109 protein-coding genes and 4 pseudogenes (2 of these 113 running past the window's edge) are annotated in these 111,657 nt (G+C 67.1%); 44 read left to right on the top strand and 69 right to left on the bottom strand.

Annotation, left to right across the window (positions count from 1 at the left end; genetic code table 11):
• The 4 genes from pgaB to ABL840_RS05515 all read left to right on the top strand — a co-directional run.
• Nucleotides 1-1,873, top strand: the 3' portion of a protein-coding gene (gene pgaB / locus ABL840_RS05530) for a poly-beta-1,6-N-acetyl-D-glucosamine N-deacetylase PgaB (protein WP_093299376.1). It extends 200 nt beyond the left edge of the window; 1,873 of the gene's 2,073 nt are visible here — the last part of the coding sequence; its start codon lies off the left edge, out of view; its stop codon occupies nt 1,871-1,873.
• Complete coding sequence (pgaC, locus tag ABL840_RS05525) at nt 1,870-3,150, top strand: poly-beta-1,6-N-acetyl-D-glucosamine synthase (RefSeq protein ID WP_093299372.1); 1,281 nt, start codon at nt 1,870-1,872, stop codon at nt 3,148-3,150. The genes pgaB and pgaC overlap by 4 nt, the downstream gene beginning before the upstream one ends.
• Nucleotides 3,140-3,730 carry a poly-beta-1,6-N-acetyl-D-glucosamine biosynthesis protein PgaD gene (gene pgaD / locus ABL840_RS05520; protein WP_093207183.1) on the top strand — a complete coding sequence of 197 codons (591 nt, stop codon included), beginning with the start codon at nt 3,140-3,142 and terminating at the stop codon, nt 3,728-3,730. Before pgaC ends, pgaD begins: the two co-directional genes overlap by 11 nt.
• A gap of 125 nt (nt 3,731-3,855) precedes the next feature.
• Nucleotides 3,856-4,653 (top strand): SDR family oxidoreductase, encoded by a 798-nt coding sequence (locus ABL840_RS05515; protein WP_093207181.1) that lies wholly within the window; start codon nt 3,856-3,858, stop codon nt 4,651-4,653.
• Nucleotides 4,654-4,991: 338 nt separating this feature from the next.
• Here ABL840_RS05515 and ABL840_RS05510 read toward each other — a convergent pair whose 3' ends face one another.
• Nucleotides 4,992-5,900: a LysR family transcriptional regulator gene (locus tag ABL840_RS05510; protein WP_093299370.1), complete on the bottom strand. Its 909-nt coding sequence runs from the start codon at nt 5,898-5,900 to the stop codon at nt 4,992-4,994.
• 87 nt (nt 5,901-5,987) lie between these two features.
• Between ABL840_RS05510 and ABL840_RS05505 the strand changes: the two genes are divergently transcribed.
• Nucleotides 5,988-6,998 carry a zinc-binding alcohol dehydrogenase family protein gene (locus ABL840_RS05505; RefSeq protein WP_093207176.1) on the top strand — a complete coding sequence of 337 codons (1,011 nt, stop codon included), beginning with the start codon at nt 5,988-5,990 and terminating at the stop codon, nt 6,996-6,998.
• 9 nt (nt 6,999-7,007) lie between these two features.
• On the opposite strand, the gene ABL840_RS05500 is transcribed toward ABL840_RS05505, so the two are convergent.
• Both ABL840_RS05500 and ABL840_RS05495 read right to left on the bottom strand, forming a co-directional pair.
• A complete protein-coding gene (locus ABL840_RS05500) occupies nt 7,008-8,774 on the bottom strand; it encodes a chloride channel protein (protein WP_093299917.1) in 1,767 nt (588 codons plus the stop codon).
• 5 nt (nt 8,775-8,779) lie between these two features.
• Nucleotides 8,780-9,205, bottom strand: coding sequence for a MarR family winged helix-turn-helix transcriptional regulator (locus ABL840_RS05495; RefSeq protein WP_093299368.1), 426 nt, complete (start codon nt 9,203-9,205; stop codon nt 8,780-8,782).
• Nucleotides 9,206-9,278: 73 nt separating this feature from the next.
• On the opposite strand from ABL840_RS05495, the gene ABL840_RS05490 reads away from it, so the two are divergent.
• A complete protein-coding gene (locus ABL840_RS05490; protein WP_093299366.1) occupies nt 9,279-9,833 on the top strand; it encodes a GNAT family N-acetyltransferase in 555 nt (184 codons plus the stop codon).
• Between the two features lie 15 nt (nt 9,834-9,848).
• Here the strand turns inward: ABL840_RS05490 and ABL840_RS05485 are convergent, their stop codons facing one another.
• Entirely contained in the window at nt 9,849-11,222 is a 1,374-nt protein-coding gene (locus tag ABL840_RS05485; protein WP_176947375.1) for a PQQ-dependent sugar dehydrogenase, read from the bottom strand.
• A gap of 131 nt (nt 11,223-11,353) precedes the next feature.
• Between ABL840_RS05485 and ABL840_RS05480 the strand changes: the two genes are divergently transcribed.
• From ABL840_RS05480 to ABL840_RS05460, 5 genes are all read left to right on the top strand, one after another.
• Complete coding sequence (locus tag ABL840_RS05480) at nt 11,354-12,127, top strand: alanyl-tRNA editing protein (protein ID WP_093207464.1); 774 nt, start codon at nt 11,354-11,356, stop codon at nt 12,125-12,127.
• Nucleotides 12,128-12,170: 43 nt separating this feature from the next.
• Complete coding sequence (locus ABL840_RS05475) at nt 12,171-14,408, top strand: thioredoxin family protein (RefSeq protein ID WP_176947374.1); 2,238 nt, start codon at nt 12,171-12,173, stop codon at nt 14,406-14,408.
• Nucleotides 14,409-14,502: 94 nt separating this feature from the next.
• Nucleotides 14,503-15,195 carry a redoxin domain-containing protein gene (locus ABL840_RS05470; protein WP_176947373.1) on the top strand — a complete coding sequence of 231 codons (693 nt, stop codon included), beginning with the start codon at nt 14,503-14,505 and terminating at the stop codon, nt 15,193-15,195.
• Between the two features lie 20 nt (nt 15,196-15,215).
• The gene (locus tag ABL840_RS05465; protein WP_093207165.1) at nt 15,216-15,821 is read left to right on the top strand and encodes a class I SAM-dependent methyltransferase; all 606 of its coding nucleotides are present in this window, start codon (nt 15,216-15,218) and stop codon (nt 15,819-15,821) included.
• A gap of 100 nt (nt 15,822-15,921) precedes the next feature.
• Complete coding sequence (locus ABL840_RS05460; RefSeq protein ID WP_093299358.1) at nt 15,922-17,262, top strand: MFS transporter; 1,341 nt, start codon at nt 15,922-15,924, stop codon at nt 17,260-17,262.
• A gap of 12 nt (nt 17,263-17,274) precedes the next feature.
• Here ABL840_RS05460 and ABL840_RS05455 read toward each other — a convergent pair whose 3' ends face one another.
• The 4 genes from ABL840_RS05455 to ABL840_RS05440 all read right to left on the bottom strand — a co-directional run bounded on the left by ABL840_RS05455 (nt 17,275) and on the right by ABL840_RS05440 (nt 22,236).
• The gene (locus tag ABL840_RS05455) at nt 17,275-18,648 is read right to left on the bottom strand and encodes a TPM domain-containing protein (protein WP_176947372.1); all 1,374 of its coding nucleotides are present in this window, start codon (nt 18,646-18,648) and stop codon (nt 17,275-17,277) included.
• Nucleotides 18,649-18,841: 193 nt separating this feature from the next.
• On the bottom strand, nt 18,842-20,269 hold the full coding sequence (locus tag ABL840_RS05450; protein ID WP_093299353.1) for an aldehyde dehydrogenase family protein: 1,428 nt from the start codon (nt 20,267-20,269) through the stop codon (nt 18,842-18,844).
• Nucleotides 20,270-20,302: 33 nt separating this feature from the next.
• Nucleotides 20,303-21,319, bottom strand: a complete 1,017-nt coding sequence (locus ABL840_RS05445; protein WP_093299350.1) for an alpha/beta fold hydrolase — start codon at nt 21,317-21,319, stop codon at nt 20,303-20,305.
• Between the two features lie 191 nt (nt 21,320-21,510).
• A complete protein-coding gene (locus tag ABL840_RS05440; RefSeq protein ID WP_093299347.1) occupies nt 21,511-22,236 on the bottom strand; it encodes an SDR family oxidoreductase in 726 nt (241 codons plus the stop codon).
• Nucleotides 22,237-22,312: 76 nt separating this feature from the next.
• Here ABL840_RS05440 and ABL840_RS05435 point away from each other — a divergent pair, with 76 nt between their 5' ends.
• The 6 genes from ABL840_RS05435 (at nt 22,313) to ABL840_RS05410 (ending at nt 27,803) form a co-directional block, all read left to right on the top strand.
• Nucleotides 22,313-23,248 carry a LysR family transcriptional regulator gene (locus tag ABL840_RS05435; RefSeq protein WP_093299345.1) on the top strand — a complete coding sequence of 312 codons (936 nt, stop codon included), beginning with the start codon at nt 22,313-22,315 and terminating at the stop codon, nt 23,246-23,248.
• Between the two features lie 136 nt (nt 23,249-23,384).
• Complete coding sequence (locus ABL840_RS05430; protein WP_093299914.1) at nt 23,385-24,368, top strand: helix-turn-helix domain-containing protein; 984 nt, start codon at nt 23,385-23,387, stop codon at nt 24,366-24,368.
• Nucleotides 24,369-24,554: 186 nt separating this feature from the next.
• Nucleotides 24,555-25,661: an alpha/beta hydrolase family esterase gene (locus ABL840_RS05425; RefSeq protein ID WP_093299342.1), complete on the top strand. Its 1,107-nt coding sequence runs from the start codon at nt 24,555-24,557 to the stop codon at nt 25,659-25,661.
• Nucleotides 25,662-25,698: 37 nt separating this feature from the next.
• Nucleotides 25,699-26,736: a PAS domain-containing sensor histidine kinase gene (locus ABL840_RS05420; RefSeq protein ID WP_093299340.1), complete on the top strand. Its 1,038-nt coding sequence runs from the start codon at nt 25,699-25,701 to the stop codon at nt 26,734-26,736.
• Nucleotides 26,737-26,753: 17 nt separating this feature from the next.
• A complete protein-coding gene (locus ABL840_RS05415; RefSeq protein ID WP_093299337.1) occupies nt 26,754-27,386 on the top strand; it encodes a response regulator in 633 nt (210 codons plus the stop codon).
• Nucleotides 27,387-27,500: 114 nt separating this feature from the next.
• Entirely contained in the window at nt 27,501-27,803 is a 303-nt protein-coding gene (locus ABL840_RS05410) for a hypothetical protein (protein WP_093299334.1), read from the top strand.
• A 9-nt stretch (nt 27,804-27,812) separates the two neighbouring features.
• Here the strand turns inward: ABL840_RS05410 and ABL840_RS05405 are convergent, their stop codons facing one another.
• The 10 genes and pseudogenes from ABL840_RS05405 to ABL840_RS05360 all read right to left on the bottom strand — a co-directional run.
• Entirely contained in the window at nt 27,813-28,523 is a 711-nt protein-coding gene (locus ABL840_RS05405) for an ATP-binding cassette domain-containing protein (RefSeq protein WP_103893573.1), read from the bottom strand.
• A gap of 7 nt (nt 28,524-28,530) precedes the next feature.
• Entirely contained in the window at nt 28,531-29,238 is a 708-nt protein-coding gene (locus tag ABL840_RS05400) for an ABC transporter ATP-binding protein (protein WP_093299329.1), read from the bottom strand.
• Nucleotides 29,235-30,275, bottom strand: coding sequence for a branched-chain amino acid ABC transporter permease (locus tag ABL840_RS05395; RefSeq protein WP_093299327.1), 1,041 nt, complete (start codon nt 30,273-30,275; stop codon nt 29,235-29,237). Before ABL840_RS05395 ends, ABL840_RS05400 begins: the two co-directional genes overlap by 4 nt.
• A 29-nt stretch (nt 30,276-30,304) precedes the next feature.
• Entirely contained in the window at nt 30,305-31,174 is an 870-nt protein-coding gene (locus tag ABL840_RS05390) for a branched-chain amino acid ABC transporter permease (RefSeq protein ID WP_093299325.1), read from the bottom strand.
• 12 nt (nt 31,175-31,186) lie between these two features.
• On the bottom strand, nt 31,187-32,455 hold the full coding sequence (locus tag ABL840_RS05385) for an ABC transporter substrate-binding protein (protein ID WP_093207127.1): 1,269 nt from the start codon (nt 32,453-32,455) through the stop codon (nt 31,187-31,189).
• A 39-nt stretch (nt 32,456-32,494) separates the two neighbouring features.
• A complete protein-coding gene (locus ABL840_RS05380) occupies nt 32,495-33,997 on the bottom strand; it encodes an aldehyde dehydrogenase family protein (RefSeq protein ID WP_093299322.1) in 1,503 nt (500 codons plus the stop codon).
• Nucleotides 33,998-34,047: 50 nt separating this feature from the next.
• Nucleotides 34,048-34,437 carry a nuclear transport factor 2 family protein gene (locus ABL840_RS05375; protein WP_093299320.1) on the bottom strand — a complete coding sequence of 130 codons (390 nt, stop codon included), beginning with the start codon at nt 34,435-34,437 and terminating at the stop codon, nt 34,048-34,050.
• Nucleotides 34,438-34,481: 44 nt separating this feature from the next.
• Nucleotides 34,482-35,285 (bottom strand): MoaF C-terminal domain-containing protein, encoded by an 804-nt coding sequence (locus tag ABL840_RS05370; RefSeq protein WP_093299317.1) that lies wholly within the window; start codon nt 35,283-35,285, stop codon nt 34,482-34,484.
• 10 nt (nt 35,286-35,295) lie between these two features.
• Nucleotides 35,296-36,105 carry an SDR family NAD(P)-dependent oxidoreductase gene (locus ABL840_RS05365; RefSeq protein WP_176947371.1) on the bottom strand — a complete coding sequence of 270 codons (810 nt, stop codon included), beginning with the start codon at nt 36,103-36,105 and terminating at the stop codon, nt 35,296-35,298.
• Nucleotides 36,106-36,190: 85 nt separating this feature from the next.
• Nucleotides 36,191-37,783, bottom strand: a pseudogene (locus ABL840_RS05360) (GMC family oxidoreductase); the annotation flags it as partial.
• 126 nt (nt 37,784-37,909) lie between these two features.
• Here ABL840_RS05360 and hemE point away from each other — a divergent pair.
• On the top strand, nt 37,910-39,019 hold the full coding sequence (gene hemE, locus ABL840_RS05355) for a uroporphyrinogen decarboxylase (RefSeq protein WP_093207112.1): 1,110 nt from the start codon (nt 37,910-37,912) through the stop codon (nt 39,017-39,019).
• Between the two features lie 483 nt (nt 39,020-39,502).
• Entirely contained in the window at nt 39,503-41,590 is a 2,088-nt protein-coding gene (locus ABL840_RS05350; protein WP_093207109.1) for a primosomal protein N', read from the top strand.
• Between the two features lie 43 nt (nt 41,591-41,633).
• Here ABL840_RS05350 and ABL840_RS05345 read toward each other — a convergent pair whose 3' ends face one another.
• A complete protein-coding gene (locus tag ABL840_RS05345; protein WP_093207455.1) occupies nt 41,634-41,843 on the bottom strand; it encodes a hypothetical protein in 210 nt (69 codons plus the stop codon).
• 238 nt (nt 41,844-42,081) lie between these two features.
• Between ABL840_RS05345 and ABL840_RS05340 the strand changes: the two genes are divergently transcribed.
• A complete protein-coding gene (locus tag ABL840_RS05340) occupies nt 42,082-42,777 on the top strand; it encodes a hypothetical protein (RefSeq protein ID WP_256230182.1) in 696 nt (231 codons plus the stop codon).
• 10 nt (nt 42,778-42,787) lie between these two features.
• On the opposite strand, the gene ABL840_RS05335 is transcribed toward ABL840_RS05340, so the two are convergent.
• Entirely contained in the window at nt 42,788-43,810 is a 1,023-nt protein-coding gene (locus ABL840_RS05335; RefSeq protein WP_093207107.1) for an AEC family transporter, read from the bottom strand.
• 154 nt (nt 43,811-43,964) lie between these two features.
• On the opposite strand from ABL840_RS05335, the gene ABL840_RS05330 reads away from it, so the two are divergent.
• Genes ABL840_RS05330 through nadE form a run of 4 tightly spaced genes read left to right on the top strand, consistent with a single transcriptional unit; the run spans nt 43,965 to nt 48,631 of the window.
• A complete protein-coding gene (locus ABL840_RS05330; RefSeq protein ID WP_093207104.1) occupies nt 43,965-46,073 on the top strand; it encodes an ATP-dependent helicase in 2,109 nt (702 codons plus the stop codon).
• 26 nt (nt 46,074-46,099) lie between these two features.
• Nucleotides 46,100-46,570, top strand: coding sequence for a hypothetical protein (locus ABL840_RS05325; protein ID WP_093207450.1), 471 nt, complete (start codon nt 46,100-46,102; stop codon nt 46,568-46,570).
• A complete protein-coding gene (locus ABL840_RS05320) occupies nt 46,567-47,751 on the top strand; it encodes a phospholipase A (RefSeq protein WP_176947370.1) in 1,185 nt (394 codons plus the stop codon). The genes ABL840_RS05325 and ABL840_RS05320 overlap by 4 nt, the downstream gene beginning before the upstream one ends.
• A 25-nt stretch (nt 47,752-47,776) precedes the next feature.
• Nucleotides 47,777-48,631 carry an ammonia-dependent NAD(+) synthetase gene (gene nadE, locus ABL840_RS05315; protein ID WP_093207101.1) on the top strand — a complete coding sequence of 285 codons (855 nt, stop codon included), beginning with the start codon at nt 47,777-47,779 and terminating at the stop codon, nt 48,629-48,631.
• Nucleotides 48,632-48,649: 18 nt separating this feature from the next.
• On the opposite strand, the gene ABL840_RS05310 is transcribed toward nadE, so the two are convergent.
• The gene (locus ABL840_RS05310; protein WP_093207099.1) at nt 48,650-48,916 is read right to left on the bottom strand and encodes a hypothetical protein; all 267 of its coding nucleotides are present in this window, start codon (nt 48,914-48,916) and stop codon (nt 48,650-48,652) included.
• A 25-nt stretch (nt 48,917-48,941) separates the two neighbouring features.
• Between ABL840_RS05310 and ABL840_RS05305 the strand changes: the two are divergent.
• Nucleotides 48,942-49,229: pseudogene (locus ABL840_RS05305) on the top strand (IS701 family transposase); the annotation flags it as partial.
• A gap of 317 nt (nt 49,230-49,546) precedes the next feature.
• Here ABL840_RS05305 and ABL840_RS05300 read toward each other — a convergent pair.
• The 4 genes from ABL840_RS05300 to ABL840_RS05285 form a co-directional block, all read right to left on the bottom strand.
• A complete protein-coding gene (locus ABL840_RS05300; RefSeq protein WP_338067628.1) occupies nt 49,547-49,744 on the bottom strand; it encodes a helix-turn-helix transcriptional regulator in 198 nt (65 codons plus the stop codon).
• 979 nt (nt 49,745-50,723) lie between these two features.
• Entirely contained in the window at nt 50,724-51,767 is a 1,044-nt protein-coding gene (locus ABL840_RS05295) for a relaxase/mobilization nuclease domain-containing protein (protein WP_093207094.1), read from the bottom strand.
• A gap of 55 nt (nt 51,768-51,822) precedes the next feature.
• Nucleotides 51,823-52,404 carry a hypothetical protein gene (locus tag ABL840_RS05290; protein ID WP_240652084.1) on the bottom strand — a complete coding sequence of 194 codons (582 nt, stop codon included), beginning with the start codon at nt 52,402-52,404 and terminating at the stop codon, nt 51,823-51,825.
• A 349-nt stretch (nt 52,405-52,753) separates the two neighbouring features.
• Nucleotides 52,754-53,275 (bottom strand): XRE family transcriptional regulator, encoded by a 522-nt coding sequence (locus ABL840_RS05285; protein ID WP_240652083.1) that lies wholly within the window; start codon nt 53,273-53,275, stop codon nt 52,754-52,756.
• A gap of 181 nt (nt 53,276-53,456) precedes the next feature.
• Here ABL840_RS05285 and ABL840_RS05280 point away from each other — a divergent pair, with 181 nt between their 5' ends.
• Nucleotides 53,457-53,780 (top strand): helix-turn-helix domain-containing protein, encoded by a 324-nt coding sequence (locus ABL840_RS05280; RefSeq protein ID WP_338067619.1) that lies wholly within the window; start codon nt 53,457-53,459, stop codon nt 53,778-53,780.
• Nucleotides 53,781-53,982: 202 nt separating this feature from the next.
• Here ABL840_RS05280 and ABL840_RS05275 read toward each other — a convergent pair.
• Nucleotides 53,983-54,866: pseudogene (locus ABL840_RS05275) on the bottom strand (IS630 family transposase); the annotation flags it as partial.
• Here ABL840_RS05275 and ABL840_RS05270 point away from each other — a divergent pair.
• A pseudogene (locus ABL840_RS05270) lies at nt 54,800-55,429 on the top strand (IS701 family transposase); the annotation flags it as partial. The pseudogenes ABL840_RS05275 and ABL840_RS05270 overlap by 67 nt on opposite strands.
• A 655-nt stretch (nt 55,430-56,084) precedes the next feature.
• Here the strand turns inward: ABL840_RS05270 and ABL840_RS05265 are convergent.
• Genes ABL840_RS05265 through ABL840_RS05245 form a run of 5 tightly spaced genes read right to left on the bottom strand, consistent with a single transcriptional unit; the run spans nt 56,085 to nt 59,816 of the window.
• Entirely contained in the window at nt 56,085-56,618 is a 534-nt protein-coding gene (locus ABL840_RS05265; protein ID WP_093299310.1) for a DUF4286 family protein, read from the bottom strand.
• A gap of 14 nt (nt 56,619-56,632) precedes the next feature.
• A complete protein-coding gene (locus ABL840_RS05260) occupies nt 56,633-57,160 on the bottom strand; it encodes a carboxymuconolactone decarboxylase family protein (protein ID WP_093207443.1) in 528 nt (175 codons plus the stop codon).
• On the bottom strand, nt 57,160-58,122 hold the full coding sequence (locus ABL840_RS05255) for a Bug family tripartite tricarboxylate transporter substrate binding protein (RefSeq protein ID WP_093299307.1): 963 nt from the start codon (nt 58,120-58,122) through the stop codon (nt 57,160-57,162). Before ABL840_RS05255 ends, ABL840_RS05260 begins: the two co-directional genes overlap by 1 nt.
• Nucleotides 58,123-58,179: 57 nt before the next feature.
• Nucleotides 58,180-58,980, bottom strand: a complete 801-nt coding sequence (locus tag ABL840_RS05250; RefSeq protein WP_093207067.1) for an SDR family NAD(P)-dependent oxidoreductase — start codon at nt 58,978-58,980, stop codon at nt 58,180-58,182.
• Nucleotides 58,977-59,816: an amidohydrolase family protein gene (locus ABL840_RS05245; RefSeq protein WP_093207065.1), complete on the bottom strand. Its 840-nt coding sequence runs from the start codon at nt 59,814-59,816 to the stop codon at nt 58,977-58,979. The genes ABL840_RS05250 and ABL840_RS05245 overlap by 4 nt, the downstream gene beginning before the upstream one ends.
• A 70-nt stretch (nt 59,817-59,886) precedes the next feature.
• Between ABL840_RS05245 and ABL840_RS05240 the strand changes: the two genes are divergently transcribed.
• Nucleotides 59,887-60,786, top strand: a complete 900-nt coding sequence (locus ABL840_RS05240; protein WP_093207062.1) for a LysR substrate-binding domain-containing protein — start codon at nt 59,887-59,889, stop codon at nt 60,784-60,786.
• Nucleotides 60,787-60,856: 70 nt separating this feature from the next.
• Here ABL840_RS05240 and ABL840_RS05235 read toward each other — a convergent pair whose 3' ends face one another.
• Nucleotides 60,857-61,216, bottom strand: a complete 360-nt coding sequence (locus ABL840_RS05235; RefSeq protein ID WP_418116205.1) for a hypothetical protein — start codon at nt 61,214-61,216, stop codon at nt 60,857-60,859.
• Nucleotides 61,217-61,617: 401 nt separating this feature from the next.
• Here ABL840_RS05235 and ABL840_RS05230 point away from each other — a divergent pair, with 401 nt between their 5' ends.
• The 4 genes from ABL840_RS05230 to ABL840_RS05215 all read left to right on the top strand — a co-directional run bounded on the left by ABL840_RS05230 (nt 61,618) and on the right by ABL840_RS05215 (nt 68,728).
• Nucleotides 61,618-61,980 (top strand): hypothetical protein, encoded by a 363-nt coding sequence (locus tag ABL840_RS05230; RefSeq protein WP_093299913.1) that lies wholly within the window; start codon nt 61,618-61,620, stop codon nt 61,978-61,980.
• Between the two features lie 701 nt (nt 61,981-62,681).
• A complete protein-coding gene (locus ABL840_RS05225) occupies nt 62,682-63,953 on the top strand; it encodes an HlyD family efflux transporter periplasmic adaptor subunit (RefSeq protein WP_093207057.1) in 1,272 nt (423 codons plus the stop codon).
• A 42-nt stretch (nt 63,954-63,995) separates the two neighbouring features.
• Nucleotides 63,996-65,339, top strand: coding sequence for a hypothetical protein (locus ABL840_RS05220; protein WP_093207055.1), 1,344 nt, complete (start codon nt 63,996-63,998; stop codon nt 65,337-65,339).
• Nucleotides 65,327-68,728 carry an efflux transporter outer membrane subunit gene (locus ABL840_RS05215; protein ID WP_093299302.1) on the top strand — a complete coding sequence of 1,134 codons (3,402 nt, stop codon included), beginning with the start codon at nt 65,327-65,329 and terminating at the stop codon, nt 68,726-68,728. Before ABL840_RS05220 ends, ABL840_RS05215 begins: the two co-directional genes overlap by 13 nt.
• A 12-nt stretch (nt 68,729-68,740) precedes the next feature.
• Here the strand turns inward: ABL840_RS05215 and ABL840_RS05210 are convergent, their stop codons facing one another.
• On the bottom strand, nt 68,741-69,658 hold the full coding sequence (locus tag ABL840_RS05210; RefSeq protein ID WP_093299300.1) for an AraC family transcriptional regulator: 918 nt from the start codon (nt 69,656-69,658) through the stop codon (nt 68,741-68,743).
• Nucleotides 69,659-69,821: 163 nt separating this feature from the next.
• On the opposite strand from ABL840_RS05210, the gene ABL840_RS05205 reads away from it, so the two are divergent.
• The 4 genes from ABL840_RS05205 to ABL840_RS05190 are packed head-to-tail and all read left to right on the top strand — an operon-like array spanning nt 69,822 to nt 73,885.
• A complete protein-coding gene (locus ABL840_RS05205; RefSeq protein ID WP_093299297.1) occupies nt 69,822-70,664 on the top strand; it encodes an SDR family oxidoreductase in 843 nt (280 codons plus the stop codon).
• 53 nt (nt 70,665-70,717) lie between these two features.
• The gene (locus ABL840_RS05200; protein WP_093299294.1) at nt 70,718-71,086 is read left to right on the top strand and encodes a c-type cytochrome; all 369 of its coding nucleotides are present in this window, start codon (nt 70,718-70,720) and stop codon (nt 71,084-71,086) included.
• A 35-nt stretch (nt 71,087-71,121) separates the two neighbouring features.
• Nucleotides 71,122-71,595 (top strand): (2Fe-2S)-binding protein, encoded by a 474-nt coding sequence (locus ABL840_RS05195; RefSeq protein ID WP_093207042.1) that lies wholly within the window; start codon nt 71,122-71,124, stop codon nt 71,593-71,595.
• A gap of 10 nt (nt 71,596-71,605) precedes the next feature.
• Nucleotides 71,606-73,885: a xanthine dehydrogenase family protein molybdopterin-binding subunit gene (locus ABL840_RS05190; RefSeq protein ID WP_093299292.1), complete on the top strand. Its 2,280-nt coding sequence runs from the start codon at nt 71,606-71,608 to the stop codon at nt 73,883-73,885.
• A gap of 21 nt (nt 73,886-73,906) precedes the next feature.
• Here ABL840_RS05190 and ABL840_RS05185 read toward each other — a convergent pair whose 3' ends face one another.
• From ABL840_RS05185 to ABL840_RS05175, 3 genes are read right to left on the bottom strand one after another with little or no spacing between them, the layout of a single operon-like run.
• The gene (locus ABL840_RS05185) at nt 73,907-74,308 is read right to left on the bottom strand and encodes a PaaI family thioesterase (protein ID WP_093299288.1); all 402 of its coding nucleotides are present in this window, start codon (nt 74,306-74,308) and stop codon (nt 73,907-73,909) included.
• 44 nt (nt 74,309-74,352) lie between these two features.
• A complete protein-coding gene (locus ABL840_RS05180; protein WP_093299285.1) occupies nt 74,353-75,051 on the bottom strand; it encodes an aspartate/glutamate racemase family protein in 699 nt (232 codons plus the stop codon).
• Between the two features lie 39 nt (nt 75,052-75,090).
• Entirely contained in the window at nt 75,091-76,509 is a 1,419-nt protein-coding gene (locus tag ABL840_RS05175; RefSeq protein ID WP_093299283.1) for an MFS transporter, read from the bottom strand.
• Nucleotides 76,510-76,757: 248 nt separating this feature from the next.
• Between ABL840_RS05175 and ABL840_RS05170 the strand changes: the two genes are divergently transcribed.
• The 3 genes from ABL840_RS05170 to ABL840_RS05160 all read left to right on the top strand — a co-directional run bounded on the left by ABL840_RS05170 (nt 76,758) and on the right by ABL840_RS05160 (nt 81,443).
• Complete coding sequence (locus ABL840_RS05170; protein WP_093207030.1) at nt 76,758-78,122, top strand: dicarboxylate/amino acid:cation symporter; 1,365 nt, start codon at nt 76,758-76,760, stop codon at nt 78,120-78,122.
• Nucleotides 78,123-78,199: 77 nt separating this feature from the next.
• The gene (locus ABL840_RS05165) at nt 78,200-80,062 is read left to right on the top strand and encodes a sensor histidine kinase (protein WP_093299280.1); all 1,863 of its coding nucleotides are present in this window, start codon (nt 78,200-78,202) and stop codon (nt 80,060-80,062) included.
• Nucleotides 80,063-80,069: 7 nt separating this feature from the next.
• Nucleotides 80,070-81,443 carry a sigma-54-dependent transcriptional regulator gene (locus ABL840_RS05160; RefSeq protein ID WP_093299278.1) on the top strand — a complete coding sequence of 458 codons (1,374 nt, stop codon included), beginning with the start codon at nt 80,070-80,072 and terminating at the stop codon, nt 81,441-81,443.
• A gap of 41 nt (nt 81,444-81,484) precedes the next feature.
• Here the strand turns inward: ABL840_RS05160 and ABL840_RS05155 are convergent, their stop codons facing one another.
• The 4 genes from ABL840_RS05155 to ABL840_RS05140 all read right to left on the bottom strand — a co-directional run bounded on the left by ABL840_RS05155 (nt 81,485) and on the right by ABL840_RS05140 (nt 85,918).
• A complete protein-coding gene (locus tag ABL840_RS05155) occupies nt 81,485-82,150 on the bottom strand; it encodes a tyrosine-type recombinase/integrase (RefSeq protein ID WP_418116204.1) in 666 nt (221 codons plus the stop codon).
• Nucleotides 82,151-82,810: 660 nt separating this feature from the next.
• Nucleotides 82,811-84,154: a tyrosine-type recombinase/integrase gene (locus ABL840_RS05150; RefSeq protein ID WP_093299275.1), complete on the bottom strand. Its 1,344-nt coding sequence runs from the start codon at nt 84,152-84,154 to the stop codon at nt 82,811-82,813.
• A gap of 299 nt (nt 84,155-84,453) precedes the next feature.
• Entirely contained in the window at nt 84,454-85,122 is a 669-nt protein-coding gene (locus ABL840_RS05145; RefSeq protein WP_093299272.1) for a hypothetical protein, read from the bottom strand.
• A 46-nt stretch (nt 85,123-85,168) separates the two neighbouring features.
• A complete protein-coding gene (locus ABL840_RS05140) occupies nt 85,169-85,918 on the bottom strand; it encodes an SDH family Clp fold serine proteinase (RefSeq protein WP_418116203.1) in 750 nt (249 codons plus the stop codon).
• Nucleotides 85,919-86,556: 638 nt separating this feature from the next.
• Here ABL840_RS05140 and ABL840_RS05135 point away from each other — a divergent pair.
• Both ABL840_RS05135 and ABL840_RS05130 read left to right on the top strand, forming a co-directional pair.
• Nucleotides 86,557-86,901, top strand: a complete 345-nt coding sequence (locus ABL840_RS05135; RefSeq protein ID WP_093299267.1) for a hypothetical protein — start codon at nt 86,557-86,559, stop codon at nt 86,899-86,901.
• A 59-nt stretch (nt 86,902-86,960) separates the two neighbouring features.
• Nucleotides 86,961-87,206, top strand: a complete 246-nt coding sequence (locus ABL840_RS05130) for a hypothetical protein (RefSeq protein WP_093299265.1) — start codon at nt 86,961-86,963, stop codon at nt 87,204-87,206.
• Between the two features lie 227 nt (nt 87,207-87,433).
• Here the strand turns inward: ABL840_RS05130 and ABL840_RS05125 are convergent, their stop codons facing one another.
• The 25 genes from ABL840_RS05125 to ABL840_RS05005 form a co-directional block, all read right to left on the bottom strand.
• A complete protein-coding gene (locus tag ABL840_RS05125) occupies nt 87,434-87,805 on the bottom strand; it encodes a hypothetical protein (protein WP_093299262.1) in 372 nt (123 codons plus the stop codon).
• A 33-nt stretch (nt 87,806-87,838) separates the two neighbouring features.
• The gene (locus tag ABL840_RS05120; protein ID WP_093299911.1) at nt 87,839-88,360 is read right to left on the bottom strand and encodes a DUF2514 family protein; all 522 of its coding nucleotides are present in this window, start codon (nt 88,358-88,360) and stop codon (nt 87,839-87,841) included.
• 127 nt (nt 88,361-88,487) lie between these two features.
• Nucleotides 88,488-89,003, bottom strand: coding sequence for a lysozyme (locus ABL840_RS05115; RefSeq protein ID WP_143042887.1), 516 nt, complete (start codon nt 89,001-89,003; stop codon nt 88,488-88,490).
• Nucleotides 89,000-89,233 carry a hypothetical protein gene (locus ABL840_RS05110; protein ID WP_093299260.1) on the bottom strand — a complete coding sequence of 78 codons (234 nt, stop codon included), beginning with the start codon at nt 89,231-89,233 and terminating at the stop codon, nt 89,000-89,002. The genes ABL840_RS05115 and ABL840_RS05110 overlap by 4 nt, the downstream gene beginning before the upstream one ends.
• Nucleotides 89,230-89,574, bottom strand: a complete 345-nt coding sequence (locus ABL840_RS05105; RefSeq protein ID WP_093299258.1) for a hypothetical protein — start codon at nt 89,572-89,574, stop codon at nt 89,230-89,232. The genes ABL840_RS05110 and ABL840_RS05105 overlap by 4 nt, the downstream gene beginning before the upstream one ends.
• 8 nt (nt 89,575-89,582) lie before the next feature.
• A complete protein-coding gene (locus ABL840_RS05100; protein ID WP_093299256.1) occupies nt 89,583-90,359 on the bottom strand; it encodes a phage tail protein in 777 nt (258 codons plus the stop codon).
• A 170-nt stretch (nt 90,360-90,529) separates the two neighbouring features.
• Nucleotides 90,530-93,616, bottom strand: coding sequence for a lytic transglycosylase domain-containing protein (locus ABL840_RS05095; RefSeq protein WP_093299253.1), 3,087 nt, complete (start codon nt 93,614-93,616; stop codon nt 90,530-90,532).
• A complete protein-coding gene (locus ABL840_RS05090) occupies nt 93,616-95,025 on the bottom strand; it encodes a hypothetical protein (RefSeq protein ID WP_143042886.1) in 1,410 nt (469 codons plus the stop codon). The genes ABL840_RS05095 and ABL840_RS05090 overlap by 1 nt, the downstream gene beginning before the upstream one ends.
• 10 nt (nt 95,026-95,035) lie before the next feature.
• The gene (locus ABL840_RS05085; RefSeq protein ID WP_093299248.1) at nt 95,036-95,860 is read right to left on the bottom strand and encodes a hypothetical protein; all 825 of its coding nucleotides are present in this window, start codon (nt 95,858-95,860) and stop codon (nt 95,036-95,038) included.
• A gap of 1 nt (nt 95,861) precedes the next feature.
• Complete coding sequence (locus ABL840_RS05080) at nt 95,862-96,401, bottom strand: aspartyl/asparaginyl beta-hydroxylase domain-containing protein (RefSeq protein WP_093299245.1); 540 nt, start codon at nt 96,399-96,401, stop codon at nt 95,862-95,864.
• Nucleotides 96,398-96,751 carry a cupin domain-containing protein gene (locus tag ABL840_RS05075; RefSeq protein ID WP_093299243.1) on the bottom strand — a complete coding sequence of 118 codons (354 nt, stop codon included), beginning with the start codon at nt 96,749-96,751 and terminating at the stop codon, nt 96,398-96,400. Before ABL840_RS05075 ends, ABL840_RS05080 begins: the two co-directional genes overlap by 4 nt.
• The gene (locus tag ABL840_RS05070; protein WP_093299240.1) at nt 96,744-97,469 is read right to left on the bottom strand and encodes a hypothetical protein; all 726 of its coding nucleotides are present in this window, start codon (nt 97,467-97,469) and stop codon (nt 96,744-96,746) included. The genes ABL840_RS05075 and ABL840_RS05070 overlap by 8 nt, the downstream gene beginning before the upstream one ends.
• 1 nt (nt 97,470) lies before the next feature.
• A complete protein-coding gene (locus tag ABL840_RS05065) occupies nt 97,471-97,989 on the bottom strand; it encodes a hypothetical protein (RefSeq protein ID WP_143042885.1) in 519 nt (172 codons plus the stop codon).
• A 2-nt stretch (nt 97,990-97,991) separates the two neighbouring features.
• Nucleotides 97,992-98,609, bottom strand: a complete 618-nt coding sequence (locus ABL840_RS05060; RefSeq protein ID WP_093299238.1) for a phage tail protein — start codon at nt 98,607-98,609, stop codon at nt 97,992-97,994.
• Complete coding sequence (locus tag ABL840_RS05055; protein ID WP_093299235.1) at nt 98,606-100,057, bottom strand: hypothetical protein; 1,452 nt, start codon at nt 100,055-100,057, stop codon at nt 98,606-98,608. Before ABL840_RS05055 ends, ABL840_RS05060 begins: the two co-directional genes overlap by 4 nt.
• A complete protein-coding gene (locus ABL840_RS05050; protein WP_093299233.1) occupies nt 100,054-100,650 on the bottom strand; it encodes a phage adaptor protein in 597 nt (198 codons plus the stop codon). Before ABL840_RS05050 ends, ABL840_RS05055 begins: the two co-directional genes overlap by 4 nt.
• Nucleotides 100,651-100,653: 3 nt before the next feature.
• The gene (locus tag ABL840_RS05045) at nt 100,654-100,941 is read right to left on the bottom strand and encodes a hypothetical protein (protein WP_093299230.1); all 288 of its coding nucleotides are present in this window, start codon (nt 100,939-100,941) and stop codon (nt 100,654-100,656) included.
• A 94-nt stretch (nt 100,942-101,035) separates the two neighbouring features.
• Nucleotides 101,036-101,962, bottom strand: a complete 927-nt coding sequence (locus ABL840_RS05040) for a DUF5309 domain-containing protein (protein WP_093299228.1) — start codon at nt 101,960-101,962, stop codon at nt 101,036-101,038.
• A gap of 12 nt (nt 101,963-101,974) precedes the next feature.
• Nucleotides 101,975-102,964 carry a hypothetical protein gene (locus ABL840_RS05035; protein WP_418116202.1) on the bottom strand — a complete coding sequence of 330 codons (990 nt, stop codon included), beginning with the start codon at nt 102,962-102,964 and terminating at the stop codon, nt 101,975-101,977.
• A gap of 97 nt (nt 102,965-103,061) precedes the next feature.
• Entirely contained in the window at nt 103,062-103,268 is a 207-nt protein-coding gene (locus tag ABL840_RS05030; protein WP_093429379.1) for a hypothetical protein, read from the bottom strand.
• Nucleotides 103,269-103,300: 32 nt separating this feature from the next.
• The gene (locus ABL840_RS05025) at nt 103,301-103,846 is read right to left on the bottom strand and encodes a hypothetical protein (RefSeq protein ID WP_093299223.1); all 546 of its coding nucleotides are present in this window, start codon (nt 103,844-103,846) and stop codon (nt 103,301-103,303) included.
• Nucleotides 103,843-106,236: a portal protein gene (locus tag ABL840_RS05020; protein WP_093299220.1), complete on the bottom strand. Its 2,394-nt coding sequence runs from the start codon at nt 106,234-106,236 to the stop codon at nt 103,843-103,845. Before ABL840_RS05020 ends, ABL840_RS05025 begins: the two co-directional genes overlap by 4 nt.
• 28 nt (nt 106,237-106,264) lie before the next feature.
• Nucleotides 106,265-106,399 (bottom strand): hypothetical protein, encoded by a 135-nt coding sequence (locus ABL840_RS05015; RefSeq protein ID WP_354421607.1) that lies wholly within the window; start codon nt 106,397-106,399, stop codon nt 106,265-106,267.
• A gap of 11 nt (nt 106,400-106,410) precedes the next feature.
• Nucleotides 106,411-107,715 carry a phage terminase large subunit gene (locus tag ABL840_RS05010; RefSeq protein ID WP_093299217.1) on the bottom strand — a complete coding sequence of 435 codons (1,305 nt, stop codon included), beginning with the start codon at nt 107,713-107,715 and terminating at the stop codon, nt 106,411-106,413.
• Nucleotides 107,712-108,092 (bottom strand): hypothetical protein, encoded by a 381-nt coding sequence (locus ABL840_RS05005; protein ID WP_143042884.1) that lies wholly within the window; start codon nt 108,090-108,092, stop codon nt 107,712-107,714. The genes ABL840_RS05010 and ABL840_RS05005 overlap by 4 nt, the downstream gene beginning before the upstream one ends.
• Nucleotides 108,093-108,298: 206 nt before the next feature.
• Between ABL840_RS05005 and ABL840_RS05000 the strand changes: the two genes are divergently transcribed.
• The 3 genes from ABL840_RS05000 (at nt 108,299) to ABL840_RS04990 (ending at nt 109,599) form a co-directional block, all read left to right on the top strand.
• Entirely contained in the window at nt 108,299-108,529 is a 231-nt protein-coding gene (locus tag ABL840_RS05000; RefSeq protein ID WP_093299212.1) for a hypothetical protein, read from the top strand.
• Between the two features lie 167 nt (nt 108,530-108,696).
• On the top strand, nt 108,697-109,299 hold the full coding sequence (locus tag ABL840_RS04995) for a DUF4145 domain-containing protein (protein ID WP_093299210.1): 603 nt from the start codon (nt 108,697-108,699) through the stop codon (nt 109,297-109,299).
• 42 nt (nt 109,300-109,341) lie between these two features.
• On the top strand, nt 109,342-109,599 hold the full coding sequence (locus ABL840_RS04990) for a hypothetical protein (RefSeq protein ID WP_143042883.1): 258 nt from the start codon (nt 109,342-109,344) through the stop codon (nt 109,597-109,599).
• A gap of 56 nt (nt 109,600-109,655) precedes the next feature.
• Here the strand turns inward: ABL840_RS04990 and ABL840_RS04985 are convergent, their stop codons facing one another.
• The 4 genes from ABL840_RS04985 to ABL840_RS04970 all read right to left on the bottom strand — a co-directional run.
• The gene (locus ABL840_RS04985; protein WP_093299207.1) at nt 109,656-109,883 is read right to left on the bottom strand and encodes a hypothetical protein; all 228 of its coding nucleotides are present in this window, start codon (nt 109,881-109,883) and stop codon (nt 109,656-109,658) included.
• 208 nt (nt 109,884-110,091) lie between these two features.
• The gene (locus ABL840_RS04980) at nt 110,092-110,634 is read right to left on the bottom strand and encodes a hypothetical protein (RefSeq protein WP_093299204.1); all 543 of its coding nucleotides are present in this window, start codon (nt 110,632-110,634) and stop codon (nt 110,092-110,094) included.
• The gene (locus ABL840_RS04975) at nt 110,631-110,882 is read right to left on the bottom strand and encodes a hypothetical protein (protein ID WP_093299201.1); all 252 of its coding nucleotides are present in this window, start codon (nt 110,880-110,882) and stop codon (nt 110,631-110,633) included. The genes ABL840_RS04980 and ABL840_RS04975 overlap by 4 nt, the downstream gene beginning before the upstream one ends.
• Nucleotides 110,879-111,657, bottom strand: partial view of a toprim domain-containing protein gene (locus ABL840_RS04970; protein ID WP_418116201.1) — the end only. The gene runs 1,045 nt beyond the window's last position; only the last 779 of its 1,824 coding nucleotides appear in the window; its start codon lies off the right edge, out of view; its stop codon occupies nt 110,879-110,881. The genes ABL840_RS04975 and ABL840_RS04970 overlap by 4 nt, the downstream gene beginning before the upstream one ends.

The raw sequence follows: 111,657 nt of genomic DNA, 5'->3' as shown, positions 1-111,657 counted from the left end.
GACCGCCATGGACGAGCACACCTTCGCCGGCGTGCTCGCCTGGCTGCAGTACAACGACTACCACCCGGTGAGCCTGCAGCAGATCGTCGACGCGCGCTCGAGCGGCAAGCCGCTGCCGCCCAGGCCGGTGCTGCTGACCTTCGACGACGGCTACCGCAGCGCCTACACCAAGGTCTTTCCGCTGCTCAGGCGCTACAACTACCCTGCGGTGATGGCGCTGGTGACGAGCTGGCTCGAAGTGCCCGAAGACCGGCAGGTGCACTGGGGTGACAAGCCCGCGCCGCGCGAGAACTTCCTGCTGTGGAGCGAGGCCGCCGAGATGGCGCGCTCGGGCCTCGTCGAATTCGCGAGCCACAGCGACGCCATGCACACCGGCATCGTTGCCAATCCGCAGGGCAACCTGCTGCCGGCCGCGGCCACGCACCGCTACGACCCGCAGACCGGCCGCTACGAGGACGACGAGGCCTACGTGCGGCGCATCGAGGCCGACCTGCGCCGCAGCCGCGAGCTCATCGAGAAGCGCACCGGAGCGAAGGTGCGCGCGATGGTGTGGCCCTACGGTGCCTACAACGCGGCCACGCTCGCGGCATCGGCGCGCGCGGGCATGCCCGTCACCTTCACGCTCGACGACGGCCCGAACTCGGCCGCCGTGCCGCTCTCGCGCATCCGCCGCGCGCTGGCGGCCTACGACAACGAGGCGCCCTCGTTCGACCGCATGCTGCGCAGCCCCGCGGGCGGCGAGGTGCGTCCGGTCAACCGCGTGATGCACGTGGACCTCGACTACGTGTACGACCCCGACCCGGCCCAGCAGGAGCGCAACCTCTCGATGCTGATCGACCGCGTGGCCACCGTGCGCCCGCGCGCGGTGTTCCTGCAGGCCTATGCCGACCCCGACGGCGACGGCGTGGCCGACGCGCTGTACTTCCCCAACCGCCACCTGCCGGTGCGCGCCGACCTGTTCGCCCGAGCGGCCTGGCAGCTGCGCAGCCGCGCCGGCGTGAAGGTCTACGCCTGGATGCCGGTGACTGCCTTCAGGCTGCCGGCGTCGAACCCGCTCGCCACGCACACGGTGATGGCGCAGGACGGCGCGGTGCACGCCGACCGCTACCACCGCCTCACGCCCTTCGACCCGGCGGTGCGCGCGCTGGTCGGCGACATCTACGAGGACCTGGGCCGCCACGCCTTCTTCGAGGGCCTGCTGTTCCACGACGACGCGATGCTCTCCGACGACGAGGACGCGAGCCCCGCGGCGCTCGCCACCTACGCGAAATGGGGCCTGCCGCCCGACCTGGCCGCGATCCGCGCCGACCCGGCCTTGATGGCGCGCTGGACCACGGCCAAGACGCGCCACCTGATCGAGTTCACGCAGGAACTCGCCGCGCGCACCGGCGCCTGGCGGCCCGCGCTGGAGACCGCGCGCAACCTCTACGCCCGGCCGGTGCTCGAGCCCCAGGCCGAGCAGTGGTTCGCGCAGAACTACGCAGCCTCGCTCGCGGCCTACGACTACGTCGCACTGATGGCGATGCCGCGCATGGAACGCGAGACCGACGCCGACGGCTGGCTCGCGCGCCTGGCCAGGCGCGCCGCCGACACGCCGCGCGGCCTCGACGGCACGGTGTTCGAGCTGCAGGCGCGCGACTGGCGCACAGGCAAGCCCGTGCCCGACGCCGAGCTCTCGCGGCAGTGGACGCTGCTGCAGCGCGCCGGCGTGCGCCACCTTGGCTACTACCCCGACGACTTCCTCAACGACCAGCCGTCGCTGGAGACCGTGCGCCGCGCGATCTCTGTGCGCACGCTGCTGCCGCGGGCGCTGCGCGCGACCTCCGCCGCGCAAGTCCCCACGCAGGCCGCACCACAGGAGCGCGCGCGATGAGCCCCACCACCCAGTTCCTCGCGCAGACGCTGCCCTCGCTGCTGTTCGGCTTCGTCTTCTACTACCCGTTCTTCATGGCCTACGTGTGGATGGCGGGCGGCCTCTCGCATGCGATGGTGTTCGAACGCAAGCGCGACGTCGACGTCAATCCGTTGGAGCTGCTGCCCTCGCGCCCGCTGGTCACGGTGGTGGTGCCCTGCTTCAACGAGGCGCCGCACCTGCGCGAGGTGATCGAGCAGCTCATGCGCACGCGCTACCCCTACTGCGAGGTCATCGCGGTGAACGACGGCAGCACCGACGGCACCGGCGAGCTGCTCGACCAGATGACGCAGGAGTACGGCCGTCTGCGCGTGATCCACAACGCGAGCAACCAGGGCAAGGCCGTCGGCCTGAACACCGCCTGCCAGCTCGCGCGCGGCGAGTACATCCTGGGCATCGACGGCGACGCGCTGATCGACGAGGACGCCATCGCCTGGATGCTGCTGCCGATGCTGGCTTCGGAGCGCATCGGCGCGGTCACCGGCAACCCGCGCATCCGCACCCGCACCACGCTGCTCGGGCGCATGCAGGTGGGCGAGTTCTCCTCGATCATCGGCCTCATCAAGCGCTCTCAGCAGCTGGTGGGCACGCTGTTCACGGTGTCGGGCGTGATCGCCATGTTCCGCCGCCGCGCGGTGATCGACGTGGGCTTCTGGAGCCCCGACGTGCTCACCGAGGACATCGACATGAGCTGGAAGCTGCAGATCGCCGGCTGGCAGTTGCGCTTCGAGCCGCGCGCGCTGTGCTGGATATTGATGCCTGAGACCTTGCGCGGTCTCTGGAAGCAGCGCCTGCGCTGGGCCATCGGCGGCATCCAGACCATGCTGCGCTGCACCTCGCACATCCTGCGGCCGCGCCACTGGCGCATGTGGCCCGTGTACTTCGAGTACATGACGAGCATCTTCTGGGCCTACGCCATGGCCCTGGTGCTCATCATCAGCCTGGTGCGGCCCTTCCTGCCGTACGACTCGTCGTGGCACTCGGCGCTGCTGCCGCACTGGCAGGGAACGCTGCTGGCCATGACCTGCATCCTGCAGATGCTGCTGAGCCTGTGGATCGACCGCCGCTACGACCGCGACCTGATGCGCTATTTCGGCGGAACGATCTGGTATCCGATCGCCTTCTGGACCATCACGATGGCCACCACCGTCATCGCCTTTCCCAAAGCCCTGATACGCCGCCGGGGCAAACGCGCGGTGTGGACAAGCCCCGACCGAGGAGTTTCCGATGTCCCATGAGTCCGTCTTCCCCTCCAGCTACCCGCCCGACGCGCACGACGACGCCGCGCCGCCGAGCCGCCGTCGCTCCTGGGGGCAGCCCGCGGTGGACGAGCCGATCATCGATGCCGCGCGCATTCCGCTGCGCGCCTTCGGCAGCGGACGCTCGCCGCAGCGCGCGCTGGCCATGTACCTGTGGCTGCGGCTGCTGCGCCCCGCCATCACCATCGCGATCTGGTTCTGGGCGGTCTGGTACGCATGGCCCTACGTGCTGGGCGCGCGCTCGCAGCCCGAGGTGCTGCACCTGCTGAGCCTGTACGGCCTGGTGATCTGCGCGATCCTGGTGTCGATGCTGATGATGGCGCCGTGGCGCCGCCGCCAGCACCGTCGCGAGGCCCGACCCGAGAAGGAGAAGTCGTCCCTGTCCGCGCTGGCCACCTACATCGAGGTGCCGCCCGCGCGCCTGTCCACCTGGCAGCGCACGCGCCAGTTGCTGGTGCACCACGACAACAACGGCCACCTGCGCGACGCCATCGACACCACGCCGGCCACCCTCGAGCCCGAGCCGCAGCAGCAGCCACGCGGCACCGACCGGCGCTGACGGCAACCGGCTACTCCTGGCGCTGGAGCGGGATACCACGGCGGCGCACAGCCGCGTGCGTGCAGGGGGTTTGGCTGCGGTGCTTCAATCGCCGCCACTCCCATCCCACCAGCAAGGACTCTTTCATGGACCTCCAGCTCCAGGACCAGCACGTACTCATCACCGGCGGCAGCAAGGGCATCGGCCTGGCCTGCGCGCTGGGCTTCCTGCGCGAAGGCGCGCGCGTGAGCCTCGTCTCGCGCGACCTCGCCAACCTCGAGCGGGGCCGAAGCACGCTGGTCGCCGCGTTCGCGCAGGCGGAGGGCCGCGTCTCCATCCACGCAGCCGACCTCAAGGACCCGGCCGGCGCAGTCGCCGCCCTCGACGCCGCCGAGAAAGCCTTCGGCCCCGTCGACGTGCTCGTTAACTCCGCCGGCGCCGCGCGCCGCACACCGCCCGACGAGTTGACGGCGTCGTCATGGCACGACGCGATGGACGCCAAGTACTTCACCTACATCCACATGATCGACCCGGTGGTCAAGCGCATGGGCCAGCGCGGACGCGGCGCCATCGTCAACGTCATCGGCCAGGGCGGCAAAGTCGCCAGCCCCGTCCACATGGCCGGCGGCGCCGCCAACGCCGCCCTCATGCTCGTGAGCGCCGGCATGGCCGCCGCCTACGCCGCCAAGGGCGTGCGCGTGAACGCAGTGAACCCCGGCCTCACCCTCACCGAGCGTCTGCAGGAAGGCATGAAGGCCGACGCGAAGCTGCAAGGCATCGGCACAGACGAAGCGCTGGAGCGAGCCAAGGCCCGCCTGCCGCTGGGCCGCATCGCCACGCCGGAGGAAGTAGCCAACACAGTGCTGTTCCTCGCCTCTCCGAAGGCGAGCTATGTGACCGGCGCCATCGTGGCGATGGACGGTGCGGTGACGCCGATGATCTGAGGAAGCAAGGCACGGCTCCATCGAACGCCGCCGCCCTCACCCCAACCCTCTCCCAAAGGGAGAGGGAGAAAAAACCAGGCCGAGCGAAGCAAAGGCCCGTTCGTCTCCCCTCCCCTCTGGCTGCGCCGAGGAGCGCAGCGTTTCGCGGACAAGGGCTCGCAGCTGTTTGAGCGAAGCGAGTTCTGCGAGACCCCGCGAAACGCGAGCACCGCAGGTTGCCCGCAGCGAAGCGGAGGGTCGCAGACAGTGGGGTCGCCTTTTCTTTGCCTACTTTCTTTTGGCGAAGCAAAAGAAAGTAGGTCGCCCGCCGGGGCGAGTCCCGGCCCCGGGAAAAAAACTCAAGCCAACGCCAACAACCCCTCGAACTTCACCGCAAGAAAGTCAACGAAAGCCCGCACACGAGCCGGCACAAACCTCCCACTAGGCAACAACGCATGCAACGGATAAGGCTCAGTCTCCCAATCAGCCAGCAACCGCACGAGCCTCCCTTCCCGAATGTCATTGCGCACATCCAAAGCAGACTTCAAGGAAATCCCATACCCCGCCACAGTCCACTCCCGCGCCAGCGAAGCATCGTCCACGCTGCGGTTCCCATTCACCCGCACCTCCGTCCACTGCCCGTTCTGCGCAAACCGCCAGACCCGGTGCCGCCGCCCCGACCGATTGAAGATCAGGCAGTTGTGATGCACCAGGTCCTGAGGCACCCGAGGCGCCGGATGCCGCCGCAGATAGTCGGGTGAAGCAGTCAGCAGCGGATTGGTCAGCGCAAAAGCCCTCGCCACCAGCCGCGAATCGGCCAGCGCCCCATACCGCAGCGCCACGTCGACCTCGTCGCGCATCACATCCAGCGGCCGATCCCCCACCGACAGCGACAACTGCACGCCCGGATGCAGCGCCAGGAACTCGTCGAACCAAGGCAGCAGCGTGCTGCGCGTGAGGTCCGACGGCGAGGCCACGCGCAGGGTGCCGACCAGCTCCCCGCGATCCGCCGTGACCAGCGACTCCCCCTCGTCCAGCAGCTCGAAGGCGCGCACCGCGTAGTCGAGCAGCGTCTGCCCCTGCGGCGTGAGGCGCATCGCGCGGGTGGAGCGCTCGAAGAGCCGCGCGCCGAGCTGCGCCTCCAGCCGCTTGAGCGTGGCGCTGGCCGCGGCCGGCGTGATGCCCAGCGCATGCGCCGCCGCCGTCAGCGTGCCGGCGCGCGCCGTGTGCACGAGCACCTGCAGGTCTGAGATATTTTCAATCTTCATTTGAAACTGTTGCTGATTTCGGCTTACTTATCAAATCAGCCTTGCGATCCTACAGTTCAGTCATCGTTACTGAAAGGTGCATTCGCCATGAAAGCCGTCGGCTACTACCAGCCCCTCCCCATCGACAACCCCGAATCGCTGCAGGACATCGAGCTGCCGGCCCCCGTGCCCGGCGCGCGCGACCTGCTGGTGCGCGTGAAGGCGGTGTCGGTCAACCCGGTGGACACCAAGGTCCGCAAGAACGCCGCGCCCGAGGCCGGCCAGGCCAAGGTGCTGGGCTGGGACGCGGTCGGTACCGTCGAGGCCGTCGGCTCCGGCGTGAAGAACTTCAGGACCGGCGACCGCGTGTACTACTCGGGCTCGATCATCCGCCCCGGCAGCAACGCCGAGCTGCACGCGGTGGACGAGCGCATCGCGGCGCTGGCGCCGAAGAGCCTCGACGACTCGCAGGCCGCCGCGCTGCCGCTGACCACCATCACCGCCTACGAGCTGCTGTTCGACCGCCTGCGCGTGCCCAAGGGCGGCGGCGAGGGACAGACGCTGCTGGTCACCGGCGGCGCGGGCGGCGTGGGTTCCATCCTCATCCAGCTCGCGCGCCAGCTGACCAAGCTGCGCGTGGTCGCCACCGCCTCGCGCGCCGAAACCCGCGCATGGTGCCTGGAGCTGGGCGCGCACACGGTCATCGACCATTCGAAGCCGCTCGCGGCCGAGCTCAGGGCCGCCGGTATCAATGAGGTCGACATGGTCGCCAGCCTCACGCAGACCGACCAGCACTACGCGCAGATCATCGAAAGCCTCAAGCCCCAGGGCCAGCTCGCGGTGATCGACGACATGAAGGTGCTCGACGCGATGCCGCTGAAGACCAAGTGCATCTCGCTGCACTGGGAAATGATGTTCGCGCGCTCGCGCTTCGAGACGCCCGACATCGCCGAGCAAGGCGCGCTGCTGGCCGAGGTGGCCGCGCTGGTCGACGCGGGCCGCATCCGCACCACCGCGAACGCGAGCTTCGGCACCATCAACGCCGCCAACCTGCGCAAGGCCCACGCGCTCATCGAGAGCGGCAAGGCGCAGGGCAAGGTGGTGCTGGCGGGGTTCTGAGCTCCGACGCTAGCTGGACTGCCACGGCAGTCCGCGCATGCGCACGCGCTTTTCCTCTTCGTCGAAGTGCGCGAGCGATGGCTTGATGAGGTCGCTGCGCGCCACGATGCCGACGAGAGCGAGCGACTGCGCGTCCTTCACCACCGGCAGCCGCTCCAGCCTGTGGCGCGCCAGCCGCGTGGCGACGGCGCGGCAGTTCTCGCCCGGCAGCGCGAAGTAGAGCGGCGCGTCGGCGCAGGCATCGCCCACCGTCGCGATCGGGTCGCTCGTGCCGCGCGCGGCGAGCATCGCGCGATCGGCCACGCCGATCACCGTGCCGTTGCGCAGCACCGGGAACGCGCGATGCGCCTGCCCTTCGCCGAAATGCTCGAACAGCGCCTGCGTCACCGGCATGGCCGCGTCGATGCTGCGCACCTCGCGCGTCATCACCTCTTCCACCGAATGCCGCTCCAGCGGATCGATGCCGTACTCGCGGTAGATGTGATAGCCGCGGCGCGCGATCTTCTCGGTGAGGATCGAGCGGCGCATCGTCAGCACGGTGAAGCCGTAGGCCACGGCCGATGTGGCCAGCAACGGCAGCAGCGCGTTGCTGTCGTGCGTGAGCCCGAAGGCGAAGATGGTGGCGGTGAGCGGCGCGCGCATCACGCCGCCCAGCGTGGCCGCCATGCAGACCAGCGGCCAGAGCATCGGATCGTTGCCGGGCAGCACGTGCGACAGCACCACGCCGAGGCCGGCGCCCATCATCAGCAGCGGCGCGAGCACGCCGCCCGAGGTGCCGGAGCCCAGCGAGATGACCCAGATGACGGCCTTCACCGCCAGCAGTGCGAGCACCACGCCGAGCGCGAGCTGGTTGTGCAGCAGGTCGCCGATCACGTCGTAGCCCACGCCCAGCGCGCGCGGCTGCAGCCAGCCGCCGATGCCGACGGCCAGGCCGCCGATGGCAGGCCACCACATCCAGTGAATCGGCAGCTTGCCGAACCAGTCTTCCACCTTGTAGAGCGAGATCGAGAGCGACGCAGACAGAGCGCCGCACAGCACGCCCGCGATCACGCACGACAACATGGCGAGCGGGCCGGGCACGGCCGTCTGCAGCGGGAAGAGCGGGCCCGGGTCCATCAGCAGCGGACGCGCGAAGCCCGCCACCGCGCAGGCCACGGCCACCGGCAGCAGGCTGCGCGGGCGCAGCTCGAACAGCAGCAGCTCGACGGCCAGCAGCACGGCGGCCACCGGCGTGCCGAACACGGCCGTCATGCCGGCAGTGGCGCCCGCCACCAGCAGCGCCTTGCGCTCTGCGGCAGTGAGATGGAAGTGCTGCGCGATCAGCGAGCCGATGGCGCCGCCGGTCATGATGATCGGCCCCTCGGCGCCGAAGGGCCCGCCGCTGCCGATGACGATGCCCGACGAGAGCGGCTTGAGCAGCGCCACCTTCGGCGACATGCGGCTCTTGCCGAACAGGATCGCCTCGATGGCCTCGGGAATGCCGTGGCCGCGGATCTTGTCGGAGCCGTAGCGCGCCACCAGCCCGACGATGAGCCCGCCGATCACCGGCACCACGATGACCCATGCGCCCAGCGTGTGCGTGGCCGGCGATCGCTCGGCCAGAGAGAAGGTCTGGAAGAAGAACAGGTTGGTGAAGAAACGGATCAGGTCGAGCAGCACGCGCGCGGCCACGGTGCTGATGGCGCCGATGAAGGCGGCCATGACGGTGATGCGCATGAGCCGCGTGTTGAGCGCGAAGTCGCCGCGCGGCGGGTGGGAGGAAGCCTTGGTCGTCATGGTGCTCACGGGGCGTCGGGAAGATCGATCTGCGGCACGTCGAACACGCCCTTGAGCGAGCGCAGTTCCGCGCGGTGGAGTTCGGCCAGCCTCGACAGCAGCTTCTCGCCCTCGGCGAGCAGGTGCACCTCGACCTGCCGGCGGTCGGTTTCGCTGGGCCGGCGCTGCACGAGCCCGAGCGCCTCGCAGCGCGTGACCAGCGCGACCGCGCCGTGCGGCTGCAGCTGCAGGCGCTCGGCGATCTCGCCCACCGAGGCCCAGTCGCGCCCGGGCACGCCCTTGATGTGCAGCAGCACCAGGTACTGCTGCGGCGTGAGGCCCTCGCCCTGCGCGGCGCGTTCGGAAAAGCGCTCGAAGCGGCGCATCTGGTAGCGGAACTGGGAGAGCGCCTCGAAGTCCTTCTTGGCGAGCTTGCGGGGTGGGGGAGCCATGGCGGTGCGGTCTGCGGAACGGCCGCGAATATATCACGTCATGACATATTTGCCGTGCGACACAATCGACGGCATGACTGCCGACATCATCGAATCCGACACGCCCCGCCTGCGTCTGCGCCAGTGGCGCGACAGCGACCTGGCGCCCTTCTTCGAGCTCGCGGGCGATCCGCTGGTGATGGAATTTTTGCTGCCGCTGCCCACGCGCGCCGACAGCGACGCGGCGGTCGCGCGCACGCGCTCGCGCATCGCCGAGAACGGCTGGGGCTTCTGGGCGGTGGAGCACAAGGACTCGGGCGAGTTCATGGGCTTCACCGGGCTCAATTCACCGGCGGCCGAGCTGCCCTTCTCGCCCTGCGTGGAGATCGGATGGCGTTTCGCACGCAAGTGGTGGGGCCATGGCTACGCCAGCGAGGCGGCACGCGCGGCGCTGCAGGTGGGCTTCGGGCAGCTGGGGCTTCGGGAGATCGTCGCCTTCACCGCATGGAACAACACCCGCTCCAGCGCGGTGATGGAGCGCATCGGCATGAAGGAAGACGAGGACGGCGCCTTCGACCATCCGCTGGTGCCCGAGGGGCATGCGCTGCGGCGGCACCGGCTCTACCGCATCGCGCGCCCGCAGGGCTGAAGAAAGGAAGGAGCGCTACTTCGCCTTCGACACTCGCCACACGGCGTTGCCCACGTCGTCCGCCACGATCAGCGCACCGCTCTTGTCCAGCGCCACGCCCACCGGCCGGCCCTGCGCCTTCTCGTCGGCCGTCAGGAAGCCGGTCAGCACGTCGACGGGCGGCCCGCTGGGCTTGCCACCGATGAAGGGCACGAATACCACCTTGTAGCCCGACTTGGGCTTGCGGTTCCACGAGCCGTGCTCGCCGATGAAGACGCCGCTGGCGAACTGCTCGGGCATGCCGCCCGGGCGCGAGAAGGCCAGGCCGAGCGGCGCGACGTGCGAGCCCAGCGCGTAGTCGGGCGCGATGGCCTTGGCGACCATCTCCGGGTTCTGCGGCGTGACGCGCGCGTCGACCACGCCGCCGTAGTAGCTCCAGGGCCAGCCGTAGAAGGCGCCGTCCTTCACCGAGGTGAGGTAGTCGGGCACAAGGTCGCTGCCGATCTCGTCGCGCTCGTTCACCACGGTCCACAGCACCTGGGTGTCGGGCTCCCAGCCCATGCCGTTGGGGTTGCGAAGGCCGCTGGCGAAGAGGCGCTTCTCGCCCGACTTCGTGTCGACTTCCCAGATGGCGGCGCGGCCCGCCTCGGCCGGCAGCCCGTTCTCGCCGATGTTGCTGTTGGAGCCCACCGTCACGTAGAGCTTGCTGCCGTCGGCGTTGGCGATCACGTTCTTGGTCCAGTGGTGGTTGATGCCGGCGGGCAGCTGCGTCACCAGCGTCGGGCTGGCGCCGATCGAGGTCTGGCCCTCGGTGTAGGGCACCTTCACCAGCGCGTCGGCATTGGCGATGAAGAGCTCGTTGCCGACCAGCGCCATGCCGTAGGGCGAGCGCAGGTTGCTCATGAACACCTGCCTGACCTCGGCCAGGCCGTCGCCGTTGGCGTCGCGCAGCAGGGTGATGCGGTCGGCGCTGGGCACGCCCGCGCCGGCACGGCCCATGACCTTGCCCATGACCCAGTTGCGGATCTTGGCGACGGGGCCGCTGCCGCCGTCGTTGCTGTCGGCGGGCCTGGGCGGCTTGTTGCTCTCGGCCACGAGGATGTCGCCGTTGGGCAGCGTGTAGACCCAGCGCGGGTGGTCGAGGCCGCGCGCCAGCGCCGTCACCGTCAGGCCCTCGGCGGGCACGGGCGCGGCGGTGTCGCTCCAGCCGACGGCGGCGGCGACGTTGACGGTGGGAATCAGCGTCCTGTTCGGCTCGGCCAGCTGCGGCCGGGGGCCGGTCGTCAGTTCGGGGGCGAGCTTGGCGGCCTCGCCGCAGCCGGCGGCGAGCAGCACGGCAGCCAATGCCGCGGCCGCGGTGCGCGGCCATGAAGGCCCCATGCGGGTGGGTACTTGCTGCGGTCGATTCATGCGTGATCCTTCGCGCGGCCGACTGCCGCATGCGGCGCATCATCCCAAGGCGGGCGGGCCCGGGAGTGTCGGTCGTGGGCGCTTTCTGGCGTGGGCGCACCTCATTCGCGCATCGCCGCTACCATCGCCGGATGACCGACGACCTGTTCCGCGCCGACGCCTACCTGCGCAGCTGCGACGCCCGCGTGGCGCGCATCGACGATGCCGGCATCGTGCTCGACCGCACCGTGTTCTATCCGCAGGGCGGCGGGCAGGCCGGAGACAGCGGCGTGCTGGCCCTGGCCGGCGGACGCGAGATCGTCATCGCCGACACCCGCAAGGCCAAGGACGCGGAAGGCCGCCCGACCGACGAATTCATCCATGTACCGGCGCCCGGCCAGGAAGACCTGCTGGCGGCGCTGAAGCCCGGCGACACCGTCACCGCCCGCCTCGACTGGGAGCGCCGCCACCGGCTGATGCGCTTCCACACGGCCACCCATCTCCTGTGCCACCTGGTGCCACAGCCTGTGAACGGCTGCTCCATCACCCCCGAGTACGCACGGCTCGACTTCCACATGACCGACCCGCTGGACAAGGACTCGCTGACGGCCGGCCTGGCCCGGCTGGTCGAGGCGGCCCACCCTCTTACCGTGGGCGCCATCACCGACGAGGAACTCGACGCCAACCCGGCGCTGGTGAAGAGCATGAGCGTGCAGCCGCCGCGCGGCTCGGGCACGGTGCGCACCATTCGCATCGGCGGAACCGGCCCGGACGACGCGCAGATCGACCTGCAGCCCTGCGGCGGCACGCATGTTGCAAACACCGCGGAAATCGGCGCGGTGGTGGTCACCAAGATAGAAAAGAAGAGCGCCAGCAGCCGGCGCGTGGTGCTGGGCTGGGCCCCGCAGGCAACCGCGGCGGCCTGAAGCGCCCGGAACTTCGCCCCCACCGATTGCTCCGACTGACGGCATGATCTTTCCGCGCATTCAATTCGCTACGCTTCTGATAGCAACAGCTGCAGCCAGCATGCCGGCCGCGGCGCAATCGACTCCCGAGCTGGCATCGAAGCCGGGCGCGGTGGTCACCACCCCCCATGTGCGCGCCGAACTCATCGCCCACGCCCCGGACGGCGTGACGCCCGGTGCCCCGGTATGGGTCGGCCTGCAGATCGCGCACCAGCCCGAGTGGCACACCTACTGGAAGAACGCCGGCGATTCGGGCCTGCCCACCGAGATGACGTGGACCCTGCCGGCCGGCGTGTCCACCGGCGAGATCGCCTGGCCGGCGCCGAAGAAGATCCCGGTCGGCACCCTCGCGAACTACGGCTACGAGAACACCGTGCTGCTGCCGGTGCCGCTGGAGGTGTCCACGCTCTACAAGCCGCCGGTGGCGCTGGGCGGCACCCCGGCGATGGACATCCAGCTCAAGGCTTCCTGGCTGGTCTGCCGCAAGGAATGCATTCCCGAGGAAGGCACCTTCACGCTGGCGCTGCCGCTGCAGGGCTCGACCGCGCTGCACAAGGCCGAGTTCGATACCGCCTTCGCCGCCCGGCCCGCGCCGCTGGCCAAGCCGGGCGCCATCGAAGTCGAGGGCCACAGCCTGAAGGTGCGGCTCGAGGGCCTGCCGGCCGCCGCGCAGGGCAAGACACTGGAGTTCTTCCCCGAGACCCCCGAGGTGATCCGCACCGCGGCCGTCTCCGGCAAGGACTGGACCCAATCCTGGCAGGGCGACACCTGGACCGCCACGATGCCGCTGGCCGACCAGCGCAGCGCGAGCCCCACGGCGATGCCGGTGGTGGTGACGCTGGCCGAGGCCGACCGGCAGGCCGGCCAGCCGGTGGCATGGCGCGCCGAGGCCCCCGTCTCGGGCACCTGGCCCACGGCCGCCGCGCCGCGTGCCGCCGAGGTGTCGCCGGCCCTGCAGGCGGCGCTCGCGGCCAACGCTGCGAATGCCGCGGCCGCGAAGTCCGGCGACCTGCCCGCCCCCTCTTCCACCACCTTCCTGGCCGCGCTGCTGGGCGCGCTGTTCGGCGGCCTGCTGCTGAACCTGATGCCCTGCGTGTTCCCGATCCTCGCGATCAAGGTGCTGGGCTTCGCGCGGCAGGCGGGCAACGCCAGCGCGCACCGCAAGGCCGGGCTGGCCTATACGGGCGGCGTGATGCTGTCCTTCCTCGCGCTGGGCGGCGGCATGCTTGCGCTGCGTGCGGCGGGCGCCGGGCTGGGCTGGGGCTTCCAGTTGCAGTCGCCGGGCGTGGTGGCTGCACTGGCGGCGCTCTTCACGCTGATCGGGCTGAACCTCGCGGGCGTGTTCGAGTTCGGCCGCGCCGCGCCTTCCTCGGTGTGCAGCGCGCAGGCCAAGCATCCACTGGCCAACGACTTTCTTTCCGGCGTGCTCGCCGTGGTCATCGCATCGCCCTGCTCCGCGCCGTTCATGGGCGCCTCGCTCGGCTTCGCCATCGGCCTGCCGGCGGCCCAGGCGCTGCTGCTGTTCGCGGCACTGGGCTTCGGGCTGGCGCTGCCGTATCTCGTGGCCGGCTTCGTGCCCGCGGTGGCCTACCTGCTGCCCAAGCCCGGACCGTGGATGGGCACGCTGCGCCGCCTGCTCGCCTTCCCGATGTTCGCCACCGTGGCGTGGCTGGTGTGGGTGCTCGGCCAGCAAAGCGGCATCGACGGCGCGGGCACGCTGCTGGCGCTGCTGGTGTGCCTGGCCGCCATCGTCTGGGCGCTCACGCTGCGCGGGCGCGCGCGGGTCGTGATCGCGGGTGTGCTGATCGCATTCACCGCCGTGCTCACCGCCGCCATCGGCCGCAACGTGCTGCAGGCGGTGGAGCCCGCCAAGCTGGCATCGGCCGCGCCGGGCGCCGCCGGCCAGCGCTGGCAGCCATGGTCCGCCGAACGCGTGGCGCAGTTGTCTGACGCGGGCCGTCCCGTGTTCATCGACTTCACCGCCGCCTGGTGCGTGACCTGCCAGTACAACAAGAAGAGCACCCTGTCCGACGCGCAGGTGCTGGCCGACTTCGACGCCAAGAAGGTCGCCACGCTGCGCGCCGACTGGACCCGCCGCGACCCCGCCATCACCGCCGCGCTCACCGCGCTGGGACGCAGCGGCGTGCCGGTGTACGTGCTGCAGGCGCCGGGCAAGCCGCCGGTCGTGCTGACGGAGATACTGGGCAAGGACGAGGTCCGCGCCGCGCTTGCCGCGCTTTGACCACCGGCGTGACATGGGTTGTCACATGCACTTGAAGAAACCGTTCTAAGCTGCAGTTGTTGTTTGGAATTTTGTTTTGGAGTTCAAGCTGGCCATGTCTCTCTCGCCAACCGCAGACTCGCGTTCCTTCCGCGCCGCGCGCAATGCCCGCGCCGCCCTGAGCCGGGCCTCCCGCCGTGCCGTCGTCGCGGCAGCCGTGGCGCTCGGCGCCACCTTCCTGATGGGCAACAACGCCGCGGCCGCCCCCACCGTGGGCCAGCAGGCGCCCGATTTCGTCGCGGTCGACACCAACGGCGCCAAGCACAAGCTGTCCGACTTCGCGGGCAAGTTCGTGGTGCTCGAATGGACCAACCCCGGCTGCCCCTTCGTGCGCAAGCACTACGGCAGCGGCAACATGCCCGCCACGCAGAAGGCCGCGACCGACAAGGGCGTGGTGTGGCTCGCCATCAACTCCACCGAGCGCGCCGCGTCCGACTACCTCAAGCCCGACGCGCTCGACGCCTGGATGAAGTCGCAGAAGGCCGCGCCCACCGCCGTGCTGATGGACGAGGACGGCCTCATCGGCCAGGTCTACGGCGCGCGCACCACGCCGCACATCTTCATCATCGACCCCAAGGGCACGCTGGTGTACGCGGGCGGCATCGACAGCATCGCCTCGGCGCGCGTGGACGACATCAAGACCGCGACCAACTACGTGAACCAGGCCCTGGGCGAGGCCTTCGGCGGCAAGCCGATCTCGGCCGCCGCCACGCGGCCCTACGGTTGCTCGATCAAGTACAAGGCCTGACGCAGGACGCCCCGCGCCGGATGAGCGAAGTTCGAGGAACGGCCGGCTACGGCGCCAATGCCGGGGCGCTCGCGCAGCAGTACGAGAGCCTTCGCTTCGAGGACGTCCACCGCGAAGTGCTGCACCTGTTTCCAAGCACGCCGGGCCGCGTGCTGGACATCGGTGCCGGTTCCGGGCGCGACGCCGCGGCGCTCGCCGCGCTGGGCCACCGGGTGGTGGCGGTGGAGCCCACGCCCGAGTTGCGCGCCGAAGGCATGCGCCGCCACGCCGCGCTGCCCATCGAATGGATCGACGACCACCTGCCCGGGCTGGCTCGCACGCTGGCACTCGGCGTGCGGCATGACCTGATCCTCCTGACCGCCGTTTGGATGCACCTGGACGCCGCCGAGCGCGCTGCAGCCATGGAAGCTCTCGCGGGGCTGGTGGCCGAAGGCGGCCAGGTCGCGATGTCGCTGCGCCATGGTCCCGTGCCCGAGGGCCGGCGCATGTTCGAAGTCTCGGCGCCCGAAACGATCGAACTCGCGGCCCGACACGGACTGCTGCCGCGCTTTCTCGGCGAACGCGAGGACATGCTGGGCCGCGCCGACGTGCGCTGGAGCTTCCTGGTCCTGCAGCGCCCCGCGTGACAGTGACAGCTACCTGACCGGCACAGTCAGGTTGCGGTCGGGGAGCCCGGCCTACCCTTGGGGCGCACACATCGCCAGTACAGCCCAAGGGGACAACAAGATGAATCCTGCGCCCAGCGCCGCGCAACCGGGCACTGCCGCCCGCGCCTCCACCACCGCCTCCTCCTCCAAGTTCGCCACCGTCCTGCGCGTGACCGGCGGCAACTTCATGGAGATGTTCGACTTCTTCCTGTTCGGCTTCTACGCCACGCAGATCTCGAAGGCATTCTTCCCGGCAGGCAACGAGTACGCCTCGCTGATGCTGACCTTCATGACCTTCGGCGCCGGCTTCCTGATGCGTCCGCTGGGCGCGATCTTCCTGGGCGCGTACGTCGACCGCGTCGGCCGCCGCAAGGGCCTGATCGTCACGCTCGCGCTGATGGCGCTCGGCACGCTGCTGATCGCCTGCGTGCCCGCCTACGCGACCATCGGCCTGGCGGCGCCGCTGCTGGTGCTCATCGGCCGGCTGCTGCAGGGCTTCTCGGCCGGCGTGGAGCTCGGCGGCGTGTCGGTGTACCTGTCGGAGATGGCGACGCCGGGCCACAAGGGCTTCTACGTGAGCTGGCAGTCGGCCAGCCAGCAGGTGGCCATCGTCGTGGCGGCGGCCATCGGCTACTGGCTCAACGTGACCTTCACGTCGCAGGAGATCGGCGACTTCTACTGGCGCATTCCCTTCTTCGTGGGCTGCCTGATCGTGCCGGTGCTGTTCATCATCCGTCGCTCGCTGCAGGAGACCGAGGAGTTCATGGCGCGCAAGCATCGCCCCGACGCGCGCGAGATCTTCCGCTCGATGGTCGCCAACTGGGGCCTCGTGATCGCCGGGATGATGCTGGTGTCGATGACCACCGTGTCGTTCTACCTGATCACCGTCTACACGCCCACCTTCGGCAAGGCCGTGCTGCACCTGAGCACCACCGACGCGCTGATCGTCACGCTGTGCGTGGCCATCTCGAACTTCATCTGGCTGCCGATCATGGGCGCGCTGTCCGACCGCGTGGGCCGCAAGCCGCTGCTGATCTTGTTCACGGTGCTGACCATCCTCACCGCCTACCCGGCCCTCAAGTGGCTGGTAGGCGCGCCCAGCTTCGCGCGCATGCTCGAGGTGGAACTCTGGCTGTCGTTCCTCTACGCCAGCTACAACGGCGCGATGGTGGTCGCTCTCACCGAGGTGATGCCGGTGAACGTGCGCACCGCCGGCTTCTCGCTCGCATACAGCCTGGCCACCGCGCTCTTCGGCGGCTTCACGCCTGCCATCGCCACGGGGCTGATCGAGATGACCGGCGACAAGGGCGCGCCGGGCCTGTGGATGACGGCCGCCGCCGTGTGCGGGCTGATCGCCACGCTGGTGCTGTACCGGCGCAACGTGGATCCGGCCGACGCCGGGCGCGTGCCGGCGGTCTGACCCGGGCGCCGGCTACCAGCTGCCGGAGGCGCCGCCTCCGCTGCTGGAGCCGCCGCCGCCGGACGACGAGCTGTCCGACGACGAACTGCTGCTGCTCGAAGAACTGCTCGACGAGCCGCTGCTCCAGCCGCTGTCGGAGCTGTCGCCATCGCCGCTGCCCGAGCCGAAGAGCGGGAAGACGAACATGAACAGCAGCGCGAGAACGGTCGCGATCGCGCCGGGAATCCAGGTCTCGTCGGGCAACGGGCCGGGCTCGGTGATCACGACCACCGCGCCGACCACACCCAGCACGACGATCCACCGGACCGCGAAGCCGAGCGCGCTGCCGTCCCGCCAGGTGTTGCGGATGCCGAAGACGATGACCGCGACCAGGAGGCCCGCGCCGCCGATAGCCAGCGCCCACAGAAAGCCCGGCCAGAACACATCGCCGCCGACCATGAAGGCAATGCAGACCAGCGCGGCGATCACCGCGGCGATGCCGCCGAGCACATAGGCCACTTCCTTCACGCGCCCGCACAGATAGCCGAGGCCGTACAGGAAGAGCGCCGGAATGGCCAGGAACCCCGCCATGAACGGATTCAGCAGCATGGCGGCTCCGCCCAGCGGACCCGCACTGACAAGGCCGAGCACGAGCCGCCAGTCGCGCGGCCGGCGAGGCGCTTCGGGTTCGATCTCCTGCAGCGCATCGGACCAGGGCTCGGGGCGCCGGACGCGCCGCCCGCGCTTGCCCGAACGCTTGCCGAGCGAAGTGGGCCGCGAAGTGCGGCGCCGTGTGCCGACGAGAGGCCCCGCGCCGAGGCCATGCCATGCTCCCACGCCGATGCTCCACAGCATGACGCCGAGGAAGGCCTTCCCCTCTGGCGTCAGGCCTCCGCCGGATGCCGTCGGTTCGCGCACGGCTTCTTCGTCCACCGGCAGCGGCGTGGACGCTGCGTCCGACGCGAGCGTGTCGGGCCATGGCTGCGCCGCCGACGGCGCGTCGATCAGCTGCGACAGCGCCCGCACCGCGGCCTGCACGCCGCCCGCATAGTCGCCGCCGCGAAAGCGTGGCGCCATCTGCTGGTCGATGATCGCGGCCGCCTGGATGTCGGTGACGGTGCCCTCGAGGCCCTTGCCGACCTCGATGCGCATCTTCCGGTCCTTCAGCGCGACGAGCACCAGCACGCCGTCGTCCTCTTCCTTGCGGCCCAGTTTCCAGTTCGCGAACACGCGCGTGGCGTACTGCTCGATCGCCTCCCGGCCCGTCGTCGGCACGATCAACACCGCGAGCTGCGCCTGCGTGCTGCGCTCCAGGGCCGAGATGTCCTGGCGCAGCGCCTCGGCATCGCTCGCGCCCAGCGTGTCCGTGAGATCGACCACCCGCGTCTTCATCGGCGGCACGGGCACCAGGGCTGTCCTGGTTTGTGCGAACGCCGGGCATGAGCCCAGCGCGATGCACAGCAGGATGAGAGCGGAACAGAGCCACTCCCGGGCCCTCGATTGCCTCCTGCCGGCGCTCGAGGCGGCGGAAGCTGATTCTGTAGAAAGCATGAGGCAGGATAGCGCCTGCCCCACCCACCCTCGCCGCCCTGGCTCGATTTCAGCCCGGCTGCGCGAGGGCCACGGTCTTCGGCTCCAGGAAGGCTTCCATGCCGAAGAGCCCGAACTCCCTGCCGATGCCCGACTGCTTCACGCCGCCGAAAGGCGCGCTCAGCTCGGGCGTGACGCGGTTGACCAACACCGAGCCGACGCGCAGCCGCGAAGCCACGTCCAGCGCGCGCTGCTGCTGCGAGGAGAAGACGTAGGCCTGCAGGCCGTACGGCGAGTCGTTCGCGATCTCCACCGCTTCGTCCTCGCCGTCGTAGCCGATCACCGAGAGCACGGGTCCGAAGATCTCCTCGCGCGCGATGTCCATGTCGTTGCGCACTCCCGCGAACACCGTGGGCCGCACGAACCAGCCCTTGTCGAAGCCGTCCGGGCGCCCCTCGCCTCCGGCCACGAGCGTCGCGCCCTGCTCGAGCCCGCGGCGGATGAAACGCTGCACGCGCTCGAACTGCGCCTTGCTCGCGAGCGGCCCGACCGCGGTGGCGGGGTCGCGCGGATCGCCCACGCGCATCGCCGCTGCCGCCACGCGCAGGCCTTCGATGGCCTGCGCCATGCGCGCGTTCGGAATCAGCAGACGCGTACCGGCCACGCAGGCCTGTCCGTTGTTCATGAAGGCCGCGCCCAGTGCCATGGGCAGCACCGTGGCCAGGTCGGCGTCGTCCAGCACCACGGTGGCCGACTTGCCGGAGAGCGCGAGGCTCACGCGCTTCAGCGTTTCCAGGCCCGCGCGTGCGATGAGCTTGCCGGTGGCCGTGGAGCCGGTGAACGAGATCCTGGCGATTGCAGGATGAGTGGCGATCTCGTCGCCCACGTCGCCGCCGCGCCCGAGCAGCACGTTGACGGCGCCCGCCGGCAGGCCGGCCTCATGCAGCGCCTCGGTCACGACCCGCGCCTGCAGCGGGCTGAACTCGCTGGGCTTGATCACCGACGCGCAGCCCGCGGCGATGGCCGAGGCCAGCTTGCTGCAGATGCTGCCGGCGGTGCTGTTCCAGGGCGCGATGAGGCCCGCGACGCCGACCGGCTCCATGCGCACGATGGCATCGCCCATGCGCCGTTCGAAGTCGTAGCCCTCCAGCATGCGGGCCGTGTCGGCGAAGCATTGCGAGGCGTAGTTGCTGACCCATCGCGAACGGGCCAGCGGGCCGCCGTACTCCTCGATCGTGGCTTCGCAGATCTGCTCGGTGCGCGCCAGCACGGCGGCTTCGAGGCGCCTGAGCATGTCGATGCGCTGCGCCTTGGTGCTGCCCGCCAGCGCCGGCTGCGCCCGGCTCGCGGCCTCGATCGCGCGCTTCGCATCGTCGCGGTTCGCCAGCGTCACGGTGCCGATCGGCTGCCCGGTGGCCGGGCTGAGTATCTCCAGCCGCTCGCTGCCCTGCACGGGCACGAAGGCGCCGTCGATGTAGGCCTGTTGGATGTTCCACATGGTCGTCGCTCCTGCGCTCAGGGCTTTGTCGACTCAGCCGCGCGCGGCGTCGATCACCGCCTTCGTGAAGGCCTCGGGCGCTTCCTGCGGCAGGTTGTGGCCGATGCCGCCGCTGACCAGCCGATGCTCGTAGCGACCCGAGAACTTCTTCGCATAGGCGCTGGGTTCCGGGTGCGGCGCGCCGTTGGCGTCGCCTTCGAGCGTGATGGTCGGCACGCCGATCACCGGGGCCTTGGCGAGCCGGTCCTCGAGTGCCTGGTACTTGGCCTCGCCCTCGACCAGGCCGAGGCGCCAGCGGTAGTTGTGGACCGTGATGGCCACGTGGTCGGGGTTGTCGAGCGCCACGGCGCTGCGATCGAAGGTGGCGGCGTCGAAGTTCCACTTGGGCGACGCGGTCTGCCAGATGAGCTTTGCGAAGTCGTGGCGGTTCTTCTCGTAGCCCGCGCGGCCGCGCTCGGTCGCGAAGTAGTACTGGTACCACCACTGCAGCTCGGCCTGCGGCGGCAGCGGCACCTTGCCGGCCTCCTGGCTGCCGATCAGGTAGCCGCTGACCGAAACCAGCGCCTTCACGCGCTGCGGCCACAGCGCGGCCATGATGCAGGCGGTGCGCGCGCCCCAGTCGCAGCCGGCGACGGTGGCGACCTGGATCTTCAGCGCATCCATCAGCGCGATGATGTCGACGGCGACCACCGACTGCTGCCCGTTGCGCGGCGTGTCGGCCGACAGGAAGCGCGTGGTGCCGTAGCCGCGCAGGTACGGCACGATGACGCGGAAGCCCGCCGCCGCGAGCGCCGGTGCCACGTCGACGAACATGTGGATGTCGTAGGGCCAGCCGTGCAGCAGGATCACGGGCGCGCCGTTGGCCGGACCCGCTTCGTAGTAGCCGATGTTGAGCGTGCCGGCATCGATGCTCTTGAGCGGTTCGAGACGCCGGGGCGCGCCGGCGGCCTGGGCGAAGGCCGGCGTGAGCGCTGCGAGCTGGGTGGCCGCGGCACCGAGGGCGGCGGCTGCGAGGAAGGTTCTGCGGGGCAGTTGGAGCGACGATGTCATTGGGCTGTCCTGATGATCGATTGGTTCGTGGTGGAAGGGCTGACAGGTGCGAATGTCGCCCCTCGAACCACCATTCGCCCGGCCCTGCGTATCGCTCTGTATCTGGCGCAGTTTTTTCAACAAAACATTTCGATGTCCGCCCCGTGCGTGCCCCGCTCCGGGAACTTTCGGGTACTGCCGGCGCCGCTGGTTCACACCAGCCGCAGCCCCCCGTCGCACTCGATGACGGTGCCCGTGGTGTAGCCGTTCTCGATCAGAAACTGGATCGCATGCGCCACGTCCTGCGGCCGGCCCACGCGGCCGACGGGCAGCGTCTCGACCTGCTGGCGGAACAGGTCGTCCTTCATCGCGGCGGGCACGCGGTTCCACCATGGCGTGTCGACGAGGCCCGGCGACACCGCGTTCACGCGGCTCGGCGCCAGCTCGCGCGCCAGGCTGCCCACCATCGCCTCGATCGCGCCGTTGATCGCCGCCAGCCCCGCGGTGCCGGGCAGCGAGTTGCGCGCGGAGATCGCCGTCACGAAGGTCAGGCTGCCGCCCTTGCGCAGCACGCGCGCGCCGGCCTGCGCCGCCTCGAGCTGCGGCCAGAACTTGGCCTCGAAGCCGCGGCGCAGCGACTGCAGGTCGAGCTGCGCGAACTCGCCCGCGCCCTCGCCGCCGCTGAGCGTGAGCACAAGGTGGTCGACGGGCCCTGTGCTCTCGAAGAAGGCGTCGAGCGCGCCGCGGTTGCAGGCGTCGAAGGCCGCGCCGCTCACATTCGGGCCGAGCCCGCCGATCGCCTCCTGCAGCTTGGCGTTGTCGCGCCCCGTCGCGATCACGCGCGCGCCGGTCGCCGCCATGCGCCGCACAGTCTCGAGCCCCACGCCCGACGAGCCGCCGACCACCACCACGGTCTGTTGTTGTTCCTTCTGGGTCATGTCGATTCCTTTGAATGCTGCTGAAAGAGCCCTCAGGTTAGGGAGCGCGGCACTATCATTCAAATCGTTTGGAACCATGGAATACATCAATGAAAGCGATTTCAGGCGGCTCGACCTGAACCTGCTGCTGGTGTTCCACGCGCTGCTGCACGAACGCAGCGTCACGCGCGCGGCACAGCGCCTGTTCATCGGCCAGCCTGCGCTGAGCGGAGCGCTCAAGCGCCTGCGCGCCGCGCTGGGCGACGAGCTGTTCGTGCGCACCTCGCACGGCATGACGCCGACGCCGCGCGCGCTCGAACTCGCGCGCGTCATCGAGCCGCTGCTGCTGTCGCTGCAGCAGGCGCTGCATGCGCGGCCGGCGTTCGACCCGGCGAAGGCCGAGCGCGTGTTCCGCATCGGCTTGAGCGATGCGCTCGAAGTGGCGCTGATGCCGCGGCTCATGCAGCGGCTTGCCGAAGAGGCCCCGGGCGTGCGGCTCATCGCGCGTGAGGCCGACCGCACGAACGCGCCTGCCATGCTCGACGCGGCAGAGATCGAACTGGCGGTGGGCGTCTTCATCGACTGCGCCTCGTGGCACCGGCAGCGGGCGCTGTTCGGCTGGAGCTTTGTCTGCGTCTACAACCCCGAACTCGTGACGGTACGTGGAAAGAAAATCACGCTCGCCGAGTACCTGCGCCACCCGCACCTGCTCACCTCGTTCAGCGCCGACCTCAGCGGCCTCGTCGACGAGCTGCTGCGCGAACGGGGGCACTCGCGCAAGGTCGTCTTCTCGAGCCGCAACTTCGCGACCAGCCCCTTCATCGTGCGGCAGATGCCCGCCATCACCACCGTGCCCACCTTCGCTGCCGCCACCTGGCGCGACGCGCTCGGGCTGGCGGTGAGCCCCTTGCCTTTCGAAACACCGGCTTACGAGGTCTCGCTGCTGTGGACGGCCGCGCACGATGCCGACCCGGCCCTGCAGTGGCTCATCGGCCTCATGGCGGATACGTTCGGCGGCAAGCCCGTGCGCTGAGTTGATCCACAGCGCACTGCGCATTGACCGGAAGCGCAGCCTCCCGCACGCCCCGGGTGGAAACACCGATGATGTCGCGCCGTCGCATGCCTATCCTGCGGAGGCGCTTCCGGGCGCCTTCCAGGGAACCCACGGCATGAACGCACTCCACTTCAGCACGCTGCTCGAACACCCCGCCGACCGGCAGGCCTGCTGGGGCCGGATCAACACCTCCTACTTCGGCGCGCTGAGCGTGCAATGCCTGGACGCAGGCACCTTCGACGCGCGCATGGACGCCTACGAGCTCGGCCCGCTGGGCATGTTCATGATCGAGGCGCCCTCGCACCGCGTGGCGCGCCCCGACACGCGCAGCGAGATCGCGCTCGACGAGCACTACAAGCTGGTGCTGCAGCTCGAGGGCCACGGCCACATCTCGCAGCGCGACCGCGAGTTCCACCTGCACCCCGGCGACTGGAGCCTGTACGACCCGCGCGTGCCCTACGCCATCACCAACCCCGAGCGCTCACGCCTGCTGGCCATCACCATCCCGCGCCAGCAGTTCAAGGGCATGAAGATTCCCGACCTGCACACCTGCGAGGCGCACACGCCCGCGATGCAGGGGCTCTATGCGGTGCTCGGCTCCTTCCTCACCTCGCTGGCCGACCAGCTGCCCTCGCTGCCCAACGCGGTCGGCCGCTCTGTCAGCGACACGGTGCTGGGCCTGCTTGCATCCACGCTGGCCACGCATTCCGACGAGCAGTTCGGCGCGCACCCGGTGCCGGGCGTGCTCAAGGCGCGCGTGAAGCAGTTCGTGCACGCGCACCTCGCCGACCCGGCCCTGTCGCTGGACCTCATCGCGCAGCAGTTGCGCTGCTCCAAGCGCTACCTGCACCGCGTGTTCGAGGACGAGGACCAGACGCTCGACCGCTTCATCTGGCAGATGCGCCTGGAGCGCTGCGGCGAGGCGCTGCGCAACGCGGTGGGCCGGCGCGCATCGGTGTCGGAGATCGCCTTCGCCTGGGGCTTCAACAGCAGCGCGCATTTCTGCCGAGCGTTCAAGGCGCAGTACGGCGTGTCGCCGCGCGAGTTCCAGCGGCGCGAAGCGGAGAAGCCCGCCGCGTCCGCGATGCTGACGCACTAGGGCGCGACCGGGAGCAAGCCTTCGGGCTCCCCGGGCCCCTGAACCCGCGGAAGTGCGCCTCCGTGGACGGGATAACCCCCTGCCGCAATCAGAATCTTCCGATGGCAGCCGTGCCGACGGGTCAGTCAAATCCGTGGCGCAGCGCTGCATGCAGCCTGCGATCCACAAGACCCCAGGAGGCAAACCATGTTCTTCAAGAAAGCCCGCGCGCTCACCCAGGCGCTGCGGATCGTTCCCTTGTTGTGCGCGTCGCTGTGCTTCGCCGGAACTCCGGCCGGCCAATGGAAGGACGGAATCTTCGTCGCATCGTGGCCCTTTCTCCTGAACACCTACACGTACAAGGTGTGGCTGCCTTCCGGCTACGGCGCCAGCGTTCTTTCGGGAGCGAAGATGCCCGTTCTCCTGCTGCTGCACGGCTGCACCTCGAACCCGGAGAACATGGCGGAGGTCAGCCGCATGAACGACATCGCGGACAGGGAGGGCTTCATCGTCGTCTATCCCAAGGAGCCGGTCGTGCGCAACCCGATGGGATGCTGGAACTTCTACAACCCAGAGAACCAGGCGCGCAACTCGGGGGAGGCCGGCGCGATCCACGGGATCCTGCAGGAGGTGATGACTTCCTACAGGAGCGTCGTGGACCGCCAGCGCGTGTACGTCGCGGGCATCTCCGCTGGAGGAGGCATGACGGCCATCATGGCCGCCTGCTACCCGGATGTCTTCGCCGCCGCGGCGATCCATTCCGGTGGTATGTACAAGGCCGCCACCGGCCCCGTCAGCGACATCGCGGTACTGCCGTTCGGCAGCATCTTCGACCCCGACGTGCGGGGCCAGGACGCCTGGGAGTGCGGCGGCAAGCTCCGCCGCCAGGTGCCGATGCTCGTCTTCCACGGCACCACGGACATCGTGGTCAACCCGAAGAACGGCAGGCAGGCCGCCCAGCAGTTCGTCCAGACCAACGACCTCGCCGACGATGCCAGGGACAATGACTCCGTGCCCTACCAGAATCCGGCAGGCCAGGTTTCGTACGACGACGGGTACAAGCGCAACAAGCCGAGCACCACGGAATCGATCGCCGAGACTCCGGAGAAGCGTGCCTACAAAAAGGAGACCTACATGAGCAGCGACAACAGCAAGGTCCTGGTCCAGATGTACACCATCGAAGGAATGAACCATGCCTGGAGCGGCGGCAAGCCGGGCATGGCCTTCAGCGACCCCAGGGGGCCCGATGCTTCGCAGATCAGCTGGGACTTCTTCAAGGCATATACGCTGGATGGCAACATCACCTCCAGGTAGGCTCGCGTCCTCTCCCGAGTAGCGACCTGCCACTTCCATGGCCCAGGACCCACCACTGCCGGACATCCCCTTCCACGCGATCGTCGAGCAGTCGCTCGCCGGGATCTACATACTGCAGGACGAGTGCTTCGCCTATGCCAACTCCACCTGGGCGGCATTGATCGGATACACGCCCGCTGAGATCATCGGCGTCCACCTGTCGCGCGCGGTTCCCGCCGACTTCCTTCCCGAGGTGCTGAGGCTGTATCACCTGAGGCTGGCCGGCACTCCGCCGAGCCTCCGGTTCGTCACGCGCGGCCTGCATCGCGACGGGCACACGGTGTACATCGAGGTGCACGGCTCGCGCATGATGTTTCGCGGGCGGCCCGCGGTCATGGGCGTCGGCTTGGATGTCACCCAGCAGCTGCGCAACGAGCAGGAGCTTCGCGCATCGCAGGAGCAGCTGCGGGACCTCGCCGCGCACACGACCAGGAAACTGGAGGAGCAGCGACAGGACATCGCCCGCGACATGCACGACGTGCTGGGCGGCATGCTCACGTCGATCAAGATGGATGCTTCGCGGGTGCTGAAACGCACCGAAAGCGATGAGACGCGCGAGCTGGTCAGAGGAATTCTCGGACTGACGCAGGAAACCATCGATGCGGTGAAGCGCATGTCCGAGGCCCTGCGCCCGAGCGCGCTCGATCATCTGGACCTGTCGGTCGCGGTGCAGCGCGACCTGCAGGAGTTCTCGCAGCGCCATGGCATTGCCCACCAGGTCCACTCGCAGGAGATGTCCGTGCGTCTTTCGCCGAGACGGGCGCTTGCGGTCTACCGGGTCTTCAGCGAAGCGCTGACCAACGTGGCACGCCACTCGCAAGCCGGTTCGGTCGAGGTTCACCTGGCGTCCATCGAAGACGAAGTCGTGCTCTCGATGAAGGACGACGGCCAGGGCTTCGACCCCGCATCGCTGCCCAGGCCCGCGCTCGGCCTGCTCGGCATGAGCGAACGGGCGCGGGAGATCGAAGGCTCCCTGCGCATCGATTCCACGCCCGGCCGGGGAACGCGGCTGGAGCTGCGGGCTCCCCTGCTCTGAAAGCCGAAGGCAGCCGGATGATCGACCTGCTGATCGTTGACGACCACGCGATATTCCGCTCGGGCCTGCAACGGCTGATGCTGGACGAAAGCGACATCCGCGTGGCCGGCCAGGCCAACAACTTCGCGCAGGCGCTCGAACTGCTCCAGCAGTGCCGCTTCAGCCTGGTTCTGCTGGACATCAACCTCGAGGGTCGCAGCGGGCTCGACCTGCTCGCGTCGCTGCGGGTCAGGTGGCCGCGGCTTCCCGTGCTCGTGCTGTCGATGTATCCGGAAACCCAGTACGCGCTGGTGGCCATCCGCGAAGGCGCGAACGGCTATGTCGCCAAGGACTCGGAACCGACGGAACTCATGGGGGCGATACGCTTGGTGGCCGGAGGCGGCCAGTACGTGAGCAGCGGGCTCGCGTCGCAGATTCACCAGCAGAGCCGGGGCATCGATATGCGCCCACCCCACCAGCGGCTGACGACGCGCGAGCACCAGATCATGCTGATGCTGCTCAAGGGGATGTCGCTGACGCACATCGGCGAGGAGATGCTGATCAGCGTGAAGACCGTCAGCACCCATCGCGCGCATCTGCTGGAAAAGCTGGGTGTTTCGAGCACTGCCGAACTTGTCCTCTATGCCGTGCGGAATGGCCTGATCCATTGACCGCGACGCGGTACGCGGTGCCGCACATGACGAAAGCGTAATCGCGGCGTCGGCTTCTCCAACAGGCAGCCTTCCTAGAGTCGGTTCCACCAACTCAACAGGAAGGAACCTTTCGTGAAAAGCACCCTGCTCGCCCTCGGCACCCTCGCCCTCTTCTCCACCGCCTTCGCGCAACAGCCGCACGCCCACAGCTCAGAAGCCGAGGCCGACTTCGACAGCAAGCCGCAGGCGACCGCCGAAGCGAAGAAGAACAACAAGCAACCCGGCGCGGTGCGCATCAAGGACGGAGGCACCGCGCGCGGCGAGGGCTCTGCCGTGCCGGCACCCAGCAAGACGGAGAAGGCCGGCGAGGCCCGTGCCGAGGCGCGCGAAGCCAAGCCGCACAGCCTGCCCAAGCCGGGTGGCACGCCGAAGTAAGGAAAGTCTTCAGGCCGCCGCGAGATAGCTGCTGTGCAGTATCTCCGGCCGGCTGCGCAGTTCCTGCGACGAACCCGCGAAGGCCATGCGCCCGCGCTCCAGCACGTAGGCCCGGCTCGACACCGCGAGCGCCACCGTCGTGAACTGCTCGATCAGCAGTACGCCCACGCCTTCGCGCGCGACCTGCTGCACCACCTCCACCAGCCGCTTCACCACCGTGGGCGCGAGCCCCAGCGAAAGCTCGTCGATGGCCAGGTAGCGCGGCTTGCCGATCAGCGCCTGCGCGATGCAGACCATCTGCTTCTGCCCGCCCGAGAGCGAACGCGCGGGCAGTGCGAGCTTCACGCGCAGTTCCGGAAACACCGCGAGCACCTGCTCCACCGCGTCGGCCACGCGCGCCGCCGGCAGCGCGGTGGCGGCGGCGCGCAGGTTGTCGAGCACTGAGAGATCGCCCAGCACGCGATGTCCCTCGGGCACTACCGCCACGCCGAGCGCGCGCACGCGCTCGGGCCGCTGGCCGTGCAGCGCATGCCCCTCGACTTCGATGCGCCCGCCGGTCAACGGCAGCGCGCCGCCGATGGCCATCACGGTGCTCGACTTGCCCGCGCCGTTGGCGCCCAGCAACGCCGTCACCTCGCCGGGAGGCACCTGCAGGTCGATGCCGTGCAGCACGGCCTTGCCGCCGCGCTGCAGACGCAGATCGTTCACGCTCAGCATGATGTGCTTGTCACTCCGTTCCGAGATAGGCCTTGCGCACGGCCGGGTCGTCGAGCACCTCGCGCGTCGGGCCGAGCGCGAGGCGGCGGCCGAAATCGAGCACCAGGGTCTGCGTGCAGGTGGCGGCGATCAGGTCGACGTCGTGGTCGATCAGCAGCACCTGCGCGCCGCAGAAGGCGTGCACCGAGCCGATCACGCGGCGCAGCGCGCCGGCTTCCTGCTCGGTGAGGCCCGCGCCGGGTTCGTCGAGCAGCAGCAACTTGGGCGCGCCGACCAGCGACTTGGCGATCTCGAGCATGCGGCGCTGGAACAGGTTGAGCCGATGGCCCAGCACCGTGGCCGCGTCGAGCAGGCCGGTGTATGCCAGCGCCCGCGTGACCTGTGCAACAGCATCGCCGCGCGCATGCGGCACATGGTCGAGCAAGGCACGCACGTTGTCCCACACGCTCAGGTCCTCCACCACCTGCTCGGTCTGGAACGAACGGCGCAGGCCGAAGCGCACGCGCTCGATGGGCTTCAGGCCCAGCAGGTCGGCACCGTCCACCGCGACCGTGCCGCTGCGCGGCAGCACCAGGCCGCTGAGCACGTTGACCAGCGTGGTCTTGCCCGCGCCGTTGGGGCCGATGAGGCCGCACACCGGCGCGTCGAGTTCGGCAGTGAGCGCATCGATGGCCTTGACGCCGCCGAAGGCGACGGTGAGATCGCTGATGCGGATCATGGCGCTGCGTCCTTGCCCGCACCCGGGAGCCGTTTGCGGACCGCGTCGATCAACCCCGCCAGTTGCCCTGCAATGCCGCTCGGCGCGGTGATGAGCGCATGCAGCAGCGCCACACCGAAGAAGATCATCGCCAGATAACCGTTGACGCCGAAGTCCGTCAGCAACGCAGGCACCGCCCGCAGCAGCAGCCCCGCAATCAGCGCGCCGGCCCAGTGATAGACACCGCCCACCACCGTGAGCGCGAACAGCATCACCGAATCGCCCGCGGTGAAGGCACGCCCATCGAGCTGGCCCACGCCGCCCGCGAGCAAGGCACCCGCCACGCCGGCGCAGAAGCCGGCCAGACCGAAAGCCCAGGTCTGGTAGCGCAGGATGTTCACGCCGGCCGCCACGGCCGCCGCCTCGCCGCGACGGATCAGCGCCCACGAACGCCCGGCGCGCGTGCGCCGGTGCAGCTCGATCAGCACCAGCACCGCCGCCAGCCACACGGCCACGTAGCGGAAGTACGCCGCGTCGGACAGCGCCAGCGCGGGCCGGGGCATCATCAGCCGCTCGCTGCCGAACACGCGGCCCAGCCAGCCCGCGCCGCCATCGGGAAAGCCCGTGACGTTGATCACCACCTGAAAGCCGCCCGCCATCATCATCGTGACGAGCGCCAGGTACAGCCCCTTGAGCCGCAGCGCCGGCAGCCCCGCGAGCATGCCCACCACGCACGACAGCAGCCCGCCCGCGAGCGCCGACAGCTCGAAGGGCCAACCCAGCCCGTGCCCCGCGCGCAGCGCGATCCAGCCGCCCGCGCCGAGCAGCGCGTACTGGCACAGCGACACCAGCCCAAGCTGCCCGTAGAGCAGCGCCACGCCGGCCGCCGCGATCGACAGCGCCAGCGACGAAGTGAGCGTCTTGATCCAGTAGGCATTCGCCAGCCACGGCACGACGAGGCCGATGAGCAGCACGCTGCCCACCATCACCGCCAGCGAGATGCGCGCGCGGCGCGAGGCCTCCGCGAGCGAGGCGGGCAGCACCTCCTGCACCGGCATCGCTTCCGCAATGGTCGAGGAAGCGCTGCTCATGCCTGCCGAGTCCCCGTGCGGTGGAACACGATCATCGCCAGCGCAATCAGGAACGGAGTGGCCGTGCGGAACGACGCAAAGCCAGGCACCGTGATCGCCAGCGCCTCCAGCACGCCGATGGCGATGCCGCCCGCCACGGTGGCCGGCAGCGAATGCAGGCGCCCGATGATGGCCGCCGCGAATGCGGGAATCACCAGGAAGGTCAGCAGCGTGGCCTGCAGCCGCACGATGTTGGCCAGCAGCAGACCGCACACGCCGGCAAAGGCGCCGCTGAGCACCCAGGCCACCGTGTCCACCCCCAGCACGCGAATGCCCAGCAGCGCGCTCAAGTCTCGGTCGTTGGCCAGCGCGCGCATCTTCAGGCCCACGCGCGTCTTCGACAGCAGCAGGCCGACGCCGCCCATCATCAGCACGGCCAGCGCGAGCCCCAGCGCGCGCGTGTGGGTGAGGCGCACGTCGACCTCGCCGAGCACGAAGTCGATGGCGCCCGCATCGGTCGGCAGCACCAGCCGGCGCGGCTGTTCGCCCCAGTACCACTCGGTGAAGCCGACCACCACCAGCGCGAAGCCCAGCGTGGCGATGCTGCGGATGGTCGGGTCGCGGTGCGAGAGGCGCGGCGCCAGCAGGCGGCCGTAGGCCAGCGAGAGCAGCATCGCCGTGACGATGGCCGCGCACCACGCGAGCCCCTGCGGCCAGTCGGCCTCGAGCATCGACCAGGCCACGTAGGCGCCGATCGCGCCGATGGCACCGAACGCGAAGTTCAGCACGCCCGACGAGCGGTAGAGCACCACCAGCCCCACGCCAGAGAGCGCATAGACCGCGCCCAGGCCCAGGCCGGAGATGACGAAGGGCAGGTATTCCTCCATGGCAGGGCGTGCCTACTTCAGGCCCATCTTCTGCTCGTCGGCGCGGATGTCGACCAGCTCCGGGTCTTCCGCCGTCAGGCAGCCACCGGGCGCGAAGCGCCAGCCGTTGCCGTCGGGGCTGGCGACCGGGCCGCTGTTGTTGGCGTTGTGGCGGTTGCCGCTGCCCACGTAGAAGGGCTTGCAGAGAATGTCGCTCTTGAAGTCGCTCACCTTGCGCAGCGCGTCGGTCACGCTCGCGCGGTCGATCTTCTTCGGGTCCATCTTCAGCAGTGCCTGCGTGACGATGCGCGCGGCCAGGTAGCCGGCCTGCGAGAAGGTGTCGCGCGGGTCGCTCTTCGCGCCGTACTTGTCCATCACCGCGAGCCAGTTCCTGTTGTCGGGGCCGGCCGATTCGAGCGGGTTGAATTCGAGGTTGACGTCGAAGTTGCCCTTCCAGTAAGGCCCGATGGCCTTGGGCACGTCGGCGTTGTAGGCCGGCGCGGCCGACACGAAGCGGATCTTCTTGCCGATGTTCTGCTGCTCGGCGGCCGCCAGCATCGGCACCAGGATGCCCTTGGGCACGTTCATGATGATGGTGTCGGGCTTCTTGGCGGCCGCCTGCAGCATGGTGGAAGTTGCATCGGCCGAGCCGGGGTCGATGGCGATGGTCTCGACCTCCACGCCGTTCTTCCTGCCCCACTCCTTCGGCCCTTCGCAGGCCCAGTTGCCCAGGCTGGGGATGTTCGGAATGATGCAGACCATCTTCTTCGCCTTGTACTTCTGCGCGGCGTACATCGCGGCGATGGTGGCCGACACGCGCGGCCCCGCGTTCACCGGCACGTAGTTGCGCGCGTTGAAGCACTCGCGCGGCACGCCCGTGCCGGCGATGACCATCACGCCCTCGTCGGCGTACATCTTGGCGTTGGCGCCGCACTCCACGAAGCTGGTGCTGCCCGCGAGCGCGACCACCTTGCGGTCCTTCACGAGCTTGGAGGCGACCTGCGCGGCGGTCTCGGGGTTCCACTGGTCGTCGACCACGATGTAGTCGACCGGGCGGCCGTTGATACCGCCGTTGGCGTTCACGCACTTGAAGTACGCGGCCGCCGCCTGGCCCGAGGCGCTGAAGTCGTCGGGGCCGGTCTTGCCGACCACCGCGCCGATGGGAATGGGCTCGCCCGTGGCGGGCTTGCCGGTGTTGAGGCCGCAGTCGGGGCCCGACTGCGCCCATGCGCCGCCCGCGCCCGCGATGCCCACAGCGCCGACCGCGAAGGTCAGCGCAATCTTCTTCTGGATCTTCTTCATGATGGATGTCTCCTTTTCTTGTGACCGGAACCGCGGCGGCTACACCGCCATGCACACGCTCTTGAGCTCGGTGAAGCTCTCGACCGCCGCGCGCCCCAGGTCGCGCCCGTAGCCCGACTGCTTCACGCCGCCCAGCGGCAGCGCGTTGTCGAGCACGTTGTGCGCGTTGACCCAGACCACGCCCGCCTGCAGGCGCGGCACGATGCGGTGCACGGCCGAGAGGCTGTTCGACCAAACGCTGGCGGCCAGGCCGTAGGCGCTGTCGTTGGCCATGCGGATGGCGTCTTCCACGTCGTCGAAGGGAACGACGGTCGCGACCGGGCCGAACACTTCCTCGCGCACGATGCGCATCGAGGGCTTCGCGTCGACGAAGACGGTGGGCTTCACGAAGCAGCCGCCGTCGAACGCGCGGCCGCCGCCGGTCACGAGCGTCGCGCCCTCGGCCACCGCGCCGTCGATGTGCGCCATCACGCGGTCCATATGGCGGCGCGACACCAGCGGCCCGAACTGCGCCTGCGGATCGAAGCCCGAGCCGATGTGCAGCCCCTCGGCCACCTGAGCCAGCTGCGACACCACCTTGTCGAAGATGCCGCGCTGCACGTACACGCGCGAGCCCGCCGTGCACACCTGCCCCTGGTGGAAGAAGATGCCGTTGGCCGCGCCCTGCGCCGCCGCGGCCGGATCGGCGTCGTCCAGCACGATCAACGGCGACTTGCCGCCGAGCTCCAGCGTGAAGCGCGCCATGTTGTCGACGGCGGCGTGGCCGATCAGCCGGCCCACGCCGGTCGATCCGGTGAAGCTGATCTTGCGGATGTCCGGATGCGCAGCGAGCGCCGCGCCGGCCGTGGCGCCACGCCCGCACACCACGTTGAGCGCACCCGGTGGAAAGCCCGCTTCGATGGCCAGCTCGGCCAGCCGCAGCGCGGTGAGCGGCGTTTCTTCCGAAGGCTTGAGCACCACGGTGCAGCCGGCCGCGAGGGCAGGCGCGACCTTCCACAGCGCGATGGCGAGCGGAAAGTTCCACGGCACGATGGCGCCCACCACGCCCACCGGCTCGCGCCGCGTGTAGGTCACCCACTGCGGGCCCGGAATGCCGATGGAGTTGTCCAGCGTCTGGCCCTCGAGCTTGGTGGCCCAGCCTGCCATGTAGCGCACGAACTCCGCGCCGGCGCCCACGTCGACCATGCGCGCGATGCCGCGCAGCTTGCCGCTTTGCAGCGTCTCGAGCGCGCTGAGTTCGTCGGCATGCGATTCGATCAGCGTCGACAGCGTGTAGAGCATGCGCTCGCGGTCGGCCGGGCGCAGCGCGCGCCACGCGGCGCTCTCGAAGGTGCGGCGCGCACTGGCGACGGCCGCGTTCACGTCGGCCGCGTCGCTGTCGGGCGCCTCGGCCACGGTCATCTCGGTGGCAGGGTCGACCACGGGCAGGTAGCTGCCGCTCACGGGTGCTTCCTCACGGCCGTCGATGTGGTTGCCACGCCGGCGCTGCGCCAGCAGGCCCACCTGGCCGAGGTGTTCGATCGACAGGTCTCGCAGATTCATGAATGAGGCTCCGGGGCGATGCGTTGAAGAGAAGAAGGAAGAAGTCGTCGTCACTGCATGGCGCGCGCGACGAGCAGCGTGTCGGTGAACTGCTCGAAGCGCCGCACCTTGCCGCCCTGCACCTGCCACACGTGGGTGACGCGCGCGTACATGGTCTTGCCCGTGGCGCGGTTGCGGCCGTGGTAGTCGCCGATGCCGACCACGGTGTCGCCGCCATCGACCAGCCGCTCGAGCACAAAGCGGTAGCCCTCCCACTCGGCGCCCAGCACCTTGAAGACCTTCTCGATCACCTGCGCCGGACCGACGTGCGTGCCGGCGCACGGAAAGCCGGCCATCTCGGTCCACCGCACGTCGTCGGCGATGTCGGCGAACATGGCTTCGAGGTCCTGGCGGTCGGAGGCGGCGTAGTGGTCGGCGACGATCTGGTGGGGCGTGCGCATGGGGTGAAGCTCCTGGTGTGACAGCGAAAAAAGAAGGGAAGAGATCAGACCGGCCCGAACTCGGGCGGATAGAAGGTCTGCGAGGCCTTGCGCATGAAGGCGCCAGCCGGGTTGTTGGCGACTTCGCCGGCACCGGTGACGCCGAGGAACTTGCCGGTCGAGCGGCCCTGCGTGAAGTCGAAGAAGAACACCGACGCGACCGGGATCAGGAACTCGCGGAAGGTGAAGACGTACTGCCCGTCGTCGAACTTCCAGTAGCTCGCCAGATCGACGTCGCCGTGGCCGCGCTGCACGCCGACCAGGCACTGCCACGCGTAGCGCTCCGAGCTCAGATAGGTGTGCTCGTAGGTGTGGTTGGGGCTGTAGGTCTGCCAGGTGCGCAGGCCGATGAGGTCGCGCGTGGCGTGCGGTTCGACGCCCGATGCGGCAGCGCCGCCTTCGAGCGTGCCGGGCCAGAAGTCCTGCGGCACGCGCGGCTGGCCAGCAGCTTCCTCGGCGCTGACGATGCGGCAGCGGATGGCGAGCACGCGGCGCGTGCGCGTGTTGAGCACCACGGTCAATGCCTCGGTGGGGCGGCTGGCCTGGGTGATGTCGAGGAAGAAGGTGTCGGGCGCGACCTCGATGGCCTCGTACCAGTCGCCCTGCGCCTGCCCGACGCGTGCGCCCTCCTCCTGCCAATCGATCGTGTGCTGCGTGCGCGGCTTCAGCGTGAGGCGAAAGTCGGGCAATGCCAGCACCAGCGTCTGGCCCGCGAGCGCGCCGGTGGGTGGCAGGCGGTTGGTGGCGATGCCGAGCGCGAACTGGTCGTAGGTCTTCCAGTCGGCGGGCTTGGTGGTGTCGGTGCTCATGGTTTTCTTCTCAGGCGTCGTGCGCGAAGGCGATGGTGGGAAGGTCCACGGCGGAGGCGCCGCCATCGACCATCAGCGAACTGCCGGAGACCATCGCGGCAAGCGGCGAGGCGAGGAACATCACGGCGTTCGCCACGTCCTCGGGGCTGGCGGCGCGGCCCATCGGCACGTCGCGCGTGACGAGGTCGTAGGCCGCGTCGGCATCGGCCAGCCGGTACTTGTCGACGAGCACCTGCATCTGCTCGTCGGCCATCTCGGTGCGCACCCAGCCGGGGCACACCGCGTTCACGCGCACGCCCTGCCTGCCGTAGTCGCGCGCCAGCGAACGCACGAGGCCGATGAGCGCGTGCTTCATCGTCACGTAGCCGACCACGCCCGGCCCCGCGAAGTGGCCGGCGAGCGAAGACAGCACGACGATGTTGCCGCGCCGCTCGATCAGCTCCGGCAGCAGTTCGCGTGCGCAGACAAATGCGGTGTCGAGGTTCAGGCGCGTCGAGAGCGCCCACGATGCGTCGTCAGTGGATAGCGCATCGCCCACGCCGTGGCCGCCCGCATTGGCGACCAGCACGTCGACGCGGCCGAACTTCTCGCGTGCCTGGGCCAGCGCGCGCCGCACGTCGTCGGTGTTGGCGGCATCGCCCGCCACAGCGAGGCCGCCGAGCTTCGAAGCGACCGCCTCGAGCTGCGCGAGGCGCCGCCCCATCAGCACCACGCGGCCGCCCGCCGCGACGAACTGCGCGGCCACCGCCGCGCCGATGCCGGTGCCGCCGCCTGTGATGAACGCGACCTTGCCGGCCATGGAATTTCCTGTGGAACTCATTCGCTCTGTCTCCTTGTTCTCGTCCGGATCGACTCTAGGATTCGGCGCGCGTTTGCGATTGACCGAAGGCGCAGAGTCAATTGCCCGACAGCGCAAAGTCGGCGCAGCGCTCGGCCAGCATCACCGTGGGCGCGTTGGTGTTGCCGCTGACGAGCGAGGGCATCACGGAGGCATCGCACACGCGCAGCTTCTTCATGCCGTGCACGCGCATGCGCGCATCGACCACGGCCATGCCGTCGCTGCCCATGCGGCAGGTGCCGCTCGGGTGGTAGACGGTCTTGGCGCGCTGGCGCACGTAGGTTTCGATGGCGCCGTCGGAAAGCTCGTCGACAGCGGAGGGCGCGAGTTCTTCGGACACCAGCTCGCGCAGCGCCGGCGCGCGCAGGATGCGGCGAGCGAGCTTCACGCCGCGCACCAGCGTGGCGACGTCTTCCTGTGCCTGCAGGTAGCCGCCGTCGAACAGGATCGGTGCCATCGGGTCGGCGCTGCGCAGCCGCACGCTGCCGCGCGACTTGGGCCGCAGGAAGCAGGGGTTGATCGAGATGCCGTGGCCGGCCAGCGGCTCGCGGTCGACGTCGCCCACCAGCACCGGCAGCACGTGGAACTGCAGGTCGGGGCGGCCCTCGCCGGTGGTGTCGACGAAGCCGCCGCTCTCGACCACGTTCGAGGTGAGCAGGCCGGTGTTGAAGAGCGTCCATTGCAGGCCGTGCTTCAGCGCGGTGAGGCCTCGGTCGTTGCCCAGCAGGCTGATCGGTTCGCGGGTGCGGCCGTAGACCGACACCTCCAGGTGGTCCTGGAAGTTCTCGCCCACGCCGGGCAGGTCGCGCGCCACCGGGATGCCGAGCGACTGCAGCTGCGCGCCGGGGCCAATGCCCGAGAGCATCAGCAGCTTGGGCGAGGCCAGCGCGCCGGCCGAAAGAATCACTTCCTCGCGAGCCGTGGCCACGATGTCCTCGCCGGTGCCGCCCGCGCCCGTGCGGTAGGCCACGCCGGTGGCGGCGCCATCCTGCGTCAGCACGCGCGTCACGTGGGCGCCGGTGACCACGGTGAGCTTCGGGTTGCCGCCCACGGCCGCAAGGTAGGTGGCGGCGGTGCTGGCGCGCCGGCCTTCGAAGGTGGTCGTTTGATAGAAGCCCACGCCCGCCTGTTCGGCGCCGTTGAAGTCGTCGTTGTAGGCCAGGCCGCTCTGCTGCGCGGCGCGCAGGAAGGCCAGGCTCAGCGGGTGGCGAAAGCGCGTGTCGCTCACCTTCAGCGGTCCGTTGGTGCCGTGCAGGTCGCAGGCGAAGCGCGCGTTCGACTCGGCCTTGCGGAACCACGGCAGCACGTCGCGCCAGCCCCAGCCTTCGCAGCCCTGCGCCTGCCAGCCGTCGTAGTCGGCGGGCGTGCCGCGGATGTAGACCATGGCGTTGACCGAGCTGCCGCCACCCAGGGTGCGGCCCTGCGGCACGAACATCCTGCGGCCGGCTGCGGCGCTCTGCGGCTCGCTCTCGTAGGCCCAGGTACGCTCGGTGCCGATCACGCGCACGAAGGTGGCGGGCATGTGGATGAAGCGGTCGTCGTCGGGCGGGCCGGCCTCCAGCAGCAGCACGCTGCGGCCCGCCTGCACCAGCCTGTGCGCCAGCACGCAGCCGGCCGAGCCGGCTCCCACCACCACGAAGTCGAAAACCTGTTGCGCCATGTTCGTCCGGATTTGTTGTTCCGGGCGGATGCTCGGCGCTGCGGCGCGCCGTGGATCACCGGGGCGGCCTGGTGCAACTCAAAATGCGCTGTCGGTCAATGCGGGGGCGCCTGCGACAATCGGGAAATGCCTTTCGCCCCATTGCAAAACGACACTTTCCTGCGGGCCTGCTGGCGCCAGGCCACCGACCACACGCCCGTCTGGCTGATGCGCCAGGCCGGCCGCTACCTGCCGGAGTACGTGGCCACCCGCGCGAAGGCGGGCAGCTTCATGGGGCTGGCCACCAACACCGGCTACGCCACCGAGGTCACGCTGCAGCCGCTGGAGCGCTATCCGCTCGACGCGGCCATCCTGTTCTCCGACATCCTGACCGTGCCTGACGCCATGGGCCTGGGCCTGTCCTTCGAGGCCGGCGAGGGCCCGCGCTTCGCGCGCCCGGTGCGCGACGAGGCGGCTGTGGCCGCGCTCGAAGTGCCCGACATGGAGAAGCTGCGCTACGTGTTCGACGCCGTGGCCTCGATCCGCAAGGCGCTGAACGGCCGCGTGCCGCTGATCGGCTTCTCGGGCAGCCCGTGGACGCTGGCCTGCTACATGGTGGAAGGCGCGGGCTCCAGCGACTACCGCCTCGTGAAGAGCATGCTCTACGGCCGCCCCGACCTCATGCACCGCGTGCTGGCCGTGAACGCCGACTCGGTGGCCGCGTATCTCAACGCCCAGATCGACGCCGGCGCGCAGGCCGTGATGATCTTCGACAGCTGGGGCGGCGTGCTGGCCGACGGCGCGTTCCAGGAATTCAGCCTCGCCTACACAGCCCGCGTGCTGGCCGGCCTGAAGCGCGACGGCGCCGACGGACAGCCGGTGCCGCGCATCGTGTTCACCAAGGGCGGTGGCCTCTGGCTCGACGCCATGCGCGAACTCGACTGCCAGGTGCTGGGCGTGGACTGGACCGTGAACCTAGCCGCCGCGCGAAAGCAGATCGCCGAGGGCACGGACGGCAAGGCCAAGGCGCTGCAGGGCAACATCGATCCCAACGTGCTGTTCGCGCCGCCCGACCGGATCGAGGCCGAGGTGGCGAAGGTGCTCGACGCCTTCGGCAAGCCCCACGCCGACCGCTCCACCCAAGGCCCGACGCACATCTTCAACCTGGGCCACGGCATCAGCCAGTTCACACCGCCGGAGCACGTCGCGGCGCTGGTGCAGGCGGTGCACGCCCACTCGCGTGCGATGCGCGGCTGACACCACACCTGTTATCGGCCAGAACGGGTTCGGGCGGCCGCGGCGCCCCCTGGAAGTTGGTACGCCAGCGTTTGTCAAGCGCAAAAACGGCATATGGTTCCGTACTTATGCACAAAACACGTGCTGCACTGCGCAAGATTTCGAAGCGGGCCGCCTTCTTTGCTCCCAAAGAGATAGCAACGCTAAGTTGTTGATTTATATAGGATTTGAACTTTGCTTTTTTTCCGGGCAATCCAGCCAGAGCCTTGATTTTCAAGGCTTGGCAGCGAGTCCAGCATGCTTGTCAACAAAGTTATCCACAGGAACTCTGGATGGCCTCCAAAGCGCTGAAAAATCAACGACTTAAGCGCTCTTGCTCCAAGTCTCATTAACAAACCCCTCCAAGAAGGACCGCCCATCTCCACCGCCCGCCTGCCCCTCGACGAGGCTCCCCAGCCGACGGACGGCGCCCCGCCCGCCCTGCCCTGGCGGCTCGACATCGCCGTGCAGACGCCCGCGCACGCCGCGCTCGGCGACCTGCTGAGCTACGCCGGCGCCGAGCCCCTGCCGCCCGGCACGCTGGTGCGGGTGCCGCTGGGCAAGCGCGAGGTGCTGGGCGTGGTCTGGAACGAGCCGGTCTCGCTGGAAGGCGCCGAGCCCGACATGGCGCTCAAGCCCGTGGGCGCGGCGCTCGACGCGCTGGCGCCGCTGGGCGAAGGCTGGCGCGACCTCGTGGCCTTCGCGGCGCGCTACTACCAGCGCTCGATCGGCGAGATCGCGCTGGCCGCCCTGCCGCCGCAGCTGCGCGACCTGTCGACGGCGCAGCTGGCGCGTCGCCTCAAGCGCAAGAGCGCGGCCGGGCCGGTGGCCGAGACGGCCGAATCCGCGAACCCGGTCGCGCTGAGCGCCGAGCAGACGGCCGTGCTGGCGCGCATCGAGGCCTCAAACGAAACGGGCACGGGCACCTTCCTGCTGGTCGGCAGCACCGGCAGCGGCAAGACCGAGGTGTACCTGCGCTGCGTGGCCGACCTGCTCGCGCGCGAGCCCGAAGCCCAGGCGCTGGTGATGGTGCCCGAGATCAACCTCACGCCGCAGCTCGAGGCCCGCTTCAAGGCCCGCTTCGGCGAAGAAGCGGTGGTATCGCTGCACAGCGGCATGACCAACCCGCAGCGCCTGGCGAGCTGGCTGGCGGCGCACAGCGGCGCGGCGCGCATCGTGCTGGGCACGCGCATGGCGGTGTTCGCGTCGATCCCGGCGCTCAAGCTCATCGTGGTCGACGAGGAGCACGACCCGAGCTACAAGCAGCAGGAAGGCGCGCGCTACTCCGCGCGCGACCTCGCCGTGTGGCGCGGCCAGCGCGAGAAGGCCCGGGTGATCCTGGGCTCGGCCACGCCCTCTCTCGAGAGCTGGCACCAGAGCCGCCCCGCCGAGGGCGAAGACCCGGGCGGGCGCTACGTGCGGCTGGCCATGCCCTCGCGCATCGGCGCGGGCGAGCTGCCCGCGGTGCGGCTGGTCGACATGAACCTGCAGCCGCCGAAGACGGTGATCTCGGGCGCGCTGCTGGACGCCATCGGCCAGCGCATCGCGCGCGGCGAGCAGAGCATGATCTTCCTGAACCGGCGCGGCTATGCGCCGGTGCTGGCCTGCGGCGACTGCGGCTGGAAGAGCGAGTGCCCGCACTGCAGCGCGTACCGCGTGTTCCACAAGATCGACCGCACGCTGCGCTGCCACCACTGCGGCTTCACCGAGCGCGTGCCGCGCGCCTGCCCGGCCTGCGGCAACCCCGACATCGCGCCGGTGGGCCGCGGCACCGAGCGGCTCGAGGAGCACCTTGCCGAGCTGTTCTCTTCCGTGAAGCGGCCCGACGGCGGCGCGGTGCGCATCGCCCGCATCGACGCCGACAGCACCAAGAAGCAGGGTTCGCTCGAATCGCAGCTCGCCGCGGTGCACGCGGGCGAGGTCGACGTGCTGGTCGGCACGCAGATGATCGCCAAGGGCCACGACTTCCGCCGCATCACGCTGGTGGCGGCGGTGAACCCCGACGGCGCGCTGTTCTCCAGCGACTTCCGCGCGCCGGAGCGGCTGTTCAGCCTGCTGATGCAGTCGGCCGGCCGCGCGGGCCGCGACGCCGCATACCTTGCCGCGCAAGGTGCGAAGGCCGAGATGTGGGTGCAGACGCACCACGCGCCGCACCCGCTCTTCATGGCGCTGCGCAAGCACGACTACGTCGCCTTCGCGCAGCAGCAACTCGACGAGCGCCGCGCCGCCGGCATGCCGCCCTTCGCATTCCAGGCACTGCTGCGGGCCGACGCACGCGAGCAGTCGGTGGCGCAGGGCTTCCTGAACACGGCGGCCGACCAGGCCGAGGCGCTGCCGGGCGCGGACCTGGTCACGCGCTATCCGGCGGTGCCGCTGGCGATCCAGCGCGTGGCCAATGTGGAGCGTGCGCAGATGCTGATCGAGAGCCCCTCGCGTGCCGCGCTGCAACGGCTGCTTTCGGGCTGGCAGCCGCTGCTGCACGAACTGCGGCGCGCGCCGGAGGGCAAGGGAGTGATCCGCTGGCTGGTCGACGTGGACCCGCACAGCATCTGAGCGGAGTCCGTGCGGTCGGGGCGGCTGCCCCGAGAGCGCGGTTTCAGTGGTAGCCGGTGGGCTCCTTGCCCATGTCCACGTAGCGCAGCTCGTTGTGCCTGCGCCGCGCGATGCTCACGGGCCATGCGAACACGACGAGGCTCAGCGCCCCGAGCGCGATCGCGGTGGCGGTGCCGAACTTGCCGGCATGCCAGAACCAGCCGACCGCGGAGAGCCAGGTCAGCCACAGAAGGATGCGAACCAGTATTGCCATCGCGCGCCCCATTCACATCTTTGACTTGTGAACACTGTAGCAGCGCAATTGCAAACCCAAGCATTCATCTGAAGTAGTAGCGGATAGCTATGTCTTACGACATGCCCAGGACTACCGCAAATTTGTGAAAAAAGAGTTGACGGCGCCCCCCGGCGCTGTTCAAGCTGTAAAGACGCGAACCCGCCGTGGATCGCGCACTCCAAACTGCCTCGCTCACTGCTTGCAAAGGTAGGTCGCCGTGAAACCGCCGTCTCGTTCTGGTTGGTCCCTCTCGCTGGCATCGTGCCTGGTCGCCCTTTCCTTCGCCGTGCCGCCGGCTTCGTCGGCGGCCGAACTGGAACTGCAGGGCAGTCGCCTCGTGGTGTCGGGCATGCTCGACGGGACCATGATCAAGGAGTTCACCGAGCAGCTGGGCAGCGGAACAATCAGCACCGTGGTCTTCGAGGACTCGTTCGGCGGCACCGCCGAAGCGGCCGGCGCCTTCGCCGACGCCATCCGCGCGAGCGGCGTGCAGACCGAGGTGCGGGGCCAGTGCATGGCGGCCTGCGCCTATGCATTCCTGGCCGGCAGGACGCACCGCTTCGGCTACGGGCTGCAGGTCAACGGCGTCCTGCTGCCGGTGGCGCAGCGCCCCACGGCCGCCGAACTGGCGGTGCGCTGGCGCGGCGACGACGCCCACAAGACGCTCAGCGATTTCATGCCAACCTCGGCCAAGCCGGTGGAAGCCAGCGTTCCGCCCGCGAAAGACAACGCCAGGGACGGCGCCAGAGACAACTGGCAGCCCGACCACGGCGTGCTCTTCACCGCGAGCCCCACGCTCTTCGGCCGCGTCTACAACACCTACTACTGCGACGGCACCCAGGGCCGCGACTTCTCGAAGTGCGAGCGCCTCGCCGATGCCGACCCGTACAAGCTCGGGGTGCTGACGCCCTAGCCTCTTACCCTTACCTGAGCGCGCTCACCGCCAGCGGAAAGCTCAGGAAGGCGATCACCGTCGTCCACAGGATGATGCGCGCGATGCGCCCGTTGTCCGCGCCGAAGCGCTCGGCCAGCATCGAGACGTTGCTCGCGCTCGGCAGTGCCGCGACCAGCACGATCGTCACCAGCGCCGCATGCGACAGCGGCAGCCCCAGCGCGATGGCGCCGAGCCCCAGGCTCCACACCAGCAGCGGGTGAGCGAGCAGCTTCACCGCCACCACCGGCAGCACGTCGCCCCACGGAGCCTTGGCCGCCGGCATGCGGCCGGTGGCGCCCATGGCCTCGGCCACCGCCGCGCTGGCGTCGTGCTCGCGCGCCAGCAGTGCCGAGCGGGCCAGTACCGCGCCGATGGTGAAGAGCGCCACCGGCGAGGCGGCATCGGCCAGCATGGCGATGGTGCGCTCGACGGGCCCCGGCAGCGCCCAGCGCGCGGCCGACAGCAGCACGCCCAGCAGGATCGACCACGGCATCGGGTTGACCACGATGCCGCGCAGCGCCTTGCGCGCCGCCAGCATGGCGCCGTGTCGTCCGGCGCCTCCGGCCCCGTCGAGCCGCGACAGCGCGATGCACAGCGAGGAAGTGACGACGAGATCGAACGCGATCGTGATGATGATCGGCCCCGCCGCCTGCGCGCCGAGGATGGCCACCAGCAGCGGCACGCCCATGAAGCCGGTGTTCGGAAACGCGGCCACCAGCGCGCCGAAAGCCGCGTCGTTCCAGCCCACGCGCGAATTCCGCGTGAACGCGACCACGCCCGCCACCACCGCCAGCGCGCAGATGCCCCATATCAGTGCAACGCTGCCGTCGAGCAGCTGCCCGATGGGCGTGCCCGCGCCGAAGCGCAGCAGCATGCACGGCAGCGCGAAATACAGCACGAAGGTGTTGAGGCCGGGAATGGCGTCCAGCGGCAGGATGCGGGCGCGGGCCGCGCCGTAGCCGGCCGCGATCAACGCGAAGAAAGGGAAAGTAACAAGGAATACAGGCAGCACCGGTGCATTGTCGTTTGGCGCCCGAGGGGCCGCATCGGAGTGCCCGGCCTACAAACCCGGCGGGGGCCGCACCCGTATCATTGGCCGCTTTGCTTTTGCGCCAGCCGTTCCCAACGGCGTTCTTCACGGCCTCTTCAGGTTCTCTTTTTCTCCCATGTCTCACGGACTCAATCCCGCACAGCTCGAAGCGGTCAACTACATGAGCGGTCCCTGCCTGGTGCTTGCCGGTGCGGGCTCGGGCAAGACGCGCGTGATCACGCACAAGATCGGCCGGCTCATCCAGTCGGGCATCGAGCCGCAGCGCATCGCGGCCATCACCTTCACCAACAAGGCGGCCGCCGAGATGCGCGAGCGCGCGAAGCACCTCATCGGCAAGGACGCGCGCAAGGTCGTGGTGTGCACCTTCCACGCGCTGGGCGTGCGCATGATGCGCGAGGACGGCAGCGTGCTCGGCCTGAAGAAGGCGTTCAGCATCCTCGACGCCGACGACGTGACGAAGATCCTGAAGGACGCAGGCGGCACTTCCGACATCGCCACCGCGCGCATCTGGCAGTGGACCATCAGCAAGTGGAAGAACATGGGGCTGAACTCCGCGCAGGCCGAGGCCCAGGCCGCCGACGACAACGAACGCATCACCGCGAAGATCATGGCCCGCTACGAGGAGCGGCTGCTGGCCTACCAGAGCGTGGACTTCGACGACCTCATCGGCATGCCGCTGAAGCTGCTCTACGAATTCCCGGAAGTGCGCGCCAAGTGGCAGGCAATGATGGGCCACATCCTGGTCGACGAATACCAGGACACCAACGCCACGCAGTACGACGTGCTCAGGGCCCTGGCCGGCGAGCGCGGCCACTTCACCGCGGTGGGCGACGACGACCAGTCCATCTACGGCTGGCGCGGCGCCACGCTGGACAACCTGCGCAAGCTGCCGGTCGACTATCCGAAGCTCAAGGTCATCAAGCTGGAGCAGAACTACCGCTCCACCAGCGCCATCCTGCGCGCGGCCAACAACGTGATCGGGCCCAACCCCAAGCTCTTTCCGAAGACGCTGTTCTCCGAGCTCGGCGAGGGCGAGCCGGTGCGCATCGTCGACGCCGACAGCGAGGTGCACGAAGCCGAGCGCGCGGTGGCGCGCATCGTCAGCATCCGCGCGGGCGAGGCCACCACGCAGGGCAAGCAGTACAAGGAATTCCGCGACTTCGCCATCCTCTACCGCGCCAACCACCAGGCGCGCGTGTTCGAGCAGGCGCTGCGCAAGGCGCAGATCCCGTACAAGGTCTCGGGCGGCCAGAGCTTCTTCGACCGCGCCGAGATCAAGGACCTGTGCGGCTGGTTCCGCCTGTGGGTCAACAACGACGACGATCCGGCGTTCCTGCGCGCCATCACCACGCCCAAGCGCGGCATCGGCCACACCACGCTGGCGAGCCTGGGCACCTTCGCGAGCCAGTACAAGCTGAGCCTGTTCGAGGCGCTGTTCAGCCCTTCGCTGCCCAGCGTGATGCCCAAGCGCACGCTGGAAGGCATCCACGAGTTCGGCCGCTACATCAACGACCTCGAATACCGCGCGCGCCGCACCATGGGCGCGGAAGACTCGCGCACCTTCATGCTCGACTGGCTGAAGGAGATCGACTACGAGAAGCACCTGTACGACGGCGAGGACAGCGAAGCCGCCGCCGCATCGCGCTGGACCAACGTGCTGGAATTCGTCGACTGGATGTCGCAGCGCGCCGGCGGCACGCTCGACGACACCTCGGGTGCCGACAGCGGCGGCATCGAGACCGAGCGCAAGAGCCTGCTCGAGGTGGCGCAGACCATCTCGCTGCTGTCGACCATCAGCGAGCGCGAGCAGGACCAGGACGTGGTCACGCTCTCCACGCTTCACGCATCCAAGGGCCTCGAGTGGCCGCACGTCATGCTCATCGGCGTGAGCGAGGGCCTGCTGCCCTTCAAGCTCGACGACGACAACGGCCGCCAGCAGAAGGTGAGCGAGGACACGCTGCAGCGCCTGCAGGAAGAGCGCCGCCTGATGTACGTGGGCATCACGCGCGCGCAGCGCAGCCTGGCCGTGAGCTGGACCAAGAAGCGCAAGCAGGGCCGCGAGATGGTGCCCTGCATACCGAGCCGCTTCATCGCCGAGATGGGCCTGGACAAGGCCACCACCAAGGAAGACCCGCGCGAGAAGCTCAAGGCGCTGCGCGCCGAGTTCGCGCGCAAGGCGCAGGACAGCGCCGCGAAGGCCGCCGCGGCAGCCTCGGCACCATGAAGATGACGACGACGAAGACGAAGCCAATGAAGAAGACCGCCGCGACCACCGCCCTGCTGGCCGCCGCCCTGGCCGTTCTCTCGGGCTGCGCCTCGATGCGCGGCGGCAGCGCCGACTGCCCCACCGACGCGCGCGACCTGCCTCTGGAATCGCTCTACGGCAACTGGGAGGCGCGCTTCGACAACCTGCCCGCCGTGGCCGTCGTGCAGCTCGGCAAGCACCCCGACTACGACGGCGTGCGCGGCACCATCACGCGCAACGGCGCGAACCCCGCGAAGGCCACGGTCGCGCAGCTCGCGGGCGACGTGGACGACGAAGGCGCGCTTTCCATCGACGAGTCGCAGGACGGCCGCGCCATCAGCGGCGTGTGGTCGGGCAAGCTGCAGACCGGCTCGTGCGGGCGCGAGTTCAGGGGCACGTGGCGCAATGCCGCCGACGAGAGCACGCATCCGTTCGTGCTCAGCAAGACAGTGGCACAGGAAGGAAAGAAGCCATGACCAAGATGAAGACCATCCCGCGATCCCGCTTCAGGCTCGGCACGCTCGCAGCCGTGGCGGCGTGCCTGGGCGGCACGGCCGGCGCGGTGCACGCACAGGCCGTGGACAAGCCCGCGAGCCCGCTGGCCGACTCGCAGCTCACCTGGCAGCAGTGCGCCGCGCTTGGCGCCAACAACGATGCGCGCCTGGCCTGCTTCGACCGCTGGGCGCAGCAGCAGACGCTGCCCGCGGCGGCGGTGCCGCCGGCGCCTCCCGTGCTCGCGAGCACGCAGCCGCCGGTGGACGGCACGGTTCCCGCCACGCGCGTGGTATCGGTGGCCACCACCGAAGGCTGTCGCGACCGCCAGTACTCGGCGCTCTCGCGCTTCTGGGAACTCGAGAACGCCACCGACTGCGGCACCTTCGGCTTCCGCGGCTATCGTCCGCTGAACGTGTCGGCCTCGGCCGCCACCAAGAAGCCCGAGACGCCGACCTCGCCCTCGGCCGGCCACACCGCCGACCCGGTGGCCTACCAGGCCAACGAGATGCGCATCGGCCTGTCGGTGCGCACCAAGCTCGCGCAGGGCATGCTCACGCAGAACGATCCGGTGAAGAAGGACTCGCTGTGGTTCGCCTACAGCCAGCAGTCGACCTGGCAGCTGTTCAACGGCGCCATCTCGCGGCCCTTCCGCACCACCGACCACGAACCGGAGCTGATGTACGTCTACCCGACCGACTTCAAGCTGCCGGGCGGATGGCGCTGGCGCTATTCGGGACTGGGCATCGTGCACCAGTCGAACGGCCAGAGCCTGCCGCTGTCGCGCAGCTGGAACCGCGTGTACCTGATGGGCGGCGCCGAACTCGACGACCGCTTCACCGTCACCGGCCGCATCTGGAAGCGCATCTCCGAGAGCGCCGCGAAGGACGACAACCCCGACATCGCCGACTACTACGGCCGCGCCGAGATCACCGGCCGCTGGAACCTCAACCGCGACAACCAGCTCGCCGTGACCGTGCGCAACAACCTGCGCGACAGCGGCCGCGGCTCGATCCGCCTCGAATGGCTCAAGGCGATCGGCGATCCGACCAAGAGCAACCTGCGCTTCCACACGCAGCTGTTCTCGGGCTATGGCGACACGCTGGTGGACTACAACCGCAAGCGCACAGTGCTCAGCATCGGCCTGAGCCTTGTGGACTTCTGATTTCTTTCACGCGAAGACCAACCTCATGAGTGCAGACCTCTCTCCCGTCGACCTGTCCCCAGTTGACGATATGCAGCGCGAGATCATCGCGGCGCTGCACGTCGCGCCCGTCTTCGATGCAGCCCGCGAGCTGGAGCGGCGCGTTGACTTTCTCGCCGGCTACCTGAAGCAGACCGGCCTGAAGACGCTGGTGCTGGGCATCAGCGGCGGCGTCGATTCGCTGACCGCCGGCTGCCTCGCGCAGCGCGCGGTCGAGAAGCTGCGCGCCACGGGCTACGACGCCACCTTCATCGCGATGCGCCTGCCCTACGGTGTGCAGAAGGACGAAGCCGAGGCGCAGGCCTCGCTCAAGGTGATGAAGCCCGACCGCACCATCACCGTCGACATCCGCCCCGCCGCCGACGGCATGCTCGCGGCGTTGAAGGCGGGCGACCTGACGTTCCGCGACGCCGCGCACGAAGACTTCGTGCTGGGCAACATCAAGGCGCGCCAGCGCATGATCGCGCAGTTCGCGGTGGCCGGCGCGCACGACGGCATCGTCATCGGCACCGACCACGCGGCCGAGGCGCTGATGGGCTTCTTCACCAAGTTCGGCGACGGCGCGGCCGACATCACGCCGCTCACCGGCCTCAACAAGCGCCGCGTGCGCGCAGTGGCGCAGCTGCTGGGCGCACCCGACGCGCTGGTCTACAAGGTGCCCACCGCCGACCTCGAGTCGCTGGTGCCGGGCAAGCCCGACGAGGATGCCTTCGGCGTCACCTACGAGCAGATCGACGACTTCCTCGAAGGCAAGCCGGTGTCGGCCGAGGCGCGCCGCATCATTCTTTCCACACACCGCAAGAGCGCGCACAAGCGCGCGCTGCCCGTCGAGCCCTTCTGAGGGCAGCGACACACCCGGTCAGCGCGCGACCACCCTCACCTTCCAGCGCCTGGCCCCGAGCTCGGAGGCATAGGGCACGGGAATGCTGGCCTCGAAGCCGTTGTTCCGGATCACGGCGTCGTACAGCGTCCAGCGGACCTGCGTGCCGTCCGGCGCCTCGTGCACCACCTGCATCGAAGGGGCGCCAATGTTGGTGCCCACGTGGGCGTAGCGCGCGTCCACCGTCATCGGCAAGTGGGGCGGAAAGGGCTCGCTGCCCGGCAGGTCACGCCACTCGTCATGCATTAGCAGGCTGGGTCTCGGCGACTAAGAGGGCAGAGGTTGGCGGGGATTCCACCACCATGCCGCCTCGAGCATCGCGGCCTATGGGTTCTTGATGGCTGAACGCCTGATCGTCGACAAGTCTGTCGGCAAAAGACTTCATCGAACGCCAAGTGCCTGCCCTCCCCGAGGATTACATCCCCCGCGGCAGTCCTGCGCGCACAGCGCCACGTGGCGATGTCGATCACGACACTGCGCCCCGACTGAGATACCGGCTGCTCGCTCGTCTCGGTCAATGCCCTGCTGCTTAAGGGCAAGCGCAAAGCTACTCTTTTGACACAGTAAGAATAGGCAATACGGACCGACGAAACCCTGGCTGTCGCTCGGCTCATCGAGCGTCTATGGCGAAAAATTCAAGAAGCAGTGGACCAGACAGCTTCCCCGCTGTTGCCCGTTAGGAAGAGCACGACCTTGACAGCCCAAGCTGGGCCACGTTTTAGGCTAGCAACGGCGATCCAGCGATGATCTACAGTCCGCTTTCGATCACAGCGGTCGTCCATTGCCGGGCATATCGCTGGCAGCTCTCAGTCTTCAGGGGTCATAGCAGCTGGATTCTTAACTGCCCGGTAGAAGTCGTCGGACCGCGGGCGCGTGTCAGGCTCCAGTATTGAGGTCGGCCGGCCCGTGGGCATCTGAGTACCCCTCCGGATCATCTACCCAGCGTTGCAACGCGGCACGAGGCCATCCGCAGGCGCGTCCACCCAAGTGCACAGGAGCTGGGAACTTGCCCTCAGCAATCCTGCGATATAGGGTCGCGCGGCTCAGCGCGGTGATGCGTATCACATCGTGCATGCGAAAGAACTCGGGCCCTTCCACGCTCGAAAGGTCAACACGGCGGTGACTGGAATGGGGTCCAAAATGCATGACAACTCCTTGAAGCTGGTTCGAGCCTTCAAGCAGCTAGCTGAGTACCGACGGCGAATCTCTGACTTGAAGAATCCGGGCAGCAGCAGCACCGGCGCCGAAACCAGCAGCAAACCCATCCTGACTTGATCAGCATTGCGGCCGTATCGAGGGCCTCTTAAGACTCGTCTTCCGCGTGGATGCACGTTGAGCATGCGACGACTCACGACTTCTGACAACTAACAACTTTCACAGTAGACAACCTCTACCTTTCGGCATCAGTGGCCACACTCCCAGACGACGACACCGCACCAGGGCTGCAGCCGAATGCAAGACCAGCGTTATTGCGCATCCGCTCGCACTCATACGTGCGCTGCGTAAGACTCACCAGAAACAGACGCGGACCGCGCCTCGAACAAGAACCGTTTTTGCCAAGCGACTTACCTGGAACGCCAGCCGCATGAGAGTGCGACGGTGCTCAAAGGCACACCCAATCCACCCTCGTTGCGCGGCATGTGGTGCATAAATGCCGATGGAAATTTCCGCTCATACGGCAAGGCCGCCGCCATCGCCGCGTCACGTGCAGGCAGTCAGGTCGCGGCTGGGCTCACCGATTGGCATCACCGACTTGGCCTGTGTCCGGCAGACGCGGCACGGTCGGCCCGTCATGTAGCGAGGCCAGACAGGCATCGATGGTCGAAACGTGAGCAAGTCGCACAGCGTCGGGCGGCATGGCGCGCGGGCATTGTGTTTCGTCATTGCGGCCTGCGAGAAGCAATTCGGGCAAATGAAACAATGCTTGCTGTCGCGGTCGGCGAGACCCACACGCCGGCCCCCAAGAGCGCCCTCAGCGAAGTCGTAGCACCCGCCAACGCGCAGAACCATTTCCCGACGTCAAGCTTCGTCGGCCGCTGCGTAAGTTCCTCGCTCACCGAAAGTGCGCTCCAGGTGACTTGACATCTGTACGTTGCTGCGTTCGACTTCGTTCCGCATCCTTCCAGCGCTCCGCCATGCGCCGCCCGTCGGTCTGCACAGCCGGCATGCGCTCGATGAAGCGCTCCACGCGTTCGGCCAACTCGACCTGACCCTGCCTTCTCAGCGTATCAGCGGCCGCCTGCCAGTCTGCCACCACCTCCTGCCGCGTGCGCCGCATCTCATCTCTGCCGGCATCGAGGGTGTCTCGCTTTGTCTGTAGAGCCCGCAGCACGGCCCCTAGCTTGGCCCGCATGAAACTCGAAGTCTTCGGTGACCGCCGACCTGCCCGCTCGGCCGGCGCCAGTCGCCCGAACGCGCGAAGCGCACGCAGGCGATGATGGATGGTGTCCATCAGCGGCTTGCGGATCTGCCCGCGCACCTGCCGCGGCGTCGCGTTGGCCGCCACGCCCTGCTCCCGCATCAGCGCGGCGAACTGCTCACGCCATTGGCGCAGCATCTCCTTGCGGATGTAGAGACGCTTGCCGGGCTCGAACTCGTGCTCGCACTTGACCACGAGATGCACATGCGGGTGTGGCTGGTCGGTGTGCAGCACCGTGGCGTACCGGTACTGGAGCGCAAAGTTCTCCCGCGCGAACACGCGCGCCGCCGCAAGCACCTTTCCCGGCGGCGTGCCCGGCGGCATCGACAGCACGATATTGTGGGCGAGCTTCGGGCGGATGTCCTTCTGGCCTGGAGCCGGCTTGGGCCTGTACTGGCTCCTGCACAGGTCCAACTGCCAGTCGGTGACGATCTCTTTGGGGGCACCATGGCCCCGCATGGCGGGCCCTTCATCGGTCTCGAGGGGCAGTTTCCCATGCCGGCTGATGTAGCGCAGGTGCGCTTCGACACCACCGGTGTCACGCCCGCCGCCGGAGACCTTCACCAACACCTCGGGCGTGCGTCCCACCGTACGCCGGATCTGCGCGATCTCGCCAGTCCCGAAGCGCAGCGTACCACTGGGTCCGCGTCGGCCGTAGCTCACGATGTCCAGCGCCATGTCGCGTACGCCATTGGTCGATTGATGGCCGCCGCGTGCCAGCCGCAGCGTCTGCTTAGGCACGGAGCACCTCGCGGCTGTGGGTCCCCCAGCTGATCAGGTTGCGCTGCACGATGGCGGTGGCGGCCACGCGCGCCTGTGCTACCTCCCGTCGGGCCAGCGCGAGTGCATCAATGATCTCGCAGGCCTGCGGCTGCGTGACGGTGTTCGGCAAGCCGAACATACGGAACTGCCGTCCGAACGCGGCCAGCTGAGCGCAGGTCGCCTTGATCTGAGCGAGTTCTTTCAGTGGCAGCACCATGGGTCCGTGCACATGGTTGTGAATCAGCATGGCGAGATAGCTGCCTGGCTTCATGCCCCGGGCTTCGGCCCGCTCAGCAATCAGGACGCGGTCGCCCGCAAGAAGCCGCAGGGTGATGCGATCTTCGGAAAGACGGCCGATGTCCGGAGCGCTCGGGGTATGTGTGGAGGACGACACCGTGGTCGAGGGCACATTGGTGCGCAGAACCTCGTCGACGAGCTTGGCGAGCAAGCCGGCCTCAGTCAGTTGATGATGTGCCGCGAGCGCAGCAAACCGTGTCCGCGTTTCGGCCGACACCCGGGCCCCAATCACGCTCGATCGAGAGGTCTTGGTCATCGCAACGCCATGGCTGTTAACAATGTCTGACGGCAGTCTATCCTGCCCTCATAGCCGCACAAGGACTCTGCCCCCCGGAGTCTCCGCGTGGCGCCACAAACATCACTTCGAGGCTAGTTGACGCTGACCTACCTCCCGCTCGCACAGAAGCGCTGCACGAGACACATCCACGATCTCTTCACCGTTTTCAACAGAGGAAGCCGCAATTACTGGCAGGCGCTTGTGGTGCATCTGTGTTCGGCATGCCGAACACCTAGGAAGGGACAATCCGGCATGAAGCAATAAATGCGCGAGCGATCCGCTCGACCGTGCATCCGCTTCGCGGCACGACGGCGTCGCCGCGAGCCGTCTACTCCCGCAGCGTGAACACCACCGACAGGTACGAAACCGGAGGAACCTCGATCGCCTCGATGCCGTGCAGCGCAGTCGCATCGAACAGCAGCGCGTCCCCTGCCCTCACCTCCACTACCTTGGCGCTGTAGCGGTAGCGCACCTCCCCGGAAAGGAAGTACAGGAACTTCAACCCAGGATGCTGGAAAGTCACGTAGGGATCGGCGCCCGGAAGCAGCGTGACCAGATACGGCTCGACGAAGATGTTGCCCGACAGCAGGTGGCCCAGCAGCTCGTAGCGGTAGTCCGCCACCGCGCCGATGCGGTCGACCAGTACACCGTGTCCTGCCCGCACATGGCAGAAATCCGTGCGCCGCGCCTGATCGCTGAAGAAGCGCGAGACCGGCACGTGCAGGCCTTGCGCGAGTCGCTCCAGCGTCTCCACCGAAGGCGAGACCAGCCCGCGCTCAATGCGCGAGAGCATCGAAGCAGAAATTCCCACCGCCAAGGCCAGCTGCCCCGCAGACATTCCTGCCGCCATACGCAGCGCTCTCACCTGCGCCCCCCTGTTTGCCAGTGACAGGCTGCGTGCCGCAGGTGCTGGATGCTGCGGCCTCGTAGGTAACGCAGAAGCGGGAAGCCGCACTGCTCGCACGCTCGGCAGCGGCGACGGGAGCAATGTCAAAGACATTTAGTTCACCTCGCTATGGTAATCATATCCCGTGTTATTTTATCCCGTGGTGCTTTATCCACGTAATACTGACCATCTCGAAATGGTCAACAGGGTTTCAGCTACCAGGAAAAAAGTGCCGGAGCTCGTACTTTTTGGCGAAGCGGTACGTCAGCGCAGAAAGGAACTCGGCTATTCTCAAGAGGCATTCGGCGACGCGTGTGAAATCGACCGCAGCTACATTGGCGGCATAGAGCGAGGCGAACATAATCTTGCGCTCATCAACATCCTCAAGATCATTGCAACCCTGGAAATGCAGCCTTCTGAGTTCTTTCAGGCGCTTGACAGACCGCGCAAGAAGCTGAGATCGAACTGAGTGTTAATTTGAGGGTGCGGATGAAAACTTGGACTGGTTTATGTGGCAAGTTCAAGGCTCACCTGATATTCGAAAGGGCTGAGAGAGCCAAGAGAGATCTCAATCCGCTTCTCGCTGTACCAGCGTCGGCGCCGCTCCGGCCCAATCACCTCCGCCGCGATCTCGTTGTTCGTGTTATTGAGCCGGCATGAATAAACTTGAATCAGGCCGCATGGCGGACTAGCTTGTGTTCGAAGTAGCTCCTGATGCGTTCGGGCTTGCGCAGCAGGCTGCTCAAGTTCCTTGCGGCGGCCTTGACCAACTGCAACTTCCTGCGGGCAGAGGCGCGCTTCTTGACGGCTTGCTTGAGATCGGCGTTGGGATTGAGCCCCAGGCTGTAGCTCGATAGGTAGAACACCTCGATCTCGTGCTTGTGTTCGGCAAGCCATGCCTTCGCGGGCTTGCTGTGATGCACGCGACGTGGTCCAGGACCAGATAGATCTTGGCGGCCCGCGTCCTTGATGAGGCGGCGCATGAAATCGATCAGGATGTCGGAGTTGTTGGTGACCGTGGAGATGACCGACAGACCGTGGCGCTTGTTGTTCACCCGAATCACGGGGGTCTCACCCTTGGGTGCGTAGCTGCGTGCGCGAACGTCGTCGCTGCGCAGCCCCGTCTCGTCACCCCAGTGGATCTCGGCATCCGAGACCTTGGCGCACGCGGCGATCACGGGGTATTCCTCCTCAAGCCACTTCTTCATCACCGCGGGCGACTGCTCGTAAGCTTTCTTCATGGGCTTCTGAGGTGCGAAGCCCCAGCGCGCCAGGTAAAGACCCATCGTGCGCACCGGAAGTCGTACGCCAAAGCGTTGCTCGATGAGTTCACCAACGCCACGCGCGTCCACAACGCATAGGCCATCTTCAGCTGATCGGGCGTCTTGTCGGTGAGCAGCTTGCGCGCTGCCGCCTCCTGAGCCGCGTCCAGGCGCCGTCCGTCGCCAAGCTTGCGGCCTCCAGGGGCGTCTCGCAATGCCTTGACTCCGGCCGCCTCATGACGCTTGCAGATGTCGAACACGCCCGTGCGGCTCAGTCCGGTCTGCATCGCAATTGGCGCAGTCTCTGCCAAGCCGGGCGTTCCAGAACATCAGTCGGCGCGAGGGAACCAGCGATACACTGAACGACCGCTTTGCGGCTGTGCGGGTGCGCCACGCTGGCGGCAATGTTGGCAAGGCCCGGTTGCATCCCGAGCAATGGCTGCTCATCGAGTGGCCGGTTCATGAGACCGAACGGAGCAAGTACTTCCTGTCTACCCTGCCAGATGACACGCCGATCAGCGCTGGCGCATCGAGCGCGACTACCAGGATCTGAAGCGAGACTTCGGCCTCGGCCATTACGAGGTCGAGGTTGGCGGGGCTTCCATCACCATGCCGCCTTGAGCATCGCGGCCTACGGGTTCCTGATGGCCGAACGCCTCGTCGCTGAAAAGCCTGTCGGTGGCAAAAGAACTTCATCGAACGCCAAGTGCCTGCCCTTCCCGAGGATTACGTCCCCCGCGGCAGTCCTGCGCGCGCAGCGCCACGTGGCGACGTCGATCACGACACTGCGCCATCGACTGAGCTACCAGCTGATCGCTCGTCTCGGGCAGTGCCCTGCTGTGGAAAGTCAGCGTAGAGCTACTCGTGTGACACAGTAAGATTAGGTCGGTCCCGCCCTATGACGGCCCGCAAAGCCATGGATATCGACCGCGCCATCAAATTGCGGGATTGAGGCATGCTTCTCGCTGCTCCGTTGCGCGATAATCTAGGTTAGGTCGCACGAAGTGCTTTACTTTTGCATCGCACGACCTTGAATGGTCTGGTGTACCCAAAGGTGTGCCCAGAGAACAGGACCAGTGAGCGAAAGCAAATGCTGGCGAGGGTTGCGCAGAATTATTCGATTCCGCCCCAGCCACCATCTTTCTTTCTCGGTAGATCCCAAGTCAGCCCAGAAGTCCTTGCATCTCAAGGACTTAGCCTGAAAAGGCGGCTCGATCGGTATCTCTGAATCTCACAGCGTTCAATTCAAGGCTTCGTAGCCATGCGAAGCCTTGAATGCATGTGGCCAGTCGGCGAAGGTCTCCCCTTTAGTCCGGCAGGACGACAAGGTCAGCATCTATCTCCATCAGAATCTGAATCCGGCGTTGTGCGTCCAGGCGCTCGGACGCACACGGCTTCATCGACACCGGCTTGGCCAAGCATCGCGCGTCTGCCGATAGGCGAGAGCTGCAGTCTCGCGATGGCGTATCTGCCTCCGCAGCGGCACGCCTCGACCCGACCCGCAAAGAATCTCAGCCCACCACCCCCGCCAGACAAAACATGGTGCGCCCCGTATTCCTGAACGCAGGCCGAACTCGCGAACTCCAGGGTGTTGCACGCACGGCCAGCCACTGCGGACTGCCCAGGGTCTCGGCACCCACGAGGTCGTAGCACGCGTAGTACCGCGGCGAACCCGTCGCGTCGATGTAGCGGGCCGCGCGAACGGTTCCGGGCACCGCTGCCAGTCCGGGCAGGTGTTCCTGCGTGTACCAGGCATTGAAGTCGTCCTCGGCCCCGGGAAGCACGTCCGTCTCCACGACATAGCGGTGCGAAGCAGCCTGGCCTGCCGACGCGCCTTGCACCTCCTGCAGGCAGGCGAGCCGCAGCCACTTGGCGGCAGGTTCGCGGGAGGAGAGCACCGGAGGCGCATTCCCCGTCGCGTAGAAGTAGACCAGTGCGCCATCCACCGCCTTCCATGACTGCACCTCAGGCGACAGCGTGCGGGCCAGCATGGACGCTTGGTCGATCGAAGATGTACCGGACTTGAGCAGCCACAGATCCTGCATTCGAGACTCCTCGTTCAATGCGCGACGTTCAGGGCAACGAGCAGCCGTGACACCATGTTGTAGGCGGCCACCGTCGCCACGACCTCCACCACGCCCTTGGGGTCGAAGTGCTGCTGGAGCCGGCTCATGAGTTCTTCCGGAACCACCACCTGGCGGGTCATGGCGTCCGTGAGTTCGAGCACTAGGCGCTCCAGCGGCGCAAACTCTTCGGACAGCACGTCCTGCCGGACAGCGTCGATCTTCCCGTCGCTGACCCCTGCTGCCCGCGCATGCGGTACATGCGCGTCGTATTCGAACCGGGCTCCGTTGAGCACGGCGACCCGAAGGATCATCAGCTCGCGAAGGTCGGCCGGTACATCGGTCTGGTTGCGAACCGCGGTGAGCATGCGTTCCCAGCCCGACGCGATCGGGCCGCTGTTGAGGAGCACCTGGTAGAGCAGCGATACGCGGCCGCGCTGCGCCATGATGCGTGACTCGATCTCGGCCAGCTCGGGCCGCGTGCCGGGCTGCACGAGGGGAACGCGGATTGAGGTGCTCGTCATCATTCGGCCTTGATGTTCTTGGCGCGGATCAGCTTCGCCCACTTCTCGCTGTCCCGCTTCTGAATGGCCGCCAGCTCCTGGGGCGTGGATCCGACGGGCTCCGTTCCGGTCTTCAGCAGCTTCTCGCGCACGCCAGGGTTGGCCAGCGTGTTGCGCACCGCCTTGCTCAGCGCGTCGATGACTTCGGGCGGCGTCTTTGCCGGCGCGAAAAGCGCATACCAGTTGTTGGTGTCGACGCCGCGGATGCCTTGCTCCTCCAGCGTCTTCACGTCGGGCAATGCCGGGTGCCGTTTGTTCGATGCCACGCCCAGCGCCTTGAGGCGTCCGCCTTGCAGATGTCCGAGCAGGCCGGGCACGTCGCCGAAGAATCCGCCGATCTGGCCGCCCATCAGGTCCGTGATGGCCGGCGCCGCGCCCTTGTAGGGAACGTGCAGCAGCCGGGCGCCGCTCGAATCGGCCAGTTGCTCTATCGCCAGATGCGGAATGCTTCCGGTGCCCGATGAGCCCATCGGCACGGGCTCGGCGCGCTTCTTCGTGGCCGCCACGAAATCCGCCGCGTCCCTGGCCGGGTTGCTCTGCTGGGTCACGAGCAACTCGACGTTGTTGACGACCAGCGAGACCGGCGCGAAGTCGCGCTGCATGTCGTAGGGGAGCTTCTCGTACAGCGAAGGGTTGACCGCTGCCGCGCCGACGCTGGTGAACCACAGCGTGCCGCCGTCCGGGGCCGATTTCATGACGTCGACCGCACCGATCGCGCCGTTGGCGCCGGGCTTGTTGTCGACGATGACCGTGCGGCCCAGCTCCTTGCCGAGCTGCTCGGAGAGAACGCGTGCGACCGAGTCGACGGGCCCTCCTGAAGTGAAGGAAACGACGATTCGCGTCGTCTTCGGTTCGGCGCGGACGGCGGCGGGCACCAGCGCGAGGGTGAACGTTGCCATCAGCAGGATGCGTTGGATGATCATGAATGTCTCCGTCTTCTTTCTATGGTCTTCAATCGGGTAGTCCGGCCTGGCTCTCACTCAGTCGCAGCGCGCGGTCATGCCGCCGTCGACGATCAGCTCGGTGCCGGTGATGAACCGGGCCTCGTCGCTCGCGAGGAACAGCACCGCGCTCGCCGTGTCCCGGCCGTCGCCCATGAACCCGAGCGGAATGCGCTTCTGGCGCTGGGCCAGGAGCGCGTCGACGTTGCCGCCCGCGCGTTGCCCGGCCAGTCGCGCCTCGACCATCGGCGTGTGCAGCTGCCCGGGCACGACGCTGTTGACCCGCACCCCTCGGGCCGCGTGCTGGACCGCGATCACGCGCGACATCTGGATGACGCCGGCCTTGGTCGCGGCGTACGCCACCTGCGCGCTGCCGGTCCAGCGCAGGCCCGATGTCGAGGAGATGTTGACGATCGAGCCCGCGCCCTTCTCCAGCATCGTGGGGAGCGCGTGCTTGCAGGTCAGGAACACGCTCTTGAGGTTGGTGTCGACCTGCAGGTCCCATGTCTCCTCGGCCAGCTCCACCGGCCCGCCGGCGGCGGACCCCCCGACGTTGTTGACGAGGATGTCGATCGTTCCGTGGATGTCCAGGCAGGCGGCGACCATGGCCGCCACGCTGTCGCTGCTGGTGACGTCGCAGACCCACGGCGTGATCGACGCGCGGGTGGCGCCTGCCAGCTCGAGCGTCTCGTCGAGCCGGGCGCGGTCGCGGTCGACGGCGAGGACCCTCGCGCCTTCCTCCGCGAGGCGCACCGCGATGGCACGGCCATTGCCCCAGCCGGCGCCTATGCACCCGGCACCGGTCACGATGGCCACCTTGTTCTCGAAGCGAAGGCTCACAGCTCGTCTCCAAATCGGTAAAGGCGCTCGGGGTTGCCGACCAGCAGCGCATGGCGCGCGGCTTCGGTGGGAGCGACGCCGGCGATGAGGTCGACCAGCTGCCGCTCGTCGGGCATGGGCCCCGCGTGGTTCGGGTGCGGCCAGTCGTTGCCCCACACGATGCGGTCGCCGAACTCGGCGACCAGCTTGCGCGCGAAGGGCTGCGCGTCGGCATAAGGCGGGCCCTGCCGCGTGATGCGGTCCATGCCGCTCACCTTGACCCAGAAGCGCTCGTCGGCCATCAGCTTCAGCAGCGCGCGGAAGTCCGGCTGGTCGAGGCCCAGCGCCGCATCGATGCGCCCGATGTGGTCGATCACCACCGGCGTGGGCGAGCGAAGCAGCGCGGGCGCCAGGTTCGTCAGCAGCGCCGGGTCGCCGTGGATCTGCAGGTGCCAACCCAGCGGTGCGAAACGGCCCGCCAACGCCAGGACATCCTCCATGTCCGCGTGCCGGCCGAGGTGGCCCATGAAGTTGAAGCGGACGCCGCGAAAGCCCGCGGTGTCGAGCCGCCGCAGTTCCGCATCGCCGACGTCGGTCGGCAGCAGGGCGATCGCGCGGTAGCTCGATGGGCGCGACGCCACGGCGTCCTCGGCGGCCCGGTTGTCGAAGCCGTGGCAGGTCGACTGCACGACCACGCAGCGCTGCAGGCCGAGGTGGTCGTTCAATGCGTACAGGGCTTCCTTCGGCGCATCCGTCGCGGGAATGAAGGCGGCGTCCGGGGCGTAGGGGAAGCGCGCGCCGGGCCCGAACACATGGCAGTGGGCGTTGCAGGAACCCGGGGGGAGGGGGAAAGTCATGGAGGCAGTTTTCCCGTGAAGGGCGGCATGCGTAAGGACATGCTGCCTATATCAGCTATGCTGAATCTCTATGGAGTTGCGCCAGCTGCTGTATTTCGTCACCGTGGTCGATGCGGGGAGCTTCAGCCGTGGCGCAGTGGTGCTCAATCTGGCGCAGCCCAGCCTGAGCAGGCAGATCGCCCTGCTGGAGGCCGACCTCGGCCAGCGCCTGCTGGTGAGAACCGGCCGCGGCGTGGCCACGACGGACGCGGGCGAAGCCCTGCTCGTTCACGCGCGCGCGATGCTCGACATCTCGCGTCGTGCCCGCGACGAGCTGCAGGAGCTCGACGAGAGCCCCGGTGGCCGCATCGTCGTCGGCATGCCGCCTCGCGTGGCGCTGGGCCTGAGCGCGCCGCTGATCCGGCAGTTTCGCGAGAGGTTTCCGCGCGCCGTCATCACGGTCCTCGAAGGCCTGAGCGCCGCGCTGCGCGAATCCTTGATTGCGGGGCGACTCGATCTGGCGCTGCTGTTCGACCCCGCGGCCTCACCCCAGCTGAGCTTCCAGTCCCTGATGCGCGAGAAGCTGCTGCTCGTGGCGCCACCCGGGAGCAAGCTGCCGGCGCGCGTCGGCTTGGCGGCGCTTGCGAACTATCCGATGGTGCTGCCCAGCGCGCCGAACGCGATCCGGCACCTGCTCGACGCCGTCCTCGGCCCGCGCCACATCGCGCTGCAGGTGCTCGCGGAGGTCGGCGCGGTCCACACCGTGCTCGCACTCGTCGGAACCGGGGTCGGCTGCACGATTCTTCCGGAGAGCGCCCTGGGCGCACCCGGCGGCGAAGCATTGCCGCGCGCGGCCATCGGGCCGCCCGGCATCTGGAACGAACTGGTGCTCGCGACGCCGACAGCGCGTCCGGCGACCCGGCTGGTGCGCGGCACGGCGCAGATTCTTCAGGAGCTGGACTTCCGGCGCCGGCAGACAGATCGATCATGAAACGGCGGTGGAGGAGCACGCCGAAGCCGGGCCATCGCCGCAAGACGACGGCCAATGACCCGGGACCGTCTCATTGCGGAACTTGTTCACGCAGAGCACGGCGCAGGGAATCGATCGTGCTCTCCGCAGCCTCGAGGCGCCGATGCAGTTCCTCGTTGACCAGGCGGATCAGCACGCCGAGTTCGGAGCGCGTCGGATAGACCTCTTCGCAATCATCAACCTGCAACGGAACGACGAGCTTCTCGAGGCACGTGTACGCGCCGTGCACGTTGCGAATGCTCGCGATGTCATCGCCTGCTTGCAGTGCGAATGATTCGGGGCTTTGTTGAAGAGGTGGTGATGCCGAAGTTGCACCCGGCGGCGCGGCGGGTTCTTCGGCGGAATGGGGATGCGAGGGCGCGTACGTGAATGCGCGAGCGGATCTAGCCATGAATGGCCTCCAGAGGTTGCGATTTGCAAAAACCGTCGCGCTCGCTGCTAAACGAGGCGGCAGCTCGGACGGGTTAGCAGACCGGGCAACCTCTTGCGAGAAACCGGCAGGGCGCGAGCCCTCCCATCCGAGCCGCCAAAACTGGAGGCATGAACGACAAAGCCGCAGATCCTGCGGAAAACTGCGGCTTGCGTCGCAGAGGTTGCTTCGGGCTGCTAAACCCGATCACGCCTTGTTTCGACGTGACGGGCGCAAGTATAGACATCGGCCCTTCGCCATCGGTCGCAGCGAACGCGTGACATTTGGGAACGTTCTTCACCGTAGCGATGTGCGCCGCTCCGCAGGCCCGGGCGTTGGTGGTGCATCAGAGGCTGTTTTCCGTCCTCCAGGAGATGAAAGAAATGACTTTTTCCCGATCCATGCTCAAGCTGGTTGCCGCAGGTTTCATTGCCGCCGGTGCCTTGTCCGTCGCGGCATCCGCCAATGCCGGCACAAGCTGGTCCGTCGGCATCAACGTGCCCGGCGTGGTCGTGACCGAGCCCGCACCGGTCTACTACGAACCGGCTCCTGTCTACTCGCGGCCGGCTCCGACCTATTACCAGCCCGCCCCTGTGTATTCCACTCCGGCGCCTGTCTACTACGAGCCCAGCTGGGAGGAGCGCCGTGCCCAGCGCTGGGAAGAGCGTCGCGCGGAGCGCCGTGAATGGCGCCGCCGGCAATGGGAGCGCGAGCAGCACCGCCGCTACTACGAAGATCGCGACTGAGCGACGCGGGCACGCAGGCAACGTCGATCGGTGCGAAGGCGCCGAGGCGTTGCCGGACCGTGGCGACCCTTGCGCAACACCGCGCAATTCCTTCGCCGGGCACGCTCGCCCGGCGAAGTGCCTGCCGATGGACGGCAGCGCTTCTTTCTTCCTTTCATGACAACCCCGCCAGCATTCAGCCGATGCATTGCCGCAGCGGCTGCGATCGCGCGCGCGGCACCACTTCGGTGAATGGCCGGCGCACGCCGGCCGCTGTGTTGTCGTTGCCATGACCGTTCGCGGCTATATCGTTACCGCGTGTTGACCGCGCAGCCGCTCGAGCGGCCTTCGACGTCGCGCGCCGAAGAACGACATCCATCGCACTCCTGAAACACCGGGCCCGCGAGCTCCCTGACAAACGGGGATCGCGCGATGCCCCGGCTTGCCTGCGCGCTCCCGTGCTGTCAATCCCTCCCGCCTCGGAACCGATGTAGGACTTCATGCCGGTTCGCGCTCACAAATTAGATGGGAAGTTTGCACATCTTGTTGCTCACCGAAGCAGAAAGGACTCAGCTTAGGACGTACCTTTATTGCGTTGCAGCATGAAAAACAAGGCGCGCTGCAAATCCGTGGACCGGTGGAGGACTGGGATCGGGTCTCTTTCTTTCAACACCTGAGGGCGCACCGCACCGGCGCGCCATCGACGTTTTCAAGGGGTGGCTATGCGACTGTCCAGACCAATTTCATCTTCGTCCGATCCGGGTTGCCGCGTTCGGGCCACGCGCGGCCGAAGCCGGCAGCGGGGCGCCTTCGTTCCGAAGCTCGCGGGCTATGCGCTGCTGGCGTTCGTGCTGTGGCTCATGATCTCGACCCTCGTCGCGCCGCTGCTGTCGGCCCAGGCGACACGGGCGGTGCTGCAGGCGCCGGTGGGGCTCATCACCTCGCCGATCAGCGGCGTGGTGACGCAGATGGCGGTGCACTCGCGCGACACGGTGGCGCCGGGCTCGCTGGTGGCGACGGTGCGCAATCCGACGGTGAGCCAGGAGATCCTCACCACGCTCACGACGCAGCGCCTTGCGTTGCAGAGCCAGCTGTCGCAGCTGGGCAACCAGTTCAAGGCCGACAGCCAGGAGATGAGGTCCGTGGGCCAGCAGGCGCAGGTGCACCGGCAGGCCTCGCTGGCCCAGACCTGGGACTCGTGGGAAATAGCCCAGCGCCAGCGCGACGTCGCGCACAGCGTCGTGGCCGAACAAGAGAACAAGGTTCGCACCAGCGAGGCGCTGCTGAAGGAAGGTGCCATCAGCGAGCAGGTGATGAACGCGGCCGAGGCTCAGCTGAGCACCGCCCGCGCCAACGCGGCGGTGGCCGAGCAGGCCTTCGCCGGACAGGCGCAGACCGTGGTGAGCGCGGGGCAGGGCGCCTTCGTGGGCACCGGGGGCAACAACCTGTTCCAGACGCTCACGAGCCGGCGCGAAGCGCTTCGCAACAGCATCGACCGGGCCCAGCAGGACGGCTCCGCCATCGTCAAGCAGCTCAAGCAGATCACGCAGCTCGAGGAAGACGAGCGCCACCGCGTCGAGAAGCTCGCCGCCTACCAGGTCACGGCGACGCAGCCGGGGCTGGTGCATACCGTGCTGATGCCCGAGGGCGCGTATGTCACGGCGGGCGCTTCGCTGGTGCGCGTCACCGATTGCAGCCGGATCGGCGTCGTCGCGGTGTTTCCCGCGCGGCTGGCCAAGCGCCTGAGCATCGGCTCGGTGCTCGACGTGAAGATCGGCGAGAACACGGCCGCGATGCCCGCGCGCGTCGAGCAGCTGCTGCCCGTGGCCTCCGACGCGCTGCAGAGCACGTACAGCGTGCCCTTCCCCTATGCCGAGCAGGGCTCCATCTACGCCGTGGCGCGCATCGACGACGGCCAGTCGCAACAGTCCCCGGCCCGCCAGCAGACTCTCTGCGTGCCGGGCAAGGTGGTCTCGGCCAGCCTCAGGACCTGAGTGCGATCCCTTCGCTCATCTCCATTCCCCCGAGAGCACGCAATGCCGATCTCTGCGATCTCTGTCTTCTCCCGCGCGCGGGTGCGATGCGCTGCCGTATCTGCGGCGCTGGCCTGCGCCGCGGCTGCAACTGCGGCGCCGCAGGCCGGCGCCACGCAGCAGGCGCTCGCGCGCGAGAGCTGCGAGGGGCTGCGTCGCGCGGTCTCGCACGACCAGGCGGGCGTCGCTTCCGGGCCGCTGTTCCTGGCGAGCTACAGGCCGGCCGATGCCGGACGCGGCGAGCCGCCGTTCGAGCCCGCGCTGGCGGGCGCCGGCTTCACCTACGACAACGCCGTGGCCGGCATCGCGCTGCTGGCCTGCGGCGAGCGTGCCGCAGCAAGGCGCATCGGCGATGCCGTGGTGCGCGCCGTCGCGCATGACCAGGGCTTTTCCGACGGGCGCGTGCGCAACGCCTACCGCGCCGGACCGGTGGCCGAGGAAAAGCCCGCGCTGCCCGGTCGCTGGGACGCGCAGCGAAAGCAATGGATTGCCGACGCCTACCAGGTCAGCACCGCCACCGGCAACGTGGCCTGGGCCGCGCTGCTCATGCTGAACCTGTTCCAGGCCGAGCCGTCATCGGCCTCGGCCTCGGCCTATCTGGAGACCGCGCGCAAGCTGCTGGCCTGGACCGAGCAGAACACGCGCGCCAGGAACGGCCAGGACGGCTACAACGGCGGGCGCTACGGTTGGGACAACGCACAGCGCGCGCAGACCTGGAAATCCACCGAGCACAACATCGACATCGCAATGGCGGCCGCCTGGGCGGCGCGCGCCGGCGGCCAGCGGGACGCACCGGAGCATCGGCAGGCACGCACCGCGCTCGATTTCGTGAGCCGCATGTGGAGCCCCCAGGAGCAGCGCTTCTACATCGGCACCAAGGAAGACGGCGCGACCCTCTCCACCGAGAGCTCCGGCCTGGATGCGCAACTGTGGCCGCTGCTGGCCGCGCCCGAGGGCTCGTGTGCCTGGACCAGGGGGCTCGAATGGGTGGAGAAGCACCATCGCTTCGAAGCCGGCTACGGCTTCTCGCGCAACCCCGACGGCATCTGGACCGAGGGCAGCGCACAAGCCGCCGCCACGCTGGTGGCGCGCAAGGGTTCGGCGCCCGAGGCCCTGTGGCAGCTGCTCGCATCGCAGCGCGCCGGCAACGGGCTGTACTACGCGACGCCGGCTTCCCGCATTTCCACCGGCCTGGCCATCGGCCCCGACTCGGCCGGCGCGGACTTCTATTACTACCACTGGCCGCACCTTGGCGCGACTGCCTGGATTGCCCTGGCCGCCACGGGTTTCAACCCCTTCACCGGCAAGACCGCCGCATCGGAAGCCACTCCATCATGTCCAGCCTGATCGCCACACCGGAATTCCAGTTCAACGCACTGATCGCGGGGATCGCGCTGCTCCTGATGAGCCGGGCCAGCGTCGAACGCATCTCGCATCGCATGCTGTTCGGCGCGCTGACCGCGCTGCTCCTGCTGCGCTATGCGGTCTGGCGCGTGGTCGCCACCATGCCGCCATCGGACCTCGGCTTCGGAACGCTCTTTGCCTGGGTGTTCCTCTGCTTCGAGCTGACGGCCATCGTCTACACGCTGATGTCCATCCACATGCTGGTGAGACGCCGCGACAACCGGCCGCAGGCCGACCGGGGCGAAGCCGCGCTGCGTGCCCGCGGCGAGCAGGTGCCGGCGGTGGACGTGTTCATCTGCACGTACAACGAAGAGCTGGCGGTGCTGGAGAAGACCATCATCGCCGCCCAGGCCATCGACTATCCGCAACTGAAGGTCTGGGTGCTCGACGACACCCGGCGCGACTGGCTGCGCGACTACTGCGAACGCAGGGGCGTGCACTACGCGCGGCGGCCCGACAACAGCCACGCGAAGGCCGGCAACCTCAACAACGGGCTGCGCCTGTCGGCCGACGTGACGAACGCGCCCTTCATCCTCGTGCTCGACGCGGACTTCGCGCCGCAGCGCGAGATCGTCTATCGCATGCTCGGGCTGTTCGAGGACCGTCGCGTCGGGCTGGTGCAGACGCCGCAGTTCTATTACAACGCCGACCCCATCCAGCACAACCTGCGCGCCACCGACAGCTGGGTCGACGAGCAGCGCGTGTTCTTCGACGTGCTGCAGCCGGCGAAGGACGCGGCCGATTCCGCCTTCTGCGTGGGCACCTCGTTCATCGTGCGGCGAGACCTGATCACCGCCGCGGGCGGCTTCCCTGTCGGCAGCGTGTGCGAGGACATCCACACCACCTATCTGCTGCTGCGGCGCGGCCACGTCACGCGCTGGCTGGGCGAGCGGCTGTCGAACGGGCTGTCGGCCGAGAGCATCGTCGACTACATCAACCAGCGCAGCCGCTGGTGCCTGGGCACGGTGCAGCTCGCGCTGCTGCCCGACGGGCCGCTGCGCGGCGCGGGCTACAGCCTCTCGGCGCGGCTGCACTTCCTGCACGGGCTGCTGCATTGGCTGGGCAAGCCCTTCATGGCGCTGATCATGCTGGCGCCGGTGCTGTACTGGTATGCCGGCGTTTCGGCCTTCCACGCCACGCCGCAGGCCTTTGCCGCCTACGGCCTGCCGCCGCTCATGATGTTCTGGGCCTACAGCTACTGGATCAGCCAGCGCCGCTGCCTGCCCGTGTTCAGCGAGGTCAGCCAGCTGGTGGCCGCGATGGCCGTCACCGGCACGCTGGTCAGCGCGATGCTGCGGCCCTTCGGCCACCCGTTCAAGGTGACGGCGAAGGGGCTCGACCGCTCCAGGACGGTCGTGCACTGGAAGCTGGTCGCCGTCTTCGGCGGCCTGTTCGTGGCGCTGCAGGGCGGCGGAGCATCGGCGGCCCTGGGCGGCGCGGCGCTGACGCCCGGCGACGAACTCAACCTCGTGTGGACCGGCATCGCGCTGGTGCTGTGCCTGGGGGCGCTCATGGCCTGCGTCGACCTGCCGCGGCCGGAGCAGGAGGAGCGCTTCCCGTGGCGCGCCCGCACCCGGGTCCGGACCGCAGCGGGAGAGGGCGACTCGCGCTTCGTCAACATCGCGGCCGATGGTGCGCTGCTCGAGGGCGGCAGCCTCTTCAAGCGCCTGCGCGTCGGCCAGCCGCTGGAGGTCTACGTCGATCCCGTGGGCTGGCTCCCAGCCCTTCTCGCGGGGCGCAGCTCCGCCGGCGCCGAGCTGCGGTTCGCTGGCACCGAGGCGCAGCGCGAGCATCTGGTAAGCCATGTGTTCAACGTGGTGCCTAGCCATGTCGCCGTCCAGGTCCGGCCGTGGCGGGCCGCTTCGGCCCTGTTCGCGAGCGCGGGCTTCCGCTCGCCCGACGCAGGCTTCGTGCGCCTCAGTCTGCGGCTGATATTGCTGGTGCTGGCTGCGTGCGTCCTGCTGGTGGTGAGCGGGTGCAATCTCACGCCGCCGATGAAGCAGCCCGATCTGACGATGCCGTCGCAATGGCCGGCCGGTGCGGCCAGGCCGGCCGCGGAGCCGGTGGACTGGCGCGGCTTCGTGCAGGACGACGAACTGCGCGGCCTGATTTCCACCGCGCTGTCCCGCAACCGCGACCTGCGCGTCTACGCGGCGAAGGCGCGCGAGGCGCGGGCCGTGTATGCCGCGAGCCGCGCATCGCTGTTCCCGCCGCTGGGGCTGTCGGCCCACGCCCAGCGCGCGCAGACCACGCCGCAGGGCTCGCTCAGCCCGGTGGGCAACCTGCCGTCGGACGGAAGCGTTTCCAACAGCTTTGACGTCCAGGCCGGCGTGACCTCCTACGAGCTCGATTTCTTCGGCCGCCAGCAGAGCGGCGCGCAGCAGGGTGGCTCGCTGGCCGATGCCGGCGACAGGGACTACGCGGCAGCGCGCATGAACCTGGTGGGCGAGGTGTCGAATGCCTATCTCACGCTGCGCGCGGACCGCGCCCTACTGAGCCTGGCCGATTCCAACGCGGCCGGGCTGGCCGCCAATGCCGACATGATCGGCCGCGCCAAGGCGGTCGGCGGCGCCGCGCAGCTGGATGTGTACCGCGCGCAGTCGCTGCTGCAGAACGCCCGCGTGCGGCAGGAGGAATACCGCATGCGCGTCGCGCAGGACCTGCAGGGGCTGAACGTGCTGGTGGGCGAATCCGTGCCGCCGGACACGGGCGCCGCACGGCCCTGGCCGCAGCGCTCCACCGCGCAGGTCGCGCCCGGCATGCCGTCGAGTCTGCTGCAGCGCCGGCCCGACCTGCTGGCGGCCTATGCGCGCGTCGAAGCCGCCAACTCGGGAGTCGGCGCGGCCAAGGCGGCCATGCTGCCGACCATCTCGCTGACCGCGCTCACCGGCGGCGTGAGCAGGGAACTGTCGACACTGCTCAGCGGCAGCAATAGCAGCTGGGCGGGCGTGCTGGGCGTGTCGCTGCCCCTGTTCGACTGGGGCCGCCGGTCCGCCAACGTCACGGCCAGCGAAGAGCGGCTGGCCGCGGCGATGGCTTCATACGAATCCGCGGCGCAAGTGGCTCTTCGCGAAACCGCAAACGCGCTGATCGCCGACGACCACCTGACGCCGCAGCTCGAGGCGCAGCAGGCACGCGTGCAGGCGCTGGAGAAGGTGGCGAGCATTTCGCGTACGCGCTTTCGCAGCGGCATGGAGGACTACTTCTCCAGCCAGGACGCGCAGCGCGAGCTCTATGCCGAGCAGCAGCAGCTGATCGAGCTGCAGCTCAAGGCCGCGGTGAACATGGTCAACCTGTACAAGGCCATCGGCGGTGGATGGGGCGCTGCGTAGGCCTCGGTGCTCTCAGGCCGCTTCCCGCATCCGCTTGATGTCGCGCAGCGGCGGTGCACCGAACAGGCGGGCGTATTCCCGGCTGAACTGCGAAGCGCTCTCGTAGCCCACGCGTATCCCCGCGGTGCCGGCATCGATGCCCTGGTTGAGCATCAGCTGCCGGGCCTCCTGCAGGCGCAGCTGCTTCAGGTACTGCATGGGGCTCATGCCCGCCACGGCACGGAAGTGCTGCCGGAACGTCGACGGACTCATGTGCACCGAGGCGGCCAGGTCGTCTGCGAGCACGGGCCGCGTGAAATTCATCTTGAGCCAGGCCATGCTCTGTGCCACCTGCTGGCTTGGGGTGCCGACGGCGACCAGGCGCTGCAACTGCGGGCCATGGCGTCCGGCGAGCAGGCGAACGACGATTTCCTGCTGGAGCAGCGGAGCGATCTGGGGAATCAGCCTGGGCTCGGCGAGCAGTTCGACGAGCCGCGTCACCGTGCCCAGCAGCGTCGGGTCGAGATCGCCGAGCGACATGGCTCTATAGCTGCAGTCCCTTGACGGCTGGGGCAGCGCCATCTCGGCCGCCGCCTGCACGATGGCGCGCGAGTCGAGCCTGAGCATCAGGCCCAGAAAGGGCTTCGCGCTGCTGGCCTGCGTGACATGGGTGACCACCGGAAGATCGAGCGTGGTCAGCAGCGACTGGCCCGCGGAATAGTCGAAAACCTCTTCGCCGAGCGCAACCCGCTTCTTTCCGCTGACGGTGATTCCCACGCCGAAGCCATAGATGCAATGCACGGGTTCGGTCGCGGCGCTGCGCCGGTGCAGCGTGAGTTCCGGAATGGCGGTGATGCAGTCGCCGTCATTTTCTGCAAAGCGCCCGACCGCCTTGGCCAGGTCGCTCAGGACTGCCGATCCGTCTTGCTGCGTCAGCGGTGGCGCTTCCATTTGAATCCTTTCGCGGGTGCCCGAACAAAGTCTAGCTCGCGCATTTCGCCCGATCCGCGTTTCTGCCGCAGTTCCGTCGTTTCAGGCAAGAACACGCGTGCTTTCGGCAAACGGGTCGGTGGGCCTCGGGCAGACACTGGCAGTCACCGAAAGGAACATCCCCATGACCGACAGGAAAATCTGGCTCATCACCGGCGCCGGCCGGGGCCTGGGCACCGACATTGCCAGGGCGGCCCTGGCCGCAGGCCACGCCGTGGTGGCCACCGGCCGCGATCCGGCGAAGGTCGCCGAGGCCATCGGCGATCACGCCAACCTGTTGAGCATCAAGCTCGACGTCACCCGTCCCGAGGACGCCCAGGCAGCGGTGGAGGCCGCCGTCGCGAGGTTCGGGCGCATCGACGTGCTGGTCAACAACGCGGGCAACTTCTACGCAGGCTTCTTCGAGGAACTGAGCCCGCAGCAGGTCCGCAGCCAGATCGAGACGCTGCTGTTCGGCCCGATGAACGTCGCGCGCGCCGTGCTGCCGGCGATGCGCAGGCAGCGCTCGGGGCTGCTGCTCACCATCTCCTCGACCGCCGGGATTGCCGGTGGCATGTTCTGCACCGCGTATGCCGCGGCGAAGTTCGGCGTCGAAGGATGGATCGAGTCGCTGGCCCCCGAGATCGCCCCGTTCGGCATCCGCACCATGCTGGTGGAGCCGGGCTTCTTTCGCACCGAACTGCTCACCGCCGGCTCCACCACTTTCGCCGAGCCGAGCATCGACGACTACGCCGAGCGCACGAGGGAGACCGTTGCCGCCTGGAGCGGCATGAGCGGCAAGCAGGGCGGCGACCCCGCCAGGCTCGCCGACGCCATCGTGCGGCTTGCCGGACTCGAAGAGCCCCCGGCCCGATTCGCCGCAGGCGCCGATGCCGTGCAGGCCTTCGAGGCCAAGGCCAAAGCGCTGCTTGCACAGGCTGACGCGCACCTCGGCCTGTCCACGTCGCTCGCCCATGAGGACGCGTAGTCGCGACCGCGGGCCATCGAATCAGGCAACCCGATCGACAGGATGAAACAGAAATGACCCACGACAGAAAACAGCAACACGGCATCGCATCCGTACGGCACCCCCTTGCCGCCTCCCTCGTCGCAGCGCTCGGCATCGGCGTGAGCATCGCGTGGCCGGCAAGCGCCGTCGCCAGCCAGGCGCTCGCGCAGAAGTACGCGTGCGTCGCATGCCACCAGCCCGCGACCAAGGTGGTGGGCCCATCGTGGAAGGACATCGGCGCGAAGTACGGCGACGGCAAGGGCACGGCCGCACAGCTGGCAGCAAGCATCAAGGCCGGCAGCTCGGGCAAGTGGGGCGCGATGCCGATGCCGCCGCAGGCCCAGATCCCCGATGGCGACCTGCAGTCGCTTGCGCAATGGGTGCTCGACGGCGCCAAGTGAATCCGATCCAACCATCCATCCACGGAGAACCGAACATGAGCGCGCTCCACGTCAACGGCCGGGAACACACGGTCGACGCCGACCCCGGCACCCCCATCCTCTGGGCCCTGCGCGACACGCTGGGCATGACCGGCACCAAGTTCGGCTGCGGCGCCGCGCTGTGCGGCGCTTGCACCGTGCATCTGGACGACCAGGCCATCCGCTCGTGCATCACGCCGATCTCCGCGGCCGAGGGCAAGAAGATCACCACCATCGAGGCAACGACCGACGGCAGCGACCGCGTCGGTGCCGCCGTGCACGCCGCATGGGTCAGGCACGACGTGGCGCAGTGCGGCTACTGCCAGAGCGGCCAGATCATGAGCGCGACGGCGTTTCTCAAGTCGCTGCCCCGGGGCAAGCAGCCCAGCGCGGACGAGATCGATTCGGCCATGGTCGGCAACATCTGCCGCTGCGGCACCTACGCCCGCATTCGCGCTGCCGTGGCCGATGCGGCCAAGACCCTCGCCTGAAGGAGCCGCCATGCTGCCCAACATCGCAAACTTCGCCGACATCGATTACCGCGAACTGCCGCGCGCCATGCAGCGCCTGATGGCCCGGGGCCTGACCGGCGAAACCACCGGCGAAACCGCCACGCTGCCTCGCCGCAGCTTCCTGAAGATGGCCGGGGCCGGCGGCTTCGCTCTCGGCGCCTTTCCGCACCTGGCGATGGCGCAGGCAGACGGCGCGGCGCAGGCGGCGACTGGCGCCCTCAAACCGACGCAACAGCCATCGGCCTTCGTGCAGATCGCACGCAACGGCGAAGTCACCGTCACCATCAACCGGCTGGAATTCGGCCAGGGCGTGCAGACCGGCTTGCCGATGATCCTGGCCGAGGAGCTCGATGCCGACTGGGCCCTGGTGCGCAGCCGCAATGGTTCGAGCGACGCGGCTTATGTCGACCCGCTCTTCGGCATCCACCTGACCGGCGGCTCCAACTCGATCAAGAACAGCTTCACGCAGTACCGCGAGCTGGGCGCGCGCGCCCGGGCCATGCTGCTGTCGGCGGCGGCCGCGCGCTGGAAGGTCGACGCGGCCACGCTGCGCACGCAGGCCGGCACGGTGCTGGGCCCGGGCGGGCGCAGGCTGGGCTATGGCGAACTGGCCGAAGCCGCGATGGCGCTGCCGGTGCCCGAGAAGGTCGCGCTGAAGAATCCCAAGGACTTCCGCCTCATCGGCCGGCCCACCACGCGCCTGGATGCGCGCGCCAAGAGCAGCGGCCGGCAGGACTTCGGCATCGACGTGCGGCACCCGGGCCAACTCACGGCGGTGGTGGCGCATCCGCCGGTGTTCGGCGCCCGCCTGGCCTCGGTGGACGACAGCGCGGCGCGCGCCGTCAAGGGCGTGAAGGCCGTGCTGCGCGTGCCGCTGGACCGCGGCGCCGAAGGCGTGGCCGTGGTGGCCGACGGCTACTGGCCGGCCAAGCTGGGCCGCGACGCACTGAAGCTGCAGTGGGACACGGCCGCGGTCGAGAAGGTCGACACCGAAAAGCAGCTGGCCCAGTACCGCGAACTGGCGGGTCGCCCCGGCCCGCGCAAGTTCGACGCCGACATGACACCGCTGGCCACCGCGCCCCGGCAACTGGAGGCCGAGTTCATCTTCCCCTATCTGGCCCATGCACCCATGGAGCCGGAGAACTGCACCGTCAAGCTGTCGAACGGGCGCGCCGAGCTGTGGGTCGGCACCCAGTGCGCCGGGCTTGACGCCGCTGCCGCCGCGCGTGCGCTGGGCCTCGAGCCCGAGCAGGTGATCGTGCACGTGCAGATGGCGGGCGGCGGCTTCGGCCGGCGTTTCGTGGGCACGAGCGACTTCGTGGTCGAGGCCTGCGAGATCGCCAAGGCCGCGCGCGCCGCCGGCCTGAGCGCGCCGGTGCGCCTGCTGTGGAGCCGCGAGGACGACATCAAGGGCGGCTACTACCGCCCCATGCACCTGCACCGCGCGCGCATCGGCTTCGACGAGCGCGGCAAGGTACTGGCCTGGGACCACGTCATCGTGGGCCAGTCCATCACCACGGGCACGGTGTTCGGGCAATTCCAGGTGAAGGACGGCATCGACGCCACGGCCACCGAGGGCATGCGCGATCCGTACCCGGTGCCGATGCGACTGGCGGTGCATCACCCCCAGGTCAACGTGCCCGTGCTGTGGTGGCGCAGCGTGGGTTCCACCCACACGGCCTTCGTCATGGAGACCTTGATCGACGAGATCGCCCGCAGCACGAAGCAGGATCCGGTGGCCTACCGGATGCAGCTCTTCGGCGACAAGCACCCGCGCCATCGCGCCGCGCTGCAACTGGCCGTGGACAAGAGCGGCTACGGCAAGAAGCAGCTGCCGGACGGCCGCGCCTGGGGCGTCGCCGTGCACGAGTCATTCGAATCCGTGGTGGCCTACGTGGTGGAAGCCTCGGTCAAGGACGGCCAGCCGGTGCTGCATCGCGTCACCGGCGGCGTGCACTGCAACCTGGCCGTCAACCCGCGCAGCGTGGAGGCGCAGGTGCAGGGCGCGGCAGTGATGGGGCTGTCGATGTGCCTGTCGGGGGGCGCCATCACGTTGAAGGACGGCGTCGTGCAGCAGGGCAACTTCGGTGACTTCACCGTGGCGCGCATCACCAACGTGCCGGAGTTCGACGTCCACATCGTGCCCAGCGCCGATGCGCCCACCGGCATGGGCGAACCCGGCCTACCGCCGCTGGCCCCCGCGTTCGCCAACGCCATTGCGCGATTGACGGGCAAGCCCTTGCGCCAGCTTCCCTTCAACCTGGCCTGACGGCGGTGCCGCCAGGCCCCCTCAGTCGAGCACCAGCTGCGTCTGCGTGACCACCGCACACAGCTTGCCGTCCGCATTGGTGATGGTGGTTTGCCAAACCTGTGTCGTGCGTCCGCGATGCAGCGCCACGCTGGTGCCGGTGACCGTCGTGCCGACGCGCGCGCCCGCGATGAACTTGGTGCTCGAGTCGGTCGTCGTCGTGCGCTTGCCCTCGGGCAGGTTGACGATGGTGCCGACGGCGCCGAGCGTGTCTGCGAATGCCATGTAGGCGCCGCCATGGAGGATGCCGCCGGCGGTGCACAGATCGGGCCGCACCTCCATCTGCGCGACCACGCGCTCGGGTGCGAGCTCGGTCAGCCGCACGCCCATGAGGCCGGGGAAGATCGTGTCCAGCAGTTTCTGCATCGTGGCGATGTCGGGCATGAATGTCTCCTTGGTTCTCGTGGAAGTTCGATGCCGATGAAGGCTCAGCCCGCCGCCGTCGCGCGTCGCAGCGCCGCGCGCGCGAGCAGGCGCGTCGAGTCCAGCGTCGGCAGCGCCGAATTGCCGTCGTTCAGCACCAGCGGCAGCTCGGTACATCCCAGCACCACGGCATCGCAGCCGCGCGACTTCAGGCCGTCGATCATTCGCCGCAGCATGTCGGTCGATTCGGGCCTGATCACGCCGCGCACCAGCTCGTCCATGATGATGCGGCCCATGGTGGCGCGCTCTTCGGCGTCCGGCCGCACGGCCTCCAGTCCTGCCGCCGACAGCGCCTGCGGATAGACCTCGCTGTTCACCAGCCAGTGCGTGCCCAGCACGCCCACGCTGCGAAAGCCGCGCGATACGGCTTCGGCCGCGACCACCTCGGCGATGTGCAGCCACGGCAGCGGCGATTGCGGAAGAACCAGATGCATCGCCTGGTGGATGGTGTTGTCGGGGCAGATCAGGAAGTCGGCGCCCGCCGCGGCGAGCTTGCGCGCCGACGACAGCATCAGCTGCGCGACGCCGTCGATGTCGTTGTCATCGAGGCAATCCACGTACGCCGCGAGCGAATGCGTGTGCATCGAGACCTCGGGGTGCGCATGAGCCTGGCCCATGTAGCCGGCGCCTTCGACGCACAGCGTGCGATAGCAGAGCGCAGCGCCTTCGGCCGAACAGCCGACGATGCCGATGTGAAGTGGCATGAAGCAAATCTCCGTCAGGGAAAGCAGCGGAGGATGTTCTCACGACCTCCGCGACACCGCCATGCCCGCCTGGCGGTCGAGCCGCAGCGTCATCAGCGTCGCAATGGCCATCAGCAGGCCGACCACGTACCAGGCATGCCGGAAGTCCGCGAGCTCCACGGCCGGCGCGCCGCGCAATGCCTGCGACGCGCCGAGCACCATCGCGCCCAGCGCCACGCCGAGCGCGAGCGACACCTGCTGCAGCATCGTGCCTAGCGTGCTCGCGCCGGCGCGCGTCTCGTCGGGCACGTCGGCGAAAGCCAGCGTGCTGATGGCGGTGAAGTTCATCGAGCGCGCCATGCCCGCCACGAACAGCAGCACGCACATCAACGGCAGCGGGTCGCCGGGCGACAGCAGCCCGCAGCCGAAGAGAGTGGCCGCGCAGATCGCGCCGTTCACCGTGAGCACATTGCGGAAGCCGTAGCGCCGCAGCACCGCCGTGGTGGCGCTCTTCATCGCGAGGTTGCCGGCCATGTACACCAGCAGCATCGAGCCCGCATGGAAGGCGCTCATGCCGAAGCCGATCTGGAACATCAGCGGCAGCAGGAAGGGCGAGGCGTTGATCGCGATGCGAGAGACGAAGCCGGCCGTGGCGGTGGCCAGCGCATAGGTCGGCACGGCCAGCGCGCGCGGGTCGAGCAGGGGAGTCGCCACGCGTCGCGCATGCCGCACGGCGGCCAATGCCGTCACGACACCTGCCGCCAGCAGACCGAGCGTGACGGCCGAGCCCGGCTGCGGCCCGCCCAGCCGCGTGAGGCCTTCGACCAGCGCGGCCAGCGCGATGGCGGTGAGCACGAAGCCGGTCGCGTCGAAGCGCACCGGCGCCGCGTCCGCCCGGCGCGGAAAGAGCCGCATCACCAGCCACAGGCCCACGAGGCCCAGCGGCACGTTCAGCAAAAAGATCCAGCGCCACGAGGCATGCGTGGCGATGAGCCCGCCCAGCGGCGGACCGATCACCGGCGCGATGAGCCCCGGCCAGGTGATGGTGCCTATGGCCTCTATCAGCCGGTGCTTCGGCGTTTCGCGCAGCACCACGAGCCGGCCCACCGGCGACATGAAGGCCGCAGCCGCGCCCTGCAGCACGCGCGCCGCCACGAACACCTCGAAGCTCGGCGCGAGCCCGCAGGCGAGCGATGCCAGGGTGAAGGTGCCGACCGCCAGCGCGAACACCCGCCGCGCCCCGAAACGCCCCGCGCACCAGCCCGCCGCCGGCACCAGCGCGGCCATCGCGATCAGGTAGACCGTGACGCCCAGGCTGGCGTCGAGCGCCCCGATGCCGAAGCCGGCCCCGATGGCCGGCAGCGCGGTGACGATGACCGTGGCGTCCAGCGTTTCCATGAAGAAGGCAGCGGCCACGGTGAGGGCGATGCGCTTCGAGGCGCCTTCCGTGGCCGCCTCCGGCCGGGCGTTGTCGTTCATGTGCCGAGTCTGACACCGCCCGGCGCCTAGGGTTTACCCGGTGTCGGCGAGCCGGGGGATCGGACGGACGCGGTCCGCGTCATCCGGATCGTCGGCGGGGCAGGATCGGCAAGATCATGAAAAACCTCATGAAATCAACGACTTAAGGCCGACTCGGGCATGCGTCGCCCGTGGCATGTCGATTGCTGAACCACCGGCCGGCCGCGCGCCTCCGATTCGGGGCCTGGCCACGAACTGGAGACAAACCGATGAGTCACCCCGTGGAACACACCACCGCCCCCAAGCCCTTCTACAAATCCCTGTACTTCCAGGTCATCACGGCCATCGTGCTCGGGGTGCTGCTGGGGCATTTCTATCCCGACACCGGCGCTTCCATGAAGCCGCTGGGCGACGGCTTCATCAAGCTGATCAAGATGATCATCGCGCCGATCATCTTCTGCACGGTGGTGGTCGGCATCGCCGGCATGGAGGACATGAAGAAGGTCGGCAAGACCGGCGGCATGGCGCTGCTGTACTTCGAGATCGTCAGCAGCATCGCGCTGATCGTGGGCCTCGTGCTGGTCAACGTGCTCAAGCCCGGCGCGGGCATGAACGTCGACGTGACCCAGCTCGACACCAAGAGCATCGCGGCCTACACCGGCCCGGGCAAGATGCAGAGCACCACCGACTTCCTGCTCAACATCATCCCGAACACGGTGGTCGATGCCTTCGCCAAGGGCGAGATCCTGCAGGTGCTGATGATCGCGGTGCTGTTCGGCTTCGCGCTGCACCGCTTCGGCGGACGCGGCACGCTGGTGTTCGACGTGATCGAGAAGGGCTCGCACGTGCTCTTCGTGATCGTGGGCTACATCATGAAGGTCGCGCCCATCGGCGCCTTCGGCGCCATGGCCTTCACCATCGGCAAGTACGGCGTGAGCTCGCTGCTGCAGCTCGGCCAGCTGATGGCCACCTTCTACGCCACCTGCCTGCTGTTCATCTTCGTGGTGCTGGGGCTCATCGCACGCTTCCACGGATTCAGCATCTGGAAGTTCATCAAGTACATCAAGGAAGAGCTGCTGATCGTGCTGGGCACCTCGTCCAGCGAATCGGTGCTGCCGCGCATGATGGCCAAGATGGAGAACCTGGGCGCGAAGAAATCGGTGGTCGGCCTCGTCATTCCGACCGGCTATTCGTTCAACCTCGACGGCACTTCCATCTACCTGACGATGGCGGCGGTGTTCATCGCGCAGGCCACCAACACCGACATGACGCTCACGCAGCAGCTCACCCTGCTGGCGGTGCTGCTGCTCACCTCGAAGGGCGCGGCCGGCGTCACGGGCAGCGGCTTCATCGTGCTGGCGGCCACGCTGTCGGCAGTGGGCCATGTGCCGGTGGCGGGCCTGGCGCTGATCCTGGGCATCGATCGCTTCATGTCGGAAGCCCGCGCGCTGACCAACCTGATCGGCAACGGCGTGGCCACCATCGTGGTCGCCAAGTGGACGGGCGACCTCGACACCGTGCGCATGAACCAGCACCTGAACCAGGAAAGCCCGGCCGAGGCCAACGAGCCCGAACTCGTGCTCGACGCCACCGAGACGCACATGCCCGTCAGCTCCGCGCGGCAGGCTTCCTGATCCTCCCTCCGGCCCCGCCGCGGGGCCATCGGGCTGCCACTAATGCGGGCGGCCCGGCCTTGTGCAATAACGGGCCCATGAATTCAAGGGAGCCGGCCCGGCGTTTCGATTCAACTTCCGACCAGGCGACAAGAGGATGGCGCGGCCTGCCCCGATGGGGCGGGGCGCTGGCCCTGGTGGCCGTGGCCGCCTTCGCCGGCCATCAGGTCGCCATGCAGACCGGCCTGGCACGTCTGCGCGAAGCCGCCGACCATCGGCTCGACATGCTCGCCACCGGCCTCGACGCCGACCTGGCGCGCTTCGACTACCTCCCCGCGCTGCTGGAGATGACGCCCCTCGTGCCGGCGCTGCTCGGCACGCCGGCGGACACGCGGCTGCGCGACTCAGTCAACCGCTATCTCGACGGCGTCAATGCCGCGGCAGGGGCGGAGATGCTCTACGTGCTCGACGCCTCCGGCACCTCGCTGGCCGCGTCCGACTGGGACAAGCCCGGCACCACCGTGGGCCAGGACCTCTCGTTCCGGCCCTACGTGATCGACGCGCTGGGGCAGGGCCGGGGCCGTTTCTACGGCGTGGGCATCACCAGCAAGAAGCCGGGCTACTACCTTTCGTATGCCTTGCGCCGGGGGCAGGCCTCGCGCGGCGTGGTGGCCGTGAAGATCAACCTGGAAGAGGCCGAGCGCGCGTGGCGCAAGCTGCCGGGCGACGTGGCGCTGATCGACCAGCGCGGCGTGGTCATCCTTTCCACGCGCGACGACATCAAGTTCAGGCCGCTGCTGCCGCTCGACGCGCTGCAGCGCGCCGAGGTGCTGCGCTCGCGTCCCTATGGCGAGGCCGCGCTCCAGCCGCTGCAATGGACGCAGAAGGAAGCGCTGGACCGCGACGTGCAGGTGATCTCGCTCGACGGCGTCGACCAGCTCGCCTCCGCCCGCACCCTGCGCGGCGCGCCGTGGCAGCTGGTGGTGCTCGACAACCTCGCGCCGCTGCACGTGGCGGCGCGCAACGCGGCCATCACGGCCAGCCTCGCGATGACGGTGCTGCTGCTGGTGGCCGTGGCGCTGTGGCAGCGCCGCCGCGCGGTGCGCCAGAAGCTGGCCAACCAGGCCGCGCTGCAGGCCGCGCACGACACGCTCGAATCGACCGTGGCGGCGCGCACCGCACAGCTTCGCGCCGCGCAGGGCGAGCTGGTGCATGCCGGCAAGATGGCCGCGCTGGGGCAGATGTCGGCGGGCGTGGTGCACGAGCTCAACCAGCCGCTCACGGCGATGCGCACGTTGTCGGAAAGCGCCGCCATCCTGCTCGACAAGAACCGCCTCGACGACGTGCGCGGCAACCTGGAGCGCATCCGCGGCATGGTCGACCGGCTCGCCCGCCTGACCTCGCAGCTGCGCACCTTCGCCTACAAGAGCGAGCTGCCGCTGGCGCCGGTGCTGCTGTCGCACGCGATCGCCGACGCGCAGGTGATCGTTGCCGAGGCCTCGAGGAAGCAGCGCGTCGCCATCGAGGTCGACGTGCAGCCGCCCGCGCTGAGCGTCATGGCCGAGGAGGCCGCGCTGGGCAGCGTGCTCGCCAACCTGATGCGCAACGCCATCGACGCCATGCAGGACGCGCCGGTGCGCACGCTGCGCCTTCAGGCGCGGCCGAAGGAGGGCCGCGTGGTGCTGTCGGTGACCGACACCGGCCCGGGCATCCGCCCCGACATCCTGCAACGCCTGTTCGAACCCTTCGTCACCGGCAAGGCTGCCGGCTCGGGGCTGGGACTGGGTCTCGTGATCTCGGCACAATTGGTGCGGTCCATGGACGGCACGCTGCGCGCGGCCAACCTGGACGGCGGCGGGGCCTGCTTCGTCATCGACCTGCCGGCGGCCATCGCCGTGATGCACGACAGCAGCAGCAACCCGCCGGTTCCCGACGCCCTTTCCATTGCACAACAGGAGTGATCCCCAAGTGAGCGAAGCCCCTGCCATCCGGGTGATGCTGATCGAGGACGACGAAGACGTCCGCGTGAGCACCACCCAGGTGCTGACCCTGGCCGGTTTCGAAGTCGAGTCCTTTCCCAGCGCCGAGCGCGCGCGCCCGCACATCTCGTTCGGCGTGCCCGCCGTCGTCATCAGCGACGTGCGCCTGCCGGGCCTGAGCGGCACCGAGTGGCTGCCCGAGCTGCGCGGCGTCGACCCCGAGTTGCCGGTGATCCTCGTCACCGGCCACGGCCACATCGCGATGGCCGTGCAGGCCATGCGCGAGGGCGCCTACGACTTCATCGAGAAGCCCTTCAGCTCCGAGCGGCTGGTGGCCATCGTGCGCCACGCCGTCGAGCGCCGGCAGCTCAGCCTGCAGGTGCGCGCGCTGCGCGACGCGCTGGAGAACTGGCAGGGCATCCAGTCGGTGCTCATCGGCCGTTCGGCGCAGATGCAGCAGGTGCGCCAGACCGTGAAGACGCTGGCCGAGACATCGGCCGACGTGCTGGTGTACGGCGAGACCGGCACCGGCAAGGAACTCGTCGCGCGCTGCCTGCACGACCACAGCGCGCGCCGGCGCCAGCATTTCGTGCCGCTGAACTGCGGCGGCCTGCCCGAGTCGCTGGCCGAGAGCGAGCTCTTCGGCCACGAGGCCGGCGCCTTCACCGGCGCCAGCCGCATGCGCGTGGGCAAGTTCGAGTACGCCAGCGGCGGCACGCTGTTCCTCGACGAGATCGAGAGCATGCCGATGGCGGTGCAAATCAAGCTGCTGCGTGCGCTGCAGGAGCGCAGCATCGAGCGCATCGGCTCCAACAAGACCATTCCCTTCGACTGCCGCGTGGTGGCCGCGAGCAAGGACGACCTGAAGGCCATGAGCGACCAGCAGAAGTTCAGGGCCGACCTGTACTACCGCCTCGGCGTGGCCTTCATCGAGCTGCCGCCCCTACGCGAGCGGCGCGAGGATATTCCGCTGCTGTTCGAGCACTTCACGCTGCAGGCCGCGAGCCGCTACGACCGGCCCGCCCCGCTCCTGAGCAACGCGCAGCTGGCCGACCTGATGGCCTACGCCTGGCCCGGCAACGTGCGCGAGCTGCGCAACGTGGCCGACCGCTTCGTGCTGGGCCTGCTCGGCGAGCGCCTGACGCAGACGCACGGCGGCGCCGGCGGTGGTGCCCAGGGCGTGCCCGCCTTGCCCCGCGGGCTGCCGCAGCAGGTGGAGTCGTTCGAGCGCGCCGTGATCGTCGAGGAGCTCCGGCGCCAGCGCGGCGACCAGCCGGCCACCGCCGCGGCGCTGGGCATTGCGCGCCAGACGCTGCACGACAAGGTGCGCAAGCTGGGCCTGACAGTGGACGAGTTCAAGTAGGGCTGTCGACAGCCGCTTCCCGCGGCCGGCCCCTCTTCAGTTCAGGCCTGGAAGTGGTAGCCGGGTGCCTCGCACGGCGTGCAGCGGCAGCGAGCCTCCGGCAACAATGTGACGAGATAGGGCTCAACGAACCGGTCGCGCGACAGCGAGTGCCCCAGGAGCTCATACCGGTAGCCCGCCACGGCCCCGATGCGGTCGACCACCAGCCCCTGCCCTGCCCCGCTGGCATGGCAGAAGTCCGTGCGCCGCACCTTGGCCCCGAAAAAAGCGCGACACTGGCACGTTTTAACCCCTGCGTGTCCGCGCCGAAGAAGAAGTGAGCCAGCGTTGGAGTGCCCCCTACGAGCTCCGACCCAGTTCCCAACGTGCTGCGGCAGCCGTGAGGCACCAACGACCTGCCCGTGTGACGTGCTTGTCATGCGGCGCATGCACGTCGTCAGACTGATGTCACTGAGCGACTGTAGCGGCTTGCGGCCGGGGAGTACGAGGCCCGAGCCCTCGATCCGATCCAGTGCCTCCAGCAGCTGGATTGCTTGCTTAGTCAGCGGTACGCTGTGCTCCTTCTTCGCTTTCATGAGCTCGACAGAGATGATCCACAGCTGCGCATCGAGGTCGATTTCGGCCCACCGGCCGCGCACTTCGCCCGGCAGCACGGCCTGGTCCAACGCCAGGGCACTGCATCCCTCCACGCCGCGCAAGTCAACCATGAACGCGCCCGCTTGGTCGACGGTCGAACAGGGTGGTGCGTCACCTTCTTGAGCTTTCGCGCACGGCCCATTATCTGGTCGACGTGGCCGCGCCAGCGCGCCGCGTTCGCGCCTTCCCGATAGCCGTGTACCAGAGCCCACTCCAGAACAGCTTCGTTGCGATCACGTGGCCGCTAGACGGTTTCGGTCTTCATGGTTCAGATCGCCTCCAGCACCGTCGGCACAGGCGATAGCTCGACGTCCTGTACCCGCAGTTCGCCGATCGTCGACATCACGTACAGGTCGACCGTGCTGGTCTATTGCGCTCGATGCTTGGCGTTCCTCCACTTCGAGACATGCTTTTGGTTCAGCCGACGAGGAGATTCGCAAGACGCTGTCCGGCGAATCGGCAGTGCGAGGAAGAACGAACGCATCGGCACGGGTTCTGAAAGCCAAATCCTAGACAGAAATTAGGTTCAATAAGAGGTCGCTCAATTAGTTGCTCGCCATACCGCCAGCCAACATCAAGAAGCTCGGTGGTGTAGATCAGAATACTTGGTATATTCGATCGGCAGGTTGCAACGCTTGCCTCGAAGCAAGGGGACTTTTCTCGCGACGAACGTCCTCCGATCGAGATCCGGCAAAGGTATGCCACTGCAGCGCGTCAGCATCGCTTTCGAATCAAACTTCGAGCTGAGCAGTGCGGTGGAAAGAGCCCGCCTCCTCCACGCCCATCTCGCTCGCCCTTCCCGTCGCAAACTCCGTGCAAACAGGCATCGCCAACGCGCTGTCCGCAGCCAGGTCATCAAGCAGATCCGCCCACAACTGAATCATCTGGCGCCGTTGATTCAGAAAAGTGGCGCGGTCATAGGCGCTTCCCAACTCCTCATCGGAGCCGTGTGCCAAATGCCGCTCGATTACCTCACGATCCCACCCCAACAGTTCGCGGATCAGCGTCCGGGCCGTGGCGCGAAACCCGTGGCCCGTGATCTGCTCTTTCGTGTCATAGCCCAATGTACGCAGCGCACTGTTGATGGTGTTGTCGCTCATGTACCGCGTCTTCTCGGAACGCTTCGACATGCTGCGGAAGATCGGCCCGCTAGGACCGGTCAGCGGATGGATATCGCGCAGAATTTCGACCGCCTGGGTCGGCAGCGGCACGAGGTGTGCCGGCGTGCGTACGTCTCGCTTCTTCCACTCCCTCAACTTCATCTTCTCGGGTGGGCAACGCCAAAGCGCCTGATTGAGATCTACATCTTCCCAATGCGCCAAGCGCAGCTGACCAGGCCGCTGGAACAACAAGGGCGATAGCTGCAAGGCCGCACGCGTGATGACATTGCCGTTGTACGCACGCATGTCACGAAGCAACTGGCCGAGCTTCTGCGGATCCGTGATGGCCGCATAGTGTCGAGTGCGAGGTGGCGGCAGGCCGCCCGTGCGACCGTTCACGAAGTTCCGAGCCGGATCTAGCGCGCCCACGTCGACAGCGTACTGGAACACATGCTGCACCGCTTCGCGCACTCGCTGCGCCGTCTCCAGATTGCCGCGCTCCTTGATGCGGTGCAGACATCGAACCACCTCGGTCGGCAAGATGGCCTCGATGGCGAGCGCACCGATCCAGGGAAAGACGTGCAGTTCTAGGTGGCGCATAACTTTTCCGGCATAGCCGGCCGACCATTCGCGGTCCTTCCACGCCTGCACATGCCAGGCCCGGGCGGTCAGTTCGAAGGTATTGAGGCGTGCGACACGAGCACGCTCGACCTCTACGCGCCGGGCCTCCCGGGGATCGACACCATCGGCGCGCTTCTCGGCTTCGAGGCGCGCTTTCCGGCGCGCCGTCGCGAGTGTCACCGCCGGGTAGTGACCGATACTGAGCTTGGCTTCTTTGCCGTGCCGCTTGTAACGATAGACCCACACTTTGCCGGTCGGTCGCACGCGAAGGTAAAGGCCCTCGCCGTCCGCCAGCAAATATTCCCTGTCACGCGGCGCTGCCGCCCTGATCTGAAGTTCGTTGAGTTGCCCCATGGTGTACCCAAAATCGACTGCGGTTGAAAGGCAGTCTGGGGTACACCGTGGGGTACACGCAAGAACGGGACTATGTGAGATCGGATGATGCCGCCTGAGCCGCCTTTTCAGGCTAAGTCCTTGATGTACAAGGACTTTTAAGCTGTCTTGGGTTTTACCGAGAAAGAAAGATGGTGGCCTGGGGCGGAATCGAACCACCGACACGCGGATTTTCAATCCATGGCACAAGCCAGCATCCACGCGGGTCTTGGCATCCCTACGGGAATATCCTCAAGAATCGACACCGCGACACTTGAGGCTTACAGGTCATCTGTTCCCGTCCTCGGGCTCGATTTATCAACCCTCCCTAGGCTCTGAGCAACGAAGAATGGGTCAGCCACCATGTACTCGGTGCCTTGCACCCGCACGAAGCCTGCCTGGCCATAGTAGGTTCTGAGCTTTCGGAGTGCCGCGGCCTTGTTGTCGGTGAACTCACCTAATCGCAGCTTGGCGAAGTCCTTTTGCCCACGCTCAGTCTTCATCCCACTTTCGAACTGCAGAGGAAACGGCTTCATCACCACGATTCCACAGCCAATTCCAAAGTGAAACTGGAGCCATCTCAGGACGTGGAGCCCGTAACGATTCCTTCTGTATTTGGGGAAGATCTCCAGACGGTCGAGGACGAGCATATTGGGAGCCCATCTCTCACCCCCCTTGAGTACCTTCGTGACCTTTGGAACGAACTCCATGTCATCGGTGTAAAGGCTGAAGTAGTCAACGGTTCGTGAGCTGCAATCGAAGACATCAAACATGTCCTCGCGTTCGTTCACCGCCGACTCCACATCAATAACGATGACCGAGAACCGCCCTATTGCGGTTGCGGCGTCATCGTCATCACGGAGCTGGACCCTTCCATCAATGCACTTGTGGAAGCGATTCGGCTCCGGATCGCTGACCAAGGTTGAATGGTTGTATTCGAGTACGAGCATATGCCCTCTATGGTCACGCGCGCGCGTGTGAAGGCACATCCTAGCTCTAGGGAGCGGGAGTAGGCGGTGGCTTGGGTGCTGCTACACCCGTACTGATACGGGCCGATTCGAAGAGCTTCGCCACGCCGTTCAACGGGCAGTCAAATTGATACATCGCGCGCAGCAACCAAAACTTCTTCCAAAGGCTCGAGTTCTGATCGCAGAAGGTCACATGGAACCCCAGAAGTTGAGCCTCCTTGTAATCGATGACAGAGCCATGGGAGTGGTAAACATTGCGAGTCGCCAGCTTCGCAATCACCTCGTCGATCTCTGTTGCGGCTCGGCCTTTCATCATCCCCGTGGACAAGAGGTCCCGAGCAAGCTTTTCCGTTTGCTGCTGCGCCGTTTGGGCGATCTGATAGTCAATCGCGTTGAATGAGCCAGGCGGTGCATTGAGCACGAAGTGCGCAGGAATTGCGCCCAATGCTGGATCAATTGGACCGAGTTCCGATTCCACACCGAGCACCACCGTTTGACCGCACATGGTCAATACAGTCCCGTTGCTCTTCGCACGGCGAGGAACAACCACCCTCAGATCTGGAGCCATTGCCCGCAATAGAGAACAGAGCTTTTCCGTGGCATCCGTCATGCCACCATTGGTCTCAAGCAGCAGATCGATTGGCTGCCCAACGCAGGTGTTCAGCAACTCAGCGAAGTGGACATCGTCTCCTGTGTCGATCTGAGCGCCAGTGTTATCGCAGTCAGTGAAATAGACCAACAGACTCCGGCCAGTCTCGGCCTGGATGTCCTCGATCAAGAGCTGCCGAAGATATCGGTCTTTGTGATTGACCCAGAAAAGCGGTGACTGCTTAGGAAGATCCGTGGTCCGAGGAAACGAATCCGCCATTGCTTACGCAGTCTGCAATTTCTTGGACGAAAGAACGCTTTCGAAAATGCTCTTGCCGGCAGTGAGTCGGTCGCTTGCGCGAGACAACTCTGCATACGGATCACGAACCGGCTGAGTCTTGACGACATCCGGAACGACCTTCTGCGGCTGCGGATGCTGAAGTAGCGTGGTGGGAGGCGTGTCAGCATTCCCACGTGCGCGAGGGAAGAGATTTGACATGACGATTCTCCGAGGTTACTTGCCGACGCTGACAAAAGTTATTGTGACGTGTATCTAGTGCTTTTGCGCCCTTTTCCGGGATTCCCCTACTGTCCATTTGTGCAGCGCAAAATCCAGCGGGATACTCCATCAGATCTAGGCATTTAGCTATATATATGATAGCAAACAGTTGCACAAACTTCACAGTGGATTGACTGTGCACACGTCTGCACAGTTCCTTGGGAAGAATTTCGGGCTCTCAGAATCATTCTGGAGATAAGGCGTTGGACCAGGAAGGACGCTGAAAGTCACCCTTAGTCGTTAGGCAGAAAGCTGTATATTCATACAGCATGTTCTTCGCCGACGTCACATTCCTGATGCGCAAGGGCCTCCGTCTCAAGCGGACGGAGCGCGATCCGCCGCGCCGCTACACGGTCACTCTGCTGGAGTCGGATCGGGACAAGAATAGTTCAGCCAGGAACACTGTCGAGGCGAGCCTGTACGTGAGCTACGGCACCGCTCAGATGGCAGGTCGAGGACGCCTGACAGATCCGGTGCTGATGCCATACAAGGGGTCTGGCTTTTTGTGGTCGGGGACGGAGTTGGATACAGAGATGATCGACGGCGAACCACGTATGAAGGAGTTCCGGCAGGTCTGGCACATCCTGCCGATTGAGCGGCAGAACGCTGATTAGCCGAGCCAAATGCGCCACCGCCCTCCGGCGACCTGTTTTTAGACCCCGACAATCCCTCCATGAGCCAAGCCGAATTCTTCCCCGCGGAACCCGCCGTCCTTTACACCCCAACTTGGTACAGCGACACCGAGCGCGAGGTGTGCCTCTTGCCGCTGGCACCGGGCGACTACAAGGTCACGCCCGGCCACGGTGCCGAGCGTTGGACGGTCACGTCGCTGAAGGACGGTTCGACGGTGTACAGCGGCATCGGGCCGGTCGAGGTCAGGAGCCCGCCCCCAGCGGGCCGAACTGGCGGGCGAGCGTGACCAAGCCGCCCCTGAGGCGACTGTTCATGGGCGGGACGGTAGCTCCGCTTCGGCCTTCTCGATCCACTCGATGCACTTGCGCTTCAAGGCCTCGACGCCATCAGCACGACTTGTACGAGGTCGGCTCAGCACCAGCTTGCTGGCGTCGGCTGACTGAATGATCGCCAAAGAAAAAGCCATCTGTAGAGGGTCAGTCACTTGAGCCGGTGCGCAATGCTGAGTCAAGGCTACTTGCGCTTCTGGCTTTGATATATCCCGGTTAGCGTGTTCGCCAAATCGTCTGCAACCGCAAAGATCAGTGCATCTGGCATCAGCGCGCACCCCCTGTCTAAGACCATTTTTATTGATTCAGGGTCTGGGACTTCCAAAACCATCTTGACAGTGGTGCCAGTGGAATTCTTGCTTGATAGGTATCCCTGTACCCAAGAGGTCATCATTGCCTGCGTGATGGTTTCCATAGCCTGCCCTGCCGGCGCCTTGCGAGCCTTGATCCAAACGTCGCATGAACTGTTGCCGACGCCACCGATTGCGACTTGCGCCTGTAGCAGACCAGTCGCACACAGCATGATTGCCGGGATAGCGTATCGAATAGATTTCATGAGCCCATTTTCCACGAGGCGGCGGGCTAGTTTTCAGGGCTCAGTGGCTCTGGCCCAGCGCTCACAGATGGCGCCAGCGGCACCGCGTTCGTCAGCGATTGCCGCCAGTTCTCCCGCTCGCGCGTCAGCCCTGCCGAACAGGTCGGCGAGCAAATCGAGGGGATCGGTGGTTGGCGGCCCTCCGGCGGCAGCGGCGGGCGCTGCGGTGGCTGCACGGATGGCGGCGCGATAGGCGGCGAGCTCGTCACGCAGCTGGCGAGCAGCACGGACAGCGTCAGCAGCATCGTCGCGCGCACGGGCAATCTGTTGTTGGCCATCTTGAATCACTCCATCGACGCGAGAGCGCCAGGTCTGTTCGGTGTTGCGGGCCGCACGCTCCGCGAGCCGGCCGGACTCGGCGGCCGTGGCGCGGTAGTCGGCCAGTTCCTTGCGCGCGGTCGCGGCGTCAGCGCGAGCACCTGCCGCGCGCGTGCGCTCGATGCCGGCCGTGGCCAGCGCAGCCACGAGCCCCAGGCCCAGCGCCCAGAGCAGCGGGGTTTTCAGATCAGGGAACATGTTCAGAGTCCCGGAAAAAGTGAACACGTCCGCCCGACATGCACGGAAATCGCCATTTCCTCTACACGTCGTCAAGGGCACGATGGCGCGATATGGCCTTCGCCACCGCACAGCGCGCAGTAAAGCTTCATGGGGCCTCCGCGAGCGTCAGGCACCAGTTGGCCTCGTACTGGCGTCGGTTCTGAAGCCCTCGCACGAACACTCCGCCGGCGTAGCTCCAGACCGGCCGGCCATCCGGCCCGCGCGCGAGAGCCTTGCAGGCCGCCTCGCGGTTGCCGTCGCGCATCAGCTGCGCGGCGCGGGAGCCGCATGCCGCCGACTTGCCGACGTTGATCGCGAAGAGCGTGAAGGCGTCGAAGCTGTTCTGATCCAGCTTGACGGCCGGGATGCAGGCCAGCACCGCGCGGCCGTAATCGGAGGCGGTCTGCGCGTCGATCGCGTCGCACTGCGCCTGCGTCAGGCGCTCGCCCACTGGCCGTGGCGGCTGGGTGCGGCCGCTGCAATAGGTCGGCAGGCCGCCGGCCAGCTTGTCGGCGTAGACCACCAGGCGCTGTTCCTCCCAACGGTGCATTGCGCCGAGCAGCGCAGCGCCGCCCAGCACCAGGGGCGCGGCCACCTTGACCGCGAGCTGAGCGCGGCTCACGACAAGCCTCCCGGCTTCGTCAGGCCCTGACGTTCAGCCCAGTCCTTCAGGCGGCGGCCCCACTCCGATTCCTCGCGCCACCACTTGCGCAGCAGGTACAGAATCTGGAGCACCACCAGCACGCCAGTCAGCACGCCGGTCCAGCTGATGTCCGCGTACCAAGCGATGCCGCTCGCGGGCGCGGTGCGCACGGCCAGCTCCGTTGCGATGTCCTTCAGCTCTTGCTTCATGCGCTCTCCTTGGCCGTGGCCCCCGTGAGTTCTTCGACGATCTCGCCGGCCGCGCGCAGGTGCGCTTCCAGCGTGCGTTTCAGCTCCTGCATGCGGTCCAGGACTTCGGCATCCGAAGGCGAGGGCGGCTCGGCCGCCGGTGGCGGAAGCCGGCGCACCTCCCATACATCCTTTCCCGGCACGTAGAACGGCAGCTCGATGCGGCTGTCCCAGCCACCAGGCGGCGGAACCTGCGTGGCCCAGGCCGGCACAAGGGCAGTGCCGGGTTGCAGCTGGCAGAAGTCCACCGGGCTGTTGCCCACGTAGGCCATCGTGTTGGGGTCGTAGTGGAAGACGTACATGTCAGGCCTCAGTACTTGATGAACATGGGGTAGGCGATGTTTCTGGGACGCCCCTCCGAACCTTGCGACTGGATCGAGATGCCGGTGGCGCTTGCCAGTAAATTGGAGGTCCGCACATCGGTCGCGATGTTGTGGGCATGAGAGCCAGCGGCGTCGGTGGCTGCAGCGGTTGGCGCATAGACCGTTGCGCTGGTAAGGCCGCTTGCGGCAACGACACCGGTGGAGGTCCATCCCGAATAGCCGTGCTGATGCGAACCTTGGCTGTCTGTGAAGCCCCCGTGCGAATGCCCCGTGTCGCCGTGGATATGCCCGGAATCAGTCACACTGTGCGTGTGCGGCGCATTCGCTTGCTCCTGATAGGTGCCCACAACGCGACTTGCATCGAGCCCCCGCGACTCGTCCAGGCCGCGGATGAACATCCCTCGGGTGTCTGGGAGACGGAACGTGGTCGAGCCATCACCTACAGAGAAGCGGCCCGAGCTGGTGGACGTCCAGGCGGCCTCTGATACGAGCCCCTGCGAGGACGCATAGGCGAACAACGCCGCATAGGTGGTGCGCGACACCAACGCACCGTTGGCCTTGATCCAACCCGTGGGCGTTCCCACAGTGCCGGCGAAGGCCAGAAGCGCGCCGACAGGCATTCCTAGGCCATCACGCAGCTGCGCAATGAATGCGCCGTGGTAGCGCAGCTGATCGTCGAGGGCCGAAGGTGGATCGACGGCGCCGTCTGGTCCATTCGAGGACGGGTTCGTTGACAGCGAGTTGATATCGGTGATGACTGCCATTGGTGGAACTCCAGAAACGAAAAAACCCGCCGAAGCGGGTTTGAAGGGGAAAAGGGTCGCGGCCTAAAATGCGCCGATGGAAGGTCTTAGCCCACACGCCCAATATCTAATCTGGAAAGGCATCGGCCTTTGCGTGTTGGTGTTCATCGTTAGCTTCGCCTACCGGCTCATCACCGGCCGGTCAATAACACAGGCGCGGCTCGATAGAGAGCCGGACCAAAAGAAGTAGAACCAACCAGCGCCGGCCGCTGCGCCTGCGACGCCAGGACCTGCTGATAGGCCGCGATGGCGCGGTCCAGTTCCTCCGGATCCGACAGCAATCCGCCAATGCGAGCCGCCTTGCCGCGCTTCGCCGACTCGCGCAACGCATCGAGCATCGGGCCAGTGAAGCGGCCGACGAACGGCGTCCGGCTGGCCAGCAAGTTCACCGCGCGGCTGTCGAGCAGCCCAAGCCCCAGGGCGTTCTGCACGTTCTGCGACGTGTTCGAGCCCGTAGCGCGGCCCAGGTCCCTTGCATCTGACGCGCGCTTGAGATCCGCGCCCACTCCCGTGAGCCGGGCCCGTTCTGCATCGTCGAACAGGCCGCGAATCGCACCGCCATGTGCGTCGAGCCAGTCATTGAAGGCCTTGCTGCGCAGTGTGCCGTCGCTAGTGACGCGCCGCGATGCGTCGGTGGTCGCGTAGCTCTTCAAGGATTTCAGCACTGGATCACCCAGGCGCATGCGCTTCAGCGCTTCGATGTCCTCGGCTTGCGACAGTCGCGGCGAGAAGAATTTCGGCGCGAGCTCACCGCCCTCCACCGAGTAATTGCCGTCCCCGCCCTTGCGGAACATGCCGGCCTGCGGGCCACGCGCGAAGCGATCCTGCTTGTCGGCGTGCAGGTCGATGGCCTTACGCCACTGCGCCACCACGTCGGGCGGAAAGTGCTCGCCCGCGTCGCCCTGCCCGATCTGCACCAAGTTCACACGCTTGTCGATGTCTGCCTTCATGCTGTCGAGCGCTGCAGCTTCCTTGTTGGCGCCGCGCATTCGCGCCTGCTCGGCTGCCTCACCAATCGAGCTGCGCAGGTTCTGCACGGTCTGGAAAGGCACGGTCTTGCGGATCACCTCGGCGCCCGGCGCCTCGCCCTGTGCGGCCTCCATGCCGGCGCGGAACACGTTGCTACGGTCCACACCCTTGGCGAACACCTTGTCCCCACCAGCGTGGATGCGCAGCACCTCCAGCAGCGTGGCGGGGTCCTCGTTGGGGATAAAGCCTTGCGCGTGCATCGCCTGCGCGAGTGTGTCGGGCGACTGGCCGCGGCCGTTCTGGATGATCGATCGCATGCCGCCGCCGGCCTGCTTCAGGTCGGCGATCTCGCCGGCCAATGCCTGCGCACCTGGCGAATCCTGCTTGATGCCGCCCAGCGACTTGATGGCATCCACGATGGTCTGCCCTTGGCGCCGCACACCGGGCGCCGTGGCAGCCGTGACGGCCGGCAGCACCTCGGTGCCCACATCAGTGGCCGTGTCGATGGCTGCCTGTGCCTTGCTGCCGGTGCCGAAGGTGCCCGGGCCCAAAAACTTGGCCTTGGATGCCTCCATCTCCGGCAACGGAAGGTAGAAGCGCGTTTCGTTGAAGGGATCGACTGCATCGAAAGCCTGCCGAACCTCCTTTGACGCAGCTGCGCGCGCGTCTGCTGCGAGCGGCGCGATGGTGTTGCCGAAGTTCGTTCGCGCCGCAGGGAGATCGGCAGCCACCGGGGCGATGTCGTTCACCACACCGAGCCGGGCCGCGTTCTGCGCTTGGTCCTTGGCGATCAGGGCGGGAGCCCCACCAGGCGCATTGCGCACGCTGCGCTCGAGTTGCGAAATCTCGGGGTTCTGCAGGATCTGCGCGACGGTCGGCCCTTCAGGCACGATGTTGGGGCCCTGCTGCTGCAGCGCCGCGCGCACTGCGGGAATATCGGCGGGCACGATACCGCCAGCCTGCAGGATTGCGCGCGCGTCGGTTGCGGACTGAGGCGCGAAAAGACGCCTAGCACCAGCAGCGAGCAAGTCTCCACCTTTCGCCAGGCCAGACAGTGCTGGCGGCAGCACCCCCCCTATACCCGCACCCAGCAGCGCCTCATCGGGGTTGATAAGCCCCGCCGAAGCTCCGCCGGTGGCTGCACCACCCACACCGCGCAGCGCCACGTTGCCAGCCTTGCTCACCAGCGTGGTGGGTGCAAGCCCCGTGCGGAAGCCACCGGTAGCGATAGCGTCAGCCAACGGCGCGAGCACCGGCGCGGCAGCGCGCACTGGCGCGGCCACGGCACCGCCGACAGGCATCGTCGCGATGACGTTGCCGGCGATGCGCCCACCAGTGAACCAGGGATTGCCGGCGTTGTCGCGGTAAAACGAATCCAGCGATGCCGCGCGCTCGGCGTTCGCCTTCTCGGCTCGGCTCGCGGGCTGCTGCCCCGTCACCAGCGTGGAGACGCCGCGCTCCGGCCGGCGCACGTTCTCAGGCACCATCCACTGCACATCCGGATTCGTCGGCATGGCATCCGCGCCTACCTTCGTTCCCCTGTTCATGAGCGTTTGACCGAGATCCGCAAAACCGCCGGCCAAACCCTTCAGCGCCGCCGGTACGTCCGGATCGATGTCCAGGGCTGCCAGCAGCGGCCCCGCGAAGGGAATCGCAGCGGTGGCAGCTCGGCGCACCGGATCGGAGCCCGTGGCCTGCTGCTGTGGCTGCTGGGTACGCGCCGGTGCCGGCGCTCCGGTCGGTGCCGCCGGCTGCGCGAACTTCGCGCCGAGCTCGGCCCACGGATCGGGCTCCTGTGCGCCCTGGCGGGCGCCGGGCGCGAACTGCGCATTCAGCGTGGCCCAGTCGTCTGAGGGCGCATCTTGTTGGGGTGCGCGTGCTTGAGGTTGTCCCATGGCGGCCGTGACCTCCCTGATGTAGTTGCGCGTTTCCGCGGGGGCGGCATCCATGCCCTTGCGAGCGAGATTCCCCTGCCCCCAGTTGTAGGCGGCCAGTGCGCGCGGCAGATCGCCGCCGTACTGGCGCAGCAGGTCCGAATACATGCGCGCGGCGCCCGTGGCAGCCTGCGTGAGGTTGTTGGGGTCTGCCACACCGTACTGCTGCGCGGTGGCATCCATGAAGCCCATGTGGCCCTTCGCGCCCTTCGGCGACAGCATCGCGCGGCCGCGGCTCGACTCCTGCGCCCACACGGCATCCAACAGCCCGGCGGGCAGCCCGAACTGGCCTTCCAGCTGGTTGAAAAGCTCCATCAACGGCTCCAGCGCTGCAGGACCGGATCCGCCCAGATCGACCCCTTGATCTTCCGCCACTCGCGATCCACGCGCGTGAGGTCGCCGGACTTCTGCGCCAGCGGCAGAGCCGCTTCGTAGTACTGCGCGCGGCGCTGGTCTTGGTTGGCCTGTGCCTGGGCCAGGTCGAGGATGAAGTCATTCGCCGCTGGTGTGTTCTGGAGCGACACATAGGTCTGGTTGATGCGCTTCGCGTCGCCTTCGGTCGCAGTGCCCTTCTGCTCGACCTGTTTCTTCATCAGCCGATCCATGGCCACCGACTGGAACTTCTGCGCATTGGTCGCGAACATCTCGGCGTTTTTCGGTGCAATGCCCATGCCGGTCAGCACGTTGGCAGCGGTCGCCTTCGCATCGGTGCCCCACCCCGTTTTCAGGTCGATGGTGCGCAGGGCCTGAATGTTGGTCAGCGCGTCCGAAGCAGCGTTCCCGGCATCCAACGTCGGCTGATAGGCGTTCTTGATCCAGTTGTCATTGAGCGCCGTCGCCGACTGCTGGCGCACCGGATCCCGGCCGGCCATGAAGCCGCCCTGCGCCGGCGCACCGCCCGCTACGGCGCCGCCTTGGCCAGCACCACCGGCACCAGTGGCACCGGTGGCCACGGACAGCCGCGGCACGTAGTAGGTGTTCCCATCAGCGCCCACCACCGCCTGCGGATCGAGCGCGGCCTGCGTGGTCTGCCGCTCGCGGTCCGCGCCCACGGTGAAGGGATACTTCGCGGCCTCGGTTGCGCGCGTAGTCGCGCCGGCTTCCACGCCCTTGATCGCGGCATTCGAGGCCATGTAGCCAGCGACCGGGCGGACGGCACCATCCGGGCCAATCTCCTGCCCCACGTCAAGTTTCGGCAGGTATCGCACGGCACCCGTCATCGGGTCCTTGTAGTAGTTGCCGGCCACCTGCTGCACGCCGTCCGTGGCGTACTTGTACTGGTTGAACAGGTTCTCCGCACCCTTCATACCCATTGCAGTCATCAGGCCGATGTCGCTCAGGTTCAGCGGATAGGCGCCACCAGCACCGCCGGAAGGAACGGCGACGCCAGCACCACCGCTGCCGCCTCCAGCACCAGCGCCGGAAGGAGCGCTGCCCACGGGCATGGGAGCGACGCCAGCACCGCCGGCAGGGCTGCCTCCTGCAGGCGCACCGCCACCGGCGAAGCGGCTGGCAAGCAGGCGGCTCAGCTGCATCTCCTGCGCGGCCTTCTGGAGCGCCAGCTGCTGCTGCGCATTGGTGACCTGCTGCGCCTGAAAATTCTGCAGCGCACCGGCGATGCGCTGACCGGCGCCCATTGGCGTGGGCGAGTAGCCGCCGGCCGCGAGCAACTGCAGGCCGAGTTGCGCATCCGGCTGCTGGAGGAAATCGAAAAGTCCTGGCATGACGCCTCCCTTACCAAGCGGTATTGCCCGAGGCCGCGGCCGCTGCATTGGCGCCCGTGTCGCCGATGCCGCCGCCGGCAACCATGCCCGGGCCGCCGCCCGAGGTCCAAAGGTACGAGAGCGGGTTCGCCGGCTGCAGCTGGTACGCGCTGGCCTTGCGTCCGTAGATGTCGTTCGGATCCGCACCGCCGTTGGCGAAGTACTCCGACATGTCGCGGTAGGCCTGCGTGCCGGGCTGCGGCATGGGCATGCCGTACTTGAACGAGCCGTAGCCACCGGCGCCAATGAGGCTGCCATCCGCGTTCTGGCCCGTGCGGTTCATGCCGTTGAGAACATCGCCCTGTTGCGTGAAGGTGCCCGACTGCTTCGGCGCCGTGTCGGCGGCCGTGCTTGGCGGCTTCGCGTTGAGGACCGAGCGCTGCCCGAGGTTCGGATCGCCCTCCGACAGCAGACCTGCCCAGTTCCAGGCCTGCGGCCGCGCGCTCGGGTTCTTCGGGTCGAAGCCGACCTGCTGACCGCCGATCTGGCCCAGCAGACTGGGCACCAGGTTGCGCATGTAGTCGTTCAGCGCATAGCTGTTGTCGTAGGCGGCCTGCTGCTGCGGGCTGAATGGGCTCGCCGTCAGCTGGTTTTGCAGGTTCATGCCGCTGACGATGTTGGACATCATCCACGGCTGCGCCATGGCCCACGGCTCACTCGACGATTGCTGGCTGCTGCCACCACTGCCGCCCTTGCCGTCCGCCATCACGTTGTTGACGACGGTCCCGCCGATGGCGCCGACGACGCCCCAGGGCATGCGCGGCATCGCGCGCTGGTGCTTGAAGAAGAGAGGCATGTCAGATCCTTTCCGTCTTGATGCAGACGATCATGGTGATGCGGTCCACCGGGCTGTCGTTGGTCACCCAGTGCGTGTAAGCGTTGTCGAACCAGTAGATGTCGCCGGGCACCGTCACGAGCTTTTCATCCTCGAAGTGAAATGCCTGCTCGGGTGCCGCCGAGATCTGAACGGCGAACTTCTGGTAGTAGCGCGCGTGCCAGCCCGGGTCCGTATGCGGCTTGCAGACCTGACCCGGGCGAATGCGCGTGATGAGCACGCCACCCAGGCGCTCGCCCTCGACGCCAGCCATCAACGGAAACACAATCTTGCGCACGGGCAGCACGTCGGCCGGCGGATACCAGATCGAGTCGTGCGAGCCGTCCGGCTGCATCGTCTCCGGATCGGCGAAGCGGGCCCAGATGTCGGAGAGGCCGTGGTGCGGCGAGTCCTCGGGCGCGGTGCGCGCGGTCTGCTGGTCCCACAGTTCCGGATGCGCCTTCAGTGCTGCGCGCATCGGCTCGACGTTGAGGCCCCGCCAAAGCAGCTTGATGTGGCTCATCGTGCGAGCCCCCTTGCAATGTCCTGCATCTCGCCGTGATCACTCCCGTCCGCGATCAGCACCTCATCGACAGCGGCCGGGTCGGTGCAGTCGGTCGCGTGGATGCAGTACCAGACCACATCCGTGAGCGCGCGGATTCCGTGATGCTTGCCGGCTTCGATGGTGATGCAGGCCGGCGCCGCAAGAACCGAGCGCACGCCGCCTACCTGCATTTCCACGGTGCCGATTGCCAGGATTGAGAGATGCGCGTGTTCGTGCTTGTGCTGCACCAGCACCTGGCCGGCCTTGACGTGCGTTTCCTTCGCGTACACGCCGCCTCCGAAGTGGTGGACGATGCCGAGCTCAACCATAGGACACATCCGGCGAGTAGCCGTTCTGCTGGAAGGTGTTGCCGTAGCCGTTGTTCTGGGCGTTCTGGTTGATGCTCTGGTAGCTGTCGCCGCCGTTCCACCACTTGCCGAACGCATTGCCGAGCTGCGCGCCGCCGAGCGCCGAGGTGATCGGGCTGGTGCCGCCGCCGCTGGTGCCGGTCGTGCTAGAGGTCTGTCCGCCGCGACCCATTGCGCCGGCCAGATTCGAGAACTGCGTGAGGTAGTTCAGCGGCGTGTTCTGGTAGTTGGTGCTGTTCGTGATGTCCTGGCCGTTGAGGCCGCCGAGCATCCCGAGCAGCGACAGCCCCGTCTGCAGGTTCTGCTGGTTCTGGCCGTAGGCGTCGTTGTAGACCGAGCGGTCGAACTGGTTCTGCCATTGCTGGTTGTTCGTGTCGAACTGCTTCTGCCATTGGTACATGCCCTGCTGCTGGCTGTAGTCGTTGAAGCGCAGCTTCGATGCGAGATCGCCGAGGCTGGTTTGCAGCTGACCCTGCGCCGCAAGGTTCGCCGCATCGATGCCCGAATTCCCGAAGCTGCCCGAGCGCACCATCGCTGCATTGAAGGCGGGCTGCGTGGTCCGGTTGAAGTTGTTCACCATGTCCCGCGAGGACAGGTCGATGATGGACTGCAGATTCGGGTTGTCTGCACCCAGGAACGGGTTACCGCCCATCCCGAGATTGGAGGTGTCGATTGCCATGTCAGGCTCCTTGTTGATCGGGAAGGGTCAGCGCAGGGAGCATCGCCAGAAGCTCCGCGCGTGTGGGTTCGGCGATTTCGCCAGCCAGGTACAGCGCCAGCACCTCGTAGCACTTGGCATTCACCGCATCCATCCAGATGGCATAGGCCATGCCTTCATCGTGAAATGGCCCCGGGAACCCGGCCCGCAGCGCAGCTGAATGAATGCTGTCGTACCTCCGCGCACGCGCGGCAGCATTCAGCGTTTCGTCTACGGCTGCCTGAAGAGCCGCGATGCGCTCCTCCAGCGAAGGCGGCCCCGGTGGCGGCGGAGGTGGAGGAAGCGCTTTCAATACCCATCCGCCATCAATTGCCGCACACACCTCGGTGGCGGCATCGAATGGCGGAGGCGCCACCTCAAGACAACTGCCAGGCACCAGCCAGACGCCCGGCTCTTCCGGCGACATATCGGTTTCGTCGAGATCGACGGCGCCGATATATAGGCCTGCGCCGTCGTATGCATAGACAGTTTTGGTGCTCATGATCAGTACTTGATGCAGGCCAGCAGCGCAACGTTGCGGCCCCGCGTTTCCGATGCGGCCCGCGGCGTGCCGAAGCCGTTTGCAATCGCATCGCGCGCCTCAAAATGAGTGAGGCCAGCCAATGCACCGGAATTCGCATTGACGGTGCTGCTGAAGTTGTAGAAAAGGTTGTTTGTGCCCGCGGCCGTGGTCAGGGCATAGACCTTCAGGCCGAAGCCTTGGAATGCATCGAGCTGGGAAGACCCGAAAACACGGCCGGTATCCACCCCGCGGCCATCGTCCCAGCCTCGCGGGAATTCGCCGCGCAGATCCGGCAGGTTGAAGGTCGTCGTTCCGTTGCCGGCCCCGAAGGTTGTGCCAATTGCAGCGAAAAGCGCGGCATAGGCAGTGCGCGACACCGCAGCCCCATTCGCCTTCAACCAGCCAGGCGGAGCGCTGTTCGCGGCGAAGAGCCCAACCAATGTTGGAGGCGCCGCCTGTGCTATCAGTGTTGTCAGCGCGGCATCAGACTTCACGGTCTCGTCGCTGTTCGCGTTGACCACCAACACCACTTTCCGCGCCCACTCCACAACAGAGGCGATGGCGCCCTGCAGGCGTGGCTCGGCGTCGAGCTTCTTCATCGATCCCCCACAGGAATGGCCTTCACATCGAAGGCGGTTGCCTGCACGTCGCCCGTCATGTCGATACGCACCCGATGGAATCGGGCCGACTGCCGCAGATCGAACTTCCCATCGAAGATGCCGCTGGAAGAACCCTCCACGAGGTCATCTCCTTCGTTCATCTTGATGAAGCCGGTAGCCAGCGCGGTGGCGGCCGACTTCGTGAACCGGGTGCGGAAGCGATCGATCATCGTCACCGCGTCGTCGTCACCGAGATCGCCGGTTGTGAAGCTGGATGAGGTCGAAATCCCGTTGAGCGAAACCAGCTGGTTGCTGCTGTTGAAGTAGGCCGGCAGCTGGCCGCCGCCTACCCAGAACTGCGAATCGACGGGCACATTCGGCAGCGCGTCGATGGTTGCGGCGATGGCGTTGAGGCCGTCGATGGTCACACCCGGCGCGATGTAGTTCAGCGAGGCCTGCGCGACCTGATCCGCAACGCCCCAGCGCTGTCGCTTGACGTGGTAAACCAGCGTACAGTCGAGCACACCGATGGAGAGCTTCGACGCGAAATTGATGCGCACCAAGCCGTTTTGCTTGTCGTAGGTGCACTGCGTCATGAACCGGTAGACCGGGTTCGAGTTGTCGATGAACCAGCGCCGCACCACGCCCTCGGCGATGGACGCCGGCCGCGTGCCGTCGAAGAGCCAGAAATCGCCCTCGCTGGCGAAGAAATGCGCCCCGCCGATGTCACACACCGCGTCCTGGCCCACCGCGCCGGCGTCAGCGCCAGTGATGAGGGTCCATTGCCACTGTGCATCGCCACCCACGAACGAGCCCAGGAACACGCCCCGGGCCTTGTAGGCGATCACATAGTCGCCCAGCGGCAGCGCGGCCTGAATCGGCCCCTCGACAGCCACTAGGCGGCCGGTGGTCGGGCCGCCCTGCGCCGGCGTCCAGTTCGTCTGGTCGTTCTGCGCGCAATTCCACCACCGGTCAGGCGACACGCCGAAGGTCGCGTCGTTCGTGTTGAAGGCGAGAACGAAGTTGTTGGACGCGCTGACAACGATCTTTGCGCGTGGCGCGGTTGGCACGTCCGAGAAGGCTGCCGCCGTGGACTGCTGCATCGGGTCCACCAGGTTGGATGCGATGGTGGTGTCGCCAAACTGGCAGTACGACCAGCGCGATTCCGTCGAGCCGGTGTAGCTGCCGGCCTTGCTGCGGTCGGTCCAGGTGGTGCCGGCGAGCTCGTAGAGCTTCGTCTGCGTGCCAGCGAACACCCGGCGCGTGCCACCCAGGCGCGTGGCCACCACTGCGCCACGGCACGGTGCTGCCAGCGCGGCCACCGCCACGGCCACCGGCGACGGGGCGCCCTTGAAGCCCGCTTCGAACGGGATGAAGTTCGCGCAGGCCGTGAGCACGCCCACCGTGGTGGGATCGGCATCCGGTGCGAAGCCGATGATCGGGCTCATCGCGGGATCACCCTCAACGGCGAACCGCTGTGCTTCGCCTTCGCGTCTTCGACGTGCAGCGATTCGACGATGCCGCCGTACAAGCCAGCCCACGAGGCCGCGTCGTCCTTCTTCTTCACGAAGAGGCAGGCCTCGGCCAGCGCGGCATAGAGGTACAGATTCGGCTTGCTGGTCAGCAGCCAGTTCGCGCCCGTCGTCGCCAGCGGGTCGAGTTGCTTGTAGTACCGCGCATCCAGCGTGTACACGCCATCCGGCGTCGGGCCCAGCACCAGCTGGTCGCCCTCGATGGTGTAGTAGGCAGGCTCACCGGAGCCCTGGCCGAAGCGATCGGCAATCTGTTCCGAGGTCAGCAGGTCGATGGGGCGGTCGTTGTAGCGCAGCGCCTCGAACTCCAGCCAGCCGGCCGGCAGCGGCACGGTGCCGTTGGCGACAGTGCTCAACTGGATGGTGGTCAGCAGCCGGCGCACGCGCAGATCCGTCGCGATCCGCGACTCGGCCAGCGAGATGAAGTCCGGCACGACGGCCACCAGGTCGCCGCGGTTCATCCAGTTCGCCACGGCCGCCTGCAGCGTGGTGTAGCTGTTGATCGCCATGGCTCAGATCCGCCCGGGCCAGATGCGGAAGTGCTGCAGCGCAGGATCGGCCAGCATGCGTCGAATGTGCGCCTCGTCCATGCACCACTCGCGATAGGTGATGCCGTTGTCCAGGCAGTACTGCTCGATCAGGATGTTGGGGATCGACGCGGCCAGCTTGACTTCATTGGAGCCGTGCATGCCGGCGCGATGCATCTCTTTCGCGCGCTCGGCCACGGGCGTGCAGTCCTGCGTCCGCTTGACGAATGCTTCTTCGTCGCGAAACACGATCTGGGTGTCGATGGTTTGCATAGAACCTCCGGCGTCTCGCGACGTTGGGAGAGAAAAGGGAAAGGGCCCGAAACGTGAACCTCGGGCCCCTTGGTCTACCTGCCCTGCCGAGGGCTTACAGCAGGTCGAGAACGCCGCCGTGCGCCAGCGGTGCGCGGTTCTCCAGGCAGTACTCGGCCAGGATCATCACTGCGTCGGAGTCGCCGGTTTTCGCCAGCGGCGTCTTCTGGATCGGACGCAGGTAGGCCACCGCCACCTTCTCGTTCTCGATCACGAACGCATCGCGCGTGCGCTGGATGCGGTTCGGGATCGCCTTGAGGGCGCCGAAGTCGGTGACGTAGATGTCCGTGGCCGCCACGACCTTCTTGTCCTCGCCCTCGTCGAACCGGGTGCTGTTGCCCAGGAACGTGGAGAAGGTCTGCTTCTGCGCGGGCCCGAGCATCAGCGTGTTCGGGTTGCCGCCGGAGGTGTAGATCTTCTGCGCCACGTTCTTCAGCTGCGCCTCGGTGAACGCGCGCTGCGTGCCGTCCGTCTGCGCCACATTGGTGACGTAGTTGGGGGCCACGTAGCCAGCGCCGGCATCGACGTTCGCAGCGTCCATCCAGCCCACCATGCCGCGGCTACGACGAGGGGCGGTGGCCGACACGTTGTTCTGGGTCAAGCCCAGCTCCATGTCGCGCTTCATCTCCAGCGCCTTCAGGGAGACCTGGTACGCCAGTTCCTTCTTGCGGCCGGCGGTGTTCACCTCCTGCTGCGTGCCGGAAACGCGCGCGGTCTTGCGCGCGATCTGGGTACGGTTGCCCAGGCGCACGGTCGGGACCGCAGCGTCGGCCGTGGCGTCGTCGCCTTCGGCTTGCGCGTTGTCCGCCGGCGCGGCCAGCGCCTGCGTCTGCCACTCGTGCAGGGTGTTGTCCGCCGAGACGCGCTCCGCGAGGCTCAGCAGCGGGGTTTCGGTGGGCGAGATCCGGTAGATCACGTCTGCCAGGTCCTCGCGGTTGCCCACCGCAGCGGTGGACGTGTAGGTATTGGTTGGTGCAGCCATTTCGCCGCCTCCTTAATCGAGAAGAGATTCGATAACCGCCGCGCCGGCCTTGACCGATCCGGTCCTGGCCAGGTTCTGGTACGCGGCAGTGCGCTTGTCGGTCGATCCAGAGTCACCGGTGCCGGAGCGAACCACCTTGGTGGGCGTGTTCGCCACTTTCTTGGCCGCAGCGTCCGCCTTGCTCATCAGCTGGTCGTAAAGCATCGCCTTGCGAACATTGAGGATGGCGCGGTGGTCCGCCACGTTCTGGATCTCGGCCGCGGTGTACCCGTTCGTGGTCAGGTAGTCCCGGATGGCCGTCATTTCAGCCTTGCGCGTCCCTTCGTCCTTCCACTCCGGAAGCTTGGCAACGAGGATGTCGTGCTGATTCCTGAGATGGTCCTGGAACTGTTGGAACTGCTCGGCCGCAACCTGCTGCTGAATCTGATGCTGCTGCTGGTAGGTCTGCTGCAGCGCTGCTTGCCTCTGGCTCAAGAGGTGCTGCTGCCGCATCGCTTCCTGCGGATCGCGTTCGATCAGGGCGGGCCAGTCGATTTCCTGCTGCTGTTGCAGCACTGCTTCCAGCTGGTGCTGAAAGCGGGTGAGGTTTTCCGCGTATTGCTGTCGCTCTGCGCGGGCCTGCGCGATTTCGGTGTCAGCGGCCTTGCGCGTTTCGGCGGCGGCCATCGTCTTCCGGGTCGCGTCCTGCTGACGCTGGTAGCCCGCAATGACTTCCTCGCGCGGAACCTGGATTTCCTTGCCATCGATCTTGACGGTGAACATCTCGGGTTGCGCTTGGCCGTCGTCGCCGGCGTCGCCACCATCACCAGCCTCGCCAGCGGTTGCCGAGGCGGTGTCCTCGGCGCCGGCAGCGGCAGTATTGGTTGCAGGTTCCTGCTTGAGTTCGACGCGATCTCCGGTCTGCGCCGGCTGGTCATCGTCCAGAAGCGAGGAAAGGGCTTCTGATGCCTGATTGACGCTCAGGCCTTCGCTGGGTCCCGCATCGGGGGTGTCCAAAGTCATGATTTACTCCATGCCGACTGTGCGGCGCAGCGTCTCGCGACGGATGCTGGCGGGAAAAGGGGAATCCCCTCGGGCAGGCCGCCTCCTGCTCGAAAACTTAGAGCGCGATCTTCTCGCCTGTGCTCAGTTGGTACTCGGCCACCTCGCCCACGGCCACGCGGACGTTGCCTAGCGCGGTGACGATCACGTCGCCGCGGGCGGCGGGATGCCAGACGGTTGCGATCTGGTGATCGATGGCGTTGCGGCGGGTGATCTCGGCCTCAACGACATCCCAGGCAGGTGTCTCGCGGTCTCCAGCATTCACGAGTGCAACAGCATCACGCCCGATGTCAAAAGTCACTCCTGCCACGCCTTGGCGTTCTTCTCCATTTCCGCCAGATGCTTCAGCTCCAGCTGCGCCAGCTTGCCCGTCTCCAGCCTGCTCACCAGGTGAGAGCGGACTTTCTCCAGCAGCTTCAGTGACAGCCACAGCGTTTCCCGTCCCTGCGGGTCCTGCATTGGTGCGTTTTGCCATGATTCGACGATCTCCGACTTGAGGGTGTTGAAAGCCCAGTCGAAAGACTCGTTTTCGAGCACTTCCCGGGCACGGTTGCCGCGATAGACGCGCGCATGCGGCGTCGTCGCAGACTCTTCAGGCACATCCCGCCCGATGGCGTTCGCGATGCGTTCCGGCGCCACCACGGCGCCGACGTTCACATGGCCCTGCAGCTCTGCAAGACGCTGACCGGCGGTGCGCAGCGTGGCCCAGCGCTCGAACAGATGCGTGCGGCCGAACTGTTGGCGGTAGAGGCAGAACGAGCCGTCGCTTTCCTCCAGCACCGACCATGAAGGCAGCAGAAATGCACGAAGGCGCGATGCCAAGGTCTTCAGAACGGCGGTCATTGGCGCACCTCAGTGGCAATTTCATTGGTTGCCGCCTCGGTGGCGGGGTTGTCCAGCTTGGACTTGCTACTGATGTTGGCCACCTCGACTCTGACCGCAGCATCTAGCTCAGCCTTCCAGCGATCAAAGCTGTCTTTCATCTGGCTGCGCATGGCTTCCAACTCGGCCTCCTGCTTGATGCGCAGGGCATGCTGCTCGGCTTCGGCTCGCTGACGGTTGATGTCAACCTGCGCCTGCATCTGAGCCTTGGCATGCTCCAGCTGCATCTGCTGCTGAACCTTCATCGCCTCGATCTGCTGATTGCTTTGCAGCTTGGCACTTTCAACTTGCAGGTGTGCCTGAGCCTTGATCTTCTCGACCTCCATCTGCGCCTGCATCGGATTGGGCTGCGGGGGCGGCGGGGTCTTCTCCGGATCGTTGAAGAAGCGATCGCCAGACTTGAAGCCCATGACCTTTGCGATCTCGGTGTCCAGTTCGTAGATCTTCTTCGGCGTCGAAGTGCCGAACTGCAGACCGCTCAACTGCAGCTGGCGCAGGCCCATGAGGTGCCCGACCTGCTGGTCCTTGTTGCCGACGCCCAGGCCGACGTTGATGTCCGTATCGAATTGGTTTCGCCACTCGCGCGGATCCATCTCGATCCACTCGCCGGCAATGCGGATCAGCTCGGCCTTCTTCTGGTTCTGGCAGACCAGCTTCAGCATCATCTTGAAGAGGTCCACGAAGCCCTCGGCCAGGTTGCGCGCCATCAGGTCGGTGCGCATGTCGGCCTTGTTCGTGATGATCTGAACCCCGCCGTAGGTGTCGTTCAGGCCCTTCGCGTCGTTACCCTGGCTGTAACGGGTCCAGCCGGTCGAGTTTTCGAGCGCCTGTTCCTCTTGCTCCATCAGCTGCGCTGCGGCGCCAAGGTCGCCCATGCCCTGATCGAGGCGGCCGGCCATGCCGGGCTGATCCATCATGACGACGCCGCCGGGCCGGCTGTCCAGCAGGCTGTCGAAATCGACTTTGCCCTTCACGCCGAAGTACCGGCCGTTCACCTGCAGGTACATGTTGTCCAGTTGGCCGCGCACGATGCTGGTCTTCGTCTTCTGACCCTGCATCGCCAGGTCAGCCACCGACAGGCCCCAGTACTTGTGGGGCATCGGCACCGGGCACCAGCTGACGAACGGCGCTTCATCGACGATCTCGTTGTCCAGGATCTGGTTTCCGGCCCGTACAACCTTGCGCAGCTCGGCGATGCCGTCGCCGTCGTAGTCCACACGCAGATACAGCTCCTTCACCCAGACGCTGTACTGCGAGCGGTCCGTGGTGCTGTTGCCCTCGAATTCGTCGCCGGTGTCGTCGAACTTGTCCCGCGCGATGCGCTCGGCGTTGCTGTTGCCCTCGGAGTCGTCGGATCCCAGGCTGTCGATCTTGTCCTCGGGGTAACCCATGGACTTCAGCTCGGACAGCGTGCGCTTCACCCGGTGGCCCACCAAGCGGGCCTCGGCGATGGTCTTCGCACCGCGCGAGATGATGAATTCATCGGACGGCACTGGCTCGATGTTCAGCTTCCCGCCCTTGCGGACACGCTTACAGCCCACGTCGTACAGCACGGCCGGCGGCTGCGCCTGAATCATGGCGATCTGCTGCTGGATCTGCATCGCGGCGCCGGCCGGCCCGTTCTGGGGCGGTTGCGGCGGCTGCTGCGGCGCTCCCATCGGTGCGGCGGGCGGCTGCTGACCCGGCCCTGCGCCACCCTGCCCCGGCGGCATGCCCTGCGGCGGCCCGGGCGGCTTCGGTTGTTGCGCCTGCTGCTGGGCGGCTTGCAGCGCCTGCGCGAGTTGCTGCTGCAGCTGCTCGACGGCCTGAGCGCGCGCCTTCGCCTCGTCCTCGTCGGGATACTCCTTGTGATCGATGATCTCGATCTCAGGGTCATCCATCAGCTTCGCGAGGCCTACCTTGGTCAGGCTGACGTATTCCTCGCGGGTTTCCTCGTGGCGGGTGTCCCACCAGCACTTCAGAACGCCGCGCTTCTGCAGCAGCCCGTCCTTGGCCCACGTCACGGTGAGCGTGTGACCGTTGCACTTCTTGAAGAAGTAGTGGTTCAGGTACTTCGTAGCCGAATCGGCCTTCCCTTCGTCGCCCGGCTTCGTGGGCTCGAACTGCACCACCGTATCGCCGCCCACGAACTTCACCACCAGCTGCGGCAGCATCGACTCGATGGTGTTGCGCACGTCCGGCGAAACGACCTTCGAGCGGCCGACGATCTCCGGCGGCGCCAGGTCGCCTTCGGGCTCGGCGTAGTAGTACGCGAGGGCCTTGCGGCGCTGCTCGGAGAGCTTCGAACTCTCGACGCCCAGAGCCTGCGACAGCTCCGAATCCACGAGCGCCTTCAGGTCCGCCTCGTTCATTGGCTTGGATCGGGTTGGAGCGGTCATATCAGGGAGGCGTGAGGGGGCGCTTCTTCACGTAGGTGCCCGACTTCTCGGGAATGAACACCTTCGGGGCGAGCTTCTGCGGGCCCGCGCGCCATCCCTTCGGGTAATACTGCGGGTTGTTCTTGCCAAGAGCCATGCTGTGCTCCTTTATGCGTTGTTGAGCTTCGGGTACTTGAAAGGCTTCTGCGCCACCGGCTCTTCGTAGGCCACGCACATGAGGCCGAAGCCGTCAGCGCCATGGCTCGCCCAGTCGTGTTCCGGGCCCAGGCCGATGTTTCGCTTCTCGTCCTTCTTCTCGTGATACCAGCCAAGTGCAGCGATGCCGGCCTCGGTGGTTTCCTCGTTGAACCACATCGACGGGAACAGGCGCCGGCCAGCCTCGATGCGCGCGGCGGCAGCGCCCTTGCCTTGGTTAGGCACCACCGTGACCGAGTAGCCGGCCGCCTGCAGTGCGCTCTCATAGGACACGTCGAACACCTTGTCCTGCGTGGAACCGTCGTGCGGCAGCCAGATCTGTGCACGCTGGGGCGTGTAGCCACGCGACCGCAGCCAGGCCAGATGCGTGGCGAGCGGCTGGCCTTGCGCCTCGTAGTAGTCCAGGACGCGGATCTCTTTCCCGATGAACTGCGCGGCCCAGAAGACGAACGAGTCGGCCTTCGCGCCAGTGCCCCCGATGTCGGCAAACAGGCGAACGGTCATCAGCGGGTCTGCCGCGACACGTCCGATGCGGTTTTGCAGTCGCGCTTCCGTGATCGACTTGGCGTAATAGGCGCCGGTCATCACCGTGACGTACCCGCCCTCCCAGATGTGGTCGTACTGGTCCGGCTGCATGCGCAGGCAGTCCAGGCGCTCCTGCTCAAGCTCTGCCGTGAACCACGGGTTGTCGCGCCAGTTCGCCTTGACCACCGCCGCTCCGGTAGGGATCTCGGCGCCGCGCAGCATCAAGTCCACGGCATCGGTGCGCCGGCGTGCATTCCAGCTGAACCACAGTTCGGACCCCGGCGCGCGAATCGTCGGGCGCAGCAGGTCCAGGGAATTCTGCGTGGCGGTCTGCGCTTCCTCCCACCAGGCGCGTTTGAAGTTCTCCAGGGACTTCACGCTCTCGGCGGTGTAGTCCTGCATGCCCTTGAAGATCATCAGCCCGTCGCCGGGCGTCTCGATGCAGTCGCGGAAGATCTTGAAGCCGTCCGCCTCAGTGATGCCGTTCGCGCGCAGCTTCGCCTCGATCAGCGCTTTCGACGACTGCGCTAGGTCTTTCTGCACCTCGCGGATGCACACTGAGCGCATTCCTTCGCCGCCAGAGTTGCCCGGCTCGGCCATGCAGTCCTCAATCAGCAGCTCGCCGAAGAAGTGCGATTTGCCAGAGCCGCGACCACCCCAGGCGCCCTTGTAGCGCGCAGGCGTCAGCAACGGCACGAACACTCGGGCCGTCTGCAGGTTCAGGGTCTTCACGGCTTCGGTAGCGCAGGATCAACGATGGTGCGCTTAACCTTCGAGTACTGCACCGGTCCACCATCCTTGCCGGTCAGCTCTGTGCGCGAAAGCTTCGGTGCCGCGAACTCAGCCAGACTAGCCAGCAGATCAAGCGCTTTCGCCGGGTCTGGCGGAACACCCTTCCTAGCGACGTTCCCCTCTGCATCAAGAACAGGCTCGACGCCCACCGCAACACGCTCAAGCCATAGCGCGACGTTATCCGCGTTATCGGACAGAAGCTTGGTCACCGTCTCCCGAAACTCTTTCGTGGCCTTGTTGGGCGTTCCAGCCATCCTGCCGCCGGTCTTTGCACGTTTGCCTGCTCCCGCAGATGTATTTACTTCTACTTTAGACATTGGTTTCCTCCCTCGGGTGCCTCGCGGCTTGTCCGAAGCTGTGGACCTGTGCGCCGGTCCCAGGGTTATGCAGCTCAATTCCAGGGCCGAGAAAAAGAGAACCAAAGAATTACCCAATTCACGTGATTGATACGCGTTGGGTACTACCTAGGATGGCCTTGCTGGGGCAATGCCACGGCAATTAGCTCTAACAACGAGGAGGAAACATGAAGACCAAACGCGCCAGCATCTTTGTCGCGCTGCTTTTCTCGATGTCCCTTGGCACGGCCCTCGCCGGGCAAACCACGGTGGTCAAAGGCCCTAACGGCCAGAAGACGACTGTTACCACTTCCGGTGGGACCACCACCGTCACATCAGGCGGAACAAGGGAGACCAATCACGATGGTCATAGCGCCAACGTGAAGCGCGTGCGCGACATGTACGACCGCGAGCGATGAGCCGCAAAAGGATGCGGTATGAAAAGCAATGAACTGCCTACGCGCACAAAACTGAGAATTTTTGCGCTGACGGTTGCGGCGGCTTCAACCTTTGAACTTCGGACGTTCGACCTGGAGAGGATATGGCGGTACTAGTTTCACACTGCCCGCACTGTGGGGCCAACGAGATGGGTTTCACGATCCATGGTGAGTATCAGGATAAAAAGCAGGCAGCCTCCAAAGTAATTCTCGGAAGCTGCAACGCCTGCGACCGCCCCTTAACCGCCCTCATCAGAAATCGCAACTCAGCCGGAACCTGGAGTTCTACTAGTTACCACGGAAATCTATTGGACCTGCCACATTTTGAAGTCATCGGCATCTGGCCCGAGGCTCCAATCATTGCCGCGCCTGAGAATGTTCCTGAGAAGGTCGCACGAAGCTACGTAGAGGCTGCGGAGTCCCGCCGGCGAAGGGCCTGGAACGCTGCTTGTGCCAGCTATCGGCGAACAATGGAACTGGCACTTAAGAACTTTGCTCCGGATGTCGAGGCCTGGAAGCTGGAAAAGCGGATTGACAAACTCGCGAACGAGCATCGCATCACTGCCGATATGCAGGCGTGGGCCCATGAGCTACGGCTAGATGGAAATGAGGCGCTCCATGGCGACGAGGACGCCACAGAAGAAATGGCTGATCAGATGCACCATCTGACGCATTTCCTTTTGGTCTACCTTTACAACCTGCCTCAGCAGATCGCTGAAGTTAGAGCTAGGCGCGATGCTGGCGCAACATAACTTCGAGGGGCATCATTTGACGATCAACTTCCAGGATAGTCCATGACCATTTCGAATGAACAACTGGCCGTCCTGCTCACTGGAATGGCGAGGGCAACCTTGGCACTGCATAACGCGGTTTCCGGTCAGCAAACAGTGAGTCAGTCCGGTATTCCAGTACTACAGGGGTTAAGCGGCGTCCATGCCCACCAACCGCTCACGCTTGAGACCTTCTACGCGCGCATCCTATTGCAGTCCTTTGGAACTCCGGGTCCGGATCTCGCATATCTGAGCGCGGAGCTTGATAGGCTCACCGCATGAACTAAAAACCCGCCGAGGTGTGCACCTGGGCGGGCTGTTTGGCTTGGGGTTCGAACCTAGAGAATCCGCTCGACCACCAACGCGTCTATGTAGTCGTGGCCAGTCTCCGATTCTCGATGAGGGTGTCGGCCAAGAAAATTCATATCGCCGACAGCGTATCCAATGCCGATCAATCTGTCTGCAAACAAATGGAACTGTCTCAGTTCCATGCCGATGTCCGATGGCGTCAAAGCACGTTGCTCATCGACCTTCATCCCTTTGACATGCGCCTCGAACCCGTTCATAGCCTAAGACCCTTTCACCGTTGCCGAGGTAAAGATTCCTCGGGGCAAAGCATACGCGTCCGGAGGCCCAAATTCCGCTGAGGATTACCGACAACAAGACGAAGCTCCGCTCATCAAGGGTTGAGCTGCTCTTATTGTTCCCGGCTCACCCGGGATTTGTACAGGCAACGCCATTTTAGATGACAACTCGCATTGGCGTAAAGATTTTTTACTTTCCCACCTTTGCGACCGCGATCTTCAAGTCCAGATACCCTGCGATCTGCTTCATTGCCTCCGGCCCTGCCATCGCTTGGTGCCTCTCCATGTGAGTAACCAGCCACTCTGCAACCTCGGCGTGCTCCTTGAAGATCTTGCTGAGCGACGTGCGACCGGTGCCCTTGCAGAACTTGCATTTCACTCCCAGCGTCTTGCTGCCCGGGATGACCGTCGCACCGTGCCCGCCGCAATGCTCACAGGTCGGATTCCGGTGCCACGCGACGCAACCCTGAGCCAGGTCATAGGCCTGAACGCGGTTGAGCTTCACCTTCATCGCCCTCGCCTGTCGCCATGCGTCGTCGGCCAGGATCTCGACCAACTCGCGGCCTGCAGTGCTGTCACCCAGGAACAGGCGCTGCAGCGCCACTGCCAAGGGGAACTCCCGAGCGGCGAGCCCCATCGCTCCCAGCACGTCCGAATCGGAGCGGGTGGTCCGCTCGTTGATTTCCAGGTTCGTCGAGCGAACCGCGCTGGCGTAGCGCTCGATCACCTTCATGCGCGCCCTTTCAGGCTGTCGCTGATCCGAGCCGCAAGGTTGCGCCGACTTCCATCCACCGAAGGACGGCCGCTGGCATCCTCAAGGCGCCGCAGCAGTTCCTTGAATTCGGCATCGCTCACACCGCGGCGCTTCAGCAACTGCGCAAAACCCACGATCACCTCGGCCGTTGCCGCACGGTGTGCGTTCATGGTGTCGGCGAAGAAATCGGACGCCTTAAGGTATTGCTCGAACTCCTTCATGCTCATTGGGGAACCTCCTGATCTTGGGTTGAGAACTCCACGAAGCGCAGCGGGTAGCGCCGTTGGCTGGTGCGGTACTGCATCGAGGGCTTGTGAAACCAGAGAACCTGCGTGTAGTCCTGCACACCGTCTTCGCGCTGCTTCTTCAGGATCAACTTCGCGTCGATGTCGTCCTGCATCTCCTGCCACTTCGCCACGGCTTCTGGGTCGTTCGGGTTGGCCGGCGCTTCGTCCTTCTGGGCGCGCCAGATGGAGAACACGTTGTCCGCGCCGTTGACGATGCCGCCGGCGCCGGCGACCTCCATCTTTCCCGGTGCCTCAGCCTCGTCCCGCAGCTTGCGCGGATGGGCCACCAGATGCACATGCACGTTGTGCGTCTTCTTGAACGACACGAGCTTCTGCACGGCCTCGTTCTGCTTGGTGATGGCGCCGGGTCCATCCTGCGGAACATCGATCATCATCAGGCTGTCGATGACGAAGTGACGCACACCGTAGCGGCGGGCCGCATAGGCGAACACCTCCAACAGACGATCCAGCTTTGCCACGCCCACCAAGTCGAAGATCCAGAGCTTGTCGCGCAGCCATACGCCCACGGCGTGGACGTATTCCCGCGTGGGCCGGTCCAGACCTGTGGCCTGCTTGTGGATGCGCTTCAGGTGGCGCGAGGCGCCCATTTCGCCCGAGAAGATCACCACGCGCTCGCCCTGCAGCATCAGGCCCAGCAGGATCTGATCGAGCATCAGGCTCTTGCCGTGCCCGTTGATGCCGGTCCAGCAGGTGT

The sequence above is a fragment of the Variovorax sp. NFACC27 genome (genome assembly GCF_048301545.1).
GTDB classification, from domain to species: Bacteria; Pseudomonadota; Gammaproteobacteria; order Burkholderiales; family Burkholderiaceae_C; genus Variovorax; species Variovorax gossypii.
The sequence above is the reverse complement of the archived record's forward strand: the minus strand, read 5'-3'. Positions and strand labels throughout refer to the sequence as shown.

Coding starts and splice junctions, on each gene's coding strand:
- ABL840_RS05465 (WP_093207165.1), top strand. CDS start 15,216: ATGAGCGAAGTTCGAGGAACGGCCGGCTACGGCGCCAATGCCGGGGCG.
- ABL840_RS05290 (WP_240652084.1), bottom strand. CDS start 52,404: ATGACCAAGACCTCTCGATCGAGCGTGATTGGGGCCCGGGTGTCGGCC.
- ABL840_RS05205 (WP_093299297.1), top strand. CDS start 69,822: ATGACCGACAGGAAAATCTGGCTCATCACCGGCGCCGGCCGGGGCCTG.
- ABL840_RS05200 (WP_093299294.1), top strand. CDS start 70,718: ATGACCCACGACAGAAAACAGCAACACGGCATCGCATCCGTACGGCAC.
- ABL840_RS05130 (WP_093299265.1), top strand. CDS start 86,961: ATGAGCCAAGCCGAATTCTTCCCCGCGGAACCCGCCGTCCTTTACACC.
- ABL840_RS04975 (WP_093299201.1), bottom strand. CDS start 110,882: ATGAGCATGAAGGAGTTCGAGCAATACCTTAAGGCGTCCGATTTCTTC.
- ABL840_RS04990 (WP_143042883.1), top strand. CDS start 109,342: ATGACCATTTCGAATGAACAACTGGCCGTCCTGCTCACTGGAATGGCG.
- ABL840_RS05485 (WP_176947375.1), bottom strand. CDS start 11,222: ATGAATCGACCGCAGCAAGTACCCACCCGCATGGGGCCTTCATGGCCG.
- ABL840_RS05125 (WP_093299262.1), bottom strand. CDS start 87,805: ATGAAATCTATTCGATACGCTATCCCGGCAATCATGCTGTGTGCGACT.
- ABL840_RS05400 (WP_093299329.1), bottom strand. CDS start 29,238: ATGATCCGCATCAGCGATCTCACCGTCGCCTTCGGCGGCGTCAAGGCC.
- ABL840_RS05370 (WP_093299317.1), bottom strand. CDS start 35,285: ATGAGCACCGACACCACCAAGCCCGCCGACTGGAAGACCTACGACCAG.
- ABL840_RS05190 (WP_093299292.1), top strand. CDS start 71,606: ATGCTGCCCAACATCGCAAACTTCGCCGACATCGATTACCGCGAACTG.
- ABL840_RS05225 (WP_093207057.1), top strand. CDS start 62,682: ATGCGACTGTCCAGACCAATTTCATCTTCGTCCGATCCGGGTTGCCGC.
- ABL840_RS05515 (WP_093207181.1), top strand. CDS start 3,856: ATGGACCTCCAGCTCCAGGACCAGCACGTACTCATCACCGGCGGCAGC.
- ABL840_RS05005 (WP_143042884.1), bottom strand. CDS start 108,092: ATGTCTAAAGTAGAAGTAAATACATCTGCGGGAGCAGGCAAACGTGCA.
- ABL840_RS05120 (WP_093299911.1), bottom strand. CDS start 88,360: ATGTTCCCTGATCTGAAAACCCCGCTGCTCTGGGCGCTGGGCCTGGGG.
- ABL840_RS05425 (WP_093299342.1), top strand. CDS start 24,555: ATGTTCTTCAAGAAAGCCCGCGCGCTCACCCAGGCGCTGCGGATCGTT.
- ABL840_RS05095 (WP_093299253.1), bottom strand. CDS start 93,616: ATGGAGCTTTTCAACCAGCTGGAAGGCCAGTTCGGGCTGCCCGCCGGG.
- ABL840_RS05110 (WP_093299260.1), bottom strand. CDS start 89,233: ATGAAGCAAGAGCTGAAGGACATCGCAACGGAGCTGGCCGTGCGCACC.
- ABL840_RS05155 (WP_418116204.1), bottom strand. CDS start 82,150: ATGGTTGACTTGCGCGGCGTGGAGGGATGCAGTGCCCTGGCGTTGGAC.
- ABL840_RS05435 (WP_093299345.1), top strand. CDS start 22,313: ATGGAATACATCAATGAAAGCGATTTCAGGCGGCTCGACCTGAACCTG.
- ABL840_RS05500 (WP_093299917.1), bottom strand. CDS start 8,774: ATGACGACCAAGGCTTCCTCCCACCCGCCGCGCGGCGACTTCGCGCTC.
- pgaC (WP_093299372.1), top strand. CDS start 1,870: ATGAGCCCCACCACCCAGTTCCTCGCGCAGACGCTGCCCTCGCTGCTG.
- ABL840_RS05100 (WP_093299256.1), bottom strand. CDS start 90,359: ATGGCAGTCATCACCGATATCAACTCGCTGTCAACGAACCCGTCCTCG.
- ABL840_RS05180 (WP_093299285.1), bottom strand. CDS start 75,051: ATGCCACTTCACATCGGCATCGTCGGCTGTTCGGCCGAAGGCGCTGCG.
- ABL840_RS05015 (WP_354421607.1), bottom strand. CDS start 106,399: ATGGCTCTTGGCAAGAACAACCCGCAGTATTACCCGAAGGGATGGCGC.
- pgaD (WP_093207183.1), top strand. CDS start 3,140: ATGTCCCATGAGTCCGTCTTCCCCTCCAGCTACCCGCCCGACGCGCAC.
- ABL840_RS05020 (WP_093299220.1), bottom strand. CDS start 106,236: ATGAACGAGGCGGACCTGAAGGCGCTCGTGGATTCGGAGCTGTCGCAG.
- ABL840_RS05230 (WP_093299913.1), top strand. CDS start 61,618: ATGACTTTTTCCCGATCCATGCTCAAGCTGGTTGCCGCAGGTTTCATT.
- ABL840_RS05470 (WP_176947373.1), top strand. CDS start 14,503: ATGTCTCTCTCGCCAACCGCAGACTCGCGTTCCTTCCGCGCCGCGCGC.
- ABL840_RS05105 (WP_093299258.1), bottom strand. CDS start 89,574: ATGTACGTCTTCCACTACGACCCCAACACGATGGCCTACGTGGGCAAC.
- ABL840_RS05210 (WP_093299300.1), bottom strand. CDS start 69,658: ATGGAAGCGCCACCGCTGACGCAGCAAGACGGATCGGCAGTCCTGAGC.
- ABL840_RS05310 (WP_093207099.1), bottom strand. CDS start 48,916: ATGCATGACGAGTGGCGTGACCTGCCGGGCAGCGAGCCCTTTCCGCCC.
- ABL840_RS05420 (WP_093299340.1), top strand. CDS start 25,699: ATGGCCCAGGACCCACCACTGCCGGACATCCCCTTCCACGCGATCGTC.
- ABL840_RS05235 (WP_418116205.1), bottom strand. CDS start 61,216: ATGGCTAGATCCGCTCGCGCATTCACGTACGCGCCCTCGCATCCCCAT.
- ABL840_RS05495 (WP_093299368.1), bottom strand. CDS start 9,205: ATGGCTCCCCCACCCCGCAAGCTCGCCAAGAAGGACTTCGAGGCGCTC.
- ABL840_RS05035 (WP_418116202.1), bottom strand. CDS start 102,964: ATGACTTTGGACACCCCCGATGCGGGACCCAGCGAAGGCCTGAGCGTC.
- ABL840_RS05415 (WP_093299337.1), top strand. CDS start 26,754: ATGATCGACCTGCTGATCGTTGACGACCACGCGATATTCCGCTCGGGC.
- ABL840_RS05510 (WP_093299370.1), bottom strand. CDS start 5,900: ATGAAGATTGAAAATATCTCAGACCTGCAGGTGCTCGTGCACACGGCG.
- ABL840_RS05505 (WP_093207176.1), top strand. CDS start 5,988: ATGAAAGCCGTCGGCTACTACCAGCCCCTCCCCATCGACAACCCCGAA.
- ABL840_RS05000 (WP_093299212.1), top strand. CDS start 108,299: ATGAAGACCAAACGCGCCAGCATCTTTGTCGCGCTGCTTTTCTCGATG.
- ABL840_RS05215 (WP_093299302.1), top strand. CDS start 65,327: ATGTCCAGCCTGATCGCCACACCGGAATTCCAGTTCAACGCACTGATC.
- ABL840_RS05285 (WP_240652083.1), bottom strand. CDS start 53,275: ATGGCGGCAGGAATGTCTGCGGGGCAGCTGGCCTTGGCGGTGGGAATT.
- ABL840_RS05475 (WP_176947374.1), top strand. CDS start 12,171: ATGATCTTTCCGCGCATTCAATTCGCTACGCTTCTGATAGCAACAGCT.
- ABL840_RS05395 (WP_093299327.1), bottom strand. CDS start 30,275: ATGCCGGTGCAGGAGGTGCTGCCCGCCTCGCTCGCGGAGGCCTCGCGC.
- ABL840_RS05390 (WP_093299325.1), bottom strand. CDS start 31,174: ATGGAGGAATACCTGCCCTTCGTCATCTCCGGCCTGGGCCTGGGCGCG.
- ABL840_RS05060 (WP_093299238.1), bottom strand. CDS start 98,609: ATGAAGAAGCTCGACGCCGAGCCACGCCTGCAGGGCGCCATCGCCTCT.
- ABL840_RS05480 (WP_093207464.1), top strand. CDS start 11,354: ATGACCGACGACCTGTTCCGCGCCGACGCCTACCTGCGCAGCTGCGAC.
- ABL840_RS05255 (WP_093299307.1), bottom strand. CDS start 58,122: ATGATCATCCAACGCATCCTGCTGATGGCAACGTTCACCCTCGCGCTG.
- ABL840_RS05195 (WP_093207042.1), top strand. CDS start 71,122: ATGAGCGCGCTCCACGTCAACGGCCGGGAACACACGGTCGACGCCGAC.
- ABL840_RS05045 (WP_093299230.1), bottom strand. CDS start 100,941: ATGCAAACCATCGACACCCAGATCGTGTTTCGCGACGAAGAAGCATTC.
- ABL840_RS05375 (WP_093299320.1), bottom strand. CDS start 34,437: ATGCGCACGCCCCACCAGATCGTCGCCGACCACTACGCCGCCTCCGAC.
- ABL840_RS05380 (WP_093299322.1), bottom strand. CDS start 33,997: ATGAATCTGCGAGACCTGTCGATCGAACACCTCGGCCAGGTGGGCCTG.
- ABL840_RS04985 (WP_093299207.1), bottom strand. CDS start 109,883: ATGAACGGGTTCGAGGCGCATGTCAAAGGGATGAAGGTCGATGAGCAA.
- ABL840_RS05345 (WP_093207455.1), bottom strand. CDS start 41,843: ATGGCAATACTGGTTCGCATCCTTCTGTGGCTGACCTGGCTCTCCGCG.
- ABL840_RS05220 (WP_093207055.1), top strand. CDS start 63,996: ATGCCGATCTCTGCGATCTCTGTCTTCTCCCGCGCGCGGGTGCGATGC.
- ABL840_RS05320 (WP_176947370.1), top strand. CDS start 46,567: ATGACCAAGATGAAGACCATCCCGCGATCCCGCTTCAGGCTCGGCACG.
- hemE (WP_093207112.1), top strand. CDS start 37,910: ATGCCTTTCGCCCCATTGCAAAACGACACTTTCCTGCGGGCCTGCTGG.
- ABL840_RS05185 (WP_093299288.1), bottom strand. CDS start 74,308: ATGCCCGACATCGCCACGATGCAGAAACTGCTGGACACGATCTTCCCC.
- ABL840_RS05300 (WP_338067628.1), bottom strand. CDS start 49,744: ATGCACGATGTGATACGCATCACCGCGCTGAGCCGCGCGACCCTATAT.
- ABL840_RS04980 (WP_093299204.1), bottom strand. CDS start 110,634: ATGAAGGTGATCGAGCGCTACGCCAGCGCGGTTCGCTCGACGAACCTG.
- ABL840_RS05150 (WP_093299275.1), bottom strand. CDS start 84,154: ATGGGGCAACTCAACGAACTTCAGATCAGGGCGGCAGCGCCGCGTGAC.
- ABL840_RS05055 (WP_093299235.1), bottom strand. CDS start 100,057: ATGAGCCCGATCATCGGCTTCGCACCGGATGCCGATCCCACCACGGTG.
- ABL840_RS05245 (WP_093207065.1), bottom strand. CDS start 59,816: ATGACTTTCCCCCTCCCCCCGGGTTCCTGCAACGCCCACTGCCATGTG.
- ABL840_RS05490 (WP_093299366.1), top strand. CDS start 9,279: ATGACTGCCGACATCATCGAATCCGACACGCCCCGCCTGCGTCTGCGC.
- ABL840_RS05040 (WP_093299228.1), bottom strand. CDS start 101,962: ATGGCTGCACCAACCAATACCTACACGTCCACCGCTGCGGTGGGCAAC.
- ABL840_RS05325 (WP_093207450.1), top strand. CDS start 46,100: ATGAAGAAGACCGCCGCGACCACCGCCCTGCTGGCCGCCGCCCTGGCC.
- ABL840_RS05025 (WP_093299223.1), bottom strand. CDS start 103,846: ATGACCGCCGTTCTGAAGACCTTGGCATCGCGCCTTCGTGCATTTCTG.
- ABL840_RS05365 (WP_176947371.1), bottom strand. CDS start 36,105: ATGAGTTCCACAGGAAATTCCATGGCCGGCAAGGTCGCGTTCATCACA.
- ABL840_RS05080 (WP_093299245.1), bottom strand. CDS start 96,401: ATGAGCCACATCAAGCTGCTTTGGCGGGGCCTCAACGTCGAGCCGATG.
- ABL840_RS05175 (WP_093299283.1), bottom strand. CDS start 76,509: ATGAACGACAACGCCCGGCCGGAGGCGGCCACGGAAGGCGCCTCGAAG.
- ABL840_RS05170 (WP_093207030.1), top strand. CDS start 76,758: ATGAGTCACCCCGTGGAACACACCACCGCCCCCAAGCCCTTCTACAAA.
- ABL840_RS05165 (WP_093299280.1), top strand. CDS start 78,200: ATGAATTCAAGGGAGCCGGCCCGGCGTTTCGATTCAACTTCCGACCAG.
- ABL840_RS05450 (WP_093299353.1), bottom strand. CDS start 20,269: ATGTGGAACATCCAACAGGCCTACATCGACGGCGCCTTCGTGCCCGTG.
- ABL840_RS05430 (WP_093299914.1), top strand. CDS start 23,385: ATGAACGCACTCCACTTCAGCACGCTGCTCGAACACCCCGCCGACCGG.
- ABL840_RS05065 (WP_143042885.1), bottom strand. CDS start 97,989: ATGAGCACCAAAACTGTCTATGCATACGACGGCGCAGGCCTATATATC.
- ABL840_RS05440 (WP_093299347.1), bottom strand. CDS start 22,236: ATGACCCAGAAGGAACAACAACAGACCGTGGTGGTGGTCGGCGGCTCG.
- ABL840_RS05265 (WP_093299310.1), bottom strand. CDS start 56,618: ATGCAGGATCTGTGGCTGCTCAAGTCCGGTACATCTTCGATCGACCAA.
- ABL840_RS05240 (WP_093207062.1), top strand. CDS start 59,887: ATGGAGTTGCGCCAGCTGCTGTATTTCGTCACCGTGGTCGATGCGGGG.
- ABL840_RS05075 (WP_093299243.1), bottom strand. CDS start 96,751: ATGGTTGAGCTCGGCATCGTCCACCACTTCGGAGGCGGCGTGTACGCG.
- ABL840_RS05260 (WP_093207443.1), bottom strand. CDS start 57,160: ATGACGAGCACCTCAATCCGCGTTCCCCTCGTGCAGCCCGGCACGCGG.
- ABL840_RS05295 (WP_093207094.1), bottom strand. CDS start 51,767: ATGGCGCTGGACATCGTGAGCTACGGCCGACGCGGACCCAGTGGTACG.
- ABL840_RS05460 (WP_093299358.1), top strand. CDS start 15,922: ATGAATCCTGCGCCCAGCGCCGCGCAACCGGGCACTGCCGCCCGCGCC.
- ABL840_RS05330 (WP_093207104.1), top strand. CDS start 43,965: ATGTCTCACGGACTCAATCCCGCACAGCTCGAAGCGGTCAACTACATG.
- ABL840_RS05385 (WP_093207127.1), bottom strand. CDS start 32,455: ATGAAGAAGATCCAGAAGAAGATTGCGCTGACCTTCGCGGTCGGCGCT.
- ABL840_RS05090 (WP_143042886.1), bottom strand. CDS start 95,025: ATGCCAGGACTTTTCGATTTCCTCCAGCAGCCGGATGCGCAACTCGGC.
- ABL840_RS05145 (WP_093299272.1), bottom strand. CDS start 85,122: ATGCTCGTACTCGAATACAACCATTCAACCTTGGTCAGCGATCCGGAG.
- ABL840_RS05070 (WP_093299240.1), bottom strand. CDS start 97,469: ATGGCAATCGACACCTCCAATCTCGGGATGGGCGGTAACCCGTTCCTG.
- ABL840_RS05135 (WP_093299267.1), top strand. CDS start 86,557: ATGTTCTTCGCCGACGTCACATTCCTGATGCGCAAGGGCCTCCGTCTC.
- ABL840_RS05050 (WP_093299233.1), bottom strand. CDS start 100,650: ATGGCGATCAACAGCTACACCACGCTGCAGGCGGCCGTGGCGAACTGG.
- ABL840_RS04995 (WP_093299210.1), top strand. CDS start 108,697: ATGGGTTTCACGATCCATGGTGAGTATCAGGATAAAAAGCAGGCAGCC.
- ABL840_RS05085 (WP_093299248.1), bottom strand. CDS start 95,860: ATGCCTCTCTTCTTCAAGCACCAGCGCGCGATGCCGCGCATGCCCTGG.
- ABL840_RS05445 (WP_093299350.1), bottom strand. CDS start 21,319: ATGACATCGTCGCTCCAACTGCCCCGCAGAACCTTCCTCGCAGCCGCC.
- nadE (WP_093207101.1), top strand. CDS start 47,777: ATGAGTGCAGACCTCTCTCCCGTCGACCTGTCCCCAGTTGACGATATG.